Raw genomic sequence first — 114,320 nt, 5'->3', positions numbered from 1 at the left:
AGATGAGCTGCTGGAACTGCACCAGTTCGGTCGTGGTCGATACGTCGTCGATCAGGAACATGACGGGGTGCGCGCGGCAGCGGTCCGGATCGAGGGGCTGCACGAACAGACAGATCACGTCCCACCGGGTAGCCGAGTTGGGGCAGGTCTTGTAGAGCATCACCGCGAAAGGATTGGCGACCCGGTACATGTATTGGGTCATGATGCCATCGGTCGCCGAGAGTGCCGCCTGCGGCTGGAAGAATTCGCAGTTGGTCGCCCACACCTCATCCACGTCGCGGCGGATTTCGGTTGTGTAATGCCGCACTTCCGTGTGCGGCTCGGCGCCCAATATGTCGGTATGGACGAAGGGGAAATGCGCCATGTCGAGGAAATTCTCGACGATGCGCAGGCCGGACGCCTTTACCGCGATCGCTCCGCAAACGACAGGCCGGCGGTCGTCCTCATAGGCCTCCGGGATCGACAGCACATCGCCGGCCGGCATGCCGAGCGTGATCCATAGATAGCCGTAGCGTTCCCTGGCCGGGACTTGGCTGCCGTCGCCGGCACGCGACACATTGACCGGGCCTGCCGTATCGCGGGCTACCAACAGATCGATGCCCAGAAGCCGGTTCGGCATCGTGCCGACCGGAATCTCGTTCAGCGCGTCAATGCAATACCATTGGTCGAGGGCCGCCTGCTCCGCAGCTCGCTTAATGGTCATTGTTGCGTCCTTCCTGTGCTATCTCACTGCCGATAGATGCGGTCCATCACGGCCCGGTGTTCGGCCATCGCCGCCTCGACATCGAAAGAGGCGAAGTCGCCTCTCGCGATAATCTGCCGGCCGTTGATGTAGGAATAGTCGACCTTGAAGGGTCCGCAAAGCACCAGCGCGGCGAGCGGGTCGCGCTCGGTGCCGGAAAGGCCGAGTTGGCTGCGTTTGACCGCGATGAAGTCGGCGCACATGCCGGGCGCGAGATGGCCGATGTCATTGCGACCGAGCAGGGCAGCGCCGCCGCGCGTCGCCATTTCGAGGGCCTCGCGCGCGGACAGCGCCGTCGGCGTGCCGCCGAAACCGCCGCGGCCGCCGGGCTTTTCGGAGAGGTAGTGGTGCGGCGCGACACGCTGAAGCATCAGCGCCAGCCGCGCTTCCATGAACAGGTTCGACGTGTCGTTCGAGGCCGAGCCGTCGACGCCAAGGCCGACCTTCACGCCCTTGTCGAGCATCTCGCGGATCTTCGCGATGCCCTGGCCGCAGCGCATGTTAGCCGACGGGCAATGGGCGACCCCGGTGCCGGTTTCGGCGAAGCGGTCGATCTCGTCGCCGGTCATGAAAATCGAGTGGGCGAACCAGACGTCGTCACCGAGCCAGCCGACGGATTCGGCGAACTCGACCGGCCGCTTGCCATAGATTTCGAGGCAGTACTTCTCCTCGAAAAGCTCTTCGGCAAGGTGCGAATGCAGGTTCACGCCCTTGTGGCTGCGCGCCAGCGATGCCGCATCGCGCATCAACTCCGGAGTCACCGAGAACGGTGAGCAAGGAGCCAGGATGATTCGGCTCATCGAATGCCGCGACGCGTCGTGATAGCCGCCGATCAGCCGTTCGGCATCCTTCAGGATATCCTCTTCCTTTTCGACGCAGCGATCCGGCGGCAAGCCGCCCTGGCTTTCGCCGCGCGACATGGCTCCACGCGCAGCGTGGAAACGCAGACCGATATCGCGGGCCGCACCGATCGTCGCGTCGAGCGTGCAGTTGTTGGGCAAGATGTAGAGGTGATCGGAGCTGGTCGTGCAGCCCGAATGGATGAGCTCGGCCATCGCTACGCGCGCCGAGACGCCTATCGCATCGTCGTCGAGCTCGGCCCAGATCGGATAGAGCGTCTTCAGCCAGACAAGCAGCTCGTCGTTCTGAGCCATCACACGGGTGAGGTTCTGGTACATATGATGATGCGTGTTCACCATGCCCGGCATGACGACATGGCCCGATAGGTCGAGCACCTCGTCGGCACTGGAGGCACTGAGTTCCGCGGTGGTGCCGACCGCTTCGATGACGTTGTCGTCGATCAACAAGGCGCCGTCGGAAATCTCGCGGCGCGTACCATCGAAGGTGGCGAGCAGATCGATGTTCTTGACAAGCAGGCGGGGCATGATGGTCTCAACGCATGTCGCGGAAATAGGGTTCGCCGAGAGCAGCCGGCGCGGCCATTACCCGGCGCATGCGCTGCCAGGCAAGCACCGGCACGATGATCAGGGCGATCGTGCCGAGATAGGGCAGCATCGACAGGATCGGCGCCGCGATCGGCCAGTTGCGTGCTTGGCCGACGAAGCCGAGAGAGGTGATGAGACCGAACAGCAGAGCGGCCAGCACGGCGTTGAGGGGCCGGTAGCCTGCGAAGATGACGAGAGAGACGGCAATCCAGCCGCGGCCGGCCACGACGCCTTCCGACCAGGAGGGCACGAAGGCAAGCGTGAGGTAAGCGCCGGCGCCGGCCGCCAGCGCCGAGCCCGCGGCGACATACCAGAAGCGGATGCTTTGCACCGAAATGCCGGCGGCGTCGGCTGCCGCGGGGTTTTCGCCCACCGCGCGCATGTTCAGCCCGTGGCGCGTGCGGAACATGATGTAGTGCAGCACAACCGGCAGGACGATGTAGATCAGGTAGACAAGGATGTTCTGCGTGAAGATCGCGCGACCGAGCAGCGGGATGTCGCTAAGATAGGGAATAGCGATCGGCGCGAAGGTCGCCGGCGCCGGCATGCCGGAATAGGCGCGACCGATCGTTGCGGCCATGCCGGTGCCCATCAGCGTCAGCGCCAGGCCGCACAACACCTGGTTCGCTTTGACGACGACGGTGCCAAGAGCGAAGACGCAGCCAACGAGGAAACCGACGGCAAGTGCAAGGACGAAGCCGAGCATAGGGTGCGGCGTGGCGACGACGACCGCGATGCCAGTGATTGCACCGAGCGCCATAAGCCCTTCGACGCCGAGATTGACGACGCCGGCGCGCTCGGAGAGCGTCTCGCCCAGCGCCGCCAGCGCCAGCACGCCGCCGGCGAGAATGGAGGTCTGGATCAGTCCGGCGATCATGTCCATGGGTGTTTCCTCAGCTCGCGGCCGGTTCGGTCCGCGTGATGCGGTAGTGAGCGAGTTCGTTGCCGATCGCCGTGAAGAACAGGATCAGTCCGGTGATGGCGAGCACGGCCGAGACGGTGATGCCTTGCGTCTGCAGGATGATGCCCGAATTCAGGATGACGCCCATCAAAGCCGCGCCTGCGAGCACGCCAAGTGAGGAACCGCGCGCCAGCACCGCGACCATGATGCCGAGATAGCCGAAATTGTTGGAAATGCCGCCCTGCAGGCGATGCACCGTGCCAGCAACTTCCAGCATACCGGCGATGCCGGCGATCGCTCCCGACATCAGCAGGACGACGATCAGACGGCGGCGGAACGGCATGCCCGCATAAAGCGCCGCGCTTGGATTCGACCCAGCGATCCTTACCTCGTAGCCCCAGCGCGTGTAGTTGAGCAGTCCTGCGATGACAAAGGTGAGCAGGATCGCCAGCGGGAAACCGTAGTGCACGATACCCCAGAATTCAGGCACGTCATGCGGCAGACGTGCGGTGGTCGCGAGCGCATGGCCGCTCGGGTCGAGCCATGGGCCGGTGGCGACGTAATAGACCATCAGCGTCGCCACGAAATTCAGAAGCAGGGTGGTGATGAGTTCGCTGACATCGGCATAGGCGCGCGCCAGCGTCGGCACCAGTATCCAGAGCAGCCCGCCGAGCGCGCCAGCGGTGAACATAACAGGCAGGATCAGCCAGGTCGGGCCGGGAATGAACAGCGCGACCGCCGTGGCGCTGAAGGCGCCGGCATAGAATTGGCCCTCCGCGCCGATGTTCCAGGCGCCGATTCTCAGCGCTACCCAGACCGACAGGCCGGTCAGGATCAGGGGAGTGACCAGAAGTCCGACGTCTTCCAGCCCGAAGCTCGAGCCAAAAGTCGAGCTGAGCACCTCCCAGGCGAGTTCGACGGGAGCATTGCCGCGAGCGGCCAGAACCAGGCCGGCGACCCCCAGCGCCAGCACGATCGCCAGGGCACGTGCCGCAAAGGCAACGGAGGGCTGCGCGGATGGAACGCGCTGAAACTTGATCGCCAAGGTCAGTGCTTCCCGGCAGCGGCCTGGGCGCCAGCACTGGACCGCATCTGCCCGCCCATCATCAGGCCGATTTCCTCGATGTCGGTGGAGGCAGTCTCCACCGCGCCCATGATCCTGCCATGGAACATCACGGCGATGCGATCCGACAGATTGAACAGCTCTTCCAGCTCCTCGGAAATGAAGAGCACACCGACGCCGGCATCGCGCAATTCGACGAGGTAGTGCATCATCGTGTTGATCGCTCCGACATCGAGGCCGCGGCTCGGATAGGCGGCGATCAGAACCTTGCTTGCGATGCGCATCTCGCGGCGTGCGACGAGGCGCTGCTGATTACCGCCGGAAAGGTTGCGCATGGGCATGCCGAAATCGGGCACAGCAACGGATGCCGCTTCGGCGATCGTGCGCGCGAGAGCAGCCGCAAGGCGCGGTCGGAACGCGAAGCCCTTTGAAACAGGCGCCGACGCATATTCGCGGATTATGGCGTTGTCGGTGATTGACAGCGCCGGCGCCAGGCCGCTGTGCAGCCGGTCTTCGGGAATGTGGCCGACGCCGAACTTCGCGTAATCGACCGCGCCGGCGGTCGTGACGTCCTTTCCGCCGAGCAGTATCTGGCCGGAATGGATCAGCCGTAAGCCGGTGACGGCCTGGGTCAGCTCCTTCTGGCCGTTGCCGGCCACACCGGCGATGCCGAGGATCTCGCCGGCATGGATGTCGAGCGAAACCTCGTCGAGAAGGATGCCGCCCACGTCGTCACGCGCGACGACGGATTTGAGGCTGAGCACCGGCTCGGCGGAGATGTCGGCCGCGCCTGGCTGCCTGGCACGCAGATTGCTAAGCACGATCTCACGGCCAACCATCAGGCGCGCCAGCATCTTCTCGCCGCAGTCCGCGGTATTTTCGGTGGCCACCTTGCGGCCGCCGCGCAGCACGGTGATGCGGTCTGATATTTCCAGGACCTCGTCGAGCTTGTGGCTGATGAAGATCACCGCATTGCCCCGGGACACGAACTGCTTGAGCGCCTTGAAGAGCTCGCGCGCTTCCGCCGGAGTAAGCACTGCAGTCGGCTCGTCGAGGATCAGAACACGGGCATTGCGCGCGAGCACGCGTAGGATTTCCACGCGCTGCTGCTCGCCGGTCGAAAGATCGGCGACGCGCGCGGATGGCCGTACCGCGAGGTTCAGCTTGTCGGCCAGTGCGGCAGTCCGCGCCTCGAGCACCGACGAGCCAATACGCTTGGGCGTTTCGGACCAGCCGAGATGAATATTCTCGGCGACCGTGAAGGCGGTCACCAGCTTGAAATGCTGGTGGACCATGCCAATACCGGCGAAGATCGCATCGACTGGTGACGCGAAACGTTTGGCATAGCCGTCGACGACGATCTCACCGGCATCCGGCTGATAGATGCCGGTGAGGATGTTCATCAAGGTCGATTTGCCGGCGCCATTCTCGCCGAGCAAGGCGTGGATCTCCCCCGGCATCACGTCCAGGTCGACATCCTGGTTGGCAACGACGCCGGGGAAATATTTGCTGATGCCCTTGAGCAGCACGAGCGGCGGCGCGCCGGAGCCAGGCTCGTAACGCCCCGGGGAGGTGGACGGCACCTCCATGCCGCCGTAGCGGTGCTCGCTCGAAGCATGATGAACTGGAACAAAATCATTCATCCCGCTAGCTCTTTGCCTTCTGCCGCATAGTCTATCCGAAAACTCTGCAATCTTTCGGGATCACGCTTGGAGGCCGCTGACGCCTTCGATCGACCAATCCCAGTTGTAGAGTTCCTCTTCGGTCATGCGATGGCCGGCAGCCACCTTGACGTTGCCCTTGGTGTCCTTGATCTCGCCCTCGAACGGGCTCCAGCCGCCGAGAATCTTGTCGCGCACGGCATCGGCCTGCTTTGCGACCTCGGTGGGCACCGTCTCGCCCCAGGCATCGCGGTCGATACCGCCGCCCATCGGCAGGATGGTCTGCGAGGGCGTCCACTTGCCTTCGAGGCGCAGGCGCACCTGGTCGACATAGAATTTCTTGAAGTCGATGGCGATCGAGGAGACGTAGGCCTTCGGCCCGTAGCGGCGGATGTCGGTATTCCACATGACGGCCTTCGCGCCGCGCTGCTCGGCCACCTGCAGATAGCCTGCTTCGTCCATGATGCCGAACAGAAGGTCGGCGCCGTTGTCGATGAGTGCGGTGCCGGCCTGGGTGGCAGCCTGCGGATCGAACCACGAGTTGATGACGATGGTCTGCACCGTGGCGTTGGGATTGACCGAACGGGCGCCCATCAGGAAGGCGTTGGTGCCGGAAAAGACCGACGGAACAGGGAAGGAGGCGACGTAGCCGAGCTTGCCGCTCTTGCTCATCAGGCCCGCGGCGACACCGGTGACGTAGGTCGGGTACCAATGGGCGAGGTAATAGGTCGAGAGATTTTCGAGCGGGTTGCGGCCATCGCATTCATAGAAGGCGACGTCCGGCGAACGCTTGGCCACGTCGTAGAGGAAGTCGCCATAGTTGGAGGTGGCAAACACCATGTTGGCACCTTCCGAGACGAACTGGCGGAAGGTGCGGGTCGCGTCGGCCGAATAGGGGATGCTTTCGACGAACAGCGTCTTCAGCTTCGGGAACGCTTCCTGCACGGCCTTCATGCCCTGGTCGTGGCTCCAGGTCCAGCCTTCATCGGTCACCGGACCGGTGTGGCCGAAGGCGATGACAGCGTTTTCCTCGGCGACGGCGGCGAGCGGCGTCTGTGCATGGGCGGGCGTGATAAGGCCGGATTTCGGCAGGAGCAGCGAGGCGCCGGCTGCGGCGCCCATGTTGAGGAAGCCTCGGCGGGAGAGATTGCGCAGGTCGATCATGCGTCGGTCCTTTGTTCCGTGTTGTGTTCAGTTCGGGAGAGACAGTTCGGTTTCCATGAGGCGGTCGATTTCTGCCGACCAGTCGGCCAGCCATGCCTGCTTGATGTCGTCGTCGAGCCATGCGGCGGACAGGCCAGCCAGCGCGATCCGCTTCAGTGCCGGCGGCCCGAGCGCGAAATTCTCCGCGATCAGCGCGTATTCGCGGTCGAGCGTCGTGGCGAACATGGGCGGATCGTCGGAGTGGATCGTCACGGTAAGTCCGGCCTCGATCATGCGGCGGATCGCGTGGTCGGGCGCGGAAAGGTCGCGCCAGACAGTGGTGGCCAGCGTCGTGCTCGGACAGCAGGTGAAGACGATGCCCATTTCCCTGCACTGTTCCATCAGCGCCGGGTCGTCGACCACGTGGTAGCCGTGGTCGATCCGTCTCAGGCCGAGGACGTCGACGGTATCGCGGACGTAGCCCGCCGGGCCGTCCTCGCCCGCATGGTTGGTGACATTGAGCCCGGCCGCCCGGGCTCGCTCGACGATGCGCGCGAACATCGGCGGTGGGTTCGGGCGTTCGTCGTAATCGAAGCCGATGCCGATCACCTCAGCCGGGCGCTCGGCCAGAACCATGTCCAGGAAGCGCTCGCCACCTGCCGCGCCGAGCGGCTTCGCATGCGCCGGTATCAGCTTTGCTATAAGCCCATAGCGCTCCTTTGCGCGGTGAAAGCCGTCGAGGATGCCTTCGAGCATAGTCGAATAGGCCACGCCATGAGCCAGATGCGCATGCGGGCTGAAGAACAGTTCGACGTAGCGCGCACCGGCCTTCGCGCAGCGCTCCAGTGCCTCGAAGGTGATGCGAGAGAAATCGTCCGCAGTCCTGATCGAGGCGCAAACCAGATCGTAAATCTTCAGGAAATCCAGCAGGTTGCCGTAGTTGTAGAGCTCCGATGTCGGTCTGCCGTCCGGCAGCGGCACCGCGTTCAGCGCCGCCAGCTCGGCGAATGTCTCTGTGGAGACGGCACCCTCGAGGTGCAAGTGCAACTCGACCTTGGGTATAAGCTGAATGAAACTTGACAACGACATCGACGCTCACCCGCCCGGACCGGCAATCCCAAGCCGCACCTGGTTTTCTTGGGCGACGGACGGCTGCCGAGTTGTTCGATAATCGCGGCTTTTTCCAACTGTCCGATCACCTGATACGCAACAGATGCCAGGGAAACGGGGCTTGCACAAGCCAAAAAATGATGCCTAACTAGACACATTCTAAAACTGCTTAAAAAATGTGCAGGCCGGGAGAAATATAGGCATGAAGCACCTACTGGAAGCGCAGAACCTTGCGCCTCCGCCTCAAACAACGCGCCTGCGCTTCGTCGGCCAACTGGTGTCGTCGAGCTTTAGCGAGTTCGCCGACAGGCGTGCCGCTCGGCTCAATCTCGATCTGCTGGTGTACGAAGCCGCGGAGGATTTTTTTGTCGTCCAGGTTTCGGGCCAGCCCGATCTCATCGATGCCTTCGAGATGGCATGTAGCCTGGGACCAATCGACTGTCTGGTGATGGACTGCGAACGGGCCGAAATTCGGGGATATTCCAGAGAGGAAGACGCAGGATGACGATACAGGCTGGATGGCACCCAGTGGCGCTGTCGGGATCGATCGAGCCGGGCAGTTCGGCCGGGATCCGCCTTGGCGGAAACGAACTGGTGGTGTGGCGGGACAACAGCGGCGCAGCGCATGTGTGGGAGGATCGCTGCCCGCATCGCGGTATGAAGCTGAGCTTCGGTTTTGTCCGCGGCGATCATATTGCCTGTCTTTATCACGGCTGGCAGTACGATGCGGCCGGCCAGTGCCGATACATTCCAGCCCACCCCGATCTCAGGGTGCCGGCGTCCATTACCGTGTCTGCCCACAGATCGGTCGAGGCGGCTGGCATGATCTGGACGACGCTGGACCCGGCAGCAGCATTGCCTGAACTGCCTGCCTTGCCAGAGGAGGTGGTGCCGGTCCGCAGCCTGTATCTCGACTGTTCCGCCGGGATGGTGATCAATGTCGTGCAGGCCATGCCGCCCACATCTTCCTCCGGCGGATCCGGCCTCGCTGATCTGAAGGCGCTGAGCGGGACGCTGTTCAGCCTGAAGGTCGGCGAAGAGACGCTGCTTCTTGGCCTGCAGGAGCTGACCGGCAAACGATCGGCCCTGCATGTCGTGATTGACGGACCGGCGGCAAAATATGCCGGCAAGGGACAGGAGCATTTCTTCGCTTGGACGAGTGAACTGCGCCACCACCTCGAGACCGGGCGTGCCGGCGCGACCTCGACGACGCGGGCCGCATGATGGCGAGGATCACGCTCTACAACTACGAGCTGGACGAAAGCTGCTACAAGGTGCGGCTGGCGCTTTCCATGCTTGGCCTGGAATGGCAGACCGTCGCAGTCGATGCATTTCCGGGGGCGGAGCAGAAGACGCCGCCATTCCTGGCCATGAACCCGGCGGGCAGCCTGCCCATTCTCCGCGACGACGAGATGACGATGTTCGGCGCCGAGTCCATCATCGCCCATCTGGCGCGCAGCCACGATTCAACGGGTGCATGGCTGCCGGCGGATGGTGCGGATTTCGCCAAGGTGATGCAGTGGCTTTTCTTTGCTGCCGGCGATCTCGGCGTTGCCGGCGCCGCGCGCCGCCATGCCATGTTCGGTGCCGCCGGCGACGAGGCTGCGTTGCGTGCCGGTGCCGCGCAAGCGCTCCGCGCCATGGACGACCACATGACCGCGCGGGGTTTCGAGAAGAAAGAATGGTTCGCTGCGGACCGCCCGACCATCGCCGACATCGCGCTTTTTCCGGCCTTTGCGCTGAGCCGCGATTTCGGCGTCGACCATGACGAATATCCGCCGCTGCGCCGCTGGGCGCGTCGCTTCCGCGCGCTTCCCGGCTTCATGACCATGCCGGGCATTCCCGACTACCATTGACGCCCAACATCCAACGAGGACGAGGCTAGCAACAGAATGACCTCTCTCACGCGCTTTTCCGTCCAGCCGCTCTCGTCCATGACCCGGCGACTGGCCGGTGTCGCTTCCGGGCGAGCCGATCCAGATCTGGTCATTGCCGGCGCACGCGTATTGTCGACCTATTCGGAGCGCATTCTTCCAGGCCGCGAGATCTGGCTATCGGGAGGACGGATCGCCGCCGTGAAGCCGGCCGGCACCTACAAGGGCGGCAGCGCCCGGATATATGACGCCAGGGGCGGCATCGTCGCGCCCGGCCTGGTCGATCCGCACATCCACATCGAATCCTCGATGGTGACGGCCTGCGCCTATGCCGAGGCGGCGCTGCTCAACGGCACCACGACCCTCTTCTGCGACAGCCACGAGATCGGCAACGTCATGGACGTTGCTGGCATCGAGGCGATGCTGGAGGACGCGCGCCTGGCGCCGTTGTCCATTTTCCTGACGGTTCCGAGCACCGTCCCGGCAACTTCGCCGTTGCTGGAAACGGCCGGTGGCGACCTGACAGCCGAGAAGATCGGCGCATTGTTCGACAAATGGCCGGAAGCCGTGGCGCTCGGCGAGAAGATGGATTTCGTGCCAGTGGCTATGGGCGATGAACGCAGCCATGCCATCCTCGCTGCGGCGCTGAAACGCGGCCGCCCGGTATCGGGACACGTCTATGGACGCGAGTTCGTGTCGGCCTATGCCGCGTCCGGCGTCACCGACACCCATGAGGCGATCGACCGCGAGATCGCCGACGACATGCTCGAAGCCGGCATCTGGCTGTTCCTGCGTGGCGGCCCGCCGACGACACCGTGGCACAGCCTGCCCGCAGCGATCAAGACGATTACAGAACTCGGAGCCTCGCACAAGCGCATCGCGGTCTGCACCGACGACCGCGATGCTGACGACCTGATGCTCTTCGGCCTGGACTGGGTGACGCGCGAGGCGATGAAGGCCGGCATGACGCCGGAGCAGGCCTGGTCGATGGGCTCGCTGCATGGCGCGACGCGCTTTGCAATGGAAGGCGAAATCGGAGGCCTCGGTGGTGGCCGCCGTGCCGACCTGGTGCTGCTCGACGACGGCTTCGATCCCGTCAGCACGTGGTATGGCGGCGAACTCGTCGTCGATGACGGCAAGATCACGCCGCTGCTCGACCAGGCCCTCTCGACCCGCTACCGCTATCCGGACACGGCCTACCACACAGTGAAGCTGCCGAAGCAGATCAAGCTAACGCCGGACCTGCCAACCGGCAAGGTGGTGGCGCATACCATCCGCACCGAACTGCCGGGGATCACGCTCGGCCACCAGAAGATCACGCTCGATCCGGCCAACGACTGGCAGAACCATTTCGACCGCCACGGCCTGTGCTTCGTCACTGTGGTCGAGCGCCATGGCAAGTCGGACGGCAACGTCGCTTACGGGCTGCTCAGCAATTTCACGCTGCGACGCGGCGCCGTCGCATCGTCTGTTGGTCACGACAGCCACAACATCATCATCGCCGGCCTCAACGAGGCCGACATGCAGGTGGCGCTGCGGGCGATCGAGGAAACGCAAGGCGGCGTCTGTGTCGTCGTCGACGGCAAAGTGACTGCCATGGTTGAACTGCCGATCGCCGGCCTTTTGTCCGACAAGCGCGTCACTGAGGTCGCGGAGGAGGTGAAGATACTCAAACGGGAATGGGAGGCGGCCGGCTGCTGCATTCCCTATATGGGCTTCAACCTCATCCCGCTCTCGGTCATCCCCGAAATCCGTATCACCGACAAAGGTCTCGTGCTGGTGCCGGAAATGGAGATCGTCCCCGCCTTCGAGGCCGCCTGAGTGGATCCCTTCCGGCTTGGCCTGGTCTCACCGCGCATCCATTATTTCCAAATGGTCGCGCGGCTGGGCTCGGTGCGCCAGACCGCGCAGGCGCTCAACGTGGCGCCATCCTCTATCAGCCGCGTCATCAAGAGCCTGGAGGACGAACTGGGCACGCCGCTCTTCGAACGCGTGCGCCAGCGACTGAAACTGACCAGCGCAGGCGAGCTTCTGCTCTACCACGCGCGTCAGAGCATCACCGAGTTGGCCCGCGCCTCGTCCGAGATCAACGATCTCAGTGGCCTCAACCGCGGCTCGTTGTCCGTGGCAATCGTGGAGAGCGCGGCGCGCGGGCTGGTGCCGAACGCGCTGAAGGAATTCTGGAAGCGCCATCCGCGGATATCGGTCGATGTGCATGTCGCCGGGTCGCAGCGCGCCTGCGATGCGGTTGCCGACGGCGAATGCGATCTGGCGCTTGCTTTCGACGTGCGCGTGCCGCGCAACGTGCGCAAGATCGCGAGCACGCCTCTGCCGCTGGGCGTCGTCGCTCATCCGGACAGCCGCCTTGCCGGCCGCAAGGAAGTGAAGCTGTTCGATCTTGCCGGCGAACAGGTCATCGTCTCGGACAACAGCCTTGCTTTGGGCATTTCGATCGACGATGCGATCGGGCGCTCCATGATCGACATCACGCGACGGTCGCGGACCAACTCGATCGGACTGATGACCGAGATGGTGCGCCTCAACCTCGGCGTGGTGCTTTGCACCAAGCTCGGCATCGAACCGGAAGTGGCTGACGGATCGCTCGTTTTCGTGCCGTTGCGCGATTCGCGCATGAACCCGCACCGACTGATGCTGCTCGCCCGACTTGAACGCGAAATGTCGGATGCGGCCTCCGCATTCGCGGCGCTACTGGCCCACATGGTCGAGGCACTGCATGATTAGTTGTTGCACTTTGCGCATCGATAAAGCGAGAAATTTGTCTCTATCTCGAACAACTGTGCTTTGCGAGACTTCCCGACCTAAGGGGATGTCATGAAGCAGAGTGCGGTCGACGCGGTCATTCGGGGGCTCAAGCGGGCGGGAGTGAGCATCGTCTGCTACCTGCCCGATTCGCTGTTCAAGGAGCTCTATCCGGCTCTCGATGCCGATCCGGATATCCGAACGATCCGCGTCACCAACGAAGGCGAGGGCGCCGCGATCTGCGGCGGGGTCTTCCTGTCCGGCAAGCGCGCGGCACTGGTCATGGAAAACTCCGGCTTGCGCGCCTCGGTCGAGCCGCTGGCCCGCATGGGCCTCGGGGCGGGCATCCCGGTCGTGATGCTGATGAGCTACCGCGGCGAGCTCGGCGAGAACAATTGGTGGGCAATCCCGCACGGCATCACCATGGAGCCGGTGCTGAACGCGCTGCGCGTGCCGTACCGGATCGTCACCGAGGAGGCGAAGATCGAGCGCGCCATCGTCGACGCCTATTCCTGGTCTTATGCGTCCTACTACCATTCGGCCGTGGCGCTCGGCGGCGAGGTGGTGCGATGAAACGCTTCGACTGCATGAAGGCTCTTGCCGCGCGGCTGAAGGATGAGCTGGTGATCCTTTCGCTCGGCGGCAGCGTTGACGAGTGGTACAACGCCGCGCCGCATATGCGCGAGGCGAGCCTGTTCCAGCAGCAGCTCGGCTGCGTCACGCCGCAGGCCTTCGGGCTCGCCGCCGGCCTGCCGCACCGCCGCGTCGTTTCGCTCGATACGGATGGCGGCCTGCTCTTCAACCTGGGCATCCTGGCCACGCTCGGAAACGAGCAGCCGAAGAACCTCTTCGTGGTGGTCTGGGACAATGAGTGCTACCAGTCGATCGGCGGTCCGCCGACCCACACGGCGCTGGGCCGTGTCGACCTTGCCGCGATCGCGCGCGGCGCCGGCATCGAGAATGCCCATACGGCGCGCACGGTGGAGGAGTTCGACGCGCATTGCGCAAGGGGGCTCGCCGTAGATGCGCCCTATGTGTTGGTCGCCAAGGTCTCGGGAACGGTCCAGCCGGACATCAAGCGCAAGCACAGTGACGGCCGCGAGGACAAGTATATCTTCGTCCGCCACGTCGAGGCGAGCGAAGGCATCGTCATCATGGGCCCGAGCGAGCACAACTGACGAAACCATGGGCGCCATCCGATCCGTCATCCCCCGACGCGCGCTCAAACCCGGCTACGACTATATCGTGGTCGGCTCGGGTTCCGGCGGTTGCGCGGTGACGCGACGGCTGGTCGACGCCGGTGCGGACGTCCTCTTGATCGAGGCCGGTCCGGCGGGTCTTGGGGTCGCAAAGATCGACGACCCCGGCCAGTGGGTGCCGCTCGGCCGCGGCACCTATGACTGGGGCTATGACTACGCTCCGACATCGCGCGTGAACGGCCGTACCATCGGCATCCCGCGCGGCCGCGTGCTGGGCGGCTCAAGCGCCGTCAACGCGATGGTGTGGTATCGCGGCCATCCGAATGACTACGATGCCTGGGAAGCCGGCGGCGCGAAGGGCTGGAGCTTCGCCGACGTGCTGCCCTATTTCCGGCGCTGCGAGGACTGGCGGGACGGCGCAAGCGAGTTTCGCGGTGCGGGCGGTCCGCTCCGTATCGAACGGCCGGCGATGCTGCACCCGGTCGCGCAGGCGCTGATCGACGGCGCGGACGAGATCGGCATCCGGGTGATCGACGACCCTAATGGCACCAGCAACGAGGGGGCTGCTGTCGCGAATTTCAACATCTGCGACGGTAAGCGCTGGAGTTCGGCGACGGGCTATCTCGTGCCGATCCTCGATCACCCGATGCTGACGGTGCTGACCGGTTCCGCGGCCATCGGCCTGACGGTCGAAGGCAGCCGATGCGTCGCGGTCAAGCACCTCGTCGGTGGCGAAATCCGCGAAACACGCGCTCGCGAGAGCGTGGTGCTCGCGGCCGGGGCCATCGACACTCCGCGCATGCTGATGCTGTCGGGCATCGGCGATCCGGTCGAGCTGAAGCGTCTTGGCATCGCAGTCGTTTGCGCTCTGCCGGGCGTCGGCCGGAACCTTCAGGACCATCCGCTGGCGCAGGCCTGCGTCTTCCGCGCGAAACGACCGATCGGACCAATGGTGGGCAATGGCGGCGGCTCGATGGTCAACTGGAAGTCGCGGCTGGATCTGCCGCAATCCGACCTCCACGCCTTCCCGGTCCAGGGCAACAGCGCCGAACCTGCGATACGCGCGCGCTACGATGTATCCGGCGATGTCTTTTCCTTCGGTGCGGGTCTCATGCGCTCGAAGAGCGTCGGGCACTTGAAGCTGCTCGACGGCAAGCCCGGCGGGCCGCTCGAAATCCAACCGAACTTTCTGGCGGAACCGGAAGACCTCGACGCCATGGTCACTGCGGTCGAGATGGTGATGGAGATGGCGGCTGCAAAGGCGAACGCCGGTGTCTTCCGCAACTTTGCCGCACCTGACCGCCGACTGACCCGCACCGAGACAATCGCCTTCATCCGCGAGGCGTGCACGACGTTCTTCCACACCTGCGGAACCGCCAAGATGGGCGACGACGCGATGGCTGTCGTCGACAGCCGCCTCGCCGTGCACGGGCTGGACGGCCTGCATGTTGCCGATGCCTCGGTGATCCCGACGATCCCGACCTGCAACACCCACGCGCCCGCTACGATGATCGGCGAGCGTGCCGCCGATTTCCTGCTCGCTGCAGCTTGAGGACGTCATGAACGACGGAACGCACACGGAGTACCCGCGATGACCCAAAGCCTCATCCTTGCTGCCGACACGCTGCTGACCATGGATCAAGATAATCACGTGTTGCCCGACGGCGCCGTGCTGGTGGAGGATGGTCGTATCGCCGCGGTCAGCGCACTCGCTGCATTGCGCGCCCTTCATCCGGCCGTAGCCGTGAAGAAGCTCGACAATGCGGTGCTTTTGCCCGGGCTGGTCAATGCGCATGCGCATTCCGGTCTTCTGCGCGGCACGGCGGAGCACCTGCCGGTTTGGGACTGGCTGACGCTCCATATCAATCCGATGCATCGCGTGCTGCAGCCGCACGAGGCCGAGGCGGCATCGTGGCTCTGCTACGCGGAATCCGTGCTCGGCGGCACGACCACCGTCGTCGACATGTGGCGGTTCATGGAAGGCAGCGCCAGGGCGGCCGAGGCGATCGGCAACCGCCTGGTCGCCGTGCCTTACATCGGCGAGCATCCCGACTACAACTACTTCGACACGCTCGACATGAACGAGGCGATGATCGAGGGCTGGCATCGCAAGGCGGGCGGCCGCATCAACGTCTGGGTCGGGCTGGAGCATCTGTTTTATGCCGACGAGGCCGGCCAGCGCCGGGCGATCGAACTCGCAAGGAAATACGAGACCGGCTTCCACACACATTGCAGCGAGGCCGAGATCGAGATCGCGGAATTTGAGCGGCGCTACGGCAAACGGCCGATGTTCGCGCTGGACGACCTCGGCTTCTTCGAAACGCCGCGCGCCATGATCGCCCACGCCGTCTGGCTCGATCGAGAAGAGATCGAGCTTATTTCCAAGCGCCGCGTTTCGGTGGCCCACAATCCCGTTTCCAACATGAAGCTGGCGAGCGGCATCGCGCTGGTGGCCGAGATGCTGAAGGCCGGCGTGTCGGTTGGCATCGGCACGGACGGCGAGAAGGAGAACAACAATTTCGACATGTTCGAAGAGATGAAGGTGGCTTCGTTGCTAGGCAAGCTGAAGGACCTCGACGCCGCCGCAATGGATAGCTGGCAGGTTCTGCGCATGGCCACGATCCTTGGTGCAAAGGCGATCGGCCTCGATCATGAGATCGGCTCGATCGAGGTCGGCAAGCGTGCCGACATCATCGCGGTCCGCACCGATACGCCGCGCATGACGCCGGTCTTCCGCGACGGACCCTATTTCAATCTCCACCACAATCTCGTCCACGCCGTGCGCGGCAGCGACGTGTCCCTGACGATGGTCGATGGCGAGATCCTCGTCGAGCACGGCGTGCTGCGCACCGGCGACCTGCGCGAGATCATTGCCGAAATCCATCGCGTCGCACCTGGCCTGTTCGCCCGGCGCGCCGCCTTCCTCGCCGAGAATTCCGGCGGCAGCCTGCAGTGGACCCAATAAGGCGAGCCCCGGTCATGAAGACGACGGACAAGGCGGCACTGGACGACTGGTACGCGGTGGAGACGGCGGCCGATCTAGGTGGCGCGCCAAGCCGCACGCGGCTGCTCGGACAGGACATCGAACTGGTCCGTGACGCCGCGGGCGCAATTACCGTCCGGGAGGTCCTGGACGACGGCGGCCGCGGCCCCGCGCTGCCCGTCCGGCAGCGCTACGGCTGCGTCTGGACCACGCTGGGCGAGCCCGGGAAGGAAATCTTCAAGATCGCCGAGGCATCGGAACCCGACCGCCGCTACGTGCCCTGCGGCTGGGTGACGATGCGGGCGTCGGGTTTGCGTGTCGTAGAGAATTTCCTCGACATGGCGCATTTCCCCTTCGTGCATACCGACATTCTCGGTTCGGAGCCGCACACGGAAGTGCCGGCCTATCTGAGCGAGATACGTCGCGAGGTGGACGAGGTCTGGGCGACCAACTGCACGTTCTTCCAGCCGCGCATTGCCGCAACGGAAAGCTCCGGCGCGTTTGTGCATCTAACCTATCGTGTGCCGAGCCCATTCGTTGTCATGCTTTACCGTATATGTCCCGGAGCGCCCGGTCGGCTCGATGCGATCGCGCTGTTCATTCAGCCCATCGAGGAAGACCTCTGCCGCGCCCAGCCGGTCATGTATCTGGTCGACTCGGCTTCGACGCAGACGGCGTTGCTCAACTTCGAACAGGTCATCTTCCTGCAAGACCGGATCATCGTGGAGAACCAGCGGCCGCTGCGCCTTCCACTCGAGGCGCGGATGGAAATCCCGACCCGCGCCGACGGGTCCTCCATCGCCTACCGCCGCTGGCTGAAGGAAAAAGGCATCCGTTTCGGCACGACTGCGGGAGCCACATGACCGGACCGGGTCTCCAGGTGCTTCGCCCGGCCTCCGTTGCCGAGGCGCTGTCATTGGCAGGCGAGGGCGCGTCGCAACTGGTCGCCGGGGGCACGGCGCTGCAGCTCGGCTGGGCGAAGGGCCTGCCAAAGCCGCGGCGCCTCATCGACATCGGCCGTATCGCCTGCCTGAAGGGCATCCAACCGGCCGGCGACGGCTTTCGCATCGGCGCACTGACGACACTGGGTGCCTTGGAGCGTGACCGGGCGATAGGCGAGAATTTGCCTCTGCTCGCAGCCGCAGTCCGCGCCACGGCGGGACCCGCCGTCCGCAATCTCGCAACGCTGGGCGGCAACGTCGCCGGGCGGACGGGTTGCCTTCTGCCGGCCCTGCTCGCGATCGATGCGAAGCTGGAGATCGTCTCACCGGCTGGGCGCGCCGTCGTGCCGCTCGCGCAATGGTTGGCCGACGCACCGTCAGCCGGTCTCATTGAGACGGTCATCGTTCCACCGCAGCCAACTGCCGCTCGCTGGACCCATCGCAAAGTCGGCCTGCGCGCCGCATTCACCCCAAGCGTGGCCGGTGTCGCCGGGCTGGTCGAGACAGCGTATGATCGCATCACCGTCGCGCGGCTCGCGGCCGGCGGCGGCGGGCAAGCGGCCCGGCTCAGTCGCGCTGAAGCACTGCTTGTCAGCCGCCGCCTGCAGGAGATCGATTGGGCCAAGCTGCACGCCGCAATTCTCGAAGAGGCGCCGGCGATCGATGATGCATGGCGGTCCGACCGCTATCGGCGCAGTGTCGCGGCGAATGCGCTGGTCTTCGGGCTCGGCGGCAAGTTGTCCCAAGGAGCACATTCGCCGCGCCGGCGGACCGTGCCGTCCGGAAAGCCGCCTGCCGAGGTTCTTGTGTCCCGATCGGAAACCGGCGCACGCTGGTACCAGCGGCCGGACGGCGCGCCAAAAATCGCCGGCCGGCTTGAATACCTGACCGACCATCGCGAGCCCGGTATGCTGGTCGGGCGCATTCGGCGCGCCGGCATTCCCCATGCAAGGATCGTTTCCATCGATACGAGCGCGGCCGAGGCGCTGCCCGGCGTCGCGGCGGTTGTCACGCACCGCGACATTGCCGGCAGCAATGCCTTCGGCATCGTTGTGCAGGATCAGCCGGCACTGTGCTTCGACAAGGTCCGCTATTTCGGCGACGCTGTTGCTGCCGTTGCCGCTGTTGACACGAAGACTGCCGAACGCGCGCTTGCTCTCGTCAGCGTCGAATACGAGCCGCTGCCAATTGTGAGCGATCCCCAACAGGCACTCGCCGCTGGAGCCGAGCCGGTCCACGCCTCAGGCAATCTGCAGTGCAGCTTCGAGTTCACGCGTGGCGATGCCGCCGCGACTTTTGCCAAGGCAGCTCATATCGTCGAGGCTGTCTATGAAACGCCGTGCCAGATGCACGGCTTTTTGGAGACGGAGGGCGGCTACGCTTTCGTCGGTACGGATGGTACCCTGAACGTCTTTGCCGGTGGGCAGCATGGCCGCCGCGACCGCATGCAGCTCTCGCGCATCCTCGGTATGCCGCAAGAGCGGATACGGGTGGTCACCAGCCCGACTGGTGGCGCTTTCGGCGGCAAGGACGAGCTGACCGTGCAGCCGGCCCTGGCCCTGCTGGCGCTGAAGACTGGACGCGCCGTGCGGCTGCATCTCGACCGGGCGGAATCCGTCATCGCGGGCACCAAGCGCAATGCCATGCGCATCCACATGCGTACCGCCTGCGACCCCGAAGGTCGTCTGCTCGCCCAGCAGGTGGATGTGATCGCGGATGCCGGCGCCTACGCGTCGCTCGGTCCGGGCGTGCTTGAGACGGCCCTCGAACACGCCTGCGGGCCATATGTCGTTCCCAACGTCCTCAGCTCGGGCAGGCTCGCCTACACCAATAACGGCGTCTGCGGCGCGTTTCGTGGCTTCGGTGCCAACCAGATGGCCTTCGCGGTAGAGTGCCAGCTGGACCGGCTAGCCGAAGCCGCCGGCATCGACATTATCGAGATACGGCGCCGCAATTTGCGCGAGCCTGGCACGCGAGGCCATCTCGGCCAGCAGGTCGCGCCGTCCGAACGTTTGGCCGAGATGCTGCAAGCCGCCGCTGCTGACCCGATCTGGGCCAAGCCGCGTGGTCCGTCGTTCGACGGCTGTGAGACGATCGGCGTCGGGATGGCGATGAACTATCAAGGCAACGGACTAGGCACGCTGCCGCCGGACCCGGCCGGAGGCGCGTTGCGCTTGGCTGCGGATGGCATGATCGAAGCTCTCTACGGCCTGGACGAGATGGGACAGGGCCTGCTCACCTCGGTCAAGGCCGCCGTAGCCGGAGCGCTCGGCTGCGGTCGCGACGATGTCCGGCCGGTCACCGGCGATACGGCGGCGACGCCCGAATCCGGTTCCTCTACCGCCTCGCGCGGCACTCACGTGGTCTGGCGGGTCGCGGCAGTCGCCGCACCAGCTTTTGCGCGCGACCTGCTGGCCGCAGCGGGCCAACTGCTTTGCCGTGAAGCCGGGACGCTGGCGCTGGGGCCCGGCGGCATCGTCGAGCGACATTCCAACAGCGGCTCAGTGCTCATGAGTTTCGCCGAGCTTGCCGAGGCGTTGCCTCCCGACCGGCTGCCAGCTGCTGCCGTCAGCTTCGAGTTTCCGAAATCGGACTATCTGGAAGGCAATGCACGCCTGATCTTCGCCTTCGGCGCGACACTGGCGCGCGTTGCCGTGAGCCGCATCACTGGGCAGGTACGCGTGCTCGAGCTCCATCAGCACACCGCGGCCGGACCGATGCTCGATGCTGCCGCCTATCTTGGCCAGATCGAAGGCGGCGGCGTCCAGGGGCTGGGCTTCACCCTCACTGAGAACGCGGCGATGCGGGATGGCCGGTATCTTGCCGGCAACCTCGATTTCTACATGCTGCCAGGCATTGCCGACACGCCGGAAAGCCTCGCGACCTTCGCGTTGGAGGATTTGGACGAGGACGACCCGTTCGGTCCGCGCGGAGTTGGTGAGCTTGGCATTGGCGCCGTGACGCCAGCCATCGTCAACGCGATTGCGGACGCCACAGGGGCTTGGCCCGAGCTCATCCCGGTCGATCCTGAATGGGTACTCGACGCCCTGCAAAGGAGTGCAGCGTGAGTGCCGAGATCGCGATTACCTTTAACCTCAACGGCTGCCGCCAGGCGCTGGCCGTGCCCGCCGAGTTGCGCCTGATCGACCTGCTGCGCGATCATTTCGGCATGACTGCCGCCAAGATGGCTTGCGGCATCGGCCGCTGCGGCGCTTGTTCCGTGCTGATGGACGATCGCGCGGTCAATGGCTGTCTGCTCATGTCGTGGCAACTCGACCGGGCCACCATCATCACGCCGGAGGGTTTCGACGACCTTCCCGAAGCTATTGTCCTGCGCCAGGCCCTGGCGGCCGAAAACGCCTTCCAGTGCGGCTACTGCGCACCCGGCATCACTGTTGCGCTGACCGCTCTGCTGCTGGAGAATCCGGCTCCAGACGAGTCTCAGATCCGCACTGCGCTCGAAGGCAATATCTGCCGCTGTACCGGCTATCATTCCATCATCCGCGGTGCTCTCGCCGCGGTCGAGGCACTCGGTCGCGGGATGCGGACATGACGATCACCATTCGAAACGGCGAACCCAGGCACGAAGGCGTCAAGGCGTTCCTGGCCAAACCTAGAATGCAGCACCTGATCGGCGGCGGCTGGTGCGACGCCAGCGATGGCGGAACCTTGCCTGCGACCGATCCTGCGAGCGGCGGCACGCTCGCGCTGCTGGCGCAAGGCACAGCCGATGACGCCGGGCGCGCCGTTGCTGCGGCGCGTGCTGCTTTCGAGGGCGAGAGCTGGCGCGACATGACGCCGTCGGCGCGCGGCAAGCTGCTGTGGCGCATCGCCGACCTGATTGAACGCCATGCCGATGAGCTTGCAGAACTCGAGACGCTTGACCAAGGAAAGTCGCTGAAGACCTCACGCTTCGCCGAGATTCCCGCCTCGGCCGAGCAGTTCCGCTATTTTGCCGGTTTTGCCACGAAAATCCTCGGCACGACCATCCCCACCTCCATCAGCTACCAACCGGTGGGCAGCAAGATTTTCGCCTACACGGTGCGAGAGCCGATCGGTGTCGTGGCAGCCATAACGCCATGGAATTCGCCGCTGCTTATGGCCTCGATGAAGCTCGCCCCGGCGCTTGCCGCCGGCTGTACGATCGTGCTCAAGCCAGCTGAGGAAACGTCGCTCACCGCGCTCAGGCTCGGCGAACTGATGATCGAAGCCGGCTTGCCGGACGGCGTCGTCAATATCGTGACCGGTCTCGGTGAAACCGTGGGCGCAGCATTGGCTGCAGATCCCGATGTCGATAAGGTCGCCTTCACCGGCTCGACGGAAGTCGGAAAGATGATCGTCTCCGCAGCGCGCGGCAATCTGAAGAAGCTGACGCTCGAGCTGGGTGGCAAGTCGCCGGCCATCATCATGCCCGATGCAGACATGGGGCTCGCAATCCCCGGAGTGGCTCGGGGGATCTTCGCCAATGCCGGCCAGGTCTGCGTCGCCGGCTCGCGTGTCTATGCGCATCGCTCGATCTACGACCGTCTGGTGGAGGGGCTGGCGGAAGAGGCGCGAAAGCTGCGTCTCGGACACGGGCTTGACCCGGATACCGACCTTGGTCCGCTGGTCAACGGAACCCAGGCTGCGCGCGTCGCCTTCTACGTCGGCGATGGTGCCTCCAGCGGCGCCGAGATCATCGCCGGCGGCCGGCGCTTCGACAACTTCTTCGAGCCGACCGTGGTTACCGGCGTTCGCCCGGACATGCGCATGATGCGCGAGGAAATCTTCGGCCCGGTCGTTGCCGTGACACCGTTCGATGACGTCGCGGAGGCGTTAAGCCATGCGAACGACTCGCCCTACGGCCTCGCCGCAAGCGTCTGGACCCGCGACCTTTCCGCTGCGCATCGCCTTGCCGCACTTATCCGGTCGGGCACCGTCTGGATCAATTGCCATTCCTACTTCTCGCCGGAATTGCCGAAGGGCGGCCACAAGCAATCCGGTTGGGGCTATGAGAACGGCGCACCGGGCCTGGAGAACTATCTCGAGACGAAAACGGTCTGCGCGGTGATTTAGCCGCGCCTTTCCCGCGATATTCGTGGATCGGCGGCTGACAGCCCTTCCATCGGCGGACAAGGATTGATCGAAAATTGCTCGGATCCTCCTGAGGACCAGTTCCTTGGCGGCGCTGGTCCACATCGACGTTGCGCTTGACTCGTCCATATTATCCATAATAAATCATACATATTGCCATGAAAAAAGACGGCAGGTCTGGGAGGACCAATGAAAATCACGGCCATCAAGGCTCGCGTCTGCAATGCGGAAATGCGCAACTGGGTCTTCGTTCGGGTCGAAACCGACGAGCCCGGGCTGTTTGGCTGGGGTGAGGCAACGCTGGAATGGAAGACCCGAGCCGTCGTTGGGGCGCTTCAAGACCTTGAGGCCCTGCTCATCGGGCAAGATCCGCGCAACGTGGAGCAGTGCTATCAGATACTTACGCGGCACGGATTTTGGCGTCTCGGCGTCGAGGGAATGTCTGCCGTCAGCGGCATCGAGATCGCGCTCTGGGACATCCTGGGCAAATCATTGGGCGTCCCCGTCTGGCGCCTTCTGGGTGGCCAGGTTCGCGACTATCTGCGCACCTATACGCATCTCGGCCTCGGGGACATGAAGGCGGTCTATGAGACCGGATCCGCGGACGCGATCGTGGAACGCGGACGCATCGTGACGCAAGCAGGCTACGATGCGGTCAAGGTCGTCTGCATTCCCTACACCCACTACGTATCGCCCGCCAAGGCAGTCGACTCCGTTGCCAATATGGTTGGCTCACTTCGCGAGACCATAGGTCCGGACATCGACATCATGGTCGATTTCCATGGACGCCCTGCATCGGTTAACGCTGCGATGGATTACCTCAGAGCAATCGAGCCGGCCCGCATCATGTTCGCAGAAGAACCCGTGCCGCCCGAAGATGTTGCCGGACTGGCGCATATCACGGCGCGATCGGCCGTGCCGATCGCTTCCGGCGAGCGGCTGATCGGACGTCGCGAATTCACGCACTCGATCGCAGCCCGTGCCTTCAACATTGCCCAGCCTGATATCTGCCACACTGGCGGTCTGCTGGAGACAAAGAAGATCGCGGCCATGGCGGAAACGGCAGGCATCGGCCTTGCGCCGCACAACCCGCTCGGTCCGATCGCCGGTGTGGCTGCTCTTCACTTCGGCATATCGACGCCAAACGTCGTCATTCAGGAGGAGATGTCCGGTGCCGTCGCCTGGTACGACGAGGTCGTTACCTGGCCAATTCGGCGTAAACCAGGCCGCTGGGACCTGCCCGAACTGCCGGGCCTTGGCGTCACCGTCAATGAGGACGTGATCGCGCGTCACCCCTTCAAGCAGGAAGTGCTGCATGCCCGCAATGCCGTCATGCCGGACGGCACCGTGGTCGACTGGTGAATGCAATGGCAGGCCGGCTGCAAGGAAAGATCGCAATCGTCACGGGCGCCGGCCAAGGCATAGGTGCCGCCACCGCCCGGGCTTTTGCGATGCATGGGGCAAAGACCGTCATTGCCGAACTGAATGCGGCAAGCGGCAAAGCGATCGCTGACGAACTGCGTGCCGGAGGCGCCGACGTATTGTTCGTCGAGACGGATGTCACGGACGCATCCGCGGTCGCGGACATGGTCGCCCGCACGATCACGAGCTATGGCGGCGTCGACGTTCTGGTCAACAATGCCGGTGCCAACGTCTTCTACGAACCATTGATGATGCCGGATGAGGAATGGGAGCGCTGCCTCAAGCTCGACCTCCAGGCCGCGTGGTTCTGCGCCAAGGCGGTTTTGCCGACGATGCTGGCGAAGGGCTCGGGGTCCATCGTCAACATAGCGAGCTGTCACGCCTTCCAGATCATTCCCCATACGTTCCCGTATCCGGTCGCCAAGCATGCACTTTTGGGCCTGACCCGTTCGCTGGCCATCGAATATGCCGCACGCGGTATCCGGGTGAACGCGATAGCACCCGGCTACATCGAGACGCCGATCGCGGAAGCCTACTGGAACACATTCCCGAACCCCGCCGAGGAGAAGCGGCGAGCCTACGACCTCCATCCGCCCAAGCGTATTGGCCGGCCGGACGAGGTTGCAATGACGGCGGTTTTCCTCGCTTCGGACGAAGCGCCGTTCATAAATGCCGAGACGATCACCATCGATGGTGGGCGCTCGGTTCTCTACCACGACTAGCAACCAATAGAGCTCTCAGGGAGGATATTCATGAAAACCACAACAAAGGCTTTGGCGACATTTGCGGTATTGGCTGCCGGACTGATGAGTGGCGCAGCAAGCGCAGACGACATCAAGATCGGCTACATCAACAAGATGGGAGACCATCCATGGTTTGTCGCCGAAGTCGGCGGCGCCAAGAAAGCGGCTGAGGCGGCAGGGGCCGCGTTCGTGTCGCAGGACGTTCAGTTCGACGCCAATTTGACGATCACGACCTTCGATACGATGGTCGGCGATGGCGTGAAAGGCATCGCCATCGTTGTCCCCGACAAGGCGCTGGGACCGGTCATCGCGGAGAAAGCAAAGGCCGCAAAAATTCCCTTGGTGGCGGTGGACGACGATATCTACTACCAGGATGGCACCCAGGTCCCCTATGTCGGCATGAATGCTTACAATATCGGTGCGCGGGTGGGCGAAGAGCTTGCCAAGCTCTACAAGGCTGAAGGCTGGGCGGGCAAAGAGGTGCGCATCGCCTCGATCGAGGACCGCAAGGCCGATACCTGCATGCAGCGCAACAAGGGCGCGGAAGAAGCGTTCCTGAAGGCGGTGCCCGATTTCAAGCCGGGCAGCATCGTTCGCGTCCCCTACGACAATACGATGGTCAACGCCATCGATGTGATGACCACCACATTGACGGCCAATCCCAGCGTCACGAACTGGATATTCTATTCATGCAACGATGACGGCGTGCTGGGTGGTGCGCGAGCACTGGAGAATGCCGGCTATTCCGCAGACCAGGGCATGGGGATCGGCATCGACGGGAGCCGCGCCTGCGATGCCTTCGGATCCGGAAAGCCCTCGGCGTTCCGTGGTACGATGTGGCTCAATTCGGAAAATCATGGCGCGCTGGCGGTGAAGATTCTCTTGGCCTCCATCAAGGACGGAACGAAGCTTCCCGTTCAATCCTTCACTGACCCGGAATACATCACCGCCGACAATTTTGCGTCGGACTACAAAGCCAAGCTCTGCCACTGAACCAGATATGCGTCATGCGCCGCAGTGCGCATGACGCTCTTTGGGCCGGCAGTTCGTCGGCGGGCACACGGAACCGATCCTCGGGAGGAGCTTTTGATGCAATCGGATTTCTTCTCGCTCGACAGGATATCGAAGCGCTTCGGCGTCGTGCAGGCGCTCGACAATGTCTCGATTGCCTTTCGGCTAGGAGAGGTGCTTGCCCTGGTTGGCGAGAATGGCGCCGGCAAGTCGACAATGATGCGAATTCTCGAGGGCGTGTTCGCACCGGACACCGGCACCGTGCTGCATGGCTCCACGCCGATCGTTTTCAGCGAACCGCGCGACAGCCACAGAGCCGGAATACGCGTCATCCATCAGGAGCCGGAGATCGTTCCGAACCTGACCGTGGCCGAGAACATTTTCGTCGGCGAACTGCCGCGGCTGGCAGGCGTCCTGCTCGACTGGCACAGGCTCGAGGACCAGACTGATAAGGTGCTTGCGACCTTCGGCATGCAGCAGGATATGCTGCCGCGTCAACTCTGCAGCACACTCGGTCCGGCACAGCGCCAGATGATCGAAATCATGCGCGCCATACGTGCCGGCGGCCGGCTGATCGCATTCGATGAGCCGACCTCGTCACTGACCGACGACGAAGCGCGCCGTCTGTTTTCAGTAATTCGCCGGCTGCGCGGCGAGGGCACTTCGATCGTCTACATCTCTCACAGGCTGAACGAGGTCATCGACCTTGCGGATCGCATTGTCGTCTTGCGGGACGGCCGGCTGGTCGATGATTCCCCCGCTGCCGGTGCCAGCGAGCAGACCATAGCCAAGCTCATGGTGGGCCGCGACATCGCCGATCTGTTTACGCGCGAGACGTGGCAATCGGGGCAACCGTTGCTGGAGGTGACGGGCCTGACCACCGACCACGTCACCGATGTGAGCCTCAAGGTCCGCCGTGGCGAGGTGCTCGGCATTGCCGGCCTTATGGGTGCGGGTCGATCCGAACTGGCAAAGGCGATTGTCGGCTATGATAGGCGCGTCGACGGAACCATAACGATGAATGGTGTGCCCGTTGGCCCCAACAGTCCGCATGCAGCGATCGTGGCGGGCATCGGCTTTGCCCCGGAAGACCGCAAGCACGAGGCGCTGCTGTTGTTCCGAAGCATTCTTGATAACGCCTCGCTTTGCGTGCCCGACAGAACGTCGACCTTCGGCTTCTTCAACCGGCGCAAGGCACTGGAGATCGTCTCACCGCTTGCAGCAAAGATGTCGATCAAGACGCCCAACCTCGACGAACAGGTTTCGAAATTATCCGGTGGCAACCAACAGAAGGTCGTTCTCGCGCGCTGGCTTGCGCGGCAGCCGATGCTTCTCATCCTCGACGAGCCGACCCGCGGCATCGACATCGGCGCCAAGGCGGAAATCTATCGCCTGATCGACGAGCTCGCCGCCAGCGGCATCGGCATAATCCTGATTTCCTCGGAAATGCCGGAACTGATCGGGCTGGCCGACAGGGTGCTTGTTATGGCTGGAGGCCGGATCACGGCCGAACTTTCCCGCCCTGACATCGACGAGGCCACGATCCTCAGACATGCCATGCCTCAATCTGCAGCATCGCTTGGAGGACAAATTCAGTGAACAGCCTTGAGCTCAGGACAGCAACAACGCAAACCGGCAAAAGGCGCGCTTCCTTGCGCATCGCAGAGCGCATCGGCATTCACAACATAAGCCTTCTTGTTGCTCTCGCCATTCTCGTCCTCATTTTCGGCACCCTGAGAGGCGACGTGTTCTTCTCCAGCCGCAACCTCCTGAACATCGGTCTAGGCATTACCATCCTGGGCGTTCTGGCGATGAGCCAGACCGTGGTTATTGTCGCCGGAGGGCTCGATATTGCCGTCGGCGCAATTGTCGGTCTGACCACAGTATCGACGGCAATGGCCATCCAGGCCACCGGATCACCCGCCGCGGGCATTCTTGCCGGCCTGGTCCTGGGCGGTCTTGCCGGCCTCGTGAACGGCATCATCATCACCTATGGGCGGGTCAACGCTGTCATCGCGACTCTCGGTACGATGGCGATCTTCCGCGGCATCGCGTTCATCATGTCCAATGGGCAATCGATCGCGATTTTCAGCGACACTTTCCGCTTCATCGGGATCGGACGAATCCTCGGCCTGCCTCTGCTGATCTGGATTCTCTTGCTGACCGCGATCGTGTTCCATCTCTTCCTTGCCCGCTCGATCGTTGGCCGCAACATCTATGCCCTGGGCGGCAATCCCGTTGTCGCACGCTTCTCCGGCATCAACATCAACCGCTACCGCGTCGGCATCTACATCATGAGTGGAGTGGCGGCCGGATTGGCCGGGATTCTGTTGGCTGCCCGTACCGGCTCCGGGCAGCCCGTATCCGGATCCCAAGGCCTGGAACTCGAGGCCATCACAGCGGCCGTTCTTGGTGGCTGCGCCTTGCAGGGCGGCAAGGGCACGATCGTCGGCGCACTGCTGGGCGTCGCCATCATTGGCGTCCTCAACAACGGAATGATACTGACGTCCGTGCCAACCTTCTATCAGTTGCTTGCCAAGGGCTCGCTGCTGATACTTGCTGTGGTAATTGCCGAGTACCACTTGAACAGGACATGACGATGGACGCGGCGATCGCTTCGACTGGCCAAGGCAAGCAGGACATTCCTGCCGCAGATGGCACCACGTCATCGCTCAAGGATCGCATCGCACGCGATCTCGGACAGCGCATCCTCGCCGGCTCCTACGCCCAGCACTCCGTCCTGCCGACGGAAGCCGAACTTTGCGTTATCTACGGGGCAAGCCGCACCGCGCTTCGCGATGCTCTTCTGACGCTTTCGGCGAAAGGATTGATCGAGGCACGCAAGCGGGCCGGGACGCGTGTGCGCGTGTCGAGCGAATGGAACAGGCTGGATGCACAGGTTCTGGAATGGATGCGCGATATCGAGCCCGATCTCGATTTCGTCCGCGGATTGATCGAGGCGCGGCTGGTCATTGAACCCGCTGCCGCCCAACTTGCGGCCAAGATGGCGACGTCAGGCGATCTCGCAGTCATCGAAGCGGCCTATGAAGCCATGCGCATTGCTCCGCAGGACAATCTCGCTGCGTGTCTCGATGCCGACGTCAGGTTTCATACCGCCATCCTTCGTGCCAGTCGCAACCCGGTGTTCGCCAATCTCGGCAATATGCTTGCGGCCGCCCTCAGCTTCTCCTTCCGCTTGACCACATCGGCCACCGCTAATTACCAGCAGACGCTGAGCGCGCATGGCGACGTGCTGGAGGCAATCAGGATGCGGAGGGCCGACGATGCACACGATCAGATGAAGGCGCTCATCGGGATCGCGTCGAACGACCTTCTTGCAGTGGCTCGCAAAGGCCGCCATCAACAGCCGATCGCCGCTGCCAAGGCCGATACCGTCTGAAGCGGATGGTCGGGACGATCAAGATCAGAAGCGGAGACCTGTCCGCTGAAATCGTCCCATCGCTTGGGGCAGGTCTTGCGAGACTGGACCATGGACGCGTGCCGCTCTTCAGGCCTTGGCCAAACGGCGGGAGCAGCAAACCGTTCGACCTTGCCTGCAACCTGCTTTTGCCATGGTCAAATCGCATCTCGGGCGGCGGGTTCACATTCGACTCCAAATTCCACGAACTGCCTGCCAATGTTGCAGGCGAGCCATTTCCCATTCATGGCAATGGATTTTCGAGCGAGTGGGACGTCGACAGCGTAACGCAGGACAACGCAAAGCTGTCGCTCATCAGCAACGGGCCCGGCCCATACCGATATCGCGCCGAGGTGAGCTACGCGCTGGCCGGACAGGGGCTCGAGTTGAAACTTCGCATCGTCAATCGGGCCTCGATCAGATTGCCGTTCGGGCTTGGCATCCATCCATGGTTCCCGAGAACGGCACGAACCGCGCTTCATGCGCCGGCCTCGCAGGTTTGCCTCGAACTGCCCAACCACCTCCCTGAACGGTTTGTGGATGTCAAAACCCATCCCGACTGGGATTTCGGCGCCCCAGTCGTATTGCCGAGTGGATGGATAAACAATCTGTTTGCCGGTTGGAACGGCGTCGCTACCATATCGTGGCCGGAGCACAGTTGCAGCCTGCGGATTGAAGCTTCATCGCCCTTGAATTTCTACCTGGTCTATTCGCCATCGGACGAGAGCGACTTCTTCTGTTTTGAACCGGTCAGTCATGCTGTCGATGCTCACAATCGTGGTTCGATCGACAAATGGAATGGACTGTCGGTGCTTGGGCCCGGCGAGAGCCTGGCAGCCCGTTGCAACTTCGCCGTCGGTTAAACGGACGTCTGCGGCGCCCTCGAATTGGCGGATGTCGATGTCCGACAGCATGTCCGGGGAGAACGAAGCCGGCTTTTTGTCCAAACGGAGTTTGGGAAAAGGGACTCAACCGACCGGGAACCCGTGAGCCGGTTCGACGTTTGCCGAACGTCACGGCGCTCCAAATGTGCCTGGCAGGATTGGATCGATGACAGGTGTTGAACCAAAGGAATTCGTGCTCGCAGGCATCGTCATGAAGCGACTGGTCTCCGGCGAACAGACGGGAGGCTTGTTGAGTCTCTTCGAAAACAGAAGCGACGGGCACACGAAAACGCCAATCCATGTTCATGCGAATGACGACGAGACGGTCTACGTCATCGAAGGGCACTTGACCGCAATTGTGGGCGGTGTGGTCCGAACGCTCTCGCCCGGCGAGAGCATGTTTTTGAAGCGGGGCATCCCGCACCAGCTTATGAATCCCGGCAATCAGCTCGTTCGCTATATCCTGATAGACACGCCAAGTGTGTTCGAGCAGTTTCTCGCCGAAGGTGGCCATGAACGCAGCAAGGGAGAGGTGGTGGGGCCGCCGACGCCTGCCGATATCGAGCGGCTCAAAGTAGCCGCGCCGAAGTTTGGGATTACGCTTCTGCAGGACTGGCCGGCAAGAGAGTAGATGGCTTCGTGATGGCGGCTTGGATCGCCGCTAAAGCCGGCCCTTGCCCGAGGAACCGGTATTGGCTAGCCGCCGGCAATCCAATCCGAGAGGCTGCGGGCAAAACTTCGCGGCACGATGAGTTCGCACGCGGTCTCGCCGGTGCGCAGGAAGAGCACGGGCACGTGATGGAAGGATGTTTGCACGGCGCGGCCCGGAGCGGCGGCCGGCGCGTGCCAGTCGACGGCAATGCAGCCGGACAGAAGTCTTGCGATACCAGGGCCGGCCATTTTCAAACGAACACGACCTTCCCCGAGGGGCACGGAACAGCCGAGATCGGGGTCGACGATAAGGGCTGGCGCTTCTGTGCCTTCGTCGAGAGCCAGCCAAAGGCGGCGAGGTGCAACGCGGATGGTTAAAAGGCCCTTGTGGCGAACCGTCTCTCCGACCGAAGCGGGAAGTTTCGTGTTGAGCGACGCCGAGACGCTCTTTTCGAATTGTCTCAGTGTCGCGTCCCAGCCCTCGATCTGGATAAGCGGACAATCCGCCACGGACAGGCTGAAATCCCGAGAAGAGGTCAAGCTAGCCATGCAGCCGTTCTCCCTGCGGATCGATGAATACCGGCGAGACAACGCGGGCGCGAACCGTTTCGGCCTTCATCGGATAGACCGCCACGAGCTCGCTTCCTTCTGCCGCGACATCGCCGGCAAGCAGCGCCAGTCCGACATAATGGCCGCGTTCGGGGCTGTAGGTGACGGAGGTGACGCGACCGCGCCCATGGCCATGGGGTTTCTCATCCGGCAGGAACAGGATGGCGCCGCCGCGCAGGCGTTTTCCCTCTTCGATGCATTCCAGCCCGACCAGGCGCTGCCGGTCGGGAGCCTGGAAGGCGGGGCGCCGTCGCAGGACGTCGCCGACGAAGCCGCTGCGTTTGCCGGCCATGCGGCCGAGGCCGAGATCGTCGAGCGTCGTGCGCCCATCGATCTCAGGTCCGGCGACATGGCCCTTTTCGACGCGCAGCGCGCCGAGCGCCTCGACGCCGTAAGGCTTCAGGTCGAATGATCTGCCGGCCTCGAGCAGACGGCTCCAAAGCTGTTCACCGGCAGTGGCGCCGATATAGACTTCGTAAGCGCGCTCGCCGGAATAACTGAGACGCAGGATGCGGAGCGCACGGCCCTCCCATTCGCTTTCGAGTAGCCCCATATGCGAAAGCGCCGCGTCGGAAACCTCGAGACTAGGAAAAGCAGCGCTGAGGATCGCGCGGCTGGCAGGCCCGGCAACCGACATCGCCGCCCATTCATCGCTGACCGAGGTAACGGCCACGCGCAAATCCGGCCAGGCCGTGTCGAGCAGGAATTCGAGACGCGACAGCACATCGGCGGCCTTGGCGGTCGAAGTGGTCATGAAGAACCGGTTTTCCGCCAGCCGCGTCGTGGTGCCGTCGTCGAAGACGATGCCGTCGTCGCGCAGCATGACGCCGTAGCGGGCGCGGCCTACCGCCAGTTTGGCAAAGCCGTTGGCATAGACGCGGTCGAGGAAGATTGCCGCATCCGGGCCCTGGACATCGATCTTGCCGAGCGTGGAGATGTCCATCAGGCCCGCCGCCTGACGTACGGTCCGCATTTCGGCGACGTAGGCCTCGTTCACGTTACGCCCCGACTGCCGGTAGAAATAGGGCCGCATCCAGAGCCCGACCTCGAGCATCTCGGCGCCGTTTGCCATGTGCCAGTCGTGCATCGGCGTGCGGCGGATCGGCTTGAAATGATGGCCTATGGCGCGCCCGGCAAGCGCCCCGATCGCCACGGGCGTATAGGGTGGCCGAAAGGTCGTGGCGCCGGTCTCGGGGATTGTTGCCTTGCGCAGGGCGGCCATCGCGGCAAGTGCGGCAAAATTGCTGGTCTTGCCCTGGTCGGTGCCCATGCCGAGCGTGGTGTAGCGCTTCAGGTGCTCGACCGATTCATAGCCCTCACGATGGGCGAGCTCGATATCCCCGGTCGTCACGTCCATCTGGAAATCGACGAAGGCCTTTCCACGTCCAACGGAAGGGATCTCGCGAAGTGAACTCGTGGCGGTCTTGTCGAGATCGAGTTTCGACGGAGCGGGCACCGGCGCCGACTTGCCGCAGGAGGCTGCGGCCTCGCTACCGGCGCGATGACCGTCGTCGATGGCATCGGCCGTCGCATAAGTTCCCATCATCGCGCCGGCGCCGAACCGGCCGGCCGGAAACGAACCCGGCACGAAGCCGTCGATGTCGTCGCGGTAGGTGGGCTTGCTCCCCAGGTGCGAGGTGAGATGCACAGTTGGCGACCAGCCGCCGGAGATGCAGACCAGGTCACAGGCGGCCGAGGATTGTCCCTCCGGCCCGTTGAGCGTTACTTGCCTGACGGCATGGCCGCCGTGCAGGTCGACGATGCGCGTTGCGGCCCGCACCACCACGCCGAGCCGTGCGGCTTCCGCGGCAAGTGCTGCGGGCGGGACGGCGCGCAGATCGGCAACCGTCACCTCCGCGCCGGCTGCGGCATAGTCGAAGGCGGTGCGCCAGGCACCGTCATTGGTGGTGGCGACAATGATTTTCTTGCCCGGCAGGACGGCGAATCGATTGAGGTAGGTCCGGGCGGCCGAGGCAAGCATGACGCCGGGCCGGTCATTGTTCGAGAACACCATCGGCCGCTCGATGGCGCCGGTGGCGAAAACAATCGAGCGGGCGCGCAGCATAGTGACCGTTTGCCGGGCCTCGCCATTCGGCTGCGGATCGGTTGGATCGCGCTGTTCGACCAGTCCAAGGACATTGCCGTCATAGCTGCCGAAAGCGGTCGTCCGCTTCATCAGCGCGACGGTTTCGAAGCCCTCCAACTCGGCCTCGGCCTGCCTCAGCCATGCGGCCGCTGCGCTGTCGGACGGTTCCGCCAAAAGCTGGCCGCCAAGCAGAAAATCCTGCTCGATCAGCGCAACCCGCGCCCCGGCCGCGGCCGCTGCCCGCGCCGCCGACAATCCCGCCGGGCCGCCGCCGACAATGGCGACATCGGCGAAGGCATGACGAACCTCATAGCGGTCGGGATCGGGGTCGGTGCCGGCCCTGCCCAGGCCGGCCGCCTTGCGGATGAAATGTTCGTAGAACATCCAGGCGCGGCGCGTCGGGCCCATGAAGGTCTTGTAGTAGAAGCCGGCGGACAGAAACGGTGCCAACAGCCCGTTGACGCTTTGCACGTCGAAGGCAAGCGATGGCCAGCGGTTCTGACTCTCCACGACCATGCCGTGGGCGAGTTCCAGTGTCGCCGCCGGCAGGTTCGGCTCGCGCCTGCCGGCGCTCCCGAGCGTAACCAGTGCATTCGGCTCTTCGGGCCCGGCGGAAAAAATGCCGCGCGGGCGATGATATTTGAAGCTGCGCCCGACCAGGGTAACGCCGTTGGCGAGCAGCGCCGAGGCAAGCGTGTCGCCGCGATACCCAATCAGCTTGCGGCCGTCGAAGGTGAAATTGACCGGCACCTCGCGACGGATACGGCCACCCACTGGCAGGCGTTTGCGGTTCGAACTCATGCCGGTTGTTTCCTGACAGTCGATTTCCTGGCGAAGTCGACGGATGCGATCGCGTGGTTGCGTGTGTCGCGTTCGATCACCAGCCATTGCCGGCAACCGGTCACGTGCTGCCAGAATTCACGGTGCGGGCCGGCCGGGTTTGTCCTGATATAGACGTAGCGGTACCAGGCCTCCGGATCGGGATCGTCATGGGCCGGACGCGTGACCGAGGCATCGCCGCCATAGCGGAACTCGTCATGGTCGCGCGGGCCGCAGCAGGGGCATTCGATGCGCAGCATTTTGTCCCGCCTCCTATTGCAGCCAGGCGGAAGGGCCGACACCGGCCTCATCGAGCGTGTGGCCGGTGCGGAAACGATCGAGCCCGTAGGCCGCGACCAAGGGATGCGGCTTGCCGGTGGCGATCGTGTGGGCGAAGCACCAGCCGGACGCCGGCGTCGCCTTGAAGCCGCCATAGCACCAGCCGCCGTTGAGATAGAGGCCGTCGATCGGCGTCGGGCAGATGATCGGGCTGGCATCGGGCGTCATGTCCATGACGCCGCCCCAGTGGCGCAGCAGCCGGACGCGCGAAATGCACGGCATCAATGCAATCGCCGCCTCCGCGACCTCGCGCACGACACCGAGATTGCCGCGCTGGGCGTATGAATTGTAGCCGTCGAGATTGCCGCCGAAGACCAGTCCGCCCTTGTCGGACTGGCTGACGTAGAAATGGTCGGCGCCGTAAGCGACGACGTGATCTACCAACGGCTTCAGCGGCTCGGTGACGAAAGCTTGCAGCACATGGCTTTCGATCGGCAGTTCAAGGCCGGCCTTGGCACCGAGCACGGATGTATGACCGGCAACAGCGAGGCCGACCTTGCCGGCGCCGATCCGGCCTTTCGTCGTTTCGACGCCGACGATACTGTCGCGGTCGCGGAGGAAGCCGGTCACTTCGCAGTTCTGGATGATGTCGACGCCATGGCCGTCGGCGGCGCGCGCATAGCCCCAGGCGACGGCGTCGTGGCGTGCCGTGCCCGCCCGGCCCTGGAAGATAGCGCCATGGATCGGAAAGCGGGCGGTGTCGGAAAAATCGAGATAGGGCACGAGACGGCGCACCTCGTCGCGGTCGAGGATATCGGCATCAATGCCATTCAGCCGCATGACATTGGCGCGGTGGCTGAAGCCGTCGAGCTGATCGGCCGAATGCGCCGTGACGAGCTGGCCGCGCTGCGAGAACATGACATTGAAGTTCAGCGCCCGCGACATGCCCTCCCAGAGCTTCATCGAGAATTCGTAGAACTGGGTGTTGCCGTCGAGCAGGTAGTTGGAGCGGATGACGGTGGTGTTGCGGCCGACATTGCCGCCGCCGACATAACCCTTTTCGAGCACGGCGACGTTACGGATGCCGTGGTTCTCGGCGAGGTAGAAGGCGGTGGCGAGGCCGTGTCCGCCGCCGCCAATAACGATCACGTCATAGGACGATTTTGGCTCCGCTGCCCGCCAGGCGCGCTGCCAATTCTTCTGGCCGGACAGCGCGTTGCGCAAGATCGAAAATGCCGAGTAGCGCGCCATGTGTGCAGGCCTATCGAACGATCGGGCCGGCCGGCGTGCGGGTAAGCACTTCGGCGCCCGCATCGGTCAACAGCACCGTGTTGGAAACGAAGTCATCGCCGCGACCGGTGCCCATCAGCCATGACAGGATGTGGAAGCTCATCCCGGTCTCGATCTCGAGGTCGGAATCGTGCCTCAAGCCGGTCACCGAATTGCCGCCGGTCCATGATGGCGGCTGGCCGGCGCCGACAAGATAACCGCAGTGATGGCGGCGATAGTGGGAAAGACCCGCCTCGTCAGCGACAGCCTGCCAGGCGGCGTAGACATCGCGCGCCTTGGCGCCCGGCCGCAACGCCTCGACGACAGCGTTGAACGCCTTGGCGGTCACTTCCGCCATTGCGGCGTCTTCGTCGCTGATGTGGCCGATGCGAACGAGCCGGCCGAGCGGGGCGTGGTAGCGTGAGATGCACCCGGACAATTCGACAAAGACCGGCTCGCCCTTGCGGTAGATCCCGTCGCCCCAGGTCGTGTGTTCTTCACCCAGGCGCGCGGCCGGGCGGATGAACGGTCCGAAGCCCGGCGCATGACCGCCGGCGCGGATCATTGCCGCAACACATTGGGCGGCGACCTCCTGTTCGGAAGCGCCATCCGAGATCGCGGCGATCGCGGCACCGGCACCGGCGTCCGTCACCTTTGCGGCCCGCCGCATCAGCACTTGTTCGTCGGCGCTCTTCACCCGCCGCATCTTGTCGATCAGACCGGAGACATCGCTCCACTTGGCATCGGCTTGCATCTGGAGTGCCACGGCAAGTCCATGGCTAAGGCCGGCCGTCCAGTATTCGAGACCGATCCGCTTGCCGGACAGGCCGAGCTCCGCAAGCACCCGCGCGGCAAGGTCGGCCGCCGTTTCGCTGTCGGAGTGACCACGGAATTCCGCTGCCTTTACCTGCTTCTCGATCGTCACCATTTCCATCGAGCGGGTGACCAGGACAGGTTTTCCCTGGAGCGGGACGATCAGCAGGTGAGGGGCAAAATACCCCCAGTGATCGAGCCCGGTGAGATAGAAGACGTTCTCCGGCGAGGCGAAGACCGCCCCGTCGAGCTCGCGCTCGGCTAGAGCAGTACGGACCTTGGCAAGGCGGCCAGCGATTTCGGCTTCGGAAAACGGATTGCGGTCCATCGGGCGTCCTCGTGCTTGTTGCCGGCTTGCTGGCGGGCATGGTCTTTTCGGCAGCCGGTTTCCCGGCCGCCATGTCAGTCGATGACGACGAGTTCGCGCGCCACGTCGCAGAGGCGTTCGCCGCCGCGATCCGTGACGACGAAGGATTCCGAGATGGCGATGCCGAAATCGTCGAGCCAAACGCCGGCCATGAAATGGAAGCACATCCCGGGCTGCATCTCGGTGGTGTCGCCGGGACGAAGGCTTGCGGTGCGTTCACCCCAATCGGGCGGATAGGCGAGCCCGACCGGATAGCCGACGCGGCTTTCCTTCTTCAGCCCGTTCTTCCTCAACACTGCCTGCCAGGCGGCTTCCACCTGTTCGGCGGTGTTGCCGGGGCGCGCCTTCTCGAGGCCAGCGTCGACGCCCTCGACGATCACCTTGGCCATGTCGAGGATGGCTTGCGGCGGCTTGCCGAAATGTACCGTCCGGGTCAGCGCCGCATGATAGCGGCGCCGCACGCCGGCGATCTCCAGAATGGCGAGGCCGCTGTCCGGCAGCGGCGCGTCGGACCACGTCAGATGCGGCGTGCTGGTGCCCTCGCCAACGGGCATCAGCGGACAGATCGCGGCATAGTCGCCGCCCGCTCCGGGCACGCCCATGATCTGTGCGTGATAGATTTCGGCAATGACATGGTTCTGCGGCACGCCAGGCCGCATTTTCTCGATGGCGCGGTTCATGGCATGCGTGCAGATCGCACCCGCCTCGCGGATCAGCACCAGCTCGGCCTCGGATTTGACCAGCCGCGCCCAGTTGACGAGATCGTGGTTGTTGGCGAAGTGCGCGTCGGGCAGCCCTTGGACCAGATGGGCGTGGCAGCGCGCCGTATAATAGTGCGCGTCCATCTCGACGCCGATGCGGGCCTTTCCCCAACCGCGCGACCGGATCAGTTGGGCGAGTTCGTCATAAGGGTGTTCGACGGGCTGCTGCACCAACCGTTCCGAGAACGGCACGATGTTTTTCTCGGGCAGGCCGGTGGTCAGGCGTGCGCTCTTGGCATCCTGTGCCCTGCCGAACCAGATCGGCCGGTCTTCCTCCAGATGGACGAGCACGCACTGCGGAACGTAGAACGACCATCCATCATAGCCGGTCAGCCAGCACATGTTGGCGGGATCCTGACAAACGATGAGATCGAAGCCGGCTTTTTGCATGCGTGTCTTCACGCCGGCGAGGCGTTGCCCATACTCCGCTTGCGTGAATGTCCCGAAGCCGTTCGCGGTCGCCACCGAAATCCTGCCTTCCAGGTACGCCGTTTGCCTTTTGTAAATGGCAACTAGGCCAAATTGTGCACAACTCGACGTCAATTTGCTGGCTAACTGCGAACTATCGTCGAATTTTCATGGTTTCTATATCTCTGCTTGCGAAATGTCTAGGGCAGTTGTATACGTCTGATCAAGCAGGCGTCGACCTCGAAGAAGGCCGCGCCCTGGGAACCATCCACAGTTGTCCAATGGGAGAAAAGCATGCTCAAATCATCGATATCGCGCCGTATGGTCGTGAAGGCGGCTGCCTGCATCGCGCTCGCCGCGACGTCATTGACCTCGTTGTCCGCTCACGCGGAAACCACCCTCGAACGGGCCAAGAAGGACGGCTACATCCGCGTCGGTTTCGCCAACGAGGCGCCGTTCGGTTACGCCACGCCAGACGGCAAGCTGACCGGCGAGGCCCCTGAAGTCGCCAAGGCGGTGCTCGCCAAGATGGGCATACCGCAGGTCGACGGTGTTTTGACCGAATTCGGCTCGCTCATTCCGGGTCTCAAGGCCGGCCGCTTCGACATCATCGCCGCCGGCATGTTCATCACTCCGAAGCGCTGCGCCGAGATCAACTACTCCGAGCCGTCCTACGGCATCGGCGAGGCTATGCTGGTGGCAAAAGGCAATCCGAAAGGCATCAAGGATTTTTCCAGCATCAAGGACAATCCGGATCTCAAGCTTGCCGTGATGGCCGGCGCCGTCGAAGGCGGCTTCGCCAAGGAAGCGGGCGTTGCCGGTGGGCAGATCGTCTCCTTGCCCGACCAGTCAAGCCTGGTCGCCGCCGTCCAGTCGGGCCGCGCCGATGCGGCCGCGCTGACCGCTCTTTCGATCGCCGACATGGCCAAGAAAGCCGACGGCGTCGAATCGACCAAGCCCTTCGGCGAGGTCGCCGGCAAATCGGTAAAAGGTCATGGCGGCTTCGGCTTCCGAAAGGAAGACACCGACCTGCAGGAGGCTTTCAACGCCGAGCTGAAGAAGTTCCTCGGTTCGCCGGAGCATATCGCGCTGGTCGAGCCACTCGGCTTCGGCAAGGATTATCTCCCCAACAAGACCACCGCAGAGCTCTGCGCTGGCAAATAGGTTCCCAACTGCTGGCGGCGCGAAAGCGCCGCCCTTTTTCCTTGGGGGAATCGCATGGGTATCCGTACGCTCGTTGCCATGCTGGTCATCGCGCTTGTCGTGATCGGTGCCTTGGCAACACAGGAATCATATCAAGTGTTTATGCCGGGGCTGCTGCAAGGCGCGGTCCTGACAATCGAGATCGCCGTCCTCGGCAGCCTGCTGGCAATTGTCATGGGCGTGCTTGCGGCACTTGCAAGGATGTACGGCCCGACGCCGCTCAGATGGCTGGCCACGGTCTATGTCGAGATCTTCCGCGGAACGTCGGCACTGGTGCAATTGTTCTGGCTGTTTTTCGTGCTCCCGCAATTCGGCGTCACGATCAACGCGTTCGTGGTGGCGGTGCTCGCGCTCGGCCTGAATGTCGGCGCCTATGGATCGGAGTGCGTGCGCGGCGCGATCCTGTCCGTCGCCCGCGGGCAGTGGGAAGCGTGTACGGCATTGAACATGAGCCGCCCGCAGATGTTGCGTCGGATCATCCTGCCGCAGGCCTTTGTCGCGATGATCCCACCCTGGGGCAATCTGTTCATCGAGCTTCTGAAATCGACGGCGCTGGTCTCGCTGATCACGCTTTCGGATCTCGCCTTCAAGGCGCAGCAAATGAACCAGAACACGTTCAAGACCATTCCGATCTTCACCCTCGTTCTTTTGATGTACCTGGCAATGTCGCTGGTTGTGACCATCGGCATGCGGCTTCTTGAAAGGCGGGCGTCGCTCGGACTGGCGCGGGGGAAGGCGGCATGATCTGGGATTGGGGATTTGCCCTGGAAATCCTGCCGGTGCTTGCCCGCGCCGCCGTCATTTCCATCGAAGCGACGCTGATCGGCTTTGCGCTTGCCGCCTCGCTCGGCCTGGTGCTGGCCGTTGTCCGCATTGCCGTGCCATGGACCAGCTGGACGATTTCGGTGCTGGTCGAGCTGATCCGCTCGACCCCGCTGCTCATCCAGATATTCTTTCTCTATTTCGTCTTTCCGAAATTCGGTGTCGTGCTCGACGCTTTCACCGCCGGGGTGCTGGCCATCGGCATCCACTACGCCGCCTATTGCTCCGAGGTCTATCGCGCCGGTTTCGACAACATCCATCGCGGCCAGTGGGAAGCTTCGATCGCGCTCAATCTCTCGTCCTGGACGACGTTTCGCGACATCATCATTCCGCAGGCGATCCCGCCGATCGTTCCGGCGCTCGGCAATTATCTGGTGGCCTTGTTCAAGGAAACGCCGTTGCTTTCCGCAATCGCCGTGATGGAACTGATGCAGACCGCCAAGATCATCGGCTCCGAAACGTTCCGCTACACCGAGCCGATCACGCTGGTCGGCCTGTTTTTCCTTGCCATGAGCCTGGTTTCGGCGGCGCTCATCCGCTCCCTCGAAGGGCTGCTCAACCGGAGGACCACCCGATGACTGAACAACCGATGGTCCGCTTCGACAATGTATCGAAACGCTACGGCACGTTAACCGTTCTCGACGGGCTCAATCTCGAAATAGCGCGCGGCGAAAAAGTCTCGGTCATCGGTCCGTCGGGTTCGGGCAAGACGACGGTGCTGCGCATGCTGATGACGCTGGAGACGATCAATGACGGCGTCATCTGGGTCGAAGGCGAGCCGCTGACCCATATGGAAAGGAACGGCAAGCTTGTTCCCGCCGATCTCGCCCACATCCGCAAGATCCGCGCCAAGATCGGCATGGTGTTCCAGTCGTTCAACCTGTTTCCGCATATGACGGCGATGCAGAACTGCATCGAGGCGCCGATAACGGTGCTCGGAATGAAGCGGGCGGACGCCGAGGCACGAGCGGCCGAGCTGCTGGAGCTGGTCGGTCTGGCCCAGAAGAAGGACCACTATCCGTCACAGCTTTCTGGTGGCCAACAGCAGCGCGTCGCCATCGCCAGGGCGCTGGCAATGCGGCCCAAGATCATGCTGTTCGACGAGGTGACGTCGGCGCTCGACCCGGAGCTTGTCGGCGAAGTGCTGCAGGTGATAAGGCAAATCGGGCGCGAGCATGATCTCACCATGCTGATGGTCACCCATCAGATGGGCTTCGCCAAGGAGTTTTCCGACCGCGTTTGTTTCTTCTATCAAGGCAAGATCTGCGAGCAGGGACCGCCAAGCGAACTGTTTGGTGCTCCCAAGAACGAGCGGACACGGCAATTCCTGCACGCTGTCCTGGAGGCTGGGTGACGATCGAGACAGAGGCCAAGCCGCCCACGACGGTGACCGCCGCGCCGCCGCGCCCGCTCTCCGCGCGGGAGCGGTTCGAGCGCATCTACCGGATATTGCGCGACCGCATCTGCCTGCTCGATTATGCGCCGGGAAGCCACCTTTCCGAGGAAGAACTTGCCCAGGAATTCGAGATCAGCCGCACGCCGGTCCGGCGCGTGCTGGCGCGCCTTGAATCCGAGGGTCTGGTTCAATCCGTCCACGGCGTCGGCACGATCGTCACCGACGTCGACATCGAGGAATTACAGCAGGTCTATCATCTGCGCCTGGAGCTGGCGCTCCTCGTCGGCAAGCTTTCGCCGATCCCGCGCACGGCGGACGACCTCGACCGGATACGGGCGCTCATCGCGCGCTGCGATTCCGATATACTCAATCCCGACCAGCGCGCTTTCCTGCGCCTCAACATGGACTTTTTCTACGAACTCACAGCCATGACCGGCAACCAGCCGCTGCGCGAGATCAGCGAGCGCCTGTATTTTCAGGTCGCGCGCGTCGTCCTGAAGCTGATGCCGCAATTGGGCCTTGTCGAGGAATTCACCGCGTTCCGCCGCGAAATGGAAGAGGTCCTTGCCGCGGCCGAAATCGGCGACTGGGAGTCCATCGGGCACATAAGGCGGGCGCATATCTCAATGAGCTTCCGCCGCATGATGCGTCACGCAGGCGAGGCGAATCTGGATAGAGCTACATAATCAGCCCCCGTAAGATTTTTGCTGGTGGACTGCCGTCGCGCTGCGTTTGCCAGGGAAAGCATGGCCGCCAGCCCGATGCCGACAGAATTTGCCAGCACCGGCGATGACTAACGCGGTTCGATACTGCAGGCCGGCGCCGCCCTTAAAGAGGATCCTCACTCGGTATGTTGGCGGGATTCCAGACGACCTCCCACAGATGTCCGTTCGGGTCGCGGAAATATCCGGCATATCCGCCAAAGAACGTGTCCCGGGCAGGCTTGATGATCTCGGCTCCGGCGCGGGCGGCCTCATCCATCACTTGATCGACTTCTTCGCGGCGCACAACGTTGTGGCCGATTGTGAACGAGGTCGAGGTAATCGGCGCCTTGGGCAGGCCGGTGTCGTAGGCGAGGTCGTCCTGAGCCCAGATCGCGAGCTTCAACCCGCCGGACAGCGTGAAGAACGCGACGGCGCCATGCTCGAACTCGCGGCCGATGATCCCTTCCGTCGGCAAGCCGAGACCGTCGCGGTAGAATGCGAGAGAACTCTCGAGGTCGGCGACGGCGATAGTCAAAACCGAAATGCGCGGTTTCATGGCAGTCTCCTCTGGTTGTCGGAGATACCAGGATAAAGTCGGGCGACAGTGAAGACTTGAACAAAACGGCCAACAGCGTGCCGCCAAGTCGAAGAACGCGCCGAGGTTTCACTCGTTGTGCAGCAGGTGATGAATCTGTCGCGGGGTGCTTCCCGTCAGGCGGCGGCTCTCGCGGACAAGATGCGCCTGATCGGAATAGCCCGCCTCGGCCGCCAGCATGGCGGTGGAGCTGTTGGAGTGGCTCGAAAGCCTCAGAAAGTGCTGGTAGCGGAGGATACGGTCAATCGTCTTAGGGCCATAGCCGAAGCTCGTGTCGAAGCGCCGGCGCAACGTCCTTTCGCTCATCTCGAGCGCGCGCATCAACCAAGGGACGAGAGGCGCGTCGGGTGGCGGCCCGCGCTCAATCAAGCGATATGCCGCCTGCATGGGAACGTCTGGCGCGCGGGAGGCCGCCTCCTCGGCGACGACCTGTTGGAGCGAGCAGGCCAGATCCTCGAGATTGTCGCCAGCGCGCACGCGGCTGGCGAGGCGGCGAGCTCGCGCGCCCCACAAATCCTCGAGCGACAGCCTCTGGCCGACAAGCTCGATTTGCGGCACGCCGAGCCATGCCGCCGCCGTGGCAGGATGGAAGCGCAAGCCGATCACGACCTCGTCTGCCGCCAGAACCTCGGTCTGCGGCTCCTTATCGGGGCCGGCAACTCGGAAGCTGCCTCCGATCCATTGCAGATCGATCGTTGCGTCGGGCATGATGACGATTGGCGGTGCGCCCGCCGGGTCCATTCGATGCACCCACACCGAAGCAAAGCTCCCGTGAAGCCGCGCCGACGCTGGACGTTGCTGAAATGAACCCGTTGCCTGTGCTGGGACGGGATCGCTCATCTCGCTCCTCTTCGGACTAGCGGCGGTGAACCTACGGCGCAGCGGCTGCGCCCGGCCGTCGCTCGAGGCAACAATCTGCACGACCGACAACGTCTTCCAATCGAGAACGGTTGCAAGAATCGGTCGTTTTCTTCCGGCCGGAATGAAGAGGGCAGGTTAGGGGTGATGCCACGCGCATCGCCTCGGCAGCGCCGTGTGAAGCCATACGTCGATGGCCGTTTCGTTTAATCCGGTAAGCGAGATGCGTGCTTATCTTTCGGCGTCGTACATCACACGAGAGGTATGCGTCATGAGCAACAACAACGATCAACGGATCGACTACGTCGAATTCAACGTGAAAGACATTCAGCGGTCACGCGACTTCTACGGAAAGGCCTTCGGCTGGACCTTCACCGACTACGGCCCGCAATATTGCGAGTTCAACGACGGGCGCTTGTCAGGTGGCTTTGCCGCTGGCCCAGCGAGGTCCGGAGGAGGCCCGCTCGTCATCCTCTATGCAGATGATTTGCCGGGAACGGTCAAGCGGGTCGAGCAGGCGGGAGGCAAGATCGTCAGGCCGATCTATGGATTCCCGGGCGGCCGGCGCTTCCATTTCGCGGACCCGGATGGTTACGAGCTTGCGGTTTACACCGAGGACGGCAGCAAGGAATGATCGCGTTCTTCCACCACCTCGGATTGGTTTTGCTCGGCAGCGTCTTTATCTGGGCGGGCGCCGAGCATTTCCTCAGGTTCCGGGCGGTTGCAGCGTCCCTGGCCGAGCGGGGCTTTCCTGCTCCCAGGCCTCTTCTCGCGGCCGGATCGGTGCTGGAGATTGCAGGCGGCTTTTGCCTAGCAACGGGCCTTGGTGGACCCTTTCCCGGCGCGGCCTTGGCCGTATTCACCATTGCGGCGTCTTTCATGGCGCTCAACTTCTGGCGCTACAGCGGTGATGAATGCGAAGCGCTTCGTACCGGCTTCACCATCAATGTTGCCGTCTTGGGCGGGTTGATTGTCGCCGCGACCACTAGCCTGTGATCATCGTTTCGAGGCGGCGGGCCACTGGACACCACGTCAGAGCCATTCCATGACGCTGCGCTGCTTGAGCAGTTCATTGATGGCTTCCGCAAGGCCGGTCTTCCGGCGTGACCTCCCAAACGGCCAGCATTGAACGCGGCGCTCTGTACAAAGCCTACTTCAAGATCGCGGCGACGATGAATCCCATCCCCTGCGGTCCTCCTCTAAGGTAACGGCGCCTTGGCTGTCACGGGTCGCCTTAGGCGCTCACGAATGCCTTGGGCAATGTGGATGAAGGCAGCGCACCTCGTAAACATGCAAGTTCACATTTTTAGCGGCGTGAGCAGGCGGTCCCTGAAAATCCGTGTTCTGATGTCGTTGCCTCCTCGGCACCGTTCGTGCGACCTATTCCTCAAAGCGACCCGTGGCGTCACGATCGCGCTCGTACCGTCTCGTGAGCGGAAACGGCGGCAACCAGGACTCGCGTCGGATGATCCAGCTTTCGTAGGTTGGCATCAGTTGGTCAGGCGCATCCAGGGACCCCAGGTTTACTTCGATTTCGTCTGCGGTGCGTCCGAAAATGGAGGAGCCGCAGCGGGGACAGAAAAACCGCCCGGCGTAGTCGCGTGTTTCGCCGTCGATCGTCACCGCATCCTCAGGAAAAATCGCGGAAGCGTGAAAAAGGGCGCCATGATGCTTGCGGCAGTCAAGACAGTGACAAAGGCCGACCCGGTATGGGCGCCCCGACGCGATAATTCGGACGTTGCCGCACAGGCAACCGCCGGTGAATCGGTCCATGCTGCGTCTCCTCCAAAATCAAGCGGCCGGAATGGTTACAACGACCGGCACTGTTGTTGCAATCGCCGCGCCGCGGGCGGGGACACGTCGTTCTTCCGTGGCGATGACATTGCAGCCGCCTCTCTATGCCTTGCGCGAGCTTGCCGCCGAAAATAGGCTTTGGTTTGTCATATGGAACGAAACGGCGCGTTCCATTGAGCCGCCAACTCGGCGGCCGAGGCGATCTTGACACCGCAGTCGGCGAGTATGCGTGCGACGGTCGCTACCAGTTCGGCGTTGGACGAGGCTATGCTGCCGTCCGGAAGGAAAAGATTGTTTTCGAAGCCGACCCGGACATGGCCGCCAAGCAACGCGGCGGCGGTCACGCACGCCGCTTCGTTGCGGCCGAAGGCGCAGACGCTCCAATGGTCGAAGCGCGGCATGTTCGCCGCAAGGAATGGCAAGAGATCGGCAGGAACGGACGTCTGTCCCGGCGTGTAGCGGCCCAGCACGTAGAGAACCGGTATGCTTGCCCACGGGATCAGTCCGCGCTGCTGCATGTCCGAAAGCCTGACGGCCTCCTCGGGCGAATAGAGGATGATCTGCGGCGCAACCCCCTCGGTGTGCAGCCAGGCCATGAAGCGCACGAAGGCGAGTTCCGATCCGGCATCAGGAACGATTTCGCGAAGCGCCAGGGAGACAGCTTGCGGCTTTACATCTTGTACGACGGCCATCTGTTGGGCCGGCGAATAGATACCGAGCGCTTCGGAGGTGATCTGGATTACCAAGCGGTCGCCGGCAGCACCGCGGATGGCGGCGATCGCCTGGCGGTAGGCGTCGGCGTCGAGCAGATGATTGTCGCTTCTGTCACGGACATGAACGTGGATCATAGCCGCACCGGCATCGGCGCATTCCGCGGCCGTCCTCGCAAGTTCGGCTGGTGTCAGCGGAATCGCCGGATGGTCGGCCTTGCTGCGACGTCCCCCGTTCGGGGCGACGGCTATGGCGATGCGGTCGAGACCATGGGCCGGCTTCATGGGGACGTTCTGTGAGTGACAAGATTCATATGAATCGATCTTTGATCACACTGAAACAGACGTTGCAATCGCTGGTCTGGCGAGCTAGCAATATCCATGGACCAGGGAGAGCTTGCTGGACAGATCGTCAGTGCCTTCGACGGCATGTCGGCGCAGCTTCGGTCCGCTGCGCGCTATGTCCTTGATAAGCCGTATGATGTCGCGCTGTTGTCTATGCGCGAGCAGGCTCGGCACGCAGGAGTGCAGCCGGCGACGATGACGCGGCTGGCCCAGCATCTCGGCCTTGATGGCTACGAGGCGGTACGCGATATCTACGCCGCCGCGATCCGGGACGGCGAAATCGGTTTCGCCGGCAAGGCGGGCCTTCAGGTGGCCAGCCAAAAGCTCAAGGGCGACCACGCGCTGGCGGCCGATATTCTGGATTCGATTTCCAGCCAGCTTTCCCATCTCGCCGAAGGCAGGTCGATCGACCGTCTGGTCGAGACGGCCAGGGCGCTGAGTGCGGCAAGGCGCGTCTATTGCCTCGGCCTGCGCTCGAGCCACGCAGTCGCCTGGCATCTGCATTACATCCTGTCACTGATCGGCGAGAAGTCGGTGCTGCTGCACGGCATCGGCGGAACCGATGGCGACGCTCTGGCCCATGCGACCAAGGACGACGTGCTGATCGCCGCCAGCGTCCTGCCCTACACGCGCTTCACCATCGAGCTTGTCGAGTACGCTGCCGGCCGCGGCGTACCGGTCATTGCGATCACCGACAGCGGGGTAGCGCCCTTGGCGCTGCTTGCCGATCACCTAGTCGTCGTGCCGACCGGCAGCCCGTCCTTTTTCCACACCATGACGCCAGCTTTCATCGTTGCCGAGGTCCTCGGTGCTCTTGTCGCAGGGCAGGCAGGCGAGGGCGCTGTTGAGTCGCTGCGACGTTTCGATGAGCAGGGCGCCGCTCTCAAGACCCATCTGAACCAACGTCCGCCGAAGAAAATGCCCATGAGGGACCGTCGATGACACACATTCTTCATCGAACCATCCACTCGACGCTGCCGGTCGCCATTCGCGGCCAAGGCATCGAACTGTTCGATGCCGAGGGCAAGTCCTATATCGACGCGTCGGGCGGCGCGGCCGTGTCCTGTCTCGGCCACGGCCATCCCGACGTGATCGCTGCACTGCACACCCAGCTTGACCGCATCGCCTACGCCCACACCAGCTTCTTCACCACCGAGGTGGCGGAGCGCTTGGCGGATCGGCTGGTCGAGGACGCGCCGAAAGGCTTGGACCACGTCTATCTAGTCAGCGGCGGCTCGGAGGCGGTCGAGGCCGCGCTCAAGATGGCCAGGCAATATTTTGTCGAGAAAGGCGAGCCGCAACGGCGCCATCTCATCGCACGCCGGCAGAGCTATCACGGCAATACGCTCGGCGCTCTCGCCACCGGCGGCAACGAATGGCGCCGCGCCCAGTTCAGGCCGTTGCTTATCGAGACCCACCATATCGACCCCTGTTACGCCTATCGCTATCAAAAGCATGGCGAAAGCGACGAAGCCTATGCGGCGCGCGCCGCCCAGCAGCTCAAAGACAAGATCCTCGAACTCGGCCCGGACGAGGTCATCGCCTTTGTCGCCGAGCCGGTGGTGGGTGCCACGCTCGGCGCGGTGCCGCCGGTCGCGGATTACTTCAAGCACATTCGCGCGATTTGCGACCGCTACGGCGTGCTGCTCATTCTCGACGAGGTGATGTGCGGCATGGGCCGTACCGGCACTCTGCATGCGTGCGAGCAGGACGGCATCGCTCCCGACCTGCTGACCATCGCCAAGGGACTTGGCGGTGGCTACCAGCCGATTGGCGCGGTGCTGCTCGGCCGGCATATCTTCGATGCCTTTGCCCAAGGCTCGGGCTTCTTCCAGCATGGGCATACCTATATGGGCCATCCAATGGCAGCGGCGGCCGGCCTTGCCGTGCAGGAGGTCATCCGGCGTGACGGTCTGCTCGACAACGTCAGCGCAATGGGCGCGCAGCTGGACGAACGCCTGCACCAACGCTTCGATAACCACGATCACGTCGGCGACATTCGCGGGCGGGGTCTATTTAGGGGAATCGAGCTGGTGGTTGATCGCGCCAGCAAGGAACCATTCGACCAGAGGCTTGAACTCAACGCCCGCATCAAGCGCGAAGCAATGGCCCGCGGCCTGATGATTTATCCGATGGCCGGGACGATTGATGGTGTGCGGGGCGTTCATGTGCTTGTGGCGCCGCCATTCATCATTTCCAAACAGAATATCGATCGGATCGTCGAACGGCTCGGTGAGGCGATCGACGCTGCGATCGCTTCAGCGGCCTGACCCGCACGACGCGGACCGCCTCAACTAGTTCCAACGCGTCATCGGCGACGGGCCGGGACACCCACCAGAGAGGTAGCGACCATGTACAGTTCAATGAAAACCCTGATCGGCGCGGCGGCCTGCATGCTGCTGGCGCTGCCATCCGTCGGAGCCGAGCAGCGCTTCGTCACGGTCGGCACCGGCGGGGTCACCGGCGTCTACTACGCCGTCGGCGGCGCCATTTGCCGGCTGATGAACAAGGACCGGCAGAAAACCGGCATCCGATGCTCGACGGAGTCGACCGGCGGTTCGGTCTTCAACGTCAACTCCATCCAGACCGGCGACCTCGATTTCGGCCTGACCCAATCGGACGTGCAATACCAGGCCTATGAGGGGACCGGAAATTTCGACGGCAAGCCGTTCAAGGATCTGCGGGCCGTGTTTTCCGTCCATCCCGAGCCGTTCACCGTGCTGGCGCGGCCGGACGCCGGCGTCACCAAATTCGAGGATTTCAAAGGCAAACGCTTCAACGTCGGCAATCCCGGGTCAGGCACCCGCTCGTCCATGGAGGAGTTGCTGAAGCAGATGGGCTGGACGCTTGGCGATTTCTCGCTTGCCGCGGAGCTGAAGGCGGACGAGCAGGGCAGCGCGCTGTGCGACAACAAGATCGACGGTTTCTTCTACGGCGTCGGTCATCCTTCCGCCGCGATCCAGGATCCGACCACGGCCTGTGGCGCCAAACTCATCCCGCTGACCGGTCCGGCAGTGGACGCGCTGTTGGCAGCTCATCCGTACTATTCAGTCGCCACCATCAAGGGCGGCATGTACGCCAACAATCCGGACGACGTGACGACATTCGGCGTCCGCGCGACAGTGGTGACGAATGCCAGCACACCCGATGAGGTGGTCTACGAACTGGTGAAGTCGGTCTTCGAAAATTTCGATGACTTCAAGAAACTGCATCCGGCTTTCGCCAATCTCGATCCCAAGGAGATGATCAAGACCGGTCTGTCGGCGCCAATGCATCCGGGCGCGGAGCGCTATTACAAGGAGAAGGGCTGGCTCTGAGGCCTTCAATGCGAGGCGCCACAGGCGCCTCGCATCGCAAATAATTGTGGGGAACGATGACAGATCAAAGCCAGCGGGCGGCAGGGCCTGACCAACCCGTTATCGACATTGACAAGCTTAGCGAGATCGTCGCCGAAGCCGACACCGGTGGGCGCAAGCCGACCGGCCGCACCGCGAAGCTGATCCTCAGCGTATCGCTGGCATGGTCGCTGTTCCAGCTCTGGTATGCCTCGCCCCTTCCGTTCATGCTCAATTTTGGTGTCGTCAGCGACGGCATCGCCCGCTCCATCCATCTGGCCTTCGCCCTGTTTCTGGCGATGCTGACGTTTCCGGCCTTCAAGACCTCGTCGCGCAGCCGGGTGCCGCTGCCCGACTGGGTGCTAGGCATCGCCGGGGCGGCGTCCGCCCTCTATCTGTTGGTCTTTTACAGCGATATCGCCCATCGGCCGGGCCTTCCTACTACGGCTGACCTGATCGTCTCGATCGCCGGCGTCCTCATCCTGCTCGAGGCCGCCCGTCGCGCCGTCGGGCCTGCCATCACCGTCATCGCGGCGATCATGCTGATCTATATCTTCGCCGGACCTCACCTACCTGGCCTGCTCGGCCACAAGGGCGCGACGTTATCGCGCGCAGCCTCGCAGATGTGGCTGACGTCGGAGGGGGTCTTCGGTGTTGCCCTCGGTGTGTCCACCAACGTCGTCTTCATGTTCGTTCTGTTCGGAACATTGCTGGAGCGCGCCGGCGCCGGCGGCTTTTTCATCCAGCTTGCCTTCTCGCTGCTCGGCAAATACCGCGGCGGTCCGGCCAAGGCCGGTGTCGTCGCTTCCGGCCTGACCGGCATGATTTCCGGGTCGTCGATCGCCAATGTCGTGACCACCGGAACCTTCACCATCCCGCTGATGCGTCGCGTCGGATATTCTGCGGTGAAGGCGGGCGCCATCGAATGCGCGGCCGGCGTCAATGGTCAGCTGATGCCTCCGGTGATGGGCGCCGCCGCGTTCTTGATCGCGGAATATGTCGGCATCTCCTATGCCGAGGTGGTCAAGCACGCCTTCTACCCGGCGCTGCTGACCTACGGCTCGTTGTTCTACATCGTCGATATCGAGGCGATGAAGATGGGGCTGAAGGGTCTGCCGTCGCGCAGCGCCCATTCGGCCTATCAGGGTGCGCTGCGCGGGCTGATGGGCGTATGCGGCTTCATCGTCCTCGCAGGGCTTGTCTATTACGGCATTGGCTGGACGAAGATCGTTTTCGGCGCGGCCGCGACCTGGATGATCACTGCCGCGCTGATCGCCGTTTACATCGGCCTTGTCGCCTACCGGGCGCGTTATCCCGACCTGCCGCTGGAGGATCTGGAGGGCGAGATCGTCAGGATTCCCCACTTCGGCGAGACGGCGCGCACCGGCCTGCATTTTCTGCTGCCTGTGATCCTGCTGATCTGGTGCCTGATGGTGGAGGAGTTGTCGCCCGGCCTGTCGGCATTCTGGGGCGCTGTCGCCCTTATGGCGCTGATCGTCACGCAGCGGCCGCTCACCGCCTTTTTCCGCAAGGACCGAGCGCTGGCGCAGCATTGGCTTCACGGTTTCGACGATCTGGTCGGTGGCCTGTCCGCCGCCGCACGCAACATGACGACGGTCGGCATTGCCACTGCGACGGCCGGCATCATCGTCGGCACGGTTCTGCTCACGGGCATCGGGCTGGTAATGACCGAGCTGGTCGAATTCATCTCGGGCGGCAGCTTCATCGTCATGCTTTTGTTCACCGCGGTGATCTGCATCATTCTCGGCATGGGCATGCCGACCACTGCGAGCTATGTCGTCGTCGCCACTTTGATGGCGCCGGTCATCGTCGATTTGGCGGCGCAGAACGATCTTGCCGTGCCGCTGGTCGCCGTCCACATGTTCGTTTTCTATTTCGGGCTGATGGCGGACGTGACGCCGCCAGTGGGGCTGGCGGCTTATGCTGCTGCGGCAATTTCAGGCGCCGATCCGGTGAAGACCGGCATTCAGGGCTTCAAGTACGAGATCCGTACCGGCCTCTTGCCATTCATCTTCATCTTCAACACCGGACTGCTGATGATCGATCTCGAAGGGCCGTTCGACTTCGTCGCGATGGTGGTCACATCGACGCTCGCCATGGTCTCGTTTGTAGCAGCGACGCAGAATTGGATGCTCGTGCGCAACCGCTGGTACGAGACGATTGCGTTGCTTGTGGCCTGTTTCATCTTGTTCAGACCGGGATTGTTGCTCGATCAGGTGAGCGAACCTTATCGGGCAGTGCCTGCCTCCGAACTCAGCCGTATCGTCGACGAGACAGCCGAAGGCGGAGCGGTTCGCCTGCGCCTGACGACACTGAACCTCAACGGCGATGAGATATCGAAGCTGGTTCGGCTACAACTCGGGCCCGCAAATTCATCGGCCGAACGCCTGAAGGCTGCGGGCCTGGACGTCAGTGCGCTTGGCGATAGCGTGACAGTCGGCGTCGTGCGACTGGGCAGCCAGGCGGCCAAATTCGGCCTGCAGCCCGGCGACGAAATCAACCAGGTGCTTGTCCCTGCGGAACGGACGTCGCGCTATTGGTTCGCCATTCCGGCTCTGCTGTTGCTCGGTCTCGTCGTCTGGGGCCAGAAGCGGCGAAGGCGGGCGGTTGGTCTGTAAACGTCTTGTGAGCGGAAGCGTCTTGGCCAGCATGTCGGTAACCAAAGAACCAAACGACGCCCTGGAGCCGGCTAACGCGGAAATGCGCATGACGACGCGCGACCGCCCCTTCGAACCCGTCGACTACGGGCTTTACGCGCTGACGGTCATTGCCTGGAGCGCATCGTGGTTCGCGATCGAACTTCAGGTCGGCAGCGGCGTGTCGAACGAGGTCAATCTGGTCTGGCGCTTCGCCATCGCCACGCTGCTGATGTTTGCCTGGGCGGGTTTTTCCGGTCGGCGGCTCCGCTTTCCGATCGCCGATCATTTGCGCTTTGCTGTGCTTGGCATCCTTATCTTCTCGTCGAACTTCCTGTTTTTCTATTATGGCGCCGGCTATCTCGTCAGCGGCTTGCTCTCGGTCGTCTTTTCGCTCGCCTCGGTCATCAACATGCTGCTCGGTGCCTTGGTCATCGGCGAGCGCCCGGCGCCGCGCATTCTCGCCGGCGGCATCATCGGCTTCGCCGGAATAGCGCTGATGTTCTTTCCCGAAATCGCTGCCAACGGGCTTTCCGGCGGCACGTTGGTGGGCCTTCTCCTGTGCCTCTGCGGCACGCTGAGCTTCTGCGCCGGCAATCTCGTCTCCGTCGCAAACCAGCGCCGCGACCTGCCGCTCGTTTCAACGAGCGCCTGGGGCATGCTTTATGGCACTTTGTGGTCGGCGTTCCTGGCCTTCCTGCTTGGTGAGCCGTTCGTGTTCGCGACGACCGCCCCTTATATCGGCTCGCTGGTCTTCCTCGCCGTCATATCGACGGTCATGGCTTTCGCCGCCTACCTGACGCTGCTCGGACGCATTGGCGGCGCCCGCGCCGGCTATGCGACCGTCATATTTCCCGTCTTTGCGCTTTTGATCTCCACGGCGCTGGAAGGTTATGACTGGACTGCGTACGCGATCATCGGGCTCGTCCTCGTTGCCGCCGGAAACGTCCTGGTCATTCGCGGAGGACGGCGCTGACGCATGCAATACTTCGCAATGCGCCGCCTTCCGCTGCGCGGGCCGCGCCACATAGGTGCACCGGATAGATGGGTCAGGGCGCCTTCTTCTTCTGTCTTTTTTATCCAGCTTGACTCTCTTGGTCGTCAGTTTAGGCTGCGGTCAATGGGTCAGACCAATGTACCAGGGTTGGCCCGGGAGGGAACTAAACGCGCATGCCGATCCAGGCCGTTGAACCACGCCGGCTTTACCGACAGGTAGCCGATCAGCTCAGGCAGCTGATCGATGCCGGCGAGTTTTCCGTCGGCGACCGCCTGCCGACCGAGCGGGATCTGGCCGACCAGCTCGGAATTTCCCGCCCGACAGTCCGTGAAGCGCTGATAGCGCTGGAGGTCGAAGGCCGCATACGCATCCGCGTCGGCTCGGGTATCTACGTCACCGATCCGCCGAGCGCCGCCGCCTCCGAACCCGAAGTCGAGGAAGGCCCGTTCGAGCTGTTGCGCGCGCGCGAATTCGTCGAAGGCGCGATCGCCGCCGAAGCGGCCCTCCATGTCCGGCCTGCAGATATCGAACGGCTCGACGACGTGCTGCGCCGGATGGAGGCCATGCGTCACCCCAACAAGATGACCATTGCGCTCGACCGGGAATTCCACACCGCTGTCGCCGGCATTCTCGAGAACGCGGTGCTGGTGCGCTTCATCGGCGAGCTTTTCGACCAGCGCATGAACCCGTACTTCGAACGCCTGTCAATCTATTTCGAGACCAGCGATTCCTGGCAGGTCGCGGCAAAGGAACATCGTGCCGTGCGCGATGCAATTGCCGCGCGCGACCCCGAGCGGGCCAAGGCCGCCATGCAGCAGCATCTGCGCCAGTCCCAAATCAGATTCTCACGCAATTTCGATGAGAGAGCCGCAGCCAAGGAGGTTGCGGAATAGCAGTTGGCCGGGGGGAGATCCGGCCGTCAAATTCAACCAGGGAGGAATTAGATGCTGAGAAAATACGCAGTTCTGCTCGGTGCGATCGCCGCAATTGCTATACCCATGGCGTCGGCCTCGGCGGAAACGGTCCTGAAATGGGCGCATGTCTACGAGACGACGGAGCCCTTCCACACCGAATCCGTGTGGGCGGCCGACGAGATCAAGAAGCGCACCCAGGGCCGCTACGCCATCGACGTCTATCCGGCCTCGCAGCTTGGCAAGGAAGCGGACATCAACCAGGGCCTGATGCTCGGCACCGTCGACATCATCATTTCCGGATCGAGCTTCGCGGCGCGCGAATATCCACCGATCGGCGTCACCTATTTCCCATACACTTTCCGCGATGCCGACCATCTGCTGAAATACACAAAGAGCGACGTCTACAAGGCCCTGACCAAGGGCTATGAGGACAAGACCGGCAATCATATCGTCGCCACCACCTATTACGGGACGCGGCAGACCACCTCGAACCGGCCGATCGCCAAGTGCTCCGACATGCAGGGCTTGAAGATGCGCGTTCCCGACGTGCCGGCCTACCTGGCCATGCCGCGTGCCTGCGGCGCCAACACGGCGCCGATTGCCTTCGCCGAGGTCTACCTGGCTCTGCAGAACGGCACGGTCGAGGCCCAGGAGAACCCGCTGACCACCATCGAAGCGAAGAAATTCTACGAGGTGCAGAAGAACATCGTGCTGACTGGCCACATCGTCGATCATCTCAACACCATCATATCGGCGTCGCGCTGGGCCTCGCTGTCCGACGAGGACAAGAAGATCTTCACCGAGGTGATGCAGGAGGCCGCCGCCCGCGCCACGGCGAAGATCGTCGCCCGCGAAAAGGAACTGGTGCAGGTATTCAAGGATCGCGGCATCACCGTAACCGATGTCGACCGTGCCGACTTCGAGAAGAATGTGCTGGAGAAGGTCACCTTCGAGGAGTTCGGCTACAACAAGGCCGATTGGGAAGCGATCCGCGCCATCAAGTAGGGCATCGGGAAATCGGATGCTCAACCAAGAGGATAGGGCGGCAATCGGATTCGCCACTTGCCCATCCGTCCGGCTTCAAATTGCGCCGGACGGCCTTTCCAATCCTTGACGACCCACCAGCTTCGGGAGCCCGCGCCAATGGCCGAGGAACACCACACCGAGATCACCGTCGAAGAGATCGCGCACGCCTTCGAGGAGGTGCCGGTCGACGTCGACCTGTCGGACCACGGTATCGAGGATTGGGTCACGCTTGCCGTGTTCTGGGGCATGGTCGTCTGTGTCTTCCTGCAGTTCTTCACCCGCTATGCGCTGAACAACAGCTTTGCCTGGACCGAGGAGATCGCCATCAACGCGCTCGTCGTCGTTGTCTTTCTCGGTGCCGCCATGTGCGTGCGCCTTTCGCGCCATATCCATGTCGACGTGCTTTACCACTATCTGCCGGAGCGTGTCGGCCGCTGGCTGGCGCTCGCCGTCGATATTGTCCGCATCGCATTCTTCGCCTACGGATCGTGGCTGATGTGGCGCTACGTCACGATCGTGGCGCATGAGCGCATGGTCACCGTCAACCTGCCGCGGCGCTGGTTCTTCTACGCCGTACTGGCGGGCTTCGTGCTGATGCTTCTGCGCTCGATCCAGGTCTTTATCGGCAATTACCGGCGCGGCTATTCGGTGCTCGAGCGTCCCGGTGCGTTCGAGACAGCGGGGGTCTGAGCGATGCTGCTTCTGGTAGGGGGCTTTCTTGTCCTGATGCTCATCGGCGTGCCGGTCGCTGTTTCGATGGCGGCCGCCTCGATCCTTTACCTCGTCATCTACGGCGTGGCGCCCGATATCATCGCAGCCCAGCGCATGATCGCCGGGGTGGAGAGCTTTCCGCTGCTCGCCGTGCCCTTCTTCATCCTGGCCGGCAACCTCATGAACATCGCCGGCGTCACCGGGCGCATCTATTCCTTCGCCCTTGCCCTGGTCGGCTGGATGAAGGGCGGCCTGGCGCAGGTCAACATCATCGGATCGGTGATCTTTTCCGGCATGTCGGGCACCGCGCTCGCCGACGCCGCCGGCATCGGCACCATCGAGATCAAGGCGATGAAGGACCACGGCTATCCTATCGACGCCGCGGTCGGGGTTACCGCCGCTTCCGCCACGCTCGGGCCGATCTTTCCGCCCTCGCTGCCCTTCGTCATCTACGGCATGATGGCCAATGTCTCGATCGGCGCGCTGTTCATGGCCGGCATCCTGCCCGGCGTGGTCATGACCGTGCTGATGATGATTACGGTTGCCATCTTTGCGTACAATCGCGGCTGGGGTTCCGACACGCCTTTCGAGCTTCGGCGGCTCGCCGAAGCGGCGGGCGAGGTGCTGGTGGTGGCTGCCTTTCCGATTGGCTGCTATGTGCTTGTGCAGCTTGGCCTGTCGATCAACATCGCGGTCGGCATCGCGCTGCTGCTGCTGATCGCCGCGGACTGGTATTTCGATTTCTCCGCGGTCATGGCGCTGATGACGCCGGTCATCCTGATCGGCGGCATGACGATGGGCTGGTTCACGCCGACCGAGGCGGCGATGGCGGCCGTGATCTGGTCGCTTTTCCTCGGGCTGGTGCGCTACCGCACGATGACGCTGCGTTTGCTTGCCAAGGCCAGCTTCGACACGATCGAAACGACCGCGTCGGTGCTGTTCATCGTTACCGCCGCATCGATCTTCGCCTGGCTGCTCACCGTCAGCCAGGCGGCACAGCTGTTTTCGAACTTCATTTTCGCGCTCACCGAAAACAAATGGGTCTTCCTGATCCTGGTCAACATCCTGATGCTGGTGGTCGGCTGCTTCCTCGATACGATCGCCGCGATCACGATTCTGGTGCCGATCCTGCTGCCGGTCGCCGCCGTCTACGGCATCAACCCGGTGCATTTCGGCCTGATCATGACGCTCAACCTGATGATCGGGCTTTTGCACCCGCCGCTCGGCATGGTGCTGTTCGTGCTGTCGCGCGTCGCCAAGCTTTCGGTCGAGCGCACCACCATGGCGATCCTGCCGTGGCTGGTGCCGCTTATCGTGGCGCTGCTTCTGATCACCTTCATACCCGCCATCACGCTTTGGCTGCCGACCGAGATGGGACTGATCCGGTGAGCGGCCAGGTGACTGCGGCGACGCTGTTCGGCCCGCAGGACCTGCGCGTCGTGGAGCATCCGCTCGAACCGCTGGCACCAGGCATGGTGCGGGTGCGCTTTGGGGCAGGGGGCATCTGCGGCTCCGACCTGCATTATTTCCGCCATGCCCGGACCGGCGACTTCGTCGTCACCTCGCCGCTTGTCCTCGGCCATGAAATCTCCGGCGAAGTCGTCGAGATCAACGGCGCGGCACCCGGCCTGGGCGTCGGCGACCATGTCGCGGTCAATCCGTCGCGCTGGTGCGGGCATTGCGCGCGATGCCTGGAAGAGCGCGCCAATCTCTGCGAAAACATCTACTTCATGGGTTCGGCATCGAAGACGCCACATATGCAGGGCGGCTTCGCCAGCCTGTTCGACGCCACGCCCGCGCAATGTTTCAAGGTTCCATCTGACGTGGCCTACCAGGCGGCCGCACTTGCCGAGCCGCTGGCGGTCAGCCTGCACGCCGTTGCGCGGGCGGGCGACATCAGGGGCCGCAACGTCATCCTGTTCGGTGCCGGCCCCATCGGTCTCTTGGCCATGCTTGCGGCCAGGCTTGCCGGCTGCGCTGAGCTTACGGTCGCCGATATCGCCGCCGCTCCGCTCGCCTTCGCCCGCAGTTTGGGCGCCGACAGGACGATCGACCTTTCCGGCGGCGACGCCGAGCTCCAGGCGCTTGCTGCCGGCGGTTCGCTTGATGTGGCGTTCGAGATTTCAGGTACTGCCGCCGGCCTTGCCGCGGCGATCGCCAGCGTCCAGCGCGGCGGCACGGTGGTCCAGGTCGGCAATCTTCCCGGTGGCCAGATCCCGCTGCCTGCCAATGCAGTGATGGCCAAGGAGATCGACCTCAAAGGCACATTCCGCTTCGGCACGGAGTTCGGCCGGGCGGTCGATCTCATCGTTTCGGGGGAGGTGGATGTCCTCAAGCTGGTGACCGCCGAGCGCACGCTTTCTTCCGCGCCCGACGCCTTCCTTCTTGCCGCCGACCGTTCACAAAGCGTCAAGGTCGTGCTCACTGCGGACTGATCGGGAAACGGCCCAAACGCATTGAGCCGCGCGAGAACGTTGGCAGTCAAACTCAATCACTTGTTCTGTGCTGACGTTTCGTGGAACGGGTCGCTCAGATGGAACGCCGGCTCAGGGAAGAGGGAAATCACGCCGTGTGCAGTCCGCCAAAGATAGTCCTGGCTTTGAACTGCAGAACCAAGTTGTTATGGGCGGCTGGAAGCGACTAAGTGCCGTGTCCATTTCGGACAACATGTTCGCATCTGTCTGCTTGCAGTTGTCTGGGCTGTCGTTACAGACGAGGATAGCGCCCGCGGCACGTTTCGACTGCTGGCCGGTCATCGTGCCGAACGCCGTTGAGAATTGCATTGCGCGTGCGACCGCGCTTTTCCACAAATATATCGGCTCAATGGGGATTGCATGTGTGTCGTTTACACAGTCGGCTATGGTTTTGTCGCTCAGCCGCATCTGCGTCACCATTCCAGCACAGAATTGCGACTGTAGTTCCGCTTGCTCATCTCCGATTGCGAGCCCTGCAATCTCTGACCTTGCGCGGTCGGAAAGTGACACGATGTAAGGGGGCCGCGGGCCGTACCGGTCAACATAAGAAAATTCACAGGTATTCATACCCGTAGCTGAATCGTGTTCTTGAGAACCAGTAAGCTTTCCGAAAGTGATGATCGACTGTCCGGCGTCCAAGGTTGGAAAAAACTTCCTCTGGGATTGAATGTCATAGAAGTCGAAATAATAATCCATGCCGGCGCCGTCGGAGGTCTGCAATGCGCAGCGAAAATTCGATCTGATCGAGGCGGTAGAATAGCCGGTATTCTTTCCGCCGACGCGGATCAAAGAGATGTATTGCGTCACCCTGTCCGTTTGGTCGCTCACTCCGCGATCGTCTAGACCTACATTGACAATGTCGGGATTAAATAGCTCGGCCGTCACATAGGCTCTGTCTTGGTCGAACCAACTCAGCATGGCAGCGACCGTCGGGGTGAAGAATGCAGTTAATAGCGCAGCCACTGCCGCAGGAAACCCGATCCAGTCGCGTACGAGTTTTGCACCAAGTGTCACCTTTTGCCATCCGGTTGCCCCTCTACCGAGATCTGCCAGGCAGTGAGGGCATCGAATGGCTTTTAAGGAGATCGGCTCGTCACATTTCGGACATTGCCTCCCAGAGCCGGGGAATACAGATCTCGGGTCGGCCGCTGCCGTTGCCTTCTCTGTGCCGTCTTCCATGCTTGCCTCCAAATAATCGCGACTTACAGTCGTGCCTTCATGGTTTGTTTGGCACGACGTCGCTGATCTGGACGTAAGGGGGTGGCTGGTCTCCCTTATTAAGTTTCGAGCGCGACGAGCCTGATGAGGTAAGCACCAGTTCAGCTGGACGTTTGCTCAGCAGCAGCTCGCGCAATTGGCTGCCGGAGTGTCGTTTGCTGCTGTCGGCAAGTGCCTTCGCTTGAATCAACGAAGCCAGACCTGCAATCAGCGCCGATGCGGCCGAGGTTCCGCCGAAGCGGGTATAGAGAAGCCCGGTCGGCAGGGGTGTTGTTTCGTCGATGACGTCCGCATCGCCGGCCAGGCGGGCAGGTACGTCAATCGCCAGAACACTGAAGGGTGAATATTCGGCTCCGGCCTTCGCACGTGCTGGCCCAACCGACCTGGCAATTGCGCTGCCCATCTCAGCGGCGAGGTCAATTCGTACGACATGGTCGGTGATCATAGCCTCGTCGTCACTCGGGCCGTAGATCGTAACGCCTGAAGCGTAGGTGCCGCTCGAGTAGGCGGAACGCCACCCCAGCTGATTGCCCGCGCCAACAACGATCAGAGATGTCGCTCCGAAGGGTGCCTCCGTCGCAGTCGCCAATGCCGCGGGATAGGCCGGTTCGGCCATTCCGTCATTCCCGGCCGCGAGAATGACCGGACGATCCGCTGCGATCGCTGCCAGGAGATGCTCAAAGATCTTCTTGTCGGTGGCCAACGCCTCGTCGTCGTCGAACCGCGTCATGCGAACACCCGTCCCAGACGCGTTCTTCCCTCTGGCCAACCTGCCGAGATCGTTCACCGATCGCGGCAGCAGAATGACATCGGCGCGACAGGCGACCGCGTGCAGAAGCGCGGTGACAAGTGGAGCGATTTCATGGCTGTAGGGGGTGGCGACCGGAATAATCGTCGCAAACGGATTCACGCCAAAGTACGGCAAAACGGCGCCATCGAGCGCAGGCGCCGACCCCGCCGGCGGCTCCTTCAGTGTCCGGCCTGCTATAAGACCGGCGCAAGAGGTGCCGTGTCCGGCAAAACGCTCTGCCGGATCGGCAGCGTTGACAAGCCGGGGCTCCCCTTCGGACATCGCTTTGATGCGCCGGGCAATATCGTCGCGAACGGCGTCGTCGGCGATCATTTTCAATATTGGAGCCATCGTCGCTTCAAGGTTCTGCCAGCCATCCCGGGCGGCGCGCCGGTCCTCCTCGCGATAGACTACTCCGTCGGTCGACACCGCCACGTCCAGCCGGGCTTCGATGCAGCTAGCTGGCAGATTTGGATGCCTCGATGTGCAGCCGCTGTCGATAATGGCGACCCGGCTCTCAGGCAGGCCCTTTGACCAGATTGGCGGCACAACGCCTGGTCTTTGCGCGTCGAGCAAGCCAATGCTGGCAAGATGCCAGAGATAGAAAAGAGGGGACTCGGTCCGCTCCTGTCCTGGTGCAGTGTCCGGTTCCATAGCTCCCCTCCCTCAGTGCCATTCCAGGAGAGCTTGACGCATCTCGCGGCTGCACAAATTGATGAAAAACGGTGCGAACTGCCTGGCCAGAGCCTGGCCGGCCTCCGTATCCGAACGGTAATGTAGCCCCGCGTGCTCACGGTTTTCGGCGACGCGCTCGGCAACGAAGAACAGTTCGGTTGTGCCGGGATGTTCCGGTATCAGGCGCGTGAGAACCTCGGCGATGCAGAACATTTGAAACGAATGGTTGCTTGGAAATGCCGCATGAGGCGGAACGGGGATGAATGGCCTCAACCGGGAGTCCACCTGGTTCGGTCGCTGGCGATTGAAGACGGCCTTGTAAAAGTAGCCAACGCGCTCGGCGACCTGCAGGATCAGTTCGATCATCCTCTCAGTACTGTCGAAGCCGCCGCTTTCGATGCCGAGAGGGGCAAAGATGTCCGACAGATTGGATGTGTCGGCCTGCGACAGGATCTCTTCCTGCCTGGCGCGATCGTTGACAAGGCTCAGTTGGTGAACGTGAAGCGCTGCAATTTCGGCGGCAGCTTCCGACGGACCCGGCGGCGGTTTTATCTGCAGGGCCTCGAAAGGGTAAGTCCCGTCCAACATCCCCGCAGCGTAAAGCCGCCTCACGACGTCCCAGGACGCGAGAACCTCGCCGACTGCGCCGCCGCCGCGCTCCACCTGCGCAGTTGATCTTGAACGTGATCGCGATCGCGATCTTGACCGCGAGCGGGACCGTGAGCGCGAAAGGACTTCGAAGCTGCTGCGGGAACGCGATAGGGATCCCGCAAAGGCCGCAGCGAACTTGTTCGCATTGGGCAGATCTTTAAAAAATTCCGTGAAGAGAGCGTTGTCTGTTTGAAGAAAGCCGATTTCGCCGCGTCTTGTCAGGACGATATTCGAACTGATCCTAAAATCCAGTTGGTCAACAGGTTGAAGTCCCATCTCTTTGTCCCCCATTTGCCCGGCAGCCTTCTTCGAAAAGGCTGCCCCGTGTTATAATTTCTGCAAGCGGTCGTCATGCCGGCTTCTGGAACATCGCCTTCAGTTGGTTGGCCGCGTATGGAAGAAAGAGCGATGCGCCGTAGAAAAGAAAATTCCCGACACTGGTGACGATTCCAGAAACCTGATCGGGCCGCACGATCGCAAAGTAGAGGACGACGTTGCTCGCGCCCCAGAATAGCGTAACCATCAAAGATGCCCCAAGCATGCCGGCTACACGACTGTAGCTCTCGACAGGAGCTACGCCGTTGTCGTCCTGGATATTCTTCTCCAACATAATCGATTTGTAGTCAATGCTTGTGAATACGGAGCGCAGAAGAAATATAGTCGCTCCGTTGAAAGCAATCAAAAGTCCCCATACCGGATAATTGTCCATTTTATTTCTCCCACAGAGTGATCGCGTTTCGGGTGTGGACGCCACCGCAACCGATGGCGTCCATTGATTTGGGGAATGTCAGGCGGAAGACGACTGCAGGGCGTCGAATATCCACCCGCCGCAGTTCAGGCGTCCGTTTCCATCATCGGTGCCGTAGGCTCGCAATCGGCGAATCCCGTCGGCCCCGATGCTTAGGCGGCAGTCATGCGGCCGGCCTGCAAGGACTAGAAACGGCTTGGCGTCCGGCTGATCGATTTTTTCCAGCATTTCGAACACGGTGTCGTCGCCGTCCTGTTTGACCTTGCGTGCGTGAATGCGGTTATTGGCGGCAAATAGCCCATGCTTGCTATTCGGGAAGTCGAACAGATGCGTGTCGCTGATCGAGAGCGTGTCGTCCTTGAGCTCGACGATTAACGTCTCTGACGAGGCCGGCGTGATCGGCCGAGCTGGATCTTCACAGCGGCTATGACTAAGTTGGTTCGCCATACGCGTGCGAAAGTTGTTCATCACATCATCTCCTTTGCTTTGGCGGCGAGTTCAGACTCGAAAGGATCGTCGGGGATGATCGCGTGCAGAGGCCCAACGGGGTTGGACTTCATGACGTCGATCAGGTTGCGGCCAAGACGCACACCTTCGACAGCGTCCATCTGCCAATGCACACCGAGATAGAGACGGCTGACGGCATTCTCATGGATTGCCTGGGCAAGCGTCATCTGGCGGACATGGTGGGGACGCACGGACCCGTCCGGGTCGATGGCGCGGCCATCATACTCATCGGATACGAAGGCAAAGACGAGATCTTTGCCGCCGCCCAGAGCTTCAAGCAGCTCGCTTGCGAGCCCGAAGCAGGTTGAACCGAAGGTCGCATGCCCCGATGGATAGGCCGGAAACTGCGGCGTTCGTGACTTCGGACCATCGCCGCCACGCGGGACGGAATTCGTCTGTGGTGCCCCGAGGGGGGCCCAATGCGCATCCGATTCGACCAGCGAAGGTGTGTCGGGTGGCAATTCGAGCCATGCCTTGATGGAGGTATAGTCCGGTTTGCCGGCCTCTCCGGCGGGCATTGAGAGCCTGGCCTGATCGAAGGTCGGCACGGACGCGGTACCCTCCCTGAATCCGGCCTCGTTGGTGCGAAGCAAGGTTGCCGGCCGTGCGACATGATAGGTGAATTTTTCGCGCCACGCGGCAATGCCGGCATCGGCCATTCCCAGGTTGCAGATGGCCAGCAGAACGGCCAACGCCTCCGTCGAGAAGTTCGCCTGCTCCGCGATCGCGTGAAGACATTGATTGTAGAGGCGCGGCGGCAAGCCGATCCCGCGAACCCCGTCATAGGCCCAGAAGGTTCCGATGAGCGTTTCCTCGGCTGTTCGTGTCAACCGGTCGGTCCCTGGAGCAGCGCCTTTGCCGGCGACCAGGTCGCGATCCGCCGGCCAGTTCATTGCTTCGAGAAACGACCCCAGGGGCTCTGTCTGGCCCGGCTGCGGCGGCCGCTCTCCAAGGGCCTCGCTTGGCCCGACAAACTCTATCGCGCCGGCAGGGTAGGTGACGAAGGGCCTAACGTCGAAACCCCATGTCGCACCCAGCACGGCGGCGCCCAGGGGCGAATAGGGGTCAAGGCTGAAGGTTCCTGGTAGGCCGAAGGCGCGGTATTGCCTATCCCGTGTTCCCGAACCGTCGGCGGACCGAGCGTCCGCGAGCATCCGGCCGATGGCAGCGCCATACTCGAGCCCGTTTTCGATCGCCTGCGCCGACTGGCCCTTTTCATACAGATGCAGTCGGTATTCCGTAACGAGCTGCTCAACGAAGGCGTCTTCGAACAACAGCCGGATCGTGACCGACGCCGCTCCGGCGACAGCGGCTTCACGGCTGATCACGGCAGGCGCGGCAGGGAGCATGGGCTGATATGCGGCCAGCCGAGCAAACCGATGATGGTTGTTGTGGAATGAAGCCGGATCGGCCATCAGCAGGGCGTCGTACATGGCGATATGCACGATTGCCAGCGCGCGGGACGCACGCGTCGGCCCGCCCACTTTCGGTTCAAGCTTTGTTCGGCCTTTTCCGGCCTCGTCGATGCCCGTTCCATCGCCGAACGTATAGTCCTGGCGTTGCGCTTCGAGTGAAGCCCTGCTCCAGAACAAGATCGGATCAAATTGATCTAACATTTTTTTAGCCTCCATCTTGGTAGCGCAAGCAAGATTTTGATTTCAGTGCGCCGCCGACGCGGGAAATGACCATGCCCGCGTTCCAAAACCGTCCGAATTTCCGTCGTTGTTGCGTGAAAAATGCGTGAAAAGACCATCACTGAACGCGCGATCGAGTGAGATTGTGTATTCTTTTGCGGTCTATGCTATAGAGATGGCCGGGGTTTCGAGGGTAGGCTGGAAATGGCCATGCAACTCATCGCGCGGCTTACGCTGCGGGGCATCTTTCGACTTGAGGATATGCACGGCCGTCAGATTGCCGTGCCGAGCAAGAAGGCACGTGCCTTGCTTGCGATTCTTGCGTTTTCCCGGAACGGGGAGCGTTCCCGAGCCTCGCTGCAGGACATGCTATGGGGGCGATGCGAGAAGACGGAGTCTCAAAACAGCCTTCGACGCGAGCTGTCATCGTTGCGCGCGCTGCTCGCGGGGGACTTGGCCGATCTGCTTCATATCGATCGCGAAACCGTCTGCCTTCGGCTCGACCGGTGTGACGTCGACGCATTGGGCGAGGGTGAAAGCGCTCAGACGAACGGAACGCTTCTTGAAGGCCTCGACATTGCTGGAGAGGAAGGGTTCGAGGAATGGCTGCGCGAGAGGCGAAGCCAGCGGCAAACGGCGGCGCCGAGAGTGACCAGTCCGGGGGCCGACGACACTCGACGCAGTGGCGCGCAGCCCGACAGGCGTCTGGTCGTGAGCATCGGCTTGGATGCTTGGCACAATGGTGCGGTCGGCGCCATGATTTTGCCTGAACTCTTTCGGCAGGCCGTCATCTCCGGCCTTGAGGAAACGGGCTGCTTTCGGGTTTCCGTCCCGGATCCCGCTCGCAACGGGCCGCGAAGTGCTGCCGACGCGCAGGACTTGGATCTGCTGATCAAGACGGAGAGCGCCTACGATACTCTGGCGGTTGCCATTATGTGCGTCGGTTCGACCAACCGGGACGTTATGGTCAGCATGAGTACGGTGGTAAAGCTTGGCGGAAAGACGCTGGCACTGGAGCGGGATCTTCAGGCCTTCGCAACCAACTGTGTTGACCGTCTCCTGCACCGGAACATTCTCTCGCTCGATGCGCTGGACGATTCCCATCTCAGCCGAAAACGGCTTCTGACTGCTACAGCGCAGATGTTCAGCCTTAGCCCGTCCGACGTCAGAGCCAGCCGTGCGACGCTGACCGAAGCAAATGGACTCAGCCGCCAGGGCATCTTTCATGCTTGGCGCGCGTATCAGGCTGTATTTCTTTACGACCGTTCGCATGCCTACGACTATCGCCTTACGATCGAAGAGTGCAAGGACGACATGCGCGTGGCTATGGACCTTGATCCATTTAATGGCGCAGCCCTGTCTCTATGCGCCCACGTACACGCGTTCCTCCTTCAAGATTTCACTACTGCCGGAGAATATTTGGAAAAAGCAAGGCAGACGGGTACACAAAATGTCATGTACTACGACGCATTCTCTATGCTAAACTTCTATACTGGACGTTATTCAGAGGCTAGGGCAGCGGCTAAGAAGGCAGAGATACTTGGAAAGAACTTGACGTTTCGATATTGCTTCGCGACGTCACTGTGCATGATTGAGGCGATGTCGGGTGATTTCGAAGCGGCCGCCCGCGAGGGGCGTCGCGCTCTCGCGCTTGAACCGGGGGGGCGCGAGATTTCGTATCCCCCGACACTCCGCTATTATGGGGCTGCGTTGGCGCATCTCGGCCTCAAGGACGAGGCCCGCGAACTGTTCGGCCAGCTTCGGACGAAGGACCCTGATATCGCCAGCCAGAAAATCAGAAACAATTTCGGGCCATTTCCCAACCCGAGAAGCGTTGAATTGATAGGTTCGGCTCTGGCTAGCGTCGGTCTTTAGGCGGCATTTCATCGACGACGTATCGAGATCGAACTCGGTCGTTCGGATTGATTGGGCCTCGGCCGTTAGAGCGGTGCAGCCTCCTGCCGATATGTCCGGAACGGACCCTTGAGCGACCCGAGACACACCCTGTCGCCAGCGTTGTCGACATAGTAGTGTCGTTGCCGCCATAGCCGACCATCGTATCGGCGCCGCCACGGCCGGCGGCTTCGCCAGCCTGTTCGACGCCACGCCCGCGCAATGTTTCAAGGTTCCATCTGACGTGGCCTACCAGGCGGCCGCACTTGCCGAGCCGCTAGCGGTCAGCCTGCACGCCGTCGCGCGGGCGGGCGACATCAGGGGCCGCAACGTCATCCTGTTCGGTGCCGGCCCCATCGGTCTCTTGACCATGCTCGCGGCCAGGCTTGCCGGCTGCGCTGAGCTTACGGTCGCCGATATCGCCGCCGCTCCGCTCGCCTTCGCCCGCAGTTTGGGCGCCGACAGGACGATCGACCTTTCCGGCGGCGACGCCGAGCTCCAGGCGCTTGCTGCCGGCGGTTCGCTTGATGTGGCGTTCGAGATTTCTGGCAGCGCGGCCGGCCTTGCCGCGGCGATCGCCAGTGTCCGGCGCGGCGGCACGGTGGTCCAGGTCGGCAATCTTCCCGGTGGCCAGATCCCGCTGCCTGCCAATGCAGTGATGGCCAAGGAGATCGACCTCAAAGGCACCTTCCGCTTCGGTACGGAGTTCGGTCGCGCAGTCGATTTCATCGTGTCGGGAGAGGTGGACGTCCTGAAACTGGTGACCGCCGAGCGCACGCTTTCTTGCGCCCCCGATGCCTTCCGACTTGCCGTCGACCGTTCACAGAGTGTCAAGGTCGTGCTGACCGCGGACTGAATCATGGTTTTGCCAGATCGTTAGCAGCCATAACTCATTGCGAACGGACGAAACTCAGAACGCGCTCGACGTATATGCTCCCACCCAGGTCTCCGGTTAAACTCGGGAGCAATACCGGCAGCTTGCTGTCAAAATTGTTGGCAGCAAATCCGCTCGCGATTAAAGCCCCTTCGTCGCGAGATTTTGCTTAGTTCGGCCATTCCTCGTCCTGCCAACCGCGCGCTGCGTGGATCACCCGCAAAATTGAAATGCTTTCCCGGCCGCCCTTGGCGGTCACGGCATAAGCGATGATGTAGGGCAGGCGACTCACAGGCTTTTCATAGGTGCCGGATAGACGGCCGGGTCGCCCGGTTGCCATTTCCCCAAGCGCGGCCCCTGCGTCCAGAATCCGGTCTGCGACCAGGCGCGCAGCGCGCGGATTATCCTGCGAGATATAGGCGATCTGTTCCTTGATGTCGTCCAGCGCACCGCGAGACCACTGAACGGCTCGCGTCACACCTTGCGGCCCATGCCGGCATCAATCGCGGCATAAATTTCTGCCATGGCCTTATCATGAGACACGATGCGCCCAGCTTCGACATCAGCAAGGCCGCGCTTGATACCTTCAATGATTTCAAGCTCGCGATCGACATACGCTGCGACGGCTTCACCTGCGAGGAACGACTTGCTACGCCGGGTGTCGGTTGCGATCCGGTCGAGCTTTTCCTTTACATCGGGACTGACGCGAATTGTCATAGTGGTGCTAGCGGCCATAGCGGTGTCCTGTGTTGATCTGTGTACACCTTAGCACAGAGCGCCGCGCTGGTCCATTATCCCTTGACCGCCGAGCCGACGATCGAATCCACGAAGAAGCGCTGCAGGAAGGCGAAGAGCATCAATGGCGGCAGCACGGCGAGCGTGGCGCCGGCCATGACCAGTCCTGTATTGAGGGCGCCTCTGTTGTAGCTGAGCAGGCGGCTGAGGCTAATGACGATCGGATAATCCTCTGCATTGCCCTGCAAAACTGTCAGCGGCCACAGATAGCTGTTCCAATGATAGACGAAGGCAAACAGCGCCAGTGCCGCGATCGCGGGCGCCAGACTGAATCGAGGATGCGCAAAGTCCCTATTTTGCGAGGCAATCGGCGCTTCACTGTGCGGGTACAAATAGAATGTGCGACCGTGCTGGCTTCCCAGCATCAGGATAGAGCATACGCCTGTAACCTTCATAGCCCGATGCCGCGCTTCTTTCCCAGGTTCCAATCCACGCCCCCCGTATCCGAGCACACGACCCCGATGACTTGATTACCCAATCGCTTTTCGAGCGACGGCGACCAGGGCACGAGCTTGAATTCGAGCCCATTGTCGATCATCGCGAGCCGGCCTGAAGCCAGCGAGAAACGCCGCCGGTAAATCCCAGCCACATGATCGCCGTTGGCAGCCTTCGTGAATGAGAGGCCCGTCTCGGCGGCGAGGCGGGCACCGAGCGATTCCACCTCATGATCGTGTAGAGTATCGATCAGATTGCGCACAAGAATGACGCGCTGTCCCTCGCGCCTGGCCAGATCGCGGCTGACAAGGTGGTCGACCCGATCTTGCAGTGCCTGTCTTACGTCCCTGCCAAAGCCGCCGTCACCGAATTCGGCAGGCTCGCGTGCAACGAGTTGGCGATCGAGCCAAGTCGCGCCGGAAGCATGGACCTGCTGTTCGATTGAGAGGTCGGAGCGGACCGCGAGCGTGACCCGGCCACCGCCATTTGCACTCGCATCGCGGCACAACTCCACGACCGAGCCCGGGTCGGAGTCTCCGGCCGCATCAGGGTCATGGAAGCGAATGTGGTGCGTGCGTCCATCAATGCCATCGACGATGGCATAGGCCGCGCCGCGCCGTTCGTCATCAAGGCCGCGTTCGAGCAGTCGGCCGATCACGGGCGCATCAATCTTTTCGGCGGCCAGCACATAGTCGGCCGTCCCTTTTTCTAGCCCATGCACAGTGAGGCTGCGGTGCATGCGCTTGATGGTGTCGCCGCGTTCACCGAGGGCGCGCAAAGTGGCCTCGGCCTCTTCGACCACCATCCACTGGCCGGGACCGATCTCGTTCGCGAGGCCCAGGCTTTCCAGTTGCCGCAGCCGGCCGACTTTGAGCCCCAGGAACTCGTCGGGCCGGCGATCAGGGTGTGGCGCGAGATCAATGATACCATGACGGTCGGCGTCACGAACAAGCTGGCGATCGAGCTGCGTCCAGCGCTCAGTGTCGACCTGGTGCTCGATGGCCTGGCGGATGTCGAGGTCCGTGCGGAGCCCAAGCGTCTGGGTGAGAATGTCGCTCGCCCGATCGCGCATGCCCTGGCGGATGTAGTCGCGCGAGATGACAAGGCTCTCGCCATCGTCGGCAACGCCGCGAACGAGGATGTGAACGTGCGGATGTTCGGTGTTCCAGTGATCGACGGCTATCCAGTCGAGCCTCGTGCCGAGGTCGCGCTCCATGTCGACCATCAGGTCACAAGCGAAGTTCTTGAGGTCGCCGAGCTCCATTGCATCCTCCGGCGAAACGATGAAACGGAAGTGATGCCGATCATCCTTGCAGCGGTCGCAGAAGGCGTCATGATCTGCATCTTTGGTGTCGGGACCGAACATCCTCGCCTTCTCACCATCACGTGTAACACCTTCGCGGCGAAGATATTTGAGATGGGTGGCGAGTGGCGCAGACCCTCTGAACTGCCGTACCACACGGGTCTTGACGACGGCGCCGCGTGAGCTGTCAGAGATGAGGCGACTGGCGCGGATGCTCGCTGACCTGCCGCGGCCAAACGTTGAAGCTCGCGGGGAGGTGATCCGACCCTCGCGTGTAAGGTGCCCGCCGGCGCGCTGTGTGGCCGCAAGAGCCTGGAAGATGAAGGGTCGTGCGCGCTGGCCGGCGCGGGAGCGGATGCGACCGGGGCGGACGCGAAAGCTATCGTCACGCTTCATGCTAGACGGCCACGAGGTGCGGTTTCCATTGAAAGACTGAAAAATTGGGAATAGCGCACATCGCTGATTGTGCCAGCACATTGCGAAATGAGACGAAAATCGTAAGGAAAACAATCGGCCGAACCGAGCCGCACCTCGCGGCCCTTTATCCTGCCAATCTCTCTGTTCTCATCCACAGCCAACCCTTCCGCCGCAATTTCCGCGACGGAACAGGCCGGAATGCAATTGAGGAGGAACGTGGCGATCATCGCGATATGGCTAAAGAGGGCTGAGCGAATAGGCCGGAAACAGCGTGGTTCGATTGGAAATCGGTTTCACCCGGCCGTGGCTCGATCGCGGTCAGGTCCGCAACAGGATTGCCCATTGGCGACCGCATTGCGGACGAATGAATCGCCGCAAAGATCGTCTCGCCATAACCATTGCCATCCGATGCAGTGGCGTTCCGAATGTCATGGGGATGCGCAAAGATCGTTGCACGGAGCGAGCTGGCTCTGCCCCTTCCCTGCCGCGCGCGCCGCGGACTGAGAACTGCACCATCGAGCAGCGGCGCGAGTTTCCTGACGTAGTCGACCGTCTCGCGTGGCAGCGGACGGCCGGTTATGAGATGTTCCGTGTACCGACCAGGACCGGCATTGTAAGCGGCAAGAAAGCCGCTGCGCCCGAAGCTGTCGAGCATTTCGCGAAGATATGCTGCACCTGCAAGAATGTTGTCACGCGGTTGATAGGGATCGTCACCGAGACGGTATTTGATGCGCAGTTCTTCCCACGTCGCCGGCATGATCTGCATCAAGCCCATTGCGCCCTTGCTTGAAAGCGCACGAACATCGCCGACGCTCTCAACATGCATGACGCCGCGCAGCAACCGCTCTGGAATGGCGAAGCGTTTTGACGCTTCCCGGATATGCCGCGACCACGGGCCAGCCGACAAGATCGTCGACTCGGAGTGCGCCGGCCGTTCACCATGAGAGGAAGCCGCTGCACCAGTTTCGGGCGCCACGAAGCCGAGCATGACACATGCGGCAAACGTCGTCATGCCTCTGTGGGCTGCATCCCGCAGACCGCAGAACCGATGCGCTGCCAGCCTGCGACGGTGTTCGCTTCCGTTAAGGGCAGGGGCTCGCCGATCGAACCGGCTTTGCCAAAACTGTGATGAAATCGGCGTCCGCAGCCACAAGCAAGTGTCCGGCCCCCTCTGGGCTGCCTCGCGGGCGGTCGGATCGAAGGGTTTGACCGGCGCGCAATGGATCAAAAGGGTTGGCGAGAAAGATTCGTCGAAGGGCTCCAGAAGCATCTGTTCAGCCTCGCCCGTCGCGCTTCGATGATCGGTTCCAGTGCAGGCTCCAGACGCTGTTCTCTGCATCGGACCGAAACAGCTTGGCGCGGATCGGCTGCGTAAAGGACGGGTCGTCAATTGAGACGGAGAGGTAATCCCCAGCCTTGTCTCCGGCGCGGTCCCAAGCCGCACCGACCGCCATCCCTTCGCAATAGATCAGATGGTCGGGCGCGTTTTCGGTTTTGGATTTCTCGGCAGGCAGGATGGCAATCTTCGCCTCGATTGTTAGCGTGGAGAGATTGCCGAAGAAGCCGTCATCATTGCGCGTGAAGGTTCCGATCTGGGTCATTGCAGTGCTCCTTTCTGAGTGTTAGTGCGCGTCGAGCCGAGCCGTCACGGCTCGCTAGCGAGGGGATCGTTGGTGATATCCAGCACCGGAGTGGTGCGCTCCGTGGTCCAGACGGGAACCGCACGGCCAACGATCGATGAGAGCGGGAGCGGGCCGAAATAGCGGCTGTCAAAACTGTCGGCTGCACCCGGATTCATAAGGAAGACGTCGGCCTCGGCAATGTCGCGGCAGCCCTGCCAGATGGGCAGGGGTCGACCGCGACTGTCACGCTCGCGCGCATGTCCATACGTCTTGCCGTTGACGATGATCGTTGTGCCTTGGCGACAGACGGTTGCGCCCCCGAGTGCCAAAATACGCTTCAGGAGCGGCACATTTTTCGGCAGATACCCGCGTCTTGCCATGAAGGCCGCCAATGGCTCGGGCGGCATGATGACGGCGATATTGGCAATACCGATTTTGTCGGCCGGCTGGACGCGATAGAGCCCGACGGGGATGCTCGCCGATGCGTTCCAGATGGATATCGGCGGATGGCTAATCCATGCCGGCGCCGCGGCGAGCACTGCGCCGCCAACCATGGTGGCGATGATCTTTGTGCGCTTGCTCATGACTTGATCCCGGGGCGCAGCAGGCAAGCTTTAAGACGCTTGCCCGTGTATGGACTCGGCTGCTCGCGTGCGGCTATCCGGCTGTGGACGTGCCGCCGTTGACGCGGCGACCTGAAGGTCAGGGTTTGCTGCTGTTTCGCCGCTACCAGGCGGCGCGGTTGCAATCTCCTGGCTTGCGCGTGGATGTTTTGCGACACAGCCCAGACCAGGATGGCAGCGTTCCAAATCGTTGCCATGCCGTGCACACTTGCCGCCTCTACGCAGGTCGATTCTTCGCGCGCATGAGAGTGGATCGGTGTCAGGCGGCGGGATTTCACCAATAAGACGAGCTGCCACGCCACGACGTCCCGCGTGCTGCGTGGAGGGAAGTCGGATGAGGGGACATGAGGCAGCGCAAATTGCTGCTGAACGGTCTCGCGATACTGCATTTTCGGTGCGCCACAGATCAGGAGCTGCGGTCGCGCCTGCCGACATAGGCGGGCGCGCGGGCTGCATGGGGTTTTGCCGGCGGAACATAGGTCGCGTTGGCATCGCTGGTGGAAGTGCGTGCGCCCAACTCTATCCAGGCGTGCAGGTCGTTGATGTCGTAGAGAACGCGCCCGCCGACCTTTCGGTATTTTGGGCCGGTGCCGTAGGTCCGGTGCTTTTCGAGTGTGCGGGCGCAGAGCCCGACGATGGGTGCTGCCTCCTTCGTGCGCAAATACTTTTGGGGCGCGTCCGCGGGACCCTTCGACATCGCTCGATCTCCATTCGGTTCTGCTGTCGTCCTGGCCTGCCGGGACGCGCGAAGTGGACCATGATCGAAATCAGGAAAGGCGAGGGAGGGCAAAGATTGGGGGGCGCGTTTTTGCTACCCCGAAGAAGGACTTCGGCGGCCGGACTTTTCGCTGCGGTTGTGGGGGTAGAAGAGAAGATCGCGATAGCCGCCGGCGACTAAAAAAGCTGCACGGCGTAAGATAGCTCGGACCTTGTGGCGGAGATGATGATCACGCCAATCTCGCGGCACAATCGGCTCCTGCGAAAACAGCACCTCCGCGAGCTGACGATAGGTTGCACCCGTGCGGTGACCATCATGTGCGCGTAAATTGAGGATATGCCTGATCTTGGTCTGTTGCGGCAGCGCGCCGTAAGATGGACTGGCTGCCCGGCCGTTCAGTGCGCGCCAGAACCGGCGCGCTGCATCGAGCCGCGTCTCGAATGCAGCGTCGAGCGGCAGAAGGATAGCGTTGAATTCACCGGCGCGGTCGTCAGCGACGAGATAACTTTTCCCAATTAAGGTAGACCAAATAATGTGAAGGCCTTCGTCCTGCGGCCAAACGCTGGCTCCGCCAAGGCTGGAAGGTCGAACTGTCTGATGGGATGCAGATACCCGCATGACCCTGAGCACGCGCGGCGAGGCCTGTTCTGTCCAGATGATATTGTCAACTTTCGGAAGTCCGGCACCGGCAGTTTTGAAATCGCGCGCCCCAACGGGCGGCGAGATCGGGCTGACCGGCAGGTTCTCCAGAACCAGCGAATTGCGATGCAAGCTGGCTGCACTCTGCCACGAATTCGTCATTCCGGATCAGATACTCGGCAGCGAACTCCGTAGCCTGGTAGCTGCACATGTGTGAATACGCCGCCGGATCGGTCCAATCGCCTTGCACTGTTCCTGTCCTCTCCGCGTACCCGGATGTGAGGCGTCGGCGTCAACATTCCAGGGGGATAAGGAAGTTGGATAGTTTGAGAGTCGGCAAACCATTATGCCGATTCAGCAAAATGGAGCGCCGGCCGCGTCAGTGCGGAGCGCCGCCAGCGAGAAGATATCGGTAGCCGCTGGTCGTCATCCATCGCGCGCGGGCAAGATGGGTCTCCCAGGACCGGAACGCTCGTTCCGGCTCCTGCTCCGGGTCTATATGCAAGACGATCCTGGCCACCTCTCGCCAATCGGCATCTTCCGCTGCCGCGTCAAGCAGGCGAATGTAGGTGAGCAGACGCTCCTCGTCATAGCCGGTCAGGACCGGGGCATCCGGCGCAATGTCGGCGACATCAGGATCGAGCAGCGGTTTAAGCATGGTATTTGACCGTTCATATTTCGATCGCGATCTCGAAGGAGCCGTCCTTTAGATCGAGCACCAATCATAGCGAATAGGAACGATCATTCCTAGAACGATAGTTCCCTTTCTGGTCCCTAATCCGTCATGAATCTCAAGGAGATCATGGCGGCCAACATGCGTCGTCTGCGCCATGACCAGAACGTGACGCAGGAGGAACTGGCCGCCCGCTCTGGACTGAGCATGCGTTACGTCGGATCGATCGAGCGCGCTCGGGTCTCGGCCAGCATCAGTGTTCTTGGGAGGATCGCAACTGCGCTGAATGTGGACCCATGCGAGTTGATCAGAAAATCGGCACCGTGAGTTGACGCGGGAAGCACCGCGAATTTTCGATTATCGGCGAGGCAACATGCAGGAATGAAGTCTCCAGCCGGGAACACGACAGGTAGTCGCCCCAAAGTCCGACGGAGCTCGTTGCGCAGCGACTGCGCTCATCTTGTCGTGAAAAGGAGGACGGCCCCGCCCTGTTCGTCCGGGCGGAGCCTTGGTCGGGGCCTTACTCCGCGTTGCGGCGGCCGTTGGGGCGCGACCAGATGAGGCTGTAGCCTTCGCCTTCCTCATCGTTGAAGAGGTTGGCGTAGATCGGAGCAGTGAAGCTCGGATCGTCCAGCTTCACGCCGAGATAGTCGCGGCCGTCATTGGAGCGCTTGGACCATGCGGCGCCGATCTCGACCCGCCCGACGAAGACACGGTGGCTGGGGGCGCTGTCGCCAGAGCGGTTGGTCTCGGGCACGACGCGGACGTTCTTGGTCTGGAGCGAGAGAGTGACGATTTCGCCGGTGAACTCGTTGTTGCCGGTCCTCTTGAAGGTTCCGATTATCGCCATGAGTTTTCTCCTTGAACTCTGTTTCGAGCCCGCACCATTGCGGCCTCGATGGCGATCGGCGGGCCGGAGGCGATCGACGCCGCATCGCTTGCGACCGCAGCGCCAGCGGAGGATGGCAGCCAAGCGACTTTGTTGTTTGGCGAGGAATGACGGCGCAGCCGGCAGGGGAAGAAAGTCGATCGGCGCCATTGCGGCTTAGGCGATCGAGGCGCAGCCGACCTTCGGCCAGATCAGCCCATTAAAGAGGCCGTTTGGAGCGGCCCACCAGATAGAGACATCAACGGAGAACCTGGCGATACCGTCGCTGGCGAAATCCCGGCTACGACGATCACCGGCGTCGATGCTCCTCTGTACAGGCATCGCGAAGTCGCAAGCTGTTGTCAGCAACGCGCATAAGACACGCACGTGATGGTTCAAGTCACGGCTGACGTGCACCACCGGATATGCGCTATCTTTGGAACGAGACGGCACGCCGTGGTGGATTCGAACTGTGCGTCGCGCGATGCCGAGTCAGCGACGACGCTAACAATGCGACGGCCGAAAAAAGCATCCTGCCCACGCCGGTTGTTCGGTGAGTTCGCCCAGATCCAGGCCCTGTTCGGTTAAACAGGCGTCGTTATTCGCAGCTGTGATGCCAGCTGCGACGCAGCTGAAACGTTGACGGCAAGCGTGACGGCGTCGCGCGCCTTTGCTAGGGCGCGGACTTGAGTATCGCAAAAAGACGGGCGGCGCTGGGAGCCTGAGATCCGGCATCCCGGGCCAAGCACTCCAGCGAGCTGCAAATACAGTACGCGCTGCCCGATCGCGGCCGTATCGTACAATCGAAAAAAGGGTAGGGGCGGGCAGCGCTTACGCGCCGCCTCCCTTGGGGCGGAAGTCGAGGACTGGGATGCCGAGCTTCTTTGCCTTGTCTGCAAGATTGTCCTGAATTCCGGTCCCGGGAAAGACGATGACGCCTATCGGCAGTACCTCCAGCATTGCGTCATTGCGCTTGAACGGGGCGGCTTTGGCATGCTTTGTCCAATCAGGGGCAAAGCCGATTTGGGGTACCTTGCGGTGGTCTGCCCAACAGGAGGCGATCTTTTCGCCACCCTTCGGCGATTTGCCGTGCATCAAGACCATGTCGGGATGCCTGGCGTGGACCTGGTCGAGCTTGGCCCAGATCAGCTGGTGGTCATTGAAGTCGAGCCCAGCGGTGAAGGCGATTTTCGGGCCAGGTGGCAGAAGGACTTCCTGCGAGGCGCGTTTCTTGGCGCTGAGAAAGTCGCGGCTGTCGATCAGCGCAGAGGTCATGTTGCGGTGGTTGACCATCGATCCGCTGCGCGGTCGCCAACTCGATCCGGTGTGGCGCTCGTAGTGCTCCGCGGCCTGATCACGCATCAGTTCGAAGGCGCTTTGGCGTTCGATTAGCGTCTGCCCTTCGGCCGTCAGGCGTTCCAGGTCGACGGATTTCACTTCGCTGCCGTCCTGCTCACGCTGGCTGCGGCGTTGCGCCTGCTCGTTGTGATCGAGTTCGCGCTCGATCCGATCTGCGGCGCGGTGAAAGATGTTGACGGTCGACCACAGAAGATCGTCGAGATCGGGCTCGAGGCGAGTGTCTTGCAGTGCCGCGATGAGGGCGTCGAAGATGTCGGCGATCGCGCCGGCGACGCAGTGGCCCTCTGGAAGCGGTCGAGGATCAGGCTCATCCGCGAAGGGTCGGTAGCCATAGAGCTGGAGTTCGGTGAGGACGAGGTCGATGGGTGAAGACGAGTGCTGTGGTTCGTAGTCGTCATGCTCGCTCATTGGATGCTCCGCCGGTTGGACCGCGACCCTCGCGGCCTTCATGGCGACGGAAGCCGGCGGACGGGACGGACCTGCACCCGCAGCGAAGCGAAGGGCCGGAGTGTCAGCGGAGGAGGGTGAAGGCCGGCTATTTTGCTTCGCGATGGAAAGCGCTCCCTTGGGGAGCGCGCCGGAAAATAGTCGGCCGAAGACATTGCGGGTCCGGGTCGTTTGCTGGCCGATCGCCCTCTCGAAGGCCCGCAGGCGCGGTTCTCTCCGACTTCAGGAGCATCCAAGCGATGCAAGCGACAGCGGACAGGCTGTTCGTTCCGAGTTATCCCGCCACTGCCATGAAACGGCCGATGTCCTGCGGGGCGAGCTGAACACGGACTGCTGCTCGAACGGCATCCACGCCTAGCGTACAGAGATCTTCGTTGAGGTCCCCAAGTGCCGGCGAGAGCACGACCGCCTCGATCCCGGCAGCATTCGCTCTTTCGATCAAGGTGTCACGCGCGCCGTTACCGGCTGGATCGGCGTCGCGCACGATGTAGAGCCGTCTCAGCGTGAGGGGGAACAGCATGGCAGCAAGATGGGCGGCCGAAAGTGCCGCTGCCATAGCCATATCGGGCAGGATGCATCGAAGCGACAAGACGGTCTCGATGCCTTCGCCGCCCGCCATGACGTCGCCCGGCAGGCCAAAGCGAACCGCGTGACCGAGAAGATCGCCCATCGCGCGCCTCGGCGTACCGACCGATGCCTTGCCTCTGCCGGAAGGATCAAGCCAGGTGCGATGTGCGCCAGTCAAATGGCCGTCGAGATCGGTGACGGATGCGATCATCGCCGGCCAGGTCTCAGTCGGCGCGTGTTCGTCGGGCCGGTAGTAGCAGCGCGGGTGAAAACGCAGGCTTTCGGTCCCGTGCAAAGCGGTAATACTGCGGTTGCGCAGATACGCCTCTACGACCGTACCCGCAATCGGCTGCGACATCGTAAACAGCCGACGCGCTGCTTCAGATGATCCGGATGGCGTGTCTACCGATTTCGGCCGGGGAGAAATCTGCTCTGGTTCGGGATGCGGCAAGCCGAGAAACGTCATTGCTTCATTCGCAACGTCCTTGAAGTTGCTGAAGCCGCGGCTTTCGCGGATGACGTCTAGAAGGTCCCCATGCTCGCCAGTCGCCGCATCGGCCCACTTGCCGGCGGCTCCTTTTCCGTTCGCTGACCCGACGAGACGCACGAACATTGAGCGGCCCGGCGTGTTTTGCACATCGCCGACAAGCCAGTAGCGGCCCTCGCGATGCCCGTTTGAAAGATAGTAGCGACAAACCGCCTCAGCCTGCTGGCCGAGGCGGTGCGCCAGTTCTGACGCATCGTGGCGGGCCATCACGCATCCTCCCGCGTGTCGATGCGCTGGACTGGATAGCCCTTCAGCAACTTGCCCAGAATTGCGGGTCCAGATGCGTCGGCGGGCACGAACATGCGCAGCTTCCAGGAGATGATCTCTCGGAAGAGGCCGTAAGCCGAAAGACGGTCACGCATTGTGTCGTTGAAGCCCGTCAGCTCGATTCGGCTGACGCCCATGAGGCGGCTGCGCCGAAGCTGCAGACCATCGGCGAGGTCGAGGATCGTTCGACCGCCCAGTAGCGCAACGAAAGCATCACTGGCTGTGATCGAAGGCGAGCTTGTTGCCAGTGCGCCTGCGATCCATGCTGGCGGGACCTGACGACCGATGATGCGCTCGCCATCGTCAGTCTGGAGCCGGTACACACGTGAGAATTCCCTGGGCAGACGCTTCCAGATCGGCAGCAGCATGCCGGCAACGACATGGATAGTGCTGTCCGTGAATTCGGGCACGTCAGCCGTCTCGACACTCCAGGCGTCAGCGAATGCAGCCTGCTCAGCCTCAACCCAGTGGCTCTCCGCCATCATCTTCAATGAGGCCTGATGGTGCTCCATCGGCCGGATCAGCCGGACGCGCCATTCGATCTCGCCATTGTCGAGCATCAGCGCTGGCGCTGGCACCTGTACGGCGGCGCGGCCGGATCGGTTGTTGACCAGGAGCTTCGCGCGGGGATCGTGAAGCTGAGCAAGGGCATCGGCAAGTGAAACGGGTCGATTGCGCTTGCGCTGGGCGATGGTCAGCAGTCGCGTTTCCGCACCGGTGGCGGCATGGACATGGATGACGCGTCGCTCGGTGACGACGAAGCTCTCCGCACGCAGTGTTTCCAAGCCGATGTCGTAGGCACCGGAGGCGATGGCGCCCTCGATTTTCGCATTTAGCAATTGCTCGAAGGCCGTAAACAGAACGGTTTGAAGCGCGATGGTGAGCGCCAGCAGCCGATTGAGGAAGGTCGTGATCGGCGGCAGCTCGTCCTTGATGCCGGTGGAGTCCGTCAGCGTGAGGCCGGTCGCCTCCTCGAACATCTGGAGTGAGCAGCCGTCCACCTTGTCGCGAACCAGCAGCAGGTAAAGCTGCCGCAGCGCGTCGCGGGCATAGTGCGACTCCAGATTGTCCTCAGGGCGAAATAGGCCCTGGCCGCCGGTCTGGCGCTGGCCGCGCGTAATGGCGCCCAATGTGTCGAGCCGCCGGGCTATCGTCGAGAGAAAGCGCTTCTCAGCCTTCACATCGGTCGCAACCGGCCGGAACAGCGGCGGCTGCGCCTGGTTCGTGCGGTTGGTGCGCCCCAAGCCCTGGATGGCGGCATCGGCCCTCCAGCCCGGCTCAAGCAGATAGTGAACTCGAAGGCGGCGGTTCTTCGCAGTGAGATCAGCGTGATAGCTGCGGCCAGTGCCACCGGCGTCGGAAAACACCAATATGCGCTTACAGTCATCCATGAATGCCTGTGCCTCGGCGAGATTGGCCGATCCGGCGCGGTTTTCGACGACAAGGCGATCGATGCCTCGAGTGCTGGTCTTGCGAACGACGCGGCGCGACCGGCCTGTCACTTCCGCTACGAGGTCGGTGCCGAAGCGCTGTACGATCTGATCGAGTGCCCCCGGGACGGGGGCCAGTGAAGCGAGTTGCTCGATGAGGCGATCGCGGCGGGCGACCGCTTCGCGGCTCTCGACGGGCTGGCCGTCGCGATAGACCGGACGTGACGACAAATTGCCTTCGCTGTCGGTGAACGGCTCGTAGAGTTGCACGGGGAAGGAATGCTGCAGATACGAGAGGACATATTCGCGCGGCGTGATGTCGACGCGAACGTCGTTCCATTCCTCGGTTGGAATTTCCGCGAGGCGCCGTTCCATCAGTGCCTCGCCGGTCGAGACGATCTGGATGACGGCGGCATGGCCTTGATGGAGATCGCGCTCGATCGAGCGTATCAGGGTCGGCGTCTTCATGCCGGTGAGCAAATGCCCGAAGAAGCGCTGTTTCGTGCTCTCGAATGCCGAACGTGCAGCCGACTTTGCCTGACGGTTCAGTGTCCCGGTCTCGCCTGTGACGTTGGCGGCCCGCATTGCGGCGTCGAGATTGTTATGAATGACGCTGAACGCTCCGGCATAGGCGTCGTAGATGCGGGTCTGCTCGGAGGTAAGCTGGTGCTCGACCAGCTCGTATTCGACACCATCGTACGAGAGCGATCGTGCCGTATAGAGACCGAGTGCGCGAAGGTCTCGAGCCAGCACTTCCATGGCGGCAACGCCGCCGGCCTCGATCGTCTCGACGAATTCGGCCCTGGTCGTGAAGGGCAAATCCTCACCACCCCATAGGCCCAAACGCTGCGCGTAAGCGAGGTTGTGGACGGTGGTTGCGCCCGTCGCCGAGACGTAGACGACACGGGCGTTCGGCAGGGCGTTTTGGAGGCGGAGCCCGGCGCGTCCCTGCTGTGAGGCGGCGACGTCGCCGCGTTCTCCCTTGCCGCCTGCGGCGTTCTGCATGGCGTGGCTCTCGTCGAAAATGATCACTCCGTCGAAGTCGGTGCCCAACCATTCGACGATCTGCCGCACGCGCGAGACCTTCTCACCGCGTTCGTCGGAGCGCAGCGTGGCGTAGGTGGTGAATAGGACCCCTTGATCGAGGCGGATGGCCTTGCCCTGCGGGAACCGCGACAGCGGCGCGACCAGCAGGCGCTCCATGCCGAGAGCAGACCAGTCGCGCTGGGCGTCTTCGATCAGCTTGTCTGATTTGGAGATCCACACCGCCTTGCGGCGGCCCTGCATCCAACTGTCCACGATGATGCCGGCCGACTGGCGGCCCTTGCCGGCGCCCGTCCCGTCGCCGAGCATGAAGCCCCGGCGGAATCGCACGGCGTGCGCAGCATCGTCGCGCGCGGCAGAGACAAGATCGAAGGTGTCGTCCACCGTCCAGGAACCGGCGAGGAACTCCGAATGGGCCTCGCCGGCATAGATGATTGTTTCTAGCTGCGCGTCGGACAACAGGCCGTCGCTGACAACCTTGGCAGGAAGAATCGGCCGGTAGCTCGGCTTCGGCGGAGCAACCGATGCCATCGCCGCCGATTGAACCAGCTTGGTCGGATGCGGATGGGCGCCCGGAATGCGGATCGCCTGCAACCCGTACTCCTCATAGATGCCATCGGTGATGTGCCTACTTTCGGCAGGCCTCCAGTCCAAAGTCTCGTAAGCAAGCTCGGCGCCTTCCGGCTCGGCGAGGCTGCGCACCGGAGAGGAAGCGGCGGATCTGGCGAGATCACCGCGCACCGTGCGCGCTGTGGGCCCCAGTGCCTTGACGGCGGGCGCAAAAGCCGAAGCGCTGACCGGCAGCCGTGCGGGAACGTGCTCGCCAATCCTGGCGATCAATGTGGCGACATCGGGCGCCGTGCCGGCTGATGCTGGAAAGGTGCCTGGAATGTCGGCCGGCAGTTTGTCGATGACGGTCAGCCGGGTCTCGACGGTGGTGCCATGCCTGGCGTAGACGGCGCCGTCGATCGCGGCGGTGAACACCACGCGACCGCGCTCCTGGAGCCTGACGAAGGACTCGCGCCAGATGGGCAGCTCTGGGGAAAAATTTGCGCCTGTGATTGCGACAAGCCGCCCGCCCTCGGCGAGCCGGGCCAGCGCAGAGGCGACGTGACGATAGGCAGCGTCGGACACGTGACCCGAGACATTGGCCAGAACCGAGAACGGCGGGTTCATCAGCACGACGCTTGGTGCAATGCCGGGATCGAGATAATCATCGATCTGCGCTGCGTTGAAGCGAGTGAGGGGGATAGCCGGAAAGAGCAATGAGAGAAGCCCGGCGCGGGCCTCGGCCAGTTCGTTGAGCAGCAACGTGCTGCCGCTGATCTCGGCCAAAATAGCAAGTAACCCGGTGCCGGCGGAGGGCTCAAGCACGCGGTCGGCAGGGGTGATTGCCGCGGCAGTCACGGCCGCCAGACCGAGCGGAATGGGGGTGCTGAACTGCTGAAGCGCTTCGGTCTCTTCGGAGCGGCGCGTGTGAGTTGGGAACAGGCCGGCAATCTTGCCCAGCATCGGAAGTGCGGCGGCCGCAGAACCGGCTTTGCGGAAAAGCGACTTTCCGTATTTGCGCAGGAACAGCACCGTCGCGACTTCGCAAGCGTCATAGGCTGATTTCCAGTCCCATGCGCCGGACGCATCGGAGGCACCGAAGGCAGCTTCCATGGCCGAGCGAAGGTTCGAGGCGTCGACGCGCTGACCGCGTTCGAGATGGGGCAGAAGAAACTGCGCCGCGCTGTGGATGGCGGCAGCTGGTTCGACAGCCGGGGATGAGACAAGCGGAAGCGGCACTGCCGGAGCGGCAGTCTTCGAAGAAACATCAAGCATGGAGAAAACCTCGAGGAGAGCGGAACGGGAATGAACCGGGCGGCCCTCTCTCTCGACCAATCCGGCTCAAATCCGCCTTGGCCGGCCTCTCCCCTCTGGACTGCGGTCCTGCCGATAACGATCCTTCTTCGATCCAGGCGCTGCGCCGCTACCCGCCGTCAGCCCAACGACGACAGCGGCAACGCGGTTGGCAGCCCGGGGGCGATATCTTGGCACGCAGTGGGGACGGCGGGGCAGCAGCCGCCGACCGAGAAGGACGCGGCAGAAGCGGCCAATTGGCTTTGCCCATGTGCGAGAAAGTGAGCGTCCGGCAGGGGTAGGAAAGGGCGCGGAGCGGCCGCAGCCGCTCCGCGCGAGGCGATCTATTCAGCGGCCATGTGCGGTTCGCTGTCTTCAATCTGCGCATCGTCGTCTGAGAGGAATTCGGGCAGCTCTTCCCCATAGCCGTCGGCGCCGGCGCCGCTATCAGCGCCAGCACTGCCGTCGAGGTCGACCAGGCGCAGCGGCTCGGGCAGCCAGCCACTATCGGTCAGCAAGCGCTCGGCTTCCTTCGCCATATCACCCTTCTTCAGATGGTCGATAAGCTGTGCGGCCTGTTCCCCCTTCGCCTCTCGCACTGCCTCGAGAATGCGAGACTTGGTGATGCGGCCGAGATAGTTTTCGACTGTCGGTGTCCAGCCGGCGTCGACCATATCGAGACCGACCGCGCGTGCCAGTCGATCAGCTTGCGCGATCCGCTGCCGAACCCCGTGTGCCGAGATAGCGCCGCCATAGCGGTCGGCTTTCTCGTGGAGCGCGTTCACGCCGTAGCTGACGCAATGGGCGAGCAACGCCGCGCGGCTGGTCTCATCAAGTGAGGCGATCCGGTCCCAAAGTGCATCGTCCTCGGTCGGCAGGTCCGATTTCCATGCCTCATGGCGTTCGGCCACCGATTTCGCCGAGGGGCTGTCCTTCAGGTCACCTGCCTGCAGAGGGAAGAAGACGTGACGGATCGAGGCCTCCAGGCACCCGTTCGTGGTGCGGTGCTGGAACGTGTCAGTGACCAGCTTGTGCAAGAGCGCTGTCATGGCGACGTGAGGGTTGCCGGCAACCGCATCGCGCAACGCCAGCGTCCGGCGTGCGGTCAACTCTGTCACCAGTCGGTCCGGCAGGGGCTTGACCGCATCGTCCTCGTCTTCCTCGCACTCGACTGCCTGGCCGCCAATGGTGACAACGGCACGGTGCACCGACGAACTGTCGGCAGCCCCGGACCCGCCGTCCCTGTTCGATTCATTCGCGCCGTCAAATGACATCGGCGGCACGTCCTCAGGCCGGAGAAAGCCGCGGTCGACCGAGAGCGAGCCGTCGGCGTCGATGCTGACGAACGCGCCGGCGATGGCGATGTCGGCCGGATCGAACTGCCTTGGGCGCTTGTCGAAATTGGCGAGCGCGGTCTCGATTTCACCGAGTCGCTGATCGACGTCTTCGGGCAGCTCGTCAGCACCCTCATATTCGGTTTCAAGCTTGGCATGCTCGGCGTTGAGGGCATCGATGGTAGCCTGCTCCTCGGCAGAGAGATCGAGCGGATCACTCTGCAGCTGATACAGCCCACGCGTTGCGTCGTAGGGGAAGCTGACAGCGACCTCGACCCACTTCCAACCCTCGGCTGCAACTTCCTGGGCAACCGCCTTGAGCTTCTCGGTGACCAGGCGGTCCAACAGCGCTGCATCCTGCAGCCAGCCGCCGTCATCCGACTGGAACAGGTCGTGCATGACGATACCACCCGCGGCCTCATAGGCGTCGGTCCCCACGAAGACGGCGCGCTTGTCGGAGGCGCGCACCGTCGTTTCGGTCAGCATGCGCCGGATTTGATAGGGCTCTTTCGACCAGGCATCCCTGATTGCCTCCCAGATCTGCTCCTGGCGAGCGCGGTCTTCAGAGACCGTGAAAGCCATGAGTTGCTCCAGCGTCATCCCGTCATCGGCATACACATCGAGCAGCACTGGCGAGACAGAAGCCAGCCTAAGCCGTTGCTTAACGACGTTGACCGGCACGAAGAAGGCTGCGGCAATCTCCTCCTCGCTCATGCCTTTTTGGCGCATGTCCTGGAAGGCGCGAAACTGGTCGAGCGGGTGCAGCGGCGCTCGCTCGATGTTCTCGGCGAGCGACACTTCCTCGGCAACGATCGCGCTGTGACGGGCGCGCACGACACAGGGCACGAGGGCGGTCTTGGCGAGGCGCTTTTGCTTCACCAGCAGCTCAAGCGCGCGGAAGCGCCGGCCTCCGCCAGGTACCTCAAACATGCCAGTCTCGTTACCGTCGCTGTCGACGACGGGCAAGACGCTGAGACTCTGGATCAAGCCGCGGCGGGCGATCGAGGCCGCAAGATCCTCGATCGAGATGCCGACCTTGACGCGCCGGACATTGGACTGGGAGAGCACCAGCTTGTTGAAGGGAATGTCGCGCGAGGACGACAGGGTGATCTTCTGAACGGCAGTAGCCATCGGGATGTACTCCGCGACGGGCGGCCGAGAGCCTCTCTCTCGACCTCCAAACCCGTCATGAGAATTCCGTCACTCCTCGCCCTCTGATGTGCTCTGCAGCCAAGCGACACTTGTCGCGGAGCAGCCGGTCGGTCTTGGCGCCCGGCAACGACTTCGCCGCAGCGGGGTCCGGCATCGAGGCAGACTTCGGTCATGAACGCATCCGCAGGAAGACGCCGAACTGGAAGCGGGCGGCCATTACGCTGCCTCCCGCCGATCGTCGTCAGCGGCGACTTTGTCGGGCAAGAACCCCAAGAGATAATCCGCAGCCCTGCTTGCCAGAGAGGCGGCGCGAACGATCGCACGGTTATCCTCGCGCAGCACCTCCAGCCACGAGCCGATATAGTCGGCGTGACGCACGGTCGGCGTGATGCCCAGCGAGGCGCAGCAGAAAGCCGCACTTATCTCGGCAACCAGCTCTTCGAAGGCATACTTCTTGGTGCCGAAGGAACCAGACAAATCCCGGTTGAGGCGTGAGGCATGACCGGTGGCGTGCCCGAGTTCATGCAGGGCGGTCCGGTGCCAATTGATCGGCTCGAAGTAGGCTTGGGGTGGCGGGACCCGCACATAATCGTGGGCCGGAGCGTAGAAGGCGCGGCTGCCACCAACCCGGAAATCGATCCCCGTCTGCTTGATCAGCCTCTCGACCTTGGGCTCGATCAGGCCGAGTAGGGGCGGGGGCGTGGCCATCGCAACACCGTCGGGCAGCCCGTCGCACTGCGCGGCGTTGAACACCGTGAAGCGTTTGAGGAATGGGATCGATCGGGCTTGCTCGCCGGTTTCGCGGGCGCGTTTTTTCTCGTCGTCGGGCACGAACCGATGGGCGTAGACGACTGTCGTTCCATGCTCACCCTTGCGGACGCTACCGCCAAGCGCGAGCGCCTGGCGGAAGGTCAGCCAGCTCTGTCCTGAAAAACCCTGCTCGATCACCGAACCCCAGAGGATCAGGACATTGATTCCAGAGTATCGCCGGCCAGTGGCGGCGTTCTTCGGCATGGCGAGCGGCGCCTTCGCAGCTGCCATTCCCCATGGCTGAACCCAGGGCAGCCGACCGGCCCCCAGCTCGCCGATGATCTTGTTGGTGATATCGTCATATACGCTGGCCCGGGTCGGGGCAGCCTGGTGCCGATGCTTGGTCATTGCTAGTCTCCGCGCCGGGCGCCGGGAGCCTCTCTCCCAGCCTTCAACCCGTCAGTGCGCCAAGCGCGGGCCCTCTAACTCTATGGACTCGAACGAAGATTGCGGTTGCTGACCAACTCCGAGGTGGAAGACACCGTTCGAAACCGCAGCGTGAGGCGATCAGCAGAACCCACTAAGCCGGGCGCACGGGAGTAGGCCCAAGCGACCCGGCAGTGAGTCCATGGAAACGGAAGCCGCACAGATAGCCGAAGCCAGTCAGGAGCGGTTTCACCGGCCACGGAAGTGGGGAGCCAGCCGAAAGGCTCGTGGAGTGCGCGTCAGCGCAACCGCTCCGATTAGCAGGTCAAAGGAGCATCTTTGCCGCAGGCGCTCCAGTCGGCGCTTTTCGCAGCCGTATATTCAGAGAAAAGATCGTGCGGCAGGGCATCCGGAATGGCGAGACAGAAAAGTGTGCTCAATGCGACCCGCGATCCGTCTGTTTCCGAGCGAAACTATCGGACCATAGAGATTGGCTGAGGGCTCCGTTTTGAAAATCCCCGAACAATTCGACGAGACCACGCCCCTGCGCGTCGCGATTGCAGCACGAATTGCCTTTCCCGATGGCTCGATGTGCGCAGCAGGCCTACGCAAGGAACGTGACGCCGGCCGACTTGAAACCGAGCTAATCGCAGGAAAGGAGTACGTCACCTTGCTGGCGATCACCAGAATGAGGGAACTATGCCGCGGGCGTCGAAAGGGCCACGCCTCGTCTGGCGCGGCGAAAGCTGGAAAAAGGACGGAACACTCCGAAACAAAGCTGGATGGTTTATCCGCGATCGAACAACGTTCATCAGCGCTGGCAGCGGCGAAAAAGGCCATCCAGGACCTGAAGCTGAAAAGGCGCTCGCGGTCTACATCGCCGGCAAGTACCACCGAGCGCGCGGTGCCGAAGATGTCTTGATAGCCGATGTCGTCAGCGTCTACCTGAGAGAGGTTGCACCGAAGCATGCCGCGCCGGAAGAGACGGCGGCTCGGCTGGACAACATCCTCGATTTCTTCGGTGAAAAGACGCTCGCCGCTATCAACGGCAAGCTTTGCCGCGACTACGTCGCGTTCTGTCCCACCGAAGCCGTTGCGCGCCGCCAACTCGAGGATCTTCGTGCGGCCATCAACTACTACCGCAGGGAAGGCCACACGACTGCCGCACCGACGATTGTCCTGCCTGACAAGGCCGGTGCGCGCGAGCGCTGGTTGACGCGCAGTGAGGCGGCCGCCCTTATCTGGGCCGCGTGGCGTATGAAGCAGAAATGGAAGGGCCAGGAGAGCGACCGGCGTACCGGGCGACACCTCGCCCGCTTCATGCTTGTCGCGCTTTATACAGGAACGCGCTCTGCCGCAGTTTGCGGTGCCGCCATCCGTCCCACCAAAGGGCGTGGTTATGTGGACCTCGACCGCGGCATCTTTTACCGCCGCGCCGATAGCGCAAAGAAGACCAAAAAACGCCAGCCGCCTGTGCGCTTGCCGGACAGGCTGTTGGCGCATCTCCGCCGCTGGGCGTGCACAGATCTCGATATCAGGACCAAGGCGCGCGGCAAGAGCGCAAATATTGGTCGCAAGATATCGCAAGACTTTGTGGTGGAGTGGAATGGAAAGCCGGTGGGGTCGGTCAAGAAGAGCTTTAGGAGAGCTCGCGACGCTGCCGGCCTCGGTCCCGACGTCACTTCGCACACGCTTCGCCACACCGCTGCGACCTGGCTGATGCGGGCCGGCGCCGACATGTGGCAGGCCGCGGGCTTTCTCGGCATCACCGTGGATGTTCTGATCGATACTTATGGTCACCATCATCCCGACTTCCAGGCAGACGCCGCCGAGAAGATCGCGAAGAAGCACGTCGCCGCCAAGGCGACGAAAACCTCGCTCAGGATAGGTGGCGATGAAAACGTGAACTTGGCCCGATCGCACCACAGGTTCCCCACACAAAGCCCGAAAGGAAATGCAATCATTGCGGAGCGAGCGTGACGAAGGAACCCGGGAACCTGCGGCTTTGCCGGTAGCGCACATCGTTCGGGACGATGGGGTCGCAGGTTCAAATCCTGAGCGCGCTCAGGTCCCTCCTGTCTGAGCGACCACGGGGCGAGCGGTTGAGCGAACAACAGAACCGCTTGTGAACGCGCCGTGTCAGATCGAGCTTTAGACCCAAGGCTTTTCTGTAACGAACGCTGGCTATCGACCTGAACGTTACCTTGGTGGCGATCGATGGTGTGATGTCACTTCGGAACATACCCTAAAATGACCGCTTTGCGCCGTATGCACGAACCCGCTTCGCGGGAGGGTCGCCTGGTTCTGAGGTGACGCGTATTCATAGGCCTTGAGCAGGTAAAGCCTGCGATTTGACCATGGAGTTCCCTTCAACGAGAGGAACTTGCCACGGCTACCTTGTCGACCGATGCTCCGATCACGCCGCTTCGCAGCGCATGCAGCAAGACATGCTGATGCGGGCTTGGGACCCCATAGGCAGCAGGATGCCGGGCGGCGGCATCGCGCCGGACGGATCACGCTGGATATCGTCGCGGCCGGCCTTCGTTCTTCCAGTCAGAGTACTGGCCAACTTGTTCCGCCGTCTGTTCCTGACCCGGCTGGTCGCGCTGCACGACGCCGGTCGGCTCGCCTTCTTCGGATCGGCGGCGCACCTGGCCGACCATCAGGCCTTCCTGCGTCATCTGAAGCGCCGGTCAACAGGATGCTATGTGCACGTTGCCGTGGCGCCGGTCGTCACGCACACCAATCCCGTCGGAAGCAACGCTACAGGCTCTGCGACCTGGCCCGGAAGCCGCTTCCACGACATGCCCAATGCGGGGTTCGCGACAAGCGCTGGCACCCCCGAGGCACAAATCCCCATAGGCAATCGTCCGCGGCCCGCGGGTTCCTGCATGAGAGACTTTCGTACGCCTGACGCCACCAGAAACGCTTCACCAAGTCAGTCATTGCTGCGGACTTCGCCATCGCCGAAAAGCGGACATTGCCGAGGACTACGCTGCAGGTCGAGGTTGCTCCATCTCCTGCTATTCACAGCTCTCGATGATCTAAGCTAACCGGACGCGGTCTGGCCGTCTCTCAATGACGGGCTGGAAAGCGTGTCAGCTTGTTTTGCTTGGTTCTTTCGATTTAGGATACAATTTCGGAAGCAATTCTGCATTTCCTTGAAGGACCTAAAGCCGAGGCGCGGTGCGAGGCGGGATAAGGTTGTCGGGGACACTCCGCATCGGCGCGCGATCGCGGCGGCATTCTCGAAAGCCACGTAGTCCGGCTGCGCAAACATCACCCGGGCGACAGTTTCCAACTTCGTGGGAAGTACGAGCTCCTTTTTCGCAATCAGCATTTTGAGTTCGGCGAGCGTTGGCACCGGACTGTCGCGAGATACGACTTGTCTACCGCCCGCTCGTGAGGAATCAGATAGCCCCACACGCATGGTTCTCACTGTTTGGCTGCTTGCATGAACATGTCGAACTCGGCATCCCCAATCGGAACAGTATGCTCGTCACCGGGATACCTACCGGAATCGACGTCTGCCTTGTATTCCCTGAAGGCGACAAGGCGCTCGTCCTGGATCTTCTGCAGTTCAGGGCCAAGGTGTCGGTAAACCTTTCCGTGTCGCGGCGTGTGGTTCTTGCCGTAACCACACACATCTTCCGTGAAGAGGTACTGCGCATCCGCATACTTGCCAGCGCCCATGCCAAGCATGACAAGCGATGAGTTTTCAGCCAAGAATTTCGCGACCCGATCGGGCACGACTTCCAGTTCCGCTCCGAAGACGCCGATCTCCGCAAGTTTCTGGGTGTGTCGCCAGAGGCGCATCGCTTCGTCCGCGGTCTTGCCGACTGCGCGCCAGCCCGTCCAGGTGATGTATGACGGGATTAAGCCGATATGGCCAACGACAGGGATGTAGTTGTCGCAAAGTGCCTTCTGGATGTCGTAAGACGCCGCACAATAAAAGGCGTCACCACCAATGCCAGCGAAGTGGAAGGCTGCACGCAGATAATCCTCTGCTGTCGCCAGCGGGCGGCCAGCAAAGCTGCCCCAGCTGCCATATGGCAGGCCGACCTGTACGAAACAGTCGCCCGCTGCCTGCCGCATATCCGAATCGAAAAATCGACCCTCGATGGAAAGTATATGAATGCCTGCTGCGGCAGCGGCACCTGCCTCGTCGGGCGTGCTGACGAAGAGCATGGAGATTTTCTGTCCATTCTTCTTCATCTTTCGGATGTCCTCGACATGAGGACGGTTGTGATACATGCCCATAATCAGCCTCCGCTGCAGTTCAGGCGACCTTGAAAATGAGTCTGCGAGCGGTGTTCGGATCGGAAAGCATAGTCGGATAGCTTGCCGCGCTTGATCATAACGCCCAAACCCGCATCGCACCTATGATGACCGTTCCCGGCATAGCTCACACCGTAAAAGCCCGCCGAAAAGCGTCCAACGCCGCTTCCGGATCGTTTTGGGCAAACGCCTCCAAACCCACCGGCCCGCGGTATCCCATGTCGAATAGAGCTCTCGCGATGTACCGCCAGTTCATCTCGCCCGTTCCCGGCTCGCAACGACCCGGGTTGTCAGCCACCTGCACCTCGCCGATGAACGGCAGGCACTTCTCGCACCAGCGCACAATATCGCCCTCGCCGATTTGAGTGTGATAGAGGTCGAGATTGATACGCAATTGCGGTCTGTTGATCGACGACACCAATGCCAGCACTGCTGCCGTCGAGCCGAATGGGCAGCCGGGGTGGTCAAGCCGGTTCAGATTCTCGAGCGTGAAGGTTACATCTTCGGCCTCGGCCATGTCACAGATGCGGTTTAACGTGTCCCGCGCCTTGAGCCACATCGGGCCAGTCTCGACGTCAGTTTTTACAATAGGAATGCCGCCCTCGCCGAGACCGGTGCCATGCAGGTTCAACCGAGCAACTCCGAGGCGCTTTCCGACCTTCGCGGTCTCGAGCGCCGATTTTAAGAGAATGTCGGCCCCCTCATCATCGGCGAGCCTTCCGTCGAGATAGCCGTTCATGATTGTGAAAGTCGCGCCCGTCTTCTCGAGCTCCTCGAGGTCATGGTCCGGCCAATTCCACAATCCGATGCCGAAACCCATCTCATGCAAGCGCGCGACGCGCCAAGCAATTGGGCGATCAAGCCAAAGCATCTCGGCGCAGGCGGCCAGCTGGAAGGGTTGGCCCATGATGGCTCAAGCCTCGATCATGACGCGGCCATTCTCGACCTTCGTCTTGTAAGTCTTGAGGTTCTCGCAGGCCGGTGGCGTCTCTACTTCGCCGGTCGTGAAGTCGAAAACGGAAGCGTGCTTGGGGCATTCCACCGTATTGGCCATGACGAGGCCGTCAGCGAGGTGAATCTTCTCGTGCGTGCAAAGCCCGTCTGTGCAGTAGTATTCATTCGCGTCGTTGCGGAAAATCGCGAAGGTGCGGCCGCCATGATCGAAGCGTTTGGCTTCTTCGGCTTCTATTTCGTTGGCGGCACAGGCGTTGATCCAGGGCATGGTGTCTTCCTTCAGATGGCTTGCGGTTTGAAGTCGGCAGGGGCGGACGGCATGACGCCTTGGAGTAGCGCAACGGACTTTTCGAGCCCGTCGAGCGAGTTCAAAAGGACATCCTCATGCTCGATCGAGAGCCAACCATCGTAGCCAGCCATCTTCAGGCGATAGCAGAATTGCCGCCACCACTCCTCGCCGTGGCCGAAGCCCAGCGTGATGTAGCTCCAGGATCGCGCCGGAATATTCATCAGGCTGCCGTTTTCCAATAGAGAGGTCGTCGCCTGCACCGGGCCGTTCAGCATCGTATCCTTGGCATGAACGTGGTAGACCGCCTCGCCCAACGACTGAGCCGCCGCCAGGGGATCAGCGCCCATCCAAAAGAGGTGCGAGGGATCTAGGTTGGCGCCTACGACCGGGCCGACCGCCTGCCGCAATTTCAAGAGCGAGGGCACGTTGTAGACGCACTGGTTGCCGTGGAGTTCCAGCGCAATGCGCTCCACGCCATTCTCCTGAGCCAGCGCCACGATGTCGGTCCAGAAGGGGATTATCTTCTCTTCCCATTGATATTTCAGGATGGTCTGCGTTTCCGGGGGCCACGACGAGACGACCCAGTTAGGCATGGCGTCGGAAGCTTTGCCGCCAGGAAGGCCACTCATGGTGCACACGGTCCGGATGCCCATTTCCCCGGCCACGCGAATCGTATCTTTCAACCCCTGACCCTGGGCTGGGTCGGTTGGATGCAGCGGATTGCCGTTTGCATTGAGGCTGATGATTTCCAACCCGCGCTCCTCAAACGCATTGATGAAGCGCTTCTGGCCTTCCTTATCGCCCAGTAGGGACGAGAGCGGGAAATGCGGTGCGGTGGACCAGCCGCAGGTGTTCACCTCGACGCCATCGACGCCCATGCGCTTGGCATGGTCCAGCATCGTCTCGAAGGGAAGGTCGCCTAGACTGTCGGAAACGAAACCCAATTTCATGCATAAAACTCCGGCTTTTCGATCATTTGCACGGACACGTTGCGCCCTTCGTTCAGCGCCTTCACGCCCGCCTCGGCAACGGTGGCAGCGCAGTAGCCGTCCCAGCAATCGGCGGCGGTGCCGGGGAACTCGCCGGTAGTTACGAAACGAAGGAAGTCGCGATTCTGCCTGCGGTAGGCGTCGGCGTAGCGGGTCCGCCAGTCTGCATCGTAGCCCGTGCTCTGGGCGAGCGCCGAATCTAAGCGGGTGTAGGCGACATTGTTCATCGCCACAGCACCCTGCTCGCCAATAAGCTCGGCGCGCACGTCGTAGCCATATGCGGCATTGTTGTTGATCTCGATGTTGACGAGTTGGCCGTCAACTGTCTGGAGCACCATGAAGACTGGCGCGACAAGTGCATCGGAGCGCTTCGGCTGGAAGGCCGAGATTGAAGCGTATTCAGTGTCGAGTACGTAGCGCACCACGTCGAATTCGTGCGGGGCGGAATTGGTGATGGCCATGGCGCCGGTGAAATCGGCCGCTGGCGTTTCAACGTTGCGGTGGAAATTGTGCATCATCAGCGGCCGTCCAAGCCGGCCACCTGATAGAGCACGTTTCATTTCCTGGTAGGAGCGGTCGTAGCGGCGCATGAAGCCGATCTGGACGAACTTCGCACCCGCCTTCTGTTCAGCCTCCATCACTGCGACACATTGGGCGGACGATGGAGAAAGAGGCTTTTCGCACAGCACGCGTTTGCCGGCCGCGATACAAGCCTGCGACAACGGCGCATGCGTGAAATCGGGGCTCGCGATGATCACCGCATCCACGTCGTGCCGTGCGATGACGCCTTCGGGGTTGGTGGAGATGTCGGAGGCGCCAAGGGCATTGGCGACCGCTCGGGCACGCGCCTCGTCCCTGTCGCACACCAGCTGGAGCGTGGCGCCGGGGAGGTCCTCGGCGACTATTTTAGCATGGTCTGCGCCCATTAGGCCGGCGCCAATCACGGCAATGCGGGTTGTCATGTATTCTTCTGCCTTTTTTCTGAGTTAACGGCCGCCGACCCTGGCAATCCTAAGGCGTCGGTTGATGTGGAGGCGGCGGATGCCGCGCTTGCTGAGGGAAGCCTATCGACTCGTTCGCTCCTCAACTACTTCCAGAGGCGGCGGATGGCCTTCGTGCTCATCCATATAATTTTCGATCTCGGCTTCGAGGTCGGCCATGGTCTCGCCGCCGGCCATCAGGTCGGTGATCTCCTCTCGTGTCTTTTCGTGCTTGCGGAAATCCGCGGCGATGGCACCGCGGATGAGCACGGCGAAATGGTCGCCCACAGCCATCGCGTGCATCACCTGGTGGGTAATGAAGATGACCGCGAGTCCGCGGCGCTTGGCTTCGTTGACGATGCGAAGCACGTGTGCCGCCTGCTTGACGCCGAGCGCCGCGGTTGGCTCATCGAGGATGAGGACGCGGGCCCCGAAATGAACGGCGCGTGCAATAGCCAGGGACTGACGTTCGCCGCCCGACAGGCCGCCGACCAGCCGGTCGCCATCGTCGATGCGCGTGATGCCGAAATCTTGCACCGCTTTGACCGCGATTTCGTTGGCGCGCTTACGGTCGTAGAACTTGAACGGGCCCCAGCCCTTCGTTGGCTCCAATCCCACGAAGAAAGACCGGCCTATGCTCATTAGCGGGAAAGTGCCCCCGAATTGGTGCACCGTGGCAATGCCGCGCTCTTGCGCATCACTTGGCCCGTTGAAGCTAATCGGCTGGCCGTCCATCAAGATTTGGCCGCTGGTGGGCATGAAGACGCCCGCTAGCGTCTTGATCAGGGTGGATTTGCCGGCACCGTTATCGCCCAACAGGCACAACACCTCACCTTGGCGCACTTCCAATGAAATGTCGTGCAGCACGTCGATCGCGCCGAAGGACTTGTTGATGTTCTTCAGTTCGAGAATGGCAGGTTTGTCGCTCATGACGCGTTCAGCCCTTTTTCGCGGGATTGGCCTTCAATTTCATAAACTTCTCTCAGTGCTTGGCGGCACCTCCGGCGGGCTTCGCGCCCCTCCGGGGTCTGTACGACAGGGCTAACTCGCGGAAGGACTGGTTCATCAGCACAGCCACCAGGAGCATCACACCGATGATCAAGTTCGACCAGTTGCGGTCAATCTGGGTAAAATAGATTCCCTGACTCACAATGGCGAACGTGACTGTACCGACGAAGATGCCGATCACCGAGCCGAAGCCGCCGGTGAGAAGCACGCCGCCCACCACCACAGACACGATCGCATTGAAGATGAAGCTCATTCCGCCGGAGACTTGGGCCGAATTGAACTGGATGGCTTGGCACATACCGACGAATGTGGCGCTGACGGCGGACAGCACGAACAGCGCGATGGTCATGCGGCCCGTCGGAATGCCTGCATTGCGGGCGCTTATGCGGTCGCCGCCCATGGCGAATAGCCAGTTGCCGTATCGAGTCTGATGCACGACGAAGCCGACGATCACAGCGATAATTATCCACCAGACTATGATGACCTGGTGGCTGCCGCCGATCAGTTGGCCGAACAGAAATTTGGCCCAGCCTGGCGCGGTGACCGCCACGCTGGCATTGCCGGTCAACAACACCGAGGCGCTGAGCACCACGCCCTGCATGGCGACCAGCGTGCCGAGCGTAATGATAAGCGAGGGCACGGAAGTGCGGACGGTCAGCAGGCCGTTGACGAGGCCGACCATCACGCCAACCGCGAGCGCGCCCACGATGCCGACCATCATGGGCATGCCGTAATAGCCGGTGAGGATGGCGGTGGTCATTGAGCCCGCTGGGATCAACGCACCGATGGAGATATCGAGTTCACCCGAGATCATCAGGAGGCCGAGAGGAATGGCGACAATGCCGAGATTGGCGGCGAAGTTGACCCAGCTGGCCGCACCGACGAGGGTCCGAAGGTCGACACCGCCAAAAATGACGAAGAACAGTACGACACCGACCAGGCTGAGGATCGAGCCCGCATCGGGGCGGCGCAGAAAAGCCTTGATTGCATCAGTCATGGCTGTCCCTCACGCCTTCTTCGCCGAATAGCTGAGAGCCAGCTGCCGGAAGGTGTCGTTGGTGAGCACCGCGATCAGCAAAAGTGCGCCGATGATGATGCTTCCCATGTTAGGATCGATACCGGTGAAGTAGATTCCCTGGTTGACGACTGAGAAGGTGATCGTGCCGAACACGATGCCGACGATTGAGCCGAAGCCGCCGGTAAGCAGCACGCCCCCTATAACCACGCACATAATGGAATTGAAGATGAAGGACCCGCCTGCCAGAACCTGCGCGCTTTGGTAGACCATCACCTGGCTGACCCCGACGAAAGCGGCGCTAAAGCCGCTGAACATGAACAGGCCGATTGTAAGCCGGTTGGTAGGAATACCGACGTTGCGCGCGCTTACCTTGTCACCGCCGAGTGCATAGATCCAGTTGCCAACCGGCGAGACGTGCAGCATCCAGAATGCGCTGACGATGAAGGCCAGCCACCAGAGAATTGTGACTTGGAACATGCCGCCGAGATACTGGCCAAGGATCGCCTTGGTGAGAGCGTCCGGCACCAACGATACACCGGTGCTGCCGGCGATCATGACGGTGAGGCCAAGCGTGAGGCCCATCGTGCCGAACATGGTCCCTATGGTAATGATGAGGGACGGGATGATGGTTCGCGTCACAAACAAGCCATTGATGAATCCGACGGCGAGGCCCATCCCGAGCGCAGCCAAGATGCCGAGCCAATCTGGTAGGCCATAGTGGCCGGAGATGATGGCGGCGGTCAGAGAGGCGGCGGGAATGATAGCGCCAACCGATATGTCCAGTTCGCCGGCAATCATCAGCAATCCTATCGGAAGGGCGATAATGCCGATCTCAGCCGCGACGTTGAGCCAGCTGGCCGTACCGGCTGCTGACAGAAAGCCACTGCCACCGAAAAGTCCGAAGAAGAGGAAGACTGCGGCCATGCCGAGGAACGAGCCCGCCTCGGGCCGGCGCGCCAGACGGCCGAGCGCCAGTGCATGACGAGCGGGCTCTGACGTTGGGGCTGCGGGAGATATCACTGGATGCGCCGTCATAATGGATCCGCTAGCAAGCGGGCGGCCGAACGCGGTCGCCACATTACAGGGATGGAAGGGCCGCTCGCTTCTTCGCGAGCGGCCTTGGTTGAGGACTTAGCGCGTCCCAGCCTTCACGCCCGCAATGGTGGCCTCGACAGTGCTCTTGTCGATTATGCCGGGGCCGGTGAGAATTTCGCGGGTCGGCACGGTCAGGCCGTAGTTCACCTTGCCATTCAGAATCGCGACGGCGAGGTAGCCCTGCAGGTATCCCTGCTGGTCGATGGCGCAGGCCTGTTTTCCCTCCTTCACGTTATTCAGGATGGTCTCGTCGAAGTTTATGCCGCAGAGCTGAACCTTGCCGTCTTTCCCGGACTGCGTGATGCCGTTCATGGCGGAGTTGGCGTCAACGTTGCCGATGGTGAACACGGCGTTCACGTCCTGATGTTGCAGCAGATAGGCCTTTACCGCCTGGGCCACAGCTGTAGCCGAGCCGAAGGACGTGGCGGGCAAGGGCAGGACGTCGGCTTCGCCGCCGCCATTCTTCATCCCTTCTTTGAAGCCACCACAGTAAGCCTCGATATTGGCCGCACCCGGGAGGGTGTTAATGCAGACGCCTTTCTTGCTGCCGGCCTTGGCGAGATACTCGCCGCCGGCGACGCCGCCTTTGTAGTCGTCAGAGCCAACATAGTTCATGGCGCCGAGGCGATCGGCCGCTTTCAACCCGCCGGCATTGTAAATCACTAGGGGAATGCCAGCATCCACGACTGCCTTGAACGCAGGGTCCATCGCTTCCGGCACCCAGTCTGGACCGACAATGGCGTCGGCCTTCTGGTCGATTGCCTGGCGGATCAGTTCGGCGGCGTCCACGCCCAGATTGTCGTAGTTCTGGGGCCCGAGCCAGGTGACCTTGCCACCCTGGGCTTCGACCACCTTGCCCGCGTCTTCGGCGCCGCGTTTGACGATTGACCAGAACGGGTCGTCCGGCTTGCCGCCGATGACGAAGATGTTGGCGGCAAGCGTCGCGCCAGTGCTAAATGCTGTCAGCACCGTTGCCGACACGAGTGTCTTGAATAACGTCACAGTCGTCCTCCCAGGTTTCACCCGCCTCGCGGGTGTTGAAATTAAGTTCTACTGTCCCGCCCGCCCGCTCCTCTCAGGCACATGCGGGACGGTGTCGTTCCGTCACTCTGCCGGCATGTCAGAGGCCGCGCCGCGGGCTTCCTGCTTGGCGCGCCGCCTTTCCTTCTTTTTGAGGAAGCGCGTCTTCATCGCGTCGTCGGCTTCCTTGCTACCGTCGTGCCAAGTACCGAACAGCTTATCGAGGGGCACGAGGCCATCACCGCCGTAGTTCACCTCGAAGTACTTATGGTGCAGGTAATGCACGTAGGAATGGCTATCGAGATTCATCTTGTCGGTGAGTTCGAATGTCTCGAAGCCAAGATGGCCGTTGACTGCGCCGAAACCGGCGCCGTGCAGCGTGAAATAGGCACAGACCGGGTTGGATGGGATCAATAAGTGCAGCCAAGCCTCGGCATGGTACAGGAAACCCTCGACCGGATGCATGGACAGAGACGACCACGGGCTCGGGTTGATCGAGTTGTGGTGGACCGAATGCACCCATTTATAAAGGGGTGGCCAATGGATCGCGCGATGCAGCAGAAAGAAATAAACCTCGTGCACAAACGGTCCGATCAACACCAGGAAGGACAAGTAGAGCCAATTGGTTGTCCAGGGCAGCCAGGCCGCCCAGCTGTTGGCATAGACCCACAGCATCATGATCTCGACCACGGTCCACAGCGGGATGGTCACAAAGAAAGACCGCAGGAAATTGTCTAGGTTCTGGCGCTGGAACCAGAAAACGTCGGACGGCACATCAGACGGAAATTTCGCATTGTATTTGAAGCGCGTCCCCTGCCGGCGATGAACGTAGTAGCGCAGCTCGAAGAAACCATAAAACAGGAAAATGCCGGCGGCGTTCAGACCGTATAGCCAGAAATAGTTGAGTAGCGACAAGCTTGCGAGGCTCTGCCAGCTCGGGATGAGCAGGTTGACCCAAAGGATCGCTGTGGCGATGTGGAAAGCGTTCCATGGCCAAAAAAAATCGGGAATCCAGGCAACCACCTTTTTTGCATTGAACGGACGATGCCACAACGGCGCCGGCTCTGCACGGCGGTGCGGTGCCCAATTGCCGCGTTTGTCGCGTGTTCCATACTGAAGGTCATCCATCGTAACAGCACCTCCTTGCCCGGATCAGTCGTGTGCTTGCGGGTCCAGTCGCCCCGGGGCTCATCATCAAATTGAGCCCTAGCTCGGCACGTTTTATATCGGAGGGTTGATATTTGTAGAAGTCGAAAATAATATCAAAATGACATTTGTATCATTTAGCTTCAATCATGATGATACAAAAGAGGGTTAACATTCATGAAACGGCCGACAATTCGCGATCTCGCTACCGCGGCAGGCGTATCTACAGCGACTGTAAACAGAATTCTGAGTGGGACCGTTTCCGTACGCCCGAAAACCGTTCAACGCGTCCAAAGCGCGGCGGAAGAAATAGGGTTTTACGCTATCGGAGCGATTGATAACCGGGCCCGTCAGCTATCGCCCCAGTACCGATTAGGTTTCCTGCTCCAGCAGTCCACCCGCGACCTCTACCAGCTGTTCGGGAAGAAAATCGTCGCCGCCTGTCGCGATCGTCGGGACGAGGTGATTGAACCTGTCGTCGACTTTGTGGATCTGCTGACGCCAGAGACTATCTCGAGCCGCCTCATCGCGCTCGGCGACGCATGCGATGCCGTCGCGGTGGTCGCCGCAGATCACCCGATCATTGGTCAGGCCATCCGTTCATTGAAGGAGATGGGGAAACCAGTCGTTTCTTACATTACGGACCAATCAGCGCCGGAACGGGCGGCGTATGTGGGCACCGACAACTGGAAACTGGGGCGCACTGCAGCCTTCCTGATTACCCAAACGACCCATGGTCCTGGTCGCATTGCGGTTTTCATAGGGAATCATCGGTATCAATGCCAAGACGTCGCAGACGCTAGCTTTCGCTCCTACTTGCGCGAGCACGCTCCAAGGCTCACGGTGGAGGAAAGTCGCCCCACCCACGAGGAATCGAGCGAGGCTTACCGAATGGTGGCCGAGTTGCTGAAGGCGACTGACGATCTTGTGGGAATTCTGATCGTCGGCGGCGGAATAACCGGTGTACTTCGCGCACTGAGGGAGGTTCCTTCCGAAAGGCGGTCGGGGATCAAGTTGGTTTGCCGTGACATTGGCCCCGAGACCCGAAAGGGATTATCTGAAGGGTTGATCACCGCAGCCCTTTGTCATCCGCTGGAGGCGATCTCTGCACTTCTTGTGCAGACAATGATTGATGTCATGGGACCACAAGCACCGTTCGCTACGCTTCAGCGGTCCATACCTTTCGAAATAGTCACGCCGGAGAATATTTGAGACAAATATCTCGGCGGATGAATCAGGAGATCCCTCGGGATAGCTCAACCGGTGCAAGCTTCAGACTGCCAATTCGCGCTTCCAGCAGTGAACGCGCAAATGCGCATCCCGACCCCGACCGTATCGATCCGTCAAGCGGTCGACCGCAATGCTTCGCCGCCGAGGTCGCGGTAAAGAATGATAGGCCCAGCAACTGTCAGATCGCCAACGTTGGCAAAGCATCGTCAGCTAGCGGTCAGCGTCAGCCATCAACTTTGTGATCTGAACGGCACCAAAGGCTCCTTTTCGACGAGCCGCCGTCGTACGACATACCTTGCCTAGACACAGGTTGTGAAAACGCGTGATAAGGTCGGCCCGCGCTAGACTCAAAGATGGCCCGGGGCACCAGAAGATGGCACACCGCATGTGCAACGCAATGCTTGGCTTCGCGGCGCTTGCTTTAGCCGCGTGCCAATCGGCTCCTGAAACGCCGCAACCCGCCACTCTCGAACCTGCGTTAGAACCTGATAGTATTCCTTCACAACCTGCCTTGGATCCTGGCGCTGTTCCTTCCGGCTCAGCGATCTTAGATCAATCCGTGGCGGTCACTCCCCCTGGCAAGGGCGTTCCAACAAAGTATGCTGCTTTTTCGGGTCTATGGGCCGGACAATTGGACGGGATGTATGACGCCAAACTTGCCGTTCAGACGATTTCTTCCAATGGAAAGGTGACGGTCACCTATGCGTGGGGAAATCTGGGCGACAACTATCCGGGAGAGGCCGCCGGCGCTGGAAGAATTGTAGGGAGCACGTTGAAGCTTGAGCGCTTACCGAATGGCGCGGACGTCAGTTTTGTCATGCGGCCCGACGGGGCCCTGGCCGGAACCGTTACGCTTGCCGGCCAGACCTACACGGGCGCGTTCCTCAAGCAATAATCAAAGACGCATCTGAAGGGCTATGCAGAGGGCCAGGCGACTGTTCCATATTGCAGTTGCCTGTTGTTACCGGAGTGGAGGGCCGTTCAAGGCCCAAACTGGTCGTCTACGACACTGGCGGACATCTTCTGGTTGGACGGCAGCAGGATGTTCGCATCGCAGTTCGCAGGTTCCTAGCTGGCGCCGGCCTCATCTCGTCATCCGACAGACCAAGACGGTGATACAACATCCGCTTGGGGCAGTACCGCTTCACAGCTCGTTCGTTGCTGTCGCCGATCGAAGGAACAATCGCACGGGGAGGGGCAGCGCATCATGCCGGCGCTCGCCTTCGTAGCCGGTTGTGAGCTAAAAGATTGATATGATCCGGGACTAACCGTTCATAGCCTAGGCGCGGCTCCGATTTGTCTTTCGGGACCGCGCTGGAGACAGTTCCGGTTGAACGGCAATCCAAATCTGTTCCCCTCTTTTTCTTGACCGTGCCTGACAAGTCGGGGCAGGCTGACGTGACTTCTGTTCTGACCACCATCTTCTTCTCGTGCGCAACGGTGGCGGTGGATCCGGCAATCACAATTGCTGCACAAATAATCGTCAATCTCATTGCATTTCCCCCTTAGAGCGCACCGCAAAAAATGTCGTCGGCTGTCTTGAGACAGTGGCGGAGACGGTACTCGCGCTTGGCCGGTCGATGCGGCTTCCGGCTTGATAAGATTGTAATTACATTAACTACAGCGCAAGTAATCATTTCGGACTAGGAACGGGCTCACGCGCCTACCACGTTGAAAGCCCTTCGATGGAAAGCGGCTGAGCTGCGGCGAAAAGGGGGGCGTTTCAGCCTTTTCCGTCATGCTCCGCTAGGGGGCCGACGGTGCCAAGACCTATAACGCCATAGAGGGCTCGGACGGCCCATCGGCCTCGCCGTCGATCTGCCGCGCTGAGGTCGAGCCGTGCATGAATGCGCCGAAGATGCTGCGCCCCATGCCGGCAATGCCGTGGCCGAGGAACCAGAGCCGGTAAAGAAGGAAGGCATGCCCATGGTCACCACGACGCGAGAGGTGCGGCCGCGAAGCAGCGTCTTGGTAAATCCGCCACCCTTGCCCGGATAGGCCACCGCGGCCACGCCGACGACAAAATCGACGCTGATTGTCAATCTAACCCGCCGCGATCAAGACCGTGCTTTCTGGCGACCAGCTCAGCACGACGTCCTGACCTTCCGCCAGCCTGCCAGCGCCGGTGTTCTGCACAATCACCTTGAGCGTCTGGCCGGCACGCTCGACAAAGTAAGTGCTGCTATTTCCGGCGAAGATGCGTTTGGACACTTGCCCTCGCAGCACATTCGTGTTGGCCGCATCCGGAGCCTCGGCATCAATGAAGATGCGGAGGCGTTCGGGCCGCACGGCGCAGCTTGCCTTGGCGCCAGCGGCAAGCTTGGCACCCGCGCCAGCGGCAATCGCTGTGCCGTCCGGCAGTCGGATGCCGTTGCCCGTGCTGTCGCCGCGAAGGATGTTGGCGTCGCCCAGGAAAGTGGCGGCAAACTCGCTCTTCGGCCGATCGTAGATCTCCTCGGGCGAGCCTTCCTGCACCAGCTTGCCATCGCGCAGAATGCCGATGCGGTCGCTCATCGTCAGCGCTTCTTCCTGGTCGTGGGTGACGAAGATGGTGGTGATGCCGATCTCGCGCTGGATGCGCTTGAGCTCGATCTGCATGTCGACGCGCAGCGCCTTGTCCAGCGCGCCGAGTGGCTCGTCAAGCAACAGCACGCGCGGCCGGATGACGATCGCGCGAGCGAGCGCAACCCGTTGGCGCTGGCCGCCGGACAGCTGGTGCGGCCGGCGGCCGCCGAGCCTGCCGAGTTGCACGAGGTCGAGTGCGCGCTGTACCTCGCTGGCAATCACCGCCTTGGGCTCGCCGCGCACCGACAGGCCAAAGGCGACATTGCCGGCAACGCTCATGTTGGGAAACAGGGCGTAGTTCTGGAACACCATGCCGATGCGCCGTTTTTCGACTGGCACCCGTTCGACGCTCTCACCACCTATGGTGATGCGGCCGGAATCGGGAAAGTCGAAGCCCGCGATTTGTCGCAGCAGCGTGGTCTTGCCGCTGCCTGACGGCCCGAGCAGGGCATAGAAGCCGCCATCGGCGAAATCGATAGACACATCGTCCAGCGCTTTATGGGCACCGAAAGCGCGCGACACGTTCGCTACTTGGACGCCAGCCATTACTTCTCTCCGCCGAATTTGAAGGAGCGCGCCGTCAGCAGCATCAGTGCCATCGACACGACAATGATGATTGTCGAGACTGCATTGATCTCTGGTGTGAATCCCTTGCGGATCGCGGCGTAGATTTCGACCGGCAGCGTCGTCTGACCGGGCGTCGACAGGAAGTAGGATACGACGAACTGGTCGAAGGACACGGCGAAGGCGAACAGCCCTCCGGCGATGACGCCCGGCATGATCCAGGGCAGCGTGACGCGGTTCGTCACTTGCCATTGATTGGCGCCGAGCGAGCGCGCCGCCTCTTCCAACTCGGGCGCGAAGGTCTGCAGTCGCGCCGACACCACGACGATGACATAGGGCAGTGCAAGCGCGACGTGCCCGAGCAGGATGGCGAACAGGCCGCGCCCAATGCCGACGCCGAAGAAGAAGATCAGCATCGCCGTGCCGGTTATCAGCCACGGAATGGCGATTGGCGGAAACAGCAGCGCCTGCAGGAATTTCTTGCCGCGAAACTCATAACGGTAGAGCGCCAGTGACGCGGCCGAGCCAAGCACCACGCAGATGATGGTGGTGATGACAGCGATCTCGAGGCTGTTCCAGGTTGCTGAGATGAGCTGGTCGTTCTGCCACAGCGAAGCATACCATTCCGTCGTCCATTCGAACGGCAGCTGGTAGAAGGGCGAAACGTTGAAAGACATTAGAGCCATGATGATGATGGGCAGATAGAGGAAGGCAAGCAATAGCCAGATGTAGAGGCGGCCGAGCCATTCGAGGACCCGTGTCGTCGCCATCACGTAGCCCTCCTCAGCACCGGCGAGGCAACCGCCAGGATGACCAGCACGACGGCCAGCAGGATGAAGGAGAGCGCAGCACCCAGCGGCCAGTTGAACACGGCGACGAACTGGTCCTCGATGACAGTGCCGTAAAAGGTGCCGATACGGCCGCCAAGGATGCGCGGCTCCATGAACGAGCCAACGACCGGGACGAAGATGAGCGCTGCGCCCGCCACTAGCCCCGGCATCGACAGCGGAATGATGACCCGCTTCAGCACCTGCACCCGCGAGGCGCCGAGCGAGCGCCCGGCCTCGATCAGCGAGTCATCGATGGCCTGCAGGGTCAAGTAGCAGGTCAGCACCATGTAAGGCACGTAGGAGTGCACCAGCCCGATGATGACGGCCGGATAAGAATACATCAGGTCGATGTTGATCTTGAACGGCAGCACGGCGTTGAGCGCGGTGTCGAGAATGCCTCCTTCACGCAGCACCATCGCCCAGGAGAAGATGCGCACCAGCCCGTTCGACCAGAACGGCAGGATGACGAGCAGGAAAATCGCCTCTCGGCTGCGGCCTTTCAGCACCTTGGCCAGCACATAAGCGGCGGGATAACCGATGACGATGCACCACAGCGTCACCTCGAGGCCGAGGCGCAGCGAGGCCAAAAGCAATGTCAGATAAAGGCTTTGTGAAAAGAAGGCGGCATAGTTTTCAAGCGTGAATGCCCACGGCTTTCCCGACAGCGGCAGGTCGGTCATGAAGGAGAAGAAGACCATGGCTGAGAGCGGCAGGAAGATCGCAACCGTCAGCCAGAGATAGGCAGGCGCCAGCAGCGGCAAGGCCGATCTCAATCCGCTGCGCGACGCGGCCGCAACCTGTGCTGCCATGACATCCTCCTCCCAGGATGGGGAAGCATCAGCCGACATGTTTGGTCGGCTGATCCCGGCTTCTGCTGTTACTTCACGTCGACCTTGAGCTGCTGCCAGAGCGACAGATAGGTTTCGCGCTGGGCGTCTGTGATCGGCGCCTGGAACTGAATGCGCTTGGCGACTGCCGGGTCACCCATCACCTTGCGGTTGAACGCATCCCCGGGAAGTGCTTCTACAGCCTTGGTGTTGGCGGATACCGGGGCTCCGACCTTGGTGACCCATTCGACATAGAACTTCGGGTCGATCATGTAGTTGATGAAGGCTTGCGCCCCGGCGACGTTCTTGGAACCAACCGGAATGGAAAAGGCGTCAAGCCAGGCGACGGCACCCTCCTGGGGAATGACCAGCGAGACCGGCAGCTTGAAATGCGTCTTGGCGCGGTCGGCCGAGCCGCTCCAATAGGTGCCGATGTCGATCTGGTTGGAGGCAACCATCTGGTTCCAGTCGTTCTCCGAGCTCCAGAACGTCTTGATCTGCGGCATCAGCGAGGTCAGCTTCGCCTTGACCGCCTCCATGTCCTTGACGTCGTTGATGTTCTGGCCGGTAGCGATGGCGCCGAACTGCACGGCCTCGACGGCATCGTCACGGATGGTAACGCGGCCCTTGTGGGCGGGATCCCACATTTCGGCGATGCTCGTCGGCGGCTTATCGAAGGATTTTTCATTGATGGCGAGCGCCGTCAGCCCCCAGACCCACGGCACGCCATAGACCTTGCCGTCATGGACGAGCATCGGCGATCCGGCCTTGTCCTTGCTGATGTCGGGAAAGTTCGGCAGCTTGGACGTGTCGATCGGCTGGATCAGCTTTTCCGCCATCGCCTGGTCGTTGAAGGCGGCGTTGATCATAACGACATCGTAAAGGCCGGGATTGGTCCTGAGCTTGGTCAGCATCTCCTGTTCGGAATTGAAAAAATCGTTGACGACCTTGTTGCCGGTCGCCTTCTCGAAGGCTTCGATGGCCCACGGCTCGTCGGCGCCGTAGCCCTTCCAGTTGAGTACGTGCACCTCGTCGGCCTTGGCGGCAAATGCGAGTGCGGAGGTGAAGACGGCGGTCGCCGTCAGCAGGGCAGTCAAGTCGGGCATGCGCATGTTCGTTCCTCTCTGTGTTTGCCCGCTTCCCGGGCTTTGTCAGGCTGTCGGGCGTTTGGCCTCTTGCTTCCGGCCATGGAGGCCGATCGGCGGACCGCCGGCATGGCTTAGGAATGTCTGGATCTCGTGGTCGGTCGGCGCTGATGAACCACCGTGGCGGGTGACGGAAATGGCCGCCGCCGCATTGGCGTAGCGCGCTGCTTCAAAAGGCGGCACGCCGCGCGCCAGCGCACTCACGAAAGCGCCGATATGGGTGTCGCCGGCGCCATTGGTGTCGATGGCGTCGACCTTGAAGCCGGCACTCGTTTGCGCCGAGCCATCGGCCAGCCGTATGTGGCAGCCTTTCGCTCCGGCGCGAATAACGACGCCGACGGCCTTCGGGGAGTGGTCGCTAAGAAGCCGTGACGCGAGTGTCTCGACGCCGCCCGGACCGGCAATCGCGGCCGCTTCCGTCGTGTTGCAGCTCAACCAGTTGGTGCGGGCGAGTATCCGCGACAGGATAGGGCGGGGAATGTCGACGACGACAGGTGTCGGGTCGAGGACAAGCGGTGTGTCGGCCGGAAGTGCCTCGATCCAGTCGACAAGCGCGTCTCGGCTTCCCGGATAGCTAAGCGTATAGCCGGAGGTGAACACCCAATCCCCCGGTGCGACCGAGACGGGCGCCATCATGTCAAGGCTGAGCAAGCTCTCCGCACCAGGCCACGAGACGAAGGTGCGCTCGGCATCGCTGCTGATCATGGCGACGCAATTGCCGCTGTCCATGACGGGCGATGGCGGCGTCAGTGTCTCGATCCCCTCACTGGCTAAGGCCGTGCGCAGGAAGTCGCCATTGGGTCCGCTGCCGAGCTGGCCGCCGAACACCACCTTCATGCCGGTGCGGCTGGCCGCGGCCATCATGTTGAAGCCGCCGCCGGCGACTTGCGTGTAGCTCGACGCCGTCTTCTCCGTACCCGGCGCCGGCAAGGCGTCGATGCGATAGACATAGTCGACCACCGTGCTGCCGACATGGACGAGACGCCCACTCATGCCGCCGCATCCTTGCCGGGACCGGTCCTGTCCGCACGGCGCTTGGATATACGGGCCGCAACAAGGTCGGCGGTGAGCGCGCCAACCGCCGCTATGTCGATGCCCTTGAGGTCAGCAATGCGGTTCTGAGGCAATCGGGAAAAGCCGGTGCAGGCGCCGGCCATGCCGGTCGCGATGGCGCCGATCGTATCGGTGTCGCCACCGAGATTGGCACTAATCACCGCCGCTTGCCAGGGATCACCGCCGGCGATTTCCAGCACCGCGAATGCAGCCGGAATGGACTCCTGACTGGCGACGCCGGTGCCGACCAGATCGGTGATCAGCCGGATCGCGTCCTTCGTCGCCTTGCCGCGCACAAGCTCCTGCGCCCACCCAATGCGCGCGGCAATGTCACCGCCGGTCACCCAATGGCCGAGCGTTGCTCCGCCCCTCGCCGCGGCGATGGCGCTGTCGGAAGCGGCGCGCCAGTCGCCGCCGGCGACGCCGCGGCTGACGGCCGCCGCAACGGCGGCTGCGGCCGCAATGGCAATCGAGGTGTTGTGCGTGGCCCGGCAGGTCTCGGCAACTTTGGCGACCAGCGCGTCCAGCGGCTCTGGCGGCATCATGATGCCGACCGGCGCAATGCGCATGGCCGCACCATTTGTGTCGCCGCTGCGCCCCGCTTCCTCGGCCGGCACGCCATTGTTGATGGCGTCGATGGCGCGTTTGGTCGATGGTCCCAGCAGATCGTAGCTGCCGCGCGCTTTGACGTCGCGCTCCCAGTCGAGCAGCGCGTTGACCCACCGCGTATGATCGAAGCGGTTACCGGATTCGACCAGGATACGGCCAAGCAGAAGCGCCTGTTCGGTGTCGTCGGTGATCGTTCCAGCGGGAAGCCCCTTCGACACCGGATGGTCGGCGAAAGGAGCAATGAAGCCCTCTACATGGGCGTAGAGTTCGGCAATCCGGGCCGGCGACAAAAGCTGCGTCGGCATGCCCAGCGCATCCCCCAGTGCCCCGCCGACAAGCGCCCCCATGGCCCGATCAGTCATATTCCCGGTGTTGTCGTCCGGCATCACTCAGAACCTCATATGCAGCGCAAAATGCGCCGGGTTGAGCAGGCTGGTCACATATTCGATCGGCCGGTCATCGGCGGCGCGGGTCAACCGGCGACCGCGAAGGAACGGCGTGCCTTGCGGGCAACCGAGGATTGCAGAGTCCTCGGCGTTGAGCATTTCGATGCCGACCCATTCCTCGCCATGGTCGGGAATGAGGCCCGCGCCGCGCAGCGTCTGGTGCAGCGAGCCTTCGCGCAGGCCGCGCAACGGCACATCCTCCAGTTCCGGCGATAATGGCAGGCGGCTGCGCTCGATGGAGATGGCGTGGCCGTCGCTGGCATTGGTGCGCACCCGGTCGACAGCGATGAAAAACGGGTTTTCTATACCAAGCAGTGCGGCAAGACCGGGGTCCTCGATCACCTCGAGCCGCAGCGTCCGCGTCTCGGCGTTGGCGCCGGCGTTGGCGAGCGCCCGCGACCAACCGATGGAGTCATCAACGGGCTTGCCATCGAAGGTGACGAAAGAGCCGATGCCGACTTTGGTGGTGATCAGCCCGCGGTTGGACAGTTCCTCGAGGCCTTTGCGGACGGTGTTGCGGCTGACGGAGAAACGCTGGACGAGCTTGTTCTCGCTTTGCAGCCGGTCGCCGAAGCCGAGAACACCGGAGCGGATTTCATGTTCGAGAACGGTGGCGATCTGTTCGGGTTTGCCCGTGCCGGGAGACAGTTGAACCGAGCGCCGCTTCATATGGTACCTGTTCAGTGAGCCTGTATAATCCTGTTCATATCACGGCAGGCTTGTCAACGAGTGCCGCATGGAGCAGTTCGTGATCCCGAGTCCGGTTCAACAGGACGGCATAAGGAGCGTCAGCCTAGCGCCGCCGCAGCCGAGACGCGGGATCGACCGCTCCCGTCGAGGGGCGTCGTTTAGCAGGAGCTCGCGACCAAGGTGAATTCCAGGATCGCAGTCGGATGTGGGGAAAGGATGCCACACAACGCACTAGATACGGCGCACGACGGCCGCCTCGCCATCGTTGATCTCGCGGTCGCCGCCTGGCGAGGCCGTCAAACTACTCCTGTCGAGTGAGGTGAATTACGAAGGGAAATTACCAGCCCGGACCCGCGAGAGGCAGGCGTGTCTTTCGAGAGTTGGAAAATCTTACAAGTTTCGTCGGTCTGCTGCATTCTTCTTAAACATGGCCAAGACAAGCCGCTTGCCTTCGCGCACACTGTCTTCGAGCGGCTTCGCCTTCGCCAGATGCGCCGCAATCGCGCTAGCCAGCATGCAACCCGTCCCGCGCATTGATGCGACAAGACGAGGTGCGTCGAAGCGGATTGGTTCTTGATCCGAACGCAACAGAATATCGGTTGATCGAGGTCCTGATGCGTGGCCCCCTTTGATCAGCAGGCCCGGCACGCCGGCTGCCAGCAACTTCCGTCCCAGTCTCACCGCGTCGCTCTCGTCGGCTGGCGGTTCCGCACCAACAAGGAGCGCCAGCTCGAGGAGATTGGGGGTCACAAGGCAGCAAAGCGGCATCAGATCGCGCCTCATGGCAGCGATGGCACCTGCTTCCAGAAGCCCCCGGCCGGAGCTCGAGGCCAGCACCGGATCGAGCACTGCCGGCACCTGCGGATTTTCGCGCAGCACGCCGGCAATGGCAACGACGATCTCAGCCGTTGCGAGCATGCCGATCTTAATTGCCGCCACCTTGTTGGCCTGCAGCGCGGCGCACATCTGATCGGCCACAAGATCGGGCTGCGAAGGATGGATTTCCATCACGGCTTCGTGCGTCTGCACCGTCAGCGCTGTGACAGCCAGGCAGGTGCGCACGCCAATGGAAGAGATCGTCTCGATATCACGTGCAATTCCAGCCCCACCGCTGGAGTCTGATCCGCCGACCACGAGCACATGCGGTTCTCGCCTCAGCGCCATGGCTTTGTCTTTTCGATCCATTCTCGCGTGCGCGCTTCGGGATCGGCATTCAACGTGATGTCGGTGACCACCGCCGCGCTGTCCGCACCAGCCTCGAAGACACCGTCGAGCCGGTCGGGGTTGAGGCCGCCGATGGAGACCAATGGGATCGGCGCCACCCGATACTTCCACTCGCTCATCCGCTCGAGCCCTTGCGGCGCCCATTTCATCTGCTTCAGGATGGTGGGATAGATGGGGCCGAGCGCGATATAGTCGGGCTCGGCAGCGATCGCCGTTTCCAGTTCGAGATGATCGTGCGTGCTGAGCCCGAGCTTCAATCCGGCGTACTTAATCGCCAGCAGGTCGGCCGCGGCCAAATCCTCTTGGCCGAGATGGACGAAGTCGCAGCCTTCCTCAATGGCGAGCCGCCAATAGTCGTTGACGATCAGTTGGCAACCATGGACCGCGCAGACGTCGTTCGCGCGGCGGATTTCCGTCCGCAGCGTGGTCTCGTCCCTATCCTTGATGCGCAACTGAACCAGCTTGACGCCAAGTGGCACCAGCCGTTCGATCCAGGCGGCGCTGTCGACGATCAGGTAGAAGGGATCGAGCTTCATGAGAAAACCGCCCTGCCGAATGTTGGTGTCGATGGCACCGCGACGTCGCGGGGTTCGAGCATCCCCGAGCTGAAAGCTTCTCGACCGGCCTCGACCGCCTTGCCGAACGCACACGCCATGCCGACCGGATCGGCCGCCTTGGCGACCGCTGTGTTCAGGAGCACGGCATCAAAGCCGAACTCCATGACTGTTGCCGCGTGCGATGGCCGTCCGAGACCAGCATCCACGATCAGCGGGACATCAGGGAAATGTCCGCGCATCGAGCGCAGCGCCATGATGTTGACCGGCCCGAGGGCGGAACCGATCGGTGCGCACCAGGGCATCAAGACCTTGCAGCCCGCCGCAAGCAGCCGCTCGGCGACGACAAGGTCGTCGGTAGTATACGGGAACACCGCAAAACCGTCCTCGCACAGGATGCGGGCGGCTTCGAGCAGACCGAACACGTCCGGCTGCAGCGTGTCGTGATTGCCGATCACTTCGAGCTTGATCCAGGGCGTGCCGAAGACTTCGCGCGCCATTTGTGCGGTCGTGACCGCTTCCTTGACGGAGTGGCAGCCAGCAGTGTTGGGCAGGATTCTGACACCAAGCGAGCGGATCAACGACCAGAATTTTTCGCCAGCCCTGCCGCCTGCCATTTCACGGCGCAACGAGACGGTCACCACCGAGGTGCCCGATGCCCTGACTGCATCGGCAAGGATGGCCGGCGAAGGATATTGAGCCGTGCCGAGAAGCAGGCGGGAGGGAAGCGTCGTCCCGAGAAGATCGAACATGCTAGCCTCCCTGCATGGGCGAGAGGATTTCGATCCGGTCGCCGTCGTTCAATTGGAATTCCGCCCGGCTGGCTTTGTGCACGAGGTCGTTGTTGACGGCGGTCGCGAGCCAATCGCCCTCATAGTCAAGCGCGGCAAGCAGCTCGGCCAGCGTGGTGGCGGCAACCTCATGCACTTTGCCGTTGACCATCAGTTTCATGAGCAAGCTCCACGGGTTTGTCGTGATTGAAGACAATTTCGCCCGCCAGGCGCGCCATGGCGGAGGCGAGAAGAAAGCCATGGCGATAGAGCCCGTTGATCGCGACGGTGTCTCCGCTCATTTCGACGCGCGGCAGATTGTCGGGAAAGGCTGGACGGACGCCGACGCCGGCTTCAACGATCTCGGCCTCGCCAAAGGCCGGATGGAGGGCATACGCAGCACCCAGAAGCTCCATCATCGAACGCGCCGTGACCGGTCTGGCGGACTGGCTTTCAATCATCGTCGCACCAATCATGAAACGGTGGTCGGTGCGCGGCACTGCATAGAGTGGAAAGCGCGGATGCAGCATCCTGACGGGGCGCGACAGCGAGAAGTCTGGCGTGTTTAGGATCAGCATTTCGCCGCGAACGCCGCGAAGCCTGTCATCGACGGCGGCCATCCCCGGGCAGTCGATCTGACGATCGAAACCGGAAACATGCCGGGCGTCGGTGCCGAAGTGGAATTTGACACCCATGGCTGCGAGCTTGTCATGAAGTGCTGCCATCGCCTGGCGCGGGTCGAGATGAGCCTCATCTGGGAAGAGCAGTCCGCGCCGGAAGCGGCCGGCGAGGTCGGGTTCCAGGAGCGCAATTTCGTCTTCATCGACACGCCGATGGCCCGACGTGCGGCTGGCGAAGCGGTCGAGCTCGCCGGCATCACGCGGGGGGGCCACGACAAGTGTTCCGCCTCGTGTCACCTGACCCGGCAGCACCGCATCCCACCAGTCGGCGGCGTCACGTCCAAGGTCCAGCACCGGCTGCTCGGCGCTTTCACGCTCGCACCATGGCGCCAGCATGCCGCCGGCGAACCACGACGCATTGCCTCCAAGGCCATGCCGGATCTCGGCGACAGTGACCGTCGCGCCGCGGGCGGCGAGTTCGAAGGCGGCGGTGAGGCCGGCGACGCCGGCCCCCTTTATCAGCACCTTCATGATGGCTTACCTGGCTGAGGCGTGAGCGGTGCGCCGGTCTCGTCCGCTGGCACGTAGAGATCGCCGCCCTCGCGGTATTTCGCCGCCATCGCCGCCATGCCCTCTTTCTGTGCCTCGGCGCGGATGTCGTGAGAGATGCGCATCGAGCAGAATTTCGGTCCGCACATCGAGCAGAAATGCGCCAGCTTGTGCGCCTCCTTGGGCAAGGTCTGGTCGTGGAAGGACCGTGCGGTTTCGGGGTCGAGCGACAGGTTGAACTGGTCCTCCCAGCGGAACTCGAAGCGCGCGCGGGAAAGGGCGTCATCCCTGACTTTCGCCGCCGGGTGGCCCTTCGCCAGGTCGGCCGCGTGCGCTGCGATCTTGTAGGTGATCACGCCGGTCTTGACGTCATCGCGGTCGGGAAGGCCGAGATGCTCCTTGGGCGTGACGTAGCAGAGCATGGCCGTTCCGAACCAGCCGATCATCGCCGCGCCGATGCCGGAAGTGATGTGGTCGTAGCCCGGCGCGATGTCGGTCGTCAGCGGTCCAAGCGTATAGAACGGCGCCTCGCCACAGACGGCGAGCTGCTTGTCCATGTTCGCCTTGATCTTGTGCATCGGCACGTGGCCGGGCCCCTCGATCATCACCTGGCAATCTTTCGCCCAGGCGATCTGCGTCAGCT

General features: G+C 62.2%; 110 protein-coding genes and 2 pseudogenes (1 of these 112 running past the window's edge). 46 read left to right on the top strand and 66 right to left on the bottom strand.

The annotated features are described in order from the left end of the window. The 7 genes from NKI17_RS00560 to add form a co-directional block, all read right to left on the bottom strand. Window positions 1-703, bottom strand: partial view of an aromatic ring-hydroxylating dioxygenase subunit alpha gene (locus tag NKI17_RS00560; protein ID WP_352724107.1) — the 5' portion only. It extends 161 nt beyond the left edge of the window; the window shows 703 of its 864 coding nt (coding positions 1-703); it begins with the start codon at window positions 701-703; the stop codon falls past the left edge of the window. Window positions 704-726: 23 nt separating this feature from the next. Further along, window positions 727-2,127 carry an 8-oxoguanine deaminase gene (locus NKI17_RS00555; protein WP_352905246.1) on the bottom strand — a complete coding sequence of 467 codons (1,401 nt, stop codon included), beginning with the start codon at window positions 2,125-2,127 and terminating at the stop codon, window positions 727-729. 7 nt (window positions 2,128-2,134) lie between these two features. Further along, window positions 2,135-3,070 (bottom strand): ABC transporter permease, encoded by a 936-nt coding sequence (locus NKI17_RS00550; protein WP_023674225.1) that lies wholly within the window; start codon window positions 3,068-3,070, stop codon window positions 2,135-2,137. A 10-nt stretch (window positions 3,071-3,080) separates the two neighbouring features. After that, window positions 3,081-4,133 carry an ABC transporter permease gene (locus tag NKI17_RS00545; protein WP_352905245.1) on the bottom strand — a complete coding sequence of 351 codons (1,053 nt, stop codon included), beginning with the start codon at window positions 4,131-4,133 and terminating at the stop codon, window positions 3,081-3,083. Between the two features lie 2 nt (window positions 4,134-4,135). Next, window positions 4,136-5,740, bottom strand: a complete 1,605-nt coding sequence (locus NKI17_RS00540) for an ABC transporter ATP-binding protein (protein ID WP_352905347.1) — start codon at window positions 5,738-5,740, stop codon at window positions 4,136-4,138. A 114-nt stretch (window positions 5,741-5,854) separates the two neighbouring features. Next, complete coding sequence (locus tag NKI17_RS00535; RefSeq protein ID WP_352449822.1) at window positions 5,855-6,976, bottom strand: BMP family ABC transporter substrate-binding protein; 1,122 nt, start codon at window positions 6,974-6,976, stop codon at window positions 5,855-5,857. A gap of 27 nt (window positions 6,977-7,003) precedes the next feature. After that, window positions 7,004-8,044 (bottom strand): adenosine deaminase, encoded by a 1,041-nt coding sequence (gene add, locus NKI17_RS00530; protein ID WP_352905244.1) that lies wholly within the window; start codon window positions 8,042-8,044, stop codon window positions 7,004-7,006. A 223-nt stretch (window positions 8,045-8,267) separates the two neighbouring features. On the opposite strand from add, the gene NKI17_RS00525 reads away from it, so the two are divergent. The 21 genes from NKI17_RS00525 to NKI17_RS00425 all read left to right on the top strand — a co-directional run bounded on the left by NKI17_RS00525 (window position 8,268) and on the right by NKI17_RS00425 (window position 31,004). After that, a complete protein-coding gene (locus NKI17_RS00525) occupies window positions 8,268-8,570 on the top strand; it encodes a hypothetical protein (protein WP_352798165.1) in 303 nt (100 codons plus the stop codon). Then, window positions 8,567-9,289 (top strand): Rieske 2Fe-2S domain-containing protein, encoded by a 723-nt coding sequence (locus tag NKI17_RS00520; RefSeq protein ID WP_352798168.1) that lies wholly within the window; start codon window positions 8,567-8,569, stop codon window positions 9,287-9,289. Before NKI17_RS00525 ends, NKI17_RS00520 begins: the two co-directional genes overlap by 4 nt. Then, entirely contained in the window at window positions 9,286-9,921 is a 636-nt protein-coding gene (locus NKI17_RS00515) for a glutathione S-transferase family protein (protein WP_352905242.1), read from the top strand. Before NKI17_RS00520 ends, NKI17_RS00515 begins: the two co-directional genes overlap by 4 nt. 36 nt (window positions 9,922-9,957) lie before the next feature. Then, window positions 9,958-11,760, top strand: a complete 1,803-nt coding sequence (locus tag NKI17_RS00510) for an adenine deaminase (RefSeq protein ID WP_352905241.1) — start codon at window positions 9,958-9,960, stop codon at window positions 11,758-11,760. Further along, window positions 11,761-12,681, top strand: a complete 921-nt coding sequence (locus NKI17_RS00505) for a LysR family transcriptional regulator (protein ID WP_352692149.1) — start codon at window positions 11,761-11,763, stop codon at window positions 12,679-12,681. Between the two features lie 90 nt (window positions 12,682-12,771). Next, a complete protein-coding gene (locus tag NKI17_RS00500; protein ID WP_023674235.1) occupies window positions 12,772-13,272 on the top strand; it encodes a thiamine pyrophosphate-binding protein in 501 nt (166 codons plus the stop codon). Next, complete coding sequence (locus tag NKI17_RS00495; RefSeq protein ID WP_352839423.1) at window positions 13,269-13,877, top strand: thiamine pyrophosphate-dependent enzyme; 609 nt, start codon at window positions 13,269-13,271, stop codon at window positions 13,875-13,877. Before NKI17_RS00500 ends, NKI17_RS00495 begins: the two co-directional genes overlap by 4 nt. Before the next feature lie 7 nt (window positions 13,878-13,884). Then, entirely contained in the window at window positions 13,885-15,450 is a 1,566-nt protein-coding gene (locus NKI17_RS00490) for a GMC family oxidoreductase (protein ID WP_352905240.1), read from the top strand. Between the two features lie 39 nt (window positions 15,451-15,489). After that, complete coding sequence (locus NKI17_RS00485; RefSeq protein WP_352905239.1) at window positions 15,490-16,863, top strand: amidohydrolase family protein; 1,374 nt, start codon at window positions 15,490-15,492, stop codon at window positions 16,861-16,863. A gap of 14 nt (window positions 16,864-16,877) precedes the next feature. Further along, window positions 16,878-17,744 (top strand): aromatic ring-hydroxylating dioxygenase subunit alpha, encoded by an 867-nt coding sequence (locus NKI17_RS00480; protein WP_352905238.1) that lies wholly within the window; start codon window positions 16,878-16,880, stop codon window positions 17,742-17,744. Beyond that, complete coding sequence (locus NKI17_RS00475) at window positions 17,741-20,890, top strand: molybdopterin cofactor-binding domain-containing protein (RefSeq protein WP_352839414.1); 3,150 nt, start codon at window positions 17,741-17,743, stop codon at window positions 20,888-20,890. The genes NKI17_RS00480 and NKI17_RS00475 overlap by 4 nt, the downstream gene beginning before the upstream one ends. Continuing rightward, window positions 20,887-21,375 carry a (2Fe-2S)-binding protein gene (locus NKI17_RS00470; protein WP_352839411.1) on the top strand — a complete coding sequence of 163 codons (489 nt, stop codon included), beginning with the start codon at window positions 20,887-20,889 and terminating at the stop codon, window positions 21,373-21,375. Before NKI17_RS00475 ends, NKI17_RS00470 begins: the two co-directional genes overlap by 4 nt. After that, complete coding sequence (locus tag NKI17_RS00465) at window positions 21,372-22,877, top strand: aldehyde dehydrogenase family protein (RefSeq protein ID WP_352839408.1); 1,506 nt, start codon at window positions 21,372-21,374, stop codon at window positions 22,875-22,877. The genes NKI17_RS00470 and NKI17_RS00465 overlap by 4 nt, the downstream gene beginning before the upstream one ends. A 207-nt stretch (window positions 22,878-23,084) precedes the next feature. Continuing rightward, window positions 23,085-24,257: a galactonate dehydratase gene (gene dgoD, locus NKI17_RS00460; RefSeq protein ID WP_352756904.1), complete on the top strand. Its 1,173-nt coding sequence runs from the start codon at window positions 23,085-23,087 to the stop codon at window positions 24,255-24,257. Between the two features lie 5 nt (window positions 24,258-24,262). Next, entirely contained in the window at window positions 24,263-25,039 is a 777-nt protein-coding gene (locus NKI17_RS00455; protein ID WP_352571181.1) for an SDR family oxidoreductase, read from the top strand. Between the two features lie 30 nt (window positions 25,040-25,069). Continuing rightward, window positions 25,070-26,053, top strand: a complete 984-nt coding sequence (locus NKI17_RS00450) for a substrate-binding domain-containing protein (RefSeq protein ID WP_023674245.1) — start codon at window positions 25,070-25,072, stop codon at window positions 26,051-26,053. 96 nt (window positions 26,054-26,149) lie between these two features. Beyond that, entirely contained in the window at window positions 26,150-27,670 is a 1,521-nt protein-coding gene (locus NKI17_RS00445) for a sugar ABC transporter ATP-binding protein (protein ID WP_352678307.1), read from the top strand. A gap of 53 nt (window positions 27,671-27,723) precedes the next feature. Continuing rightward, window positions 27,724-28,668, top strand: a complete 945-nt coding sequence (locus NKI17_RS00440; RefSeq protein ID WP_352678309.1) for an ABC transporter permease — start codon at window positions 27,724-27,726, stop codon at window positions 28,666-28,668. Window positions 28,669-28,670: 2 nt separating this feature from the next. Next, window positions 28,671-29,471: a FadR/GntR family transcriptional regulator gene (locus tag NKI17_RS00435; protein ID WP_352678312.1), complete on the top strand. Its 801-nt coding sequence runs from the start codon at window positions 28,671-28,673 to the stop codon at window positions 29,469-29,471. Window positions 29,472-29,476: 5 nt separating this feature from the next. Beyond that, window positions 29,477-30,352 (top strand): aldose 1-epimerase, encoded by an 876-nt coding sequence (locus NKI17_RS00430; RefSeq protein WP_352678314.1) that lies wholly within the window; start codon window positions 29,477-29,479, stop codon window positions 30,350-30,352. 187 nt (window positions 30,353-30,539) lie between these two features. After that, window positions 30,540-31,004 (top strand): cupin domain-containing protein, encoded by a 465-nt coding sequence (locus NKI17_RS00425; protein WP_352571191.1) that lies wholly within the window; start codon window positions 30,540-30,542, stop codon window positions 31,002-31,004. A 65-nt stretch (window positions 31,005-31,069) separates the two neighbouring features. Here the strand turns inward: NKI17_RS00425 and NKI17_RS00420 are convergent, their stop codons facing one another. The 6 genes from NKI17_RS00420 to NKI17_RS00395 form a co-directional block, all read right to left on the bottom strand. Further along, window positions 31,070-31,573 carry a sarcosine oxidase subunit gamma family protein gene (locus NKI17_RS00420; protein WP_352839400.1) on the bottom strand — a complete coding sequence of 168 codons (504 nt, stop codon included), beginning with the start codon at window positions 31,571-31,573 and terminating at the stop codon, window positions 31,070-31,072. Further along, window positions 31,566-34,520: a sarcosine oxidase subunit alpha family protein gene (locus NKI17_RS00415; protein WP_352571195.1), complete on the bottom strand. Its 2,955-nt coding sequence runs from the start codon at window positions 34,518-34,520 to the stop codon at window positions 31,566-31,568. Before NKI17_RS00415 ends, NKI17_RS00420 begins: the two co-directional genes overlap by 8 nt. Continuing rightward, on the bottom strand, window positions 34,517-34,798 hold the full coding sequence (locus tag NKI17_RS00410) for a sarcosine oxidase subunit delta (protein ID WP_352839398.1): 282 nt from the start codon (window positions 34,796-34,798) through the stop codon (window positions 34,517-34,519). Before NKI17_RS00410 ends, NKI17_RS00415 begins: the two co-directional genes overlap by 4 nt. Window positions 34,799-34,811: 13 nt before the next feature. Next, on the bottom strand, window positions 34,812-36,068 hold the full coding sequence (locus NKI17_RS00405) for a sarcosine oxidase subunit beta family protein (RefSeq protein ID WP_352571198.1): 1,257 nt from the start codon (window positions 36,066-36,068) through the stop codon (window positions 34,812-34,814). A gap of 10 nt (window positions 36,069-36,078) precedes the next feature. Next, on the bottom strand, window positions 36,079-37,227 hold the full coding sequence (locus NKI17_RS00400) for a M24 family metallopeptidase (RefSeq protein WP_352571200.1): 1,149 nt from the start codon (window positions 37,225-37,227) through the stop codon (window positions 36,079-36,081). 74 nt (window positions 37,228-37,301) lie between these two features. Beyond that, window positions 37,302-38,492, bottom strand: a complete 1,191-nt coding sequence (locus NKI17_RS00395; protein ID WP_352839393.1) for a M24 family metallopeptidase — start codon at window positions 38,490-38,492, stop codon at window positions 37,302-37,304. A gap of 237 nt (window positions 38,493-38,729) precedes the next feature. Here NKI17_RS00395 and ehuB point away from each other — a divergent pair, with 237 nt between their 5' ends. The 5 genes from ehuB to NKI17_RS00370 are packed head-to-tail and all read left to right on the top strand — an operon-like array spanning window position 38,730 to window position 42,542. Continuing rightward, window positions 38,730-39,599 carry an ectoine/hydroxyectoine ABC transporter substrate-binding protein EhuB gene (gene ehuB / locus NKI17_RS00390; protein WP_023717021.1) on the top strand — a complete coding sequence of 290 codons (870 nt, stop codon included), beginning with the start codon at window positions 38,730-38,732 and terminating at the stop codon, window positions 39,597-39,599. A gap of 54 nt (window positions 39,600-39,653) precedes the next feature. Continuing rightward, window positions 39,654-40,382, top strand: a complete 729-nt coding sequence (gene ehuC, locus NKI17_RS00385) for an ectoine/hydroxyectoine ABC transporter permease subunit EhuC (protein WP_023674258.1) — start codon at window positions 39,654-39,656, stop codon at window positions 40,380-40,382. Further along, the gene (ehuD, locus tag NKI17_RS00380; RefSeq protein ID WP_023674259.1) at window positions 40,379-41,038 is read left to right on the top strand and encodes an ectoine/hydroxyectoine ABC transporter permease subunit EhuD; all 660 of its coding nucleotides are present in this window, start codon (window positions 40,379-40,381) and stop codon (window positions 41,036-41,038) included. Before ehuC ends, ehuD begins: the two co-directional genes overlap by 4 nt. Then, on the top strand, window positions 41,035-41,814 hold the full coding sequence (gene ehuA, locus NKI17_RS00375; protein ID WP_023717024.1) for an ectoine/hydroxyectoine ABC transporter ATP-binding protein EhuA: 780 nt from the start codon (window positions 41,035-41,037) through the stop codon (window positions 41,812-41,814). Before ehuD ends, ehuA begins: the two co-directional genes overlap by 4 nt. After that, entirely contained in the window at window positions 41,811-42,542 is a 732-nt protein-coding gene (locus NKI17_RS00370; protein ID WP_023674261.1) for a GntR family transcriptional regulator, read from the top strand. The genes ehuA and NKI17_RS00370 overlap by 4 nt, the downstream gene beginning before the upstream one ends. 142 nt (window positions 42,543-42,684) lie before the next feature. Here the strand turns inward: NKI17_RS00370 and NKI17_RS00365 are convergent, their stop codons facing one another. Then, complete coding sequence (locus tag NKI17_RS00365; protein ID WP_352571204.1) at window positions 42,685-43,116, bottom strand: VOC family protein; 432 nt, start codon at window positions 43,114-43,116, stop codon at window positions 42,685-42,687. Window positions 43,117-43,224: 108 nt separating this feature from the next. Beyond that, entirely contained in the window at window positions 43,225-43,995 is a 771-nt protein-coding gene (locus tag NKI17_RS00360; RefSeq protein WP_502894393.1) for a helix-turn-helix transcriptional regulator, read from the bottom strand. Between the two features lie 289 nt (window positions 43,996-44,284). Here NKI17_RS00360 and NKI17_RS00355 point away from each other — a divergent pair, with 289 nt between their 5' ends. After that, window positions 44,285-44,647, top strand: a complete 363-nt coding sequence (locus NKI17_RS00355) for a VOC family protein (RefSeq protein ID WP_031211108.1) — start codon at window positions 44,285-44,287, stop codon at window positions 44,645-44,647. Further along, window positions 44,644-45,009: a DoxX family protein gene (locus tag NKI17_RS00350; protein WP_352571207.1), complete on the top strand. Its 366-nt coding sequence runs from the start codon at window positions 44,644-44,646 to the stop codon at window positions 45,007-45,009. Before NKI17_RS00355 ends, NKI17_RS00350 begins: the two co-directional genes overlap by 4 nt. 384 nt (window positions 45,010-45,393) lie before the next feature. Here NKI17_RS00350 and NKI17_RS00345 read toward each other — a convergent pair whose 3' ends face one another. Then, the gene (locus NKI17_RS00345; RefSeq protein ID WP_352571209.1) at window positions 45,394-45,786 is read right to left on the bottom strand and encodes a GFA family protein; all 393 of its coding nucleotides are present in this window, start codon (window positions 45,784-45,786) and stop codon (window positions 45,394-45,396) included. A gap of 167 nt (window positions 45,787-45,953) precedes the next feature. Continuing rightward, window positions 45,954-46,802: a beta-keto acid cleavage family enzyme gene (locus NKI17_RS00340; protein WP_352839388.1), complete on the bottom strand. Its 849-nt coding sequence runs from the start codon at window positions 46,800-46,802 to the stop codon at window positions 45,954-45,956. A gap of 96 nt (window positions 46,803-46,898) precedes the next feature. Here NKI17_RS00340 and NKI17_RS00335 point away from each other — a divergent pair, with 96 nt between their 5' ends. The 10 genes from NKI17_RS00335 to NKI17_RS00290 all read left to right on the top strand — a co-directional run bounded on the left by NKI17_RS00335 (window position 46,899) and on the right by NKI17_RS00290 (window position 58,937). Further along, entirely contained in the window at window positions 46,899-47,804 is a 906-nt protein-coding gene (locus tag NKI17_RS00335) for a MurR/RpiR family transcriptional regulator (RefSeq protein WP_352839386.1), read from the top strand. Continuing rightward, a complete protein-coding gene (locus tag NKI17_RS00330; protein ID WP_352839383.1) occupies window positions 47,801-49,132 on the top strand; it encodes an aspartate aminotransferase family protein in 1,332 nt (443 codons plus the stop codon). The genes NKI17_RS00335 and NKI17_RS00330 overlap by 4 nt, the downstream gene beginning before the upstream one ends. Window positions 49,133-49,225: 93 nt before the next feature. Then, a complete protein-coding gene (locus NKI17_RS00325; protein WP_023674270.1) occupies window positions 49,226-50,179 on the top strand; it encodes a TAXI family TRAP transporter solute-binding subunit in 954 nt (317 codons plus the stop codon). 56 nt (window positions 50,180-50,235) lie between these two features. Further along, a complete protein-coding gene (locus NKI17_RS00320) occupies window positions 50,236-52,836 on the top strand; it encodes a TRAP transporter permease (protein ID WP_352839380.1) in 2,601 nt (866 codons plus the stop codon). 88 nt (window positions 52,837-52,924) lie between these two features. After that, the gene (locus tag NKI17_RS00315) at window positions 52,925-53,830 is read left to right on the top strand and encodes a DMT family transporter (protein WP_023674272.1); all 906 of its coding nucleotides are present in this window, start codon (window positions 52,925-52,927) and stop codon (window positions 53,828-53,830) included. 194 nt (window positions 53,831-54,024) lie between these two features. Then, window positions 54,025-54,744: a FadR/GntR family transcriptional regulator gene (locus NKI17_RS00310; protein ID WP_352452148.1), complete on the top strand. Its 720-nt coding sequence runs from the start codon at window positions 54,025-54,027 to the stop codon at window positions 54,742-54,744. Between the two features lie 51 nt (window positions 54,745-54,795). Further along, window positions 54,796-55,770 carry a sialic acid TRAP transporter substrate-binding protein SiaP gene (locus NKI17_RS00305; RefSeq protein WP_502894239.1) on the top strand — a complete coding sequence of 325 codons (975 nt, stop codon included), beginning with the start codon at window positions 54,796-54,798 and terminating at the stop codon, window positions 55,768-55,770. 138 nt (window positions 55,771-55,908) lie between these two features. Beyond that, on the top strand, window positions 55,909-56,481 hold the full coding sequence (locus tag NKI17_RS00300; RefSeq protein WP_352571215.1) for a TRAP transporter small permease: 573 nt from the start codon (window positions 55,909-55,911) through the stop codon (window positions 56,479-56,481). 3 nt (window positions 56,482-56,484) lie between these two features. Then, on the top strand, window positions 56,485-57,891 hold the full coding sequence (locus NKI17_RS00295; RefSeq protein ID WP_023674276.1) for a TRAP transporter large permease: 1,407 nt from the start codon (window positions 56,485-56,487) through the stop codon (window positions 57,889-57,891). Further along, complete coding sequence (locus NKI17_RS00290) at window positions 57,888-58,937, top strand: L-idonate 5-dehydrogenase (RefSeq protein ID WP_352571217.1); 1,050 nt, start codon at window positions 57,888-57,890, stop codon at window positions 58,935-58,937. The genes NKI17_RS00295 and NKI17_RS00290 overlap by 4 nt, the downstream gene beginning before the upstream one ends. 111 nt (window positions 58,938-59,048) lie before the next feature. Here the strand turns inward: NKI17_RS00290 and NKI17_RS00285 are convergent, their stop codons facing one another. From NKI17_RS00285 to NKI17_RS00260, 6 genes are all read right to left on the bottom strand, one after another. Beyond that, window positions 59,049-60,155: a hypothetical protein gene (locus NKI17_RS00285; protein ID WP_352905236.1), complete on the bottom strand. Its 1,107-nt coding sequence runs from the start codon at window positions 60,153-60,155 to the stop codon at window positions 59,049-59,051. A 37-nt stretch (window positions 60,156-60,192) separates the two neighbouring features. After that, the gene (locus tag NKI17_RS00280) at window positions 60,193-61,638 is read right to left on the bottom strand and encodes a S8 family serine peptidase (RefSeq protein WP_352839371.1); all 1,446 of its coding nucleotides are present in this window, start codon (window positions 61,636-61,638) and stop codon (window positions 60,193-60,195) included. 12 nt (window positions 61,639-61,650) lie between these two features. Then, complete coding sequence (locus NKI17_RS00275; RefSeq protein WP_198023675.1) at window positions 61,651-62,586, bottom strand: phosphatase PAP2 family protein; 936 nt, start codon at window positions 62,584-62,586, stop codon at window positions 61,651-61,653. Window positions 62,587-62,659: 73 nt separating this feature from the next. Beyond that, window positions 62,660-63,019 (bottom strand): hypothetical protein, encoded by a 360-nt coding sequence (locus tag NKI17_RS00270; RefSeq protein WP_031213365.1) that lies wholly within the window; start codon window positions 63,017-63,019, stop codon window positions 62,660-62,662. A 78-nt stretch (window positions 63,020-63,097) separates the two neighbouring features. Beyond that, complete coding sequence (locus NKI17_RS00265) at window positions 63,098-63,526, bottom strand: hypothetical protein (RefSeq protein WP_023680785.1); 429 nt, start codon at window positions 63,524-63,526, stop codon at window positions 63,098-63,100. After that, a complete protein-coding gene (locus NKI17_RS00260) occupies window positions 63,526-65,181 on the bottom strand; it encodes a vanadium-dependent haloperoxidase (RefSeq protein ID WP_352571220.1) in 1,656 nt (551 codons plus the stop codon). Before NKI17_RS00260 ends, NKI17_RS00265 begins: the two co-directional genes overlap by 1 nt. A gap of 228 nt (window positions 65,182-65,409) precedes the next feature. On the opposite strand from NKI17_RS00260, the gene NKI17_RS00255 reads away from it, so the two are divergent. Further along, window positions 65,410-67,074 (top strand): AfsR/SARP family transcriptional regulator, encoded by a 1,665-nt coding sequence (locus NKI17_RS00255; protein WP_156937507.1) that lies wholly within the window; start codon window positions 65,410-65,412, stop codon window positions 67,072-67,074. A gap of 202 nt (window positions 67,075-67,276) precedes the next feature. Next, window positions 67,277-67,948, top strand: a pseudogene (locus tag NKI17_RS00250) (zinc-binding dehydrogenase); the annotation flags it as partial. Between the two features lie 187 nt (window positions 67,949-68,135). Here NKI17_RS00250 and NKI17_RS00245 read toward each other — a convergent pair. From NKI17_RS00245 to NKI17_RS00185, 13 genes are all read right to left on the bottom strand, one after another. Beyond that, window positions 68,136-68,444 (bottom strand): type II toxin-antitoxin system RelE/ParE family toxin, encoded by a 309-nt coding sequence (locus tag NKI17_RS00245; protein WP_023674278.1) that lies wholly within the window; start codon window positions 68,442-68,444, stop codon window positions 68,136-68,138. Further along, entirely contained in the window at window positions 68,441-68,701 is a 261-nt protein-coding gene (locus tag NKI17_RS00240; protein ID WP_031211112.1) for a CopG family ribbon-helix-helix protein, read from the bottom strand. The genes NKI17_RS00245 and NKI17_RS00240 overlap by 4 nt, the downstream gene beginning before the upstream one ends. 56 nt (window positions 68,702-68,757) lie before the next feature. After that, entirely contained in the window at window positions 68,758-69,189 is a 432-nt protein-coding gene (locus tag NKI17_RS00235; RefSeq protein WP_352905235.1) for an ABC transporter permease family protein, read from the bottom strand. Continuing rightward, window positions 69,153-70,895: a relaxase/mobilization nuclease domain-containing protein gene (locus NKI17_RS00230; protein WP_031211113.1), complete on the bottom strand. Its 1,743-nt coding sequence runs from the start codon at window positions 70,893-70,895 to the stop codon at window positions 69,153-69,155. Before NKI17_RS00230 ends, NKI17_RS00235 begins: the two co-directional genes overlap by 37 nt. Further along, on the bottom strand, window positions 70,892-71,143 hold the full coding sequence (locus tag NKI17_RS00225; RefSeq protein WP_156937256.1) for a hypothetical protein: 252 nt from the start codon (window positions 71,141-71,143) through the stop codon (window positions 70,892-70,894). Before NKI17_RS00225 ends, NKI17_RS00230 begins: the two co-directional genes overlap by 4 nt. Beyond that, window positions 71,140-71,904, bottom strand: a complete 765-nt coding sequence (locus tag NKI17_RS00220) for a lytic transglycosylase domain-containing protein (protein WP_352571221.1) — start codon at window positions 71,902-71,904, stop codon at window positions 71,140-71,142. Before NKI17_RS00220 ends, NKI17_RS00225 begins: the two co-directional genes overlap by 4 nt. A 286-nt stretch (window positions 71,905-72,190) precedes the next feature. Then, window positions 72,191-72,517: a DUF736 domain-containing protein gene (locus NKI17_RS00215; protein WP_023674284.1), complete on the bottom strand. Its 327-nt coding sequence runs from the start codon at window positions 72,515-72,517 to the stop codon at window positions 72,191-72,193. Between the two features lie 44 nt (window positions 72,518-72,561). Beyond that, a complete protein-coding gene (locus tag NKI17_RS00210; protein ID WP_352571222.1) occupies window positions 72,562-73,122 on the bottom strand; it encodes a S26 family signal peptidase in 561 nt (186 codons plus the stop codon). Then, entirely contained in the window at window positions 73,119-73,550 is a 432-nt protein-coding gene (locus NKI17_RS00205) for a replication initiator protein A (protein WP_023674286.1), read from the bottom strand. Before NKI17_RS00205 ends, NKI17_RS00210 begins: the two co-directional genes overlap by 4 nt. 17 nt (window positions 73,551-73,567) lie before the next feature. Continuing rightward, window positions 73,568-73,858, bottom strand: a complete 291-nt coding sequence (locus NKI17_RS00200; protein ID WP_023674287.1) for a helix-turn-helix transcriptional regulator — start codon at window positions 73,856-73,858, stop codon at window positions 73,568-73,570. Between the two features lie 114 nt (window positions 73,859-73,972). Next, window positions 73,973-74,497, bottom strand: a complete 525-nt coding sequence (locus tag NKI17_RS00195; RefSeq protein WP_352571244.1) for a DUF2285 domain-containing protein — start codon at window positions 74,495-74,497, stop codon at window positions 73,973-73,975. Between the two features lie 46 nt (window positions 74,498-74,543). Continuing rightward, on the bottom strand, window positions 74,544-74,729 hold the full coding sequence (locus NKI17_RS00190; RefSeq protein WP_352455880.1) for a transcriptional regulator domain-containing protein: 186 nt from the start codon (window positions 74,727-74,729) through the stop codon (window positions 74,544-74,546). Between the two features lie 168 nt (window positions 74,730-74,897). Beyond that, the gene (locus tag NKI17_RS00185) at window positions 74,898-75,176 is read right to left on the bottom strand and encodes a DNA -binding domain-containing protein (RefSeq protein WP_023674289.1); all 279 of its coding nucleotides are present in this window, start codon (window positions 75,174-75,176) and stop codon (window positions 74,898-74,900) included. Window positions 75,177-75,302: 126 nt separating this feature from the next. Here NKI17_RS00185 and NKI17_RS00180 point away from each other — a divergent pair, with 126 nt between their 5' ends. Next, the gene (locus NKI17_RS00180) at window positions 75,303-75,518 is read left to right on the top strand and encodes a helix-turn-helix domain-containing protein (RefSeq protein WP_023674290.1); all 216 of its coding nucleotides are present in this window, start codon (window positions 75,303-75,305) and stop codon (window positions 75,516-75,518) included. A gap of 193 nt (window positions 75,519-75,711) precedes the next feature. Here the strand turns inward: NKI17_RS00180 and NKI17_RS00175 are convergent, their stop codons facing one another. The 6 genes from NKI17_RS00175 to NKI17_RS00150 all read right to left on the bottom strand — a co-directional run bounded on the left by NKI17_RS00175 (window position 75,712) and on the right by NKI17_RS00150 (window position 87,206). Continuing rightward, on the bottom strand, window positions 75,712-76,041 hold the full coding sequence (locus tag NKI17_RS00175) for a DUF736 domain-containing protein (RefSeq protein WP_023674291.1): 330 nt from the start codon (window positions 76,039-76,041) through the stop codon (window positions 75,712-75,714). Between the two features lie 849 nt (window positions 76,042-76,890). Continuing rightward, window positions 76,891-77,826, bottom strand: a complete 936-nt coding sequence (locus NKI17_RS00170) for a DUF2493 domain-containing protein (protein ID WP_352571223.1) — start codon at window positions 77,824-77,826, stop codon at window positions 76,891-76,893. A 313-nt stretch (window positions 77,827-78,139) separates the two neighbouring features. Continuing rightward, window positions 78,140-79,186 (bottom strand): DUF7146 domain-containing protein, encoded by a 1,047-nt coding sequence (locus tag NKI17_RS00165; RefSeq protein WP_352571224.1) that lies wholly within the window; start codon window positions 79,184-79,186, stop codon window positions 78,140-78,142. Further along, complete coding sequence (locus tag NKI17_RS00160; protein WP_352905234.1) at window positions 79,186-83,544, bottom strand: strawberry notch-like NTP hydrolase domain-containing protein; 4,359 nt, start codon at window positions 83,542-83,544, stop codon at window positions 79,186-79,188. The genes NKI17_RS00165 and NKI17_RS00160 overlap by 1 nt, the downstream gene beginning before the upstream one ends. A gap of 362 nt (window positions 83,545-83,906) precedes the next feature. After that, window positions 83,907-86,027 (bottom strand): ParB/RepB/Spo0J family partition protein, encoded by a 2,121-nt coding sequence (locus tag NKI17_RS00155; protein WP_352905233.1) that lies wholly within the window; start codon window positions 86,025-86,027, stop codon window positions 83,907-83,909. 237 nt (window positions 86,028-86,264) lie between these two features. Continuing rightward, window positions 86,265-87,206: an ArdC family protein gene (locus tag NKI17_RS00150; protein ID WP_352905232.1), complete on the bottom strand. Its 942-nt coding sequence runs from the start codon at window positions 87,204-87,206 to the stop codon at window positions 86,265-86,267. Window positions 87,207-87,714: 508 nt separating this feature from the next. Here NKI17_RS00150 and NKI17_RS00145 point away from each other — a divergent pair. The 3 genes and pseudogenes from NKI17_RS00145 to NKI17_RS00135 form a co-directional block, all read left to right on the top strand. Continuing rightward, a complete protein-coding gene (locus NKI17_RS00145) occupies window positions 87,715-88,146 on the top strand; it encodes an excisionase (protein ID WP_352757347.1) in 432 nt (143 codons plus the stop codon). After that, window positions 88,143-89,204 (top strand): tyrosine-type recombinase/integrase, encoded by a 1,062-nt coding sequence (locus NKI17_RS00140; protein WP_245274606.1) that lies wholly within the window; start codon window positions 88,143-88,145, stop codon window positions 89,202-89,204. Before NKI17_RS00145 ends, NKI17_RS00140 begins: the two co-directional genes overlap by 4 nt. A gap of 503 nt (window positions 89,205-89,707) precedes the next feature. Further along, window positions 89,708-89,908 (top strand): annotated as a pseudogene (locus NKI17_RS00135) (transposase); the annotation flags it as partial. Window positions 89,909-90,659: 751 nt separating this feature from the next. Here NKI17_RS00135 and NKI17_RS00130 read toward each other — a convergent pair. The 10 genes from NKI17_RS00130 to NKI17_RS00085 form a co-directional block, all read right to left on the bottom strand. Next, complete coding sequence (locus NKI17_RS00130) at window positions 90,660-91,484, bottom strand: 3-methyl-2-oxobutanoate hydroxymethyltransferase (RefSeq protein ID WP_352905231.1); 825 nt, start codon at window positions 91,482-91,484, stop codon at window positions 90,660-90,662. Window positions 91,485-91,629: 145 nt separating this feature from the next. Next, window positions 91,630-92,409 (bottom strand): TIM barrel protein, encoded by a 780-nt coding sequence (locus tag NKI17_RS00125; RefSeq protein WP_352905230.1) that lies wholly within the window; start codon window positions 92,407-92,409, stop codon window positions 91,630-91,632. A 6-nt stretch (window positions 92,410-92,415) separates the two neighbouring features. Continuing rightward, window positions 92,416-92,724, bottom strand: coding sequence for a MocE family 2Fe-2S type ferredoxin (locus NKI17_RS00120; protein ID WP_023674304.1), 309 nt, complete (start codon window positions 92,722-92,724; stop codon window positions 92,416-92,418). An 11-nt stretch (window positions 92,725-92,735) separates the two neighbouring features. After that, complete coding sequence (locus NKI17_RS00115; protein WP_352698350.1) at window positions 92,736-93,695, bottom strand: sugar phosphate isomerase/epimerase family protein; 960 nt, start codon at window positions 93,693-93,695, stop codon at window positions 92,736-92,738. After that, window positions 93,692-94,696, bottom strand: coding sequence for a Gfo/Idh/MocA family oxidoreductase (locus NKI17_RS00110; RefSeq protein ID WP_352905229.1), 1,005 nt, complete (start codon window positions 94,694-94,696; stop codon window positions 93,692-93,694). The genes NKI17_RS00115 and NKI17_RS00110 overlap by 4 nt, the downstream gene beginning before the upstream one ends. Window positions 94,697-94,798: 102 nt before the next feature. After that, window positions 94,799-95,644 (bottom strand): ATP-binding cassette domain-containing protein, encoded by an 846-nt coding sequence (locus NKI17_RS00105; protein WP_352457196.1) that lies wholly within the window; start codon window positions 95,642-95,644, stop codon window positions 94,799-94,801. Between the two features lie 52 nt (window positions 95,645-95,696). After that, the gene (locus NKI17_RS00100; RefSeq protein ID WP_023674309.1) at window positions 95,697-96,719 is read right to left on the bottom strand and encodes an ABC transporter permease; all 1,023 of its coding nucleotides are present in this window, start codon (window positions 96,717-96,719) and stop codon (window positions 95,697-95,699) included. 9 nt (window positions 96,720-96,728) lie between these two features. Beyond that, window positions 96,729-97,664 carry an ABC transporter permease gene (locus NKI17_RS00095; RefSeq protein ID WP_023674310.1) on the bottom strand — a complete coding sequence of 312 codons (936 nt, stop codon included), beginning with the start codon at window positions 97,662-97,664 and terminating at the stop codon, window positions 96,729-96,731. A gap of 207 nt (window positions 97,665-97,871) precedes the next feature. Then, a complete protein-coding gene (locus NKI17_RS00090; RefSeq protein WP_031211128.1) occupies window positions 97,872-98,837 on the bottom strand; it encodes a sugar ABC transporter substrate-binding protein in 966 nt (321 codons plus the stop codon). Between the two features lie 102 nt (window positions 98,838-98,939). Continuing rightward, window positions 98,940-99,983, bottom strand: coding sequence for a sterol desaturase family protein (locus tag NKI17_RS00085; protein ID WP_352635153.1), 1,044 nt, complete (start codon window positions 99,981-99,983; stop codon window positions 98,940-98,942). Window positions 99,984-100,178: 195 nt separating this feature from the next. Between NKI17_RS00085 and NKI17_RS00080 the strand changes: the two genes are divergently transcribed. Continuing rightward, window positions 100,179-101,213, top strand: coding sequence for a LacI family DNA-binding transcriptional regulator (locus NKI17_RS00080; protein ID WP_352905228.1), 1,035 nt, complete (start codon window positions 100,179-100,181; stop codon window positions 101,211-101,213). 391 nt (window positions 101,214-101,604) lie between these two features. After that, the gene (locus NKI17_RS00075) at window positions 101,605-102,126 is read left to right on the top strand and encodes a hypothetical protein (protein ID WP_352635151.1); all 522 of its coding nucleotides are present in this window, start codon (window positions 101,605-101,607) and stop codon (window positions 102,124-102,126) included. A 310-nt stretch (window positions 102,127-102,436) separates the two neighbouring features. On the opposite strand, the gene NKI17_RS00070 is transcribed toward NKI17_RS00075, so the two are convergent. The 14 genes from NKI17_RS00070 to NKI17_RS00005 all read right to left on the bottom strand — a co-directional run. After that, window positions 102,437-102,724, bottom strand: coding sequence for a hypothetical protein (locus tag NKI17_RS00070; protein ID WP_352905227.1), 288 nt, complete (start codon window positions 102,722-102,724; stop codon window positions 102,437-102,439). A gap of 550 nt (window positions 102,725-103,274) precedes the next feature. After that, the gene (locus NKI17_RS00065) at window positions 103,275-104,342 is read right to left on the bottom strand and encodes an ABC transporter ATP-binding protein (protein WP_352905226.1); all 1,068 of its coding nucleotides are present in this window, start codon (window positions 104,340-104,342) and stop codon (window positions 103,275-103,277) included. Next, window positions 104,342-105,130 (bottom strand): ABC transporter permease, encoded by a 789-nt coding sequence (locus NKI17_RS00060; RefSeq protein ID WP_352905225.1) that lies wholly within the window; start codon window positions 105,128-105,130, stop codon window positions 104,342-104,344. The genes NKI17_RS00065 and NKI17_RS00060 overlap by 1 nt, the downstream gene beginning before the upstream one ends. After that, window positions 105,130-105,999 carry an ABC transporter permease gene (locus NKI17_RS00055; RefSeq protein WP_352905224.1) on the bottom strand — a complete coding sequence of 290 codons (870 nt, stop codon included), beginning with the start codon at window positions 105,997-105,999 and terminating at the stop codon, window positions 105,130-105,132. Before NKI17_RS00055 ends, NKI17_RS00060 begins: the two co-directional genes overlap by 1 nt. 68 nt (window positions 106,000-106,067) lie before the next feature. Then, window positions 106,068-107,129: an ABC transporter substrate-binding protein gene (locus tag NKI17_RS00050; RefSeq protein WP_352905223.1), complete on the bottom strand. Its 1,062-nt coding sequence runs from the start codon at window positions 107,127-107,129 to the stop codon at window positions 106,068-106,070. Between the two features lie 39 nt (window positions 107,130-107,168). After that, window positions 107,169-108,155, bottom strand: a complete 987-nt coding sequence (locus NKI17_RS00045) for a PfkB family carbohydrate kinase (protein WP_023674321.1) — start codon at window positions 108,153-108,155, stop codon at window positions 107,169-107,171. Further along, window positions 108,152-109,210, bottom strand: a complete 1,059-nt coding sequence (locus tag NKI17_RS00040; protein ID WP_352905222.1) for an ADP-ribosylglycohydrolase family protein — start codon at window positions 109,208-109,210, stop codon at window positions 108,152-108,154. Before NKI17_RS00040 ends, NKI17_RS00045 begins: the two co-directional genes overlap by 4 nt. A gap of 3 nt (window positions 109,211-109,213) precedes the next feature. Next, the gene (locus tag NKI17_RS00035) at window positions 109,214-109,939 is read right to left on the bottom strand and encodes a GntR family transcriptional regulator (RefSeq protein ID WP_023679209.1); all 726 of its coding nucleotides are present in this window, start codon (window positions 109,937-109,939) and stop codon (window positions 109,214-109,216) included. Window positions 109,940-110,350: 411 nt separating this feature from the next. Further along, window positions 110,351-111,124 (bottom strand): hydroxymethylpyrimidine/phosphomethylpyrimidine kinase, encoded by a 774-nt coding sequence (locus NKI17_RS00030; protein ID WP_023679208.1) that lies wholly within the window; start codon window positions 111,122-111,124, stop codon window positions 110,351-110,353. After that, window positions 111,115-111,720 (bottom strand): thiamine phosphate synthase, encoded by a 606-nt coding sequence (locus NKI17_RS00025; RefSeq protein WP_023679207.1) that lies wholly within the window; start codon window positions 111,718-111,720, stop codon window positions 111,115-111,117. Before NKI17_RS00025 ends, NKI17_RS00030 begins: the two co-directional genes overlap by 10 nt. Then, window positions 111,717-112,490: a thiazole synthase gene (locus NKI17_RS00020; RefSeq protein ID WP_023679206.1), complete on the bottom strand. Its 774-nt coding sequence runs from the start codon at window positions 112,488-112,490 to the stop codon at window positions 111,717-111,719. Before NKI17_RS00020 ends, NKI17_RS00025 begins: the two co-directional genes overlap by 4 nt. Window position 112,491: 1 nt before the next feature. Next, window positions 112,492-112,689 (bottom strand): sulfur carrier protein ThiS, encoded by a 198-nt coding sequence (thiS, locus tag NKI17_RS00015; protein WP_023679205.1) that lies wholly within the window; start codon window positions 112,687-112,689, stop codon window positions 112,492-112,494. Further along, entirely contained in the window at window positions 112,658-113,659 is a 1,002-nt protein-coding gene (thiO, locus tag NKI17_RS00010) for a glycine oxidase ThiO (protein WP_023679204.1), read from the bottom strand. Before thiO ends, thiS begins: the two co-directional genes overlap by 32 nt. Further along, window positions 113,656-114,320 (bottom strand): phosphomethylpyrimidine synthase ThiC (locus NKI17_RS00005; protein ID WP_352905221.1); only part of this gene is annotated, 665 nt, incomplete at its 5' end. The genes NKI17_RS00005 and thiO, both read right to left, overlap by 4 nt.

Source organism: Mesorhizobium sp. M0816, from assembly GCF_040320005.1.
In the GTDB taxonomy this organism is placed as follows: domain Bacteria; phylum Pseudomonadota; class Alphaproteobacteria; order Rhizobiales; family Rhizobiaceae; genus Mesorhizobium.
This window is presented reverse-complemented; position numbering and strand designations above follow the sequence as displayed.

Bases quoted from the DNA above. Each gene is read 5' to 3' on its own strand.
- NKI17_RS00335 (WP_352839386.1), top strand. From the start codon at position 46,899: ATGGACCAGGGAGAGCTTGCTGGACAGATCGTCAGTGCCTTCGACGGC.
- NKI17_RS00465 (WP_352839408.1), top strand. From the start codon at position 21,372: ATGACGATCACCATTCGAAACGGCGAACCCAGGCACGAAGGCGTCAAG.
- ehuC (WP_023674258.1), top strand. From the start codon at position 39,654: ATGGGTATCCGTACGCTCGTTGCCATGCTGGTCATCGCGCTTGTCGTG.
- NKI17_RS00045 (WP_023674321.1), bottom strand. From the start codon at position 108,155: ATGAGTGGGCGTCTCGTCCATGTCGGCAGCACGGTGGTCGACTATGTC.
- NKI17_RS00310 (WP_352452148.1), top strand. From the start codon at position 54,025: ATGCCGATCCAGGCCGTTGAACCACGCCGGCTTTACCGACAGGTAGCC.
- NKI17_RS00540 (WP_352905347.1), bottom strand. From the start codon at position 5,740: ATGGAGGTGCCGTCCACCTCCCCGGGGCGTTACGAGCCTGGCTCCGGC.
- NKI17_RS00185 (WP_023674289.1), bottom strand. From the start codon at position 75,176: ATGCTTAAACCGCTGCTCGATCCTGATGTCGCCGACATTGCGCCGGAT.
- NKI17_RS00410 (WP_352839398.1), bottom strand. From the start codon at position 34,798: ATGCTGCGCATCGAATGCCCCTGCTGCGGCCCGCGCGACCATGACGAG.
- ehuB (WP_023717021.1), top strand. From the start codon at position 38,730: ATGCTCAAATCATCGATATCGCGCCGTATGGTCGTGAAGGCGGCTGCC.
- NKI17_RS00360 (WP_502894393.1), bottom strand. From the start codon at position 43,995: ATGAGCGATCCCGTCCCAGCACAGGCAACGGGTTCATTTCAGCAACGT.
- NKI17_RS00075 (WP_352635151.1), top strand. From the start codon at position 101,605: ATGGCACACCGCATGTGCAACGCAATGCTTGGCTTCGCGGCGCTTGCT.
- NKI17_RS00485 (WP_352905239.1), top strand. From the start codon at position 15,490: ATGACCCAAAGCCTCATCCTTGCTGCCGACACGCTGCTGACCATGGAT.
- NKI17_RS00265 (WP_023680785.1), bottom strand. From the start codon at position 63,526: ATGAACAACTTTCGCACGCGTATGGCGAACCAACTTAGTCATAGCCGC.
- thiO (WP_023679204.1), bottom strand. From the start codon at position 113,659: ATGAAGGTGCTGATAAAGGGGGCCGGCGTCGCCGGCCTCACCGCCGCC.
- NKI17_RS00405 (WP_352571198.1), bottom strand. From the start codon at position 36,068: ATGGCGCGCTACTCGGCATTTTCGATCTTGCGCAACGCGCTGTCCGGC.
- NKI17_RS00365 (WP_352571204.1), bottom strand. From the start codon at position 43,116: ATGAAACCGCGCATTTCGGTTTTGACTATCGCCGTCGCCGACCTCGAG.
- NKI17_RS00495 (WP_352839423.1), top strand. From the start codon at position 13,269: ATGAAACGCTTCGACTGCATGAAGGCTCTTGCCGCGCGGCTGAAGGAT.
- NKI17_RS00255 (WP_156937507.1), top strand. From the start codon at position 65,410: ATGCAACTCATCGCGCGGCTTACGCTGCGGGGCATCTTTCGACTTGAG.
- NKI17_RS00520 (WP_352798168.1), top strand. From the start codon at position 8,567: ATGACGATACAGGCTGGATGGCACCCAGTGGCGCTGTCGGGATCGATC.
- NKI17_RS00400 (WP_352571200.1), bottom strand. From the start codon at position 37,227: ATGGACCGCAATCCGTTTTCCGAAGCCGAAATCGCTGGCCGCCTTGCC.
- NKI17_RS00425 (WP_352571191.1), top strand. From the start codon at position 30,540: ATGACAGGTGTTGAACCAAAGGAATTCGTGCTCGCAGGCATCGTCATG.
- NKI17_RS00415 (WP_352571195.1), bottom strand. From the start codon at position 34,520: ATGAGTTCGAACCGCAAACGCCTGCCAGTGGGTGGCCGTATCCGTCGC.
- NKI17_RS00030 (WP_023679208.1), bottom strand. From the start codon at position 111,124: ATGGCGCTGAGGCGAGAACCGCATGTGCTCGTGGTCGGCGGATCAGAC.
- NKI17_RS00110 (WP_352905229.1), bottom strand. From the start codon at position 94,696: ATGACAACCCGCATTGCCGTGATTGGCGCCGGCCTAATGGGCGCAGAC.
- NKI17_RS00490 (WP_352905240.1), top strand. From the start codon at position 13,885: ATGGGCGCCATCCGATCCGTCATCCCCCGACGCGCGCTCAAACCCGGC.
- NKI17_RS00325 (WP_023674270.1), top strand. From the start codon at position 49,226: ATGAAAACCCTGATCGGCGCGGCGGCCTGCATGCTGCTGGCGCTGCCA.
- NKI17_RS00155 (WP_352905233.1), bottom strand. From the start codon at position 86,027: ATGGCTACTGCCGTTCAGAAGATCACCCTGTCGTCCTCGCGCGACATT.
- NKI17_RS00080 (WP_352905228.1), top strand. From the start codon at position 100,179: ATGAAACGGCCGACAATTCGCGATCTCGCTACCGCGGCAGGCGTATCT.
- NKI17_RS00125 (WP_352905230.1), bottom strand. From the start codon at position 92,409: ATGGGCCAACCCTTCCAGCTGGCCGCCTGCGCCGAGATGCTTTGGCTT.
- NKI17_RS00330 (WP_352839383.1), top strand. From the start codon at position 47,801: ATGACACACATTCTTCATCGAACCATCCACTCGACGCTGCCGGTCGCC.
- NKI17_RS00035 (WP_023679209.1), bottom strand. From the start codon at position 109,939: ATGAAGCGGCGCTCGGTTCAACTGTCTCCCGGCACGGGCAAACCCGAA.
- NKI17_RS00150 (WP_352905232.1), bottom strand. From the start codon at position 87,206: ATGACCAAGCATCGGCACCAGGCTGCCCCGACCCGGGCCAGCGTATAT.
- NKI17_RS00320 (WP_352839380.1), top strand. From the start codon at position 50,236: ATGACAGATCAAAGCCAGCGGGCGGCAGGGCCTGACCAACCCGTTATC.
- NKI17_RS00535 (WP_352449822.1), bottom strand. From the start codon at position 6,976: ATGATCGACCTGCGCAATCTCTCCCGCCGAGGCTTCCTCAACATGGGC.
- thiS (WP_023679205.1), bottom strand. From the start codon at position 112,689: ATGAAACTGATGGTCAACGGCAAAGTGCATGAGGTTGCCGCCACCACG.
- NKI17_RS00285 (WP_352905236.1), bottom strand. From the start codon at position 60,155: ATGGAAGACGGCACAGAGAAGGCAACGGCAGCGGCCGACCCGAGATCT.
- NKI17_RS00115 (WP_352698350.1), bottom strand. From the start codon at position 93,695: ATGAAATTGGGTTTCGTTTCCGACAGTCTAGGCGACCTTCCCTTCGAG.
- NKI17_RS00260 (WP_352571220.1), bottom strand. From the start codon at position 65,181: ATGTTAGATCAATTTGATCCGATCTTGTTCTGGAGCAGGGCTTCACTC.
- NKI17_RS00215 (WP_023674284.1), bottom strand. From the start codon at position 72,517: ATGACCCAGATCGGAACCTTCACGCGCAATGATGACGGCTTCTTCGGC.
- NKI17_RS00070 (WP_352905227.1), bottom strand. From the start codon at position 102,724: ATGAGATTGACGATTATTTGTGCAGCAATTGTGATTGCCGGATCCACC.
- NKI17_RS00315 (WP_023674272.1), top strand. From the start codon at position 52,925: ATGACGACGCGCGACCGCCCCTTCGAACCCGTCGACTACGGGCTTTAC.
- NKI17_RS00455 (WP_352571181.1), top strand. From the start codon at position 24,263: ATGGCAGGCCGGCTGCAAGGAAAGATCGCAATCGTCACGGGCGCCGGC.
- NKI17_RS00225 (WP_156937256.1), bottom strand. From the start codon at position 71,143: ATGATCGCCACGTTCCTCCTCAATTGCATTCCGGCCTGTTCCGTCGCG.
- NKI17_RS00275 (WP_198023675.1), bottom strand. From the start codon at position 62,586: ATGGGACTTCAACCTGTTGACCAACTGGATTTTAGGATCAGTTCGAAT.
- NKI17_RS00020 (WP_023679206.1), bottom strand. From the start codon at position 112,490: ATGTTCGATCTTCTCGGGACGACGCTTCCCTCCCGCCTGCTTCTCGGC.
- NKI17_RS00180 (WP_023674290.1), top strand. From the start codon at position 75,303: ATGAATCTCAAGGAGATCATGGCGGCCAACATGCGTCGTCTGCGCCAT.
- NKI17_RS00450 (WP_023674245.1), top strand. From the start codon at position 25,070: ATGAAAACCACAACAAAGGCTTTGGCGACATTTGCGGTATTGGCTGCC.
- NKI17_RS00435 (WP_352678312.1), top strand. From the start codon at position 28,671: ATGGACGCGGCGATCGCTTCGACTGGCCAAGGCAAGCAGGACATTCCT.
- NKI17_RS00510 (WP_352905241.1), top strand. From the start codon at position 9,958: ATGACCTCTCTCACGCGCTTTTCCGTCCAGCCGCTCTCGTCCATGACC.
- NKI17_RS00175 (WP_023674291.1), bottom strand. From the start codon at position 76,041: ATGGCGATAATCGGAACCTTCAAGAGGACCGGCAACAACGAGTTCACC.
- NKI17_RS00340 (WP_352839388.1), bottom strand. From the start codon at position 46,802: ATGAAGCCGGCCCATGGTCTCGACCGCATCGCCATAGCCGTCGCCCCG.
- NKI17_RS00195 (WP_352571244.1), bottom strand. From the start codon at position 74,497: ATGCGGGTATCTGCATCCCATCAGACAGTTCGACCTTCCAGCCTTGGC.
- NKI17_RS00300 (WP_352571215.1), top strand. From the start codon at position 55,909: ATGGCCGAGGAACACCACACCGAGATCACCGTCGAAGAGATCGCGCAC.
- NKI17_RS00025 (WP_023679207.1), bottom strand. From the start codon at position 111,720: ATGAAGCTCGATCCCTTCTACCTGATCGTCGACAGCGCCGCCTGGATC.
- NKI17_RS00050 (WP_352905223.1), bottom strand. From the start codon at position 107,129: ATGCGCATGCCCGACTTGACTGCCCTGCTGACGGCGACCGCCGTCTTC.
- NKI17_RS00550 (WP_023674225.1), bottom strand. From the start codon at position 3,070: ATGGACATGATCGCCGGACTGATCCAGACCTCCATTCTCGCCGGCGGC.
- NKI17_RS00130 (WP_352905231.1), bottom strand. From the start codon at position 91,484: ATGGGCATGTATCACAACCGTCCTCATGTCGAGGACATCCGAAAGATG.
- NKI17_RS00220 (WP_352571221.1), bottom strand. From the start codon at position 71,904: ATGCTCGGCTTCGTGGCGCCCGAAACTGGTGCAGCGGCTTCCTCTCAT.
- NKI17_RS00475 (WP_352839414.1), top strand. From the start codon at position 17,741: ATGACCGGACCGGGTCTCCAGGTGCTTCGCCCGGCCTCCGTTGCCGAG.
- NKI17_RS00170 (WP_352571223.1), bottom strand. From the start codon at position 77,826: ATGAGCGAGCATGACGACTACGAACCACAGCACTCGTCTTCACCCATC.
- ehuD (WP_023674259.1), top strand. From the start codon at position 40,379: ATGATCTGGGATTGGGGATTTGCCCTGGAAATCCTGCCGGTGCTTGCC.
- NKI17_RS00355 (WP_031211108.1), top strand. From the start codon at position 44,285: ATGAGCAACAACAACGATCAACGGATCGACTACGTCGAATTCAACGTG.
- NKI17_RS00210 (WP_352571222.1), bottom strand. From the start codon at position 73,122: ATGAGCAAGCGCACAAAGATCATCGCCACCATGGTTGGCGGCGCAGTG.
- NKI17_RS00160 (WP_352905234.1), bottom strand. From the start codon at position 83,544: ATGCTTGATGTTTCTTCGAAGACTGCCGCTCCGGCAGTGCCGCTTCCG.
- ehuA (WP_023717024.1), top strand. From the start codon at position 41,035: ATGACTGAACAACCGATGGTCCGCTTCGACAATGTATCGAAACGCTAC.
- NKI17_RS00480 (WP_352905238.1), top strand. From the start codon at position 16,878: ATGAAGACGACGGACAAGGCGGCACTGGACGACTGGTACGCGGTGGAG.
- NKI17_RS00270 (WP_031213365.1), bottom strand. From the start codon at position 63,019: ATGGACAATTATCCGGTATGGGGACTTTTGATTGCTTTCAACGGAGCG.
- NKI17_RS00105 (WP_352457196.1), bottom strand. From the start codon at position 95,644: ATGAGCGACAAACCTGCCATTCTCGAACTGAAGAACATCAACAAGTCC.
- NKI17_RS00230 (WP_031211113.1), bottom strand. From the start codon at position 70,895: ATGAAGCGTGACGATAGCTTTCGCGTCCGCCCCGGTCGCATCCGCTCC.
- NKI17_RS00205 (WP_023674286.1), bottom strand. From the start codon at position 73,550: ATGCAGTATCGCGAGACCGTTCAGCAGCAATTTGCGCTGCCTCATGTC.
- NKI17_RS00345 (WP_352571209.1), bottom strand. From the start codon at position 45,786: ATGGACCGATTCACCGGCGGTTGCCTGTGCGGCAACGTCCGAATTATC.
- NKI17_RS00295 (WP_023674276.1), top strand. From the start codon at position 56,485: ATGCTGCTTCTGGTAGGGGGCTTTCTTGTCCTGATGCTCATCGGCGTG.
- NKI17_RS00525 (WP_352798165.1), top strand. From the start codon at position 8,268: ATGAAGCACCTACTGGAAGCGCAGAACCTTGCGCCTCCGCCTCAAACA.
- NKI17_RS00055 (WP_352905224.1), bottom strand. From the start codon at position 105,999: ATGGCAGCACAGGTTGCGGCCGCGTCGCGCAGCGGATTGAGATCGGCC.
- NKI17_RS00280 (WP_352839371.1), bottom strand. From the start codon at position 61,638: ATGGAACCGGACACTGCACCAGGACAGGAGCGGACCGAGTCCCCTCTT.
- NKI17_RS00095 (WP_023674310.1), bottom strand. From the start codon at position 97,664: ATGGCCGCAGTCTTCCTCTTCTTCGGACTTTTCGGTGGCAGTGGCTTT.
- NKI17_RS00500 (WP_023674235.1), top strand. From the start codon at position 12,772: ATGAAGCAGAGTGCGGTCGACGCGGTCATTCGGGGGCTCAAGCGGGCG.
- add (WP_352905244.1), bottom strand. From the start codon at position 8,044: ATGTCGTTGTCAAGTTTCATTCAGCTTATACCCAAGGTCGAGTTGCAC.
- NKI17_RS00420 (WP_352839400.1), bottom strand. From the start codon at position 31,573: ATGGCTAGCTTGACCTCTTCTCGGGATTTCAGCCTGTCCGTGGCGGAT.
- NKI17_RS00040 (WP_352905222.1), bottom strand. From the start codon at position 109,210: ATGCCGGACGACAACACCGGGAATATGACTGATCGGGCCATGGGGGCG.
- dgoD (WP_352756904.1), top strand. From the start codon at position 23,085: ATGAAAATCACGGCCATCAAGGCTCGCGTCTGCAATGCGGAAATGCGC.
- NKI17_RS00350 (WP_352571207.1), top strand. From the start codon at position 44,644: ATGATCGCGTTCTTCCACCACCTCGGATTGGTTTTGCTCGGCAGCGTC.
- NKI17_RS00445 (WP_352678307.1), top strand. From the start codon at position 26,150: ATGCAATCGGATTTCTTCTCGCTCGACAGGATATCGAAGCGCTTCGGC.
- NKI17_RS00555 (WP_352905246.1), bottom strand. From the start codon at position 2,127: ATGCCCCGCCTGCTTGTCAAGAACATCGATCTGCTCGCCACCTTCGAT.
- NKI17_RS00200 (WP_023674287.1), bottom strand. From the start codon at position 73,858: ATGTCGAAGGGTCCCGCGGACGCGCCCCAAAAGTATTTGCGCACGAAG.
- NKI17_RS00120 (WP_023674304.1), bottom strand. From the start codon at position 92,724: ATGCCCTGGATCAACGCCTGTGCCGCCAACGAAATAGAAGCCGAAGAA.
- NKI17_RS00430 (WP_352678314.1), top strand. From the start codon at position 29,477: ATGGTCGGGACGATCAAGATCAGAAGCGGAGACCTGTCCGCTGAAATC.
- NKI17_RS00100 (WP_023674309.1), bottom strand. From the start codon at position 96,719: ATGACTGATGCAATCAAGGCTTTTCTGCGCCGCCCCGATGCGGGCTCG.
- NKI17_RS00515 (WP_352905242.1), top strand. From the start codon at position 9,286: ATGATGGCGAGGATCACGCTCTACAACTACGAGCTGGACGAAAGCTGC.
- NKI17_RS00305 (WP_502894239.1), top strand. From the start codon at position 54,796: ATGCTGAGAAAATACGCAGTTCTGCTCGGTGCGATCGCCGCAATTGCT.
- NKI17_RS00060 (WP_352905225.1), bottom strand. From the start codon at position 105,130: ATGGCGACGACACGGGTCCTCGAATGGCTCGGCCGCCTCTACATCTGG.
- NKI17_RS00065 (WP_352905226.1), bottom strand. From the start codon at position 104,342: ATGGCTGGCGTCCAAGTAGCGAACGTGTCGCGCGCTTTCGGTGCCCAT.
- NKI17_RS00165 (WP_352571224.1), bottom strand. From the start codon at position 79,186: ATGGCCCGCCACGATGCGTCAGAACTGGCGCACCGCCTCGGCCAGCAG.
- NKI17_RS00085 (WP_352635153.1), bottom strand. From the start codon at position 99,983: ATGGATGACCTTCAGTATGGAACACGCGACAAACGCGGCAATTGGGCA.
- NKI17_RS00190 (WP_352455880.1), bottom strand. From the start codon at position 74,729: ATGTGCAGCTACCAGGCTACGGAGTTCGCTGCCGAGTATCTGATCCGG.
- NKI17_RS00240 (WP_031211112.1), bottom strand. From the start codon at position 68,701: ATGGCCGCTAGCACCACTATGACAATTCGCGTCAGTCCCGATGTAAAG.